Raw genomic sequence first — 113,875 nt, forward strand, 5'->3', positions numbered from 1 at the left:
TGATAACCGAACAATCCGCCGACGCCGACGACCCAGGCGACCGCTGGCTGCTTCAAGGCGCCAAAGGCGGCGGGCCGGAACAGGAAACTTGCGAAAGCGACCAAAGCGCCGATCGCAAACGTCATGGCAGCGAGCTGGAACGCCGGAATTTTTCCGGTCGCAACCGTCAACACCGACAGCAGCGACCACATCAGGATCGCGGTCAGTCCGATCAGCGTGGCGGTGCGGGCGGTCATTTATGCAGGTACTTTCCGTCATGGCCGGGCTTGTCCCGGCCATCCACGTCTTCGTCGTCCGACGGTTTTAAAGACGTGGATGCCCGGGACAAGCCCGGGCATGACGACTTTTTACTGGTCGCTCCTGCACGCAACGGCTACGCGCGATGACGCGACGATCATCACACCAAGTACTGGCCGCCGTTGATCGTCATGGTCGAGCCGGTGATGCCGCTGGCCTCGTCGGCAGCCAGGAATACCACCGCGCGGGCAATCTCTTCGGGCTCGCCGAGACGATTGATCGGGATCAGCGGCAGAATGCTTTTCTCAAGCACGTCCTTCGGCACCGCCTGCACCATCTCGGTGTTGATGTAGCCGGGGCAGATCGCGTTCACGGTCACGCCGGCCTTGGCATTCTCCAGAGCGAGCGCCTTGGTAAAGCCGATGTCGCCGGCCTTGGCGGCGGAATAGTTGACTTGGCCGAACTGTCCCTTCTGGCCGTTGATCGAGGAGATGTTGATGATGCGGCCGAATTTGCGGGCGCGCATGCCCTCGATCACCGGGCGCGTCATGTTGAACAGCGAACCGAGATTGGTGTTGATCACCGCGTTCCACTGATCGAGCGTCATCTTGTGGAAGGCGCCGTCCTTGGTGATGCCGGCATTGTTGACCAGCACGTCGATCGGCCCGAGGTCGGCCTCGACCTTCTTGATGCCGTCGGCACAGGCGTCGAACGAAGAGACGTCCCATTTGTAGACCGGGATGCCGGTTTCGGATTTGAATTTTTCGGCGGCGGCATCATTGCCGGCGTAACTCGCCGCGACCTTGTAGCCCGCAGCTTTCAGCGCCTTGCTGATCGCCGCGCCGATACCTCGCGTCCCCCCCGTAACCAATGCAACACGTGCCATGTCGTAGTCCTCCTTGGTGGTCTTCTTTCTATGCCGGAATTGTCCCGGTCTTTTGACGAAGCTCAGCCTTTGGTTTGAAGCGTTGTTGAAAAAAACCTCGCATAAGACGAAAATGCCCGGCGCGAGACCGGGCATTTCATCTTTACCAATTCGAGCCGCGGTTGCGAGATGATCTTTTCATCATTCAACCGATCACTCTGCCTTTAGTTCAGTCGCGTGCGACGCACATCGCAATGCCCATGCCGCCGCCGATGCACAGCGTGGCGAGGCCCTTCTTGGCATCGCGCTTCTGCATCTCGTGCAAGAGCGTCACCAGCACGCGCGCGCCCGACGCTCCGATCGGGTGGCCGATCGCGATCGCGCCGCCATTGACGTTTACCTTGCTGGTGTCCCAGCCGAGATCCTTGTTCACCGCACAGGCCTGCGCCGCGAACGCCTCGTTGGCCTCGATCAGGTCGAGGTCGCCGACGTTCCAGCCGGCCTTCTTCAGCGCAGTGCGCGAGGCGGGGATCGGGCCGGTGCCCATGATCTTGGGATCGACGCCGGCCTGGCCCCAGGAGACGATGCGGGCGATCGGCTTCTTGCCCTGCCTGGCTGCTTCCTTGGCGGTCATCAGCACGACGGCGGCCGCGCCGTCGTTGATGCCAGAGGCGCTGCCGGCGGTAACGGTGCCGTCCTTCTCGAAGGCCGGCTTCAGCTTGGCCATCGACTCCAGCGTCGCGCCGTGACGGGGATATTCGTCGGTGTCGACCACCACATCGCCCTTGCGGGTCTTGATGGTGACGGCGGTGATCTCGTCCTTGAACTTGCCGGCCTTCTGCGCAGCCTCGGCCTTCTGCTGTGAGTTGACGGCGAACTCGTCCTGCTGGGCGCGGGTGATCTGCCACTGCTTGGCGACGTTCTCAGCGGTGTTGCCCATGTGATAGCCGTTGAAGGCGTCCCACAGGCCGTCCTTGATCATGGTGTCGACCAGCTCCAGGCCGCCCATCTTCACGCCACCACGCAGATATTGCGCATGCGGGGCCATGCTCATCGATTCCTGGCCGCCCGCGACCACGATCGAGGAATCGCCGTTCAGCAGCGCCTGGTAGCCGAGCGCGACCGAGCGCAGGCCCGAGCCGCAGAGCTGGTTGACGCCCCAGGCCGGGCTCTCCACCGGAATGCCCGCGTTGATCGAGGCCTGACGGGCCGGGTTCTGGCCCTGCGCCGCAGTCAGAATCTGGCCCATGATGACTTCGGAGACCTGGCCCGGCTCGACACCTGCCCGCTCCAGCGCGGCCTTGATGGCGATGGCGCCGAGGTCATGGGCCGGGGTGGTGGCGAACGCGCCGTTGAAGCTGCCGACCGGAGTGCGGGCGGCGCTGACGATGACGACATCGTCTGACATGGACATCTCCTTATGGGGTTTCTTGGGCTTGAGGTTGTTGGACGGCGGGCGGCCGGGGTGGCGTGCCTGTCTCTCACCTTATGTTGTTAACCTCGTTGACCCATGTCAATCGGCCGGCGCCCAAAATCCTGCCGCGGCGCATTCAAATTGATCCCCAGGGGTTTCCATAGCAGCGTCCATGCCTTGGAATTAACCGTGCCGCACAAAACGGTAGCCGAACCGCATTGAAAATGCTTACTTTGCTGCGTTGCGTTGCTCGTCTGCCCGTCGGCGAAGCCGCCGGGTTCCCTGCTCTCGGTGTCGATGTGTGAGCTTATGGCAAAGTCAGACCAACCTACGACCATCAAGAAATACGCCAACCGGCGGCTCTATAATACCGGCACCAGCACCTATGTGACGCTCGAGGATCTCGCAGCGATGGTGAAGGAAGGCGAGGATTTTCTCGTCTACGACGCCAAGACCGGCGACGACATTACCCGCCAGGTGCTGGCGCAGATCATCTTCGAACAGGAAAACAAAGCGGGACAGAATCTGTTGCCCACCACTTTCCTGCGGCAGTTGATCCGCTTCTACGGCGACAGCATGCAGTTGGTGGTGCCGAAGTATCTGGAGCAGTCGATCGATACGCTGACGCGCGAGCAGGAAAAATTCCGCAAGCAGCTCACCAACACCTTCAGCGGCACGCCGTTCGCGCCGCTCGAGGAACATGTCCGCCGCAACATGGAATTGTTTCAGCAGACGTTCTCGATGTTCAAGCCGTTTGTGCCGCCGCGCGCCGGATCGCCTTCGCCGGAACCGGAGAAGGTGCCGGAGCCGGCGACCGACGGAGACAATATCGACGATCTTCGCCGCCAGATGAAGGAAATGCAGGAACGCCTCGAGCGCATGTCGAAAGAGCCGAAGAAGGAAGAGTAGCTCTTCGTCGAACCTCTCTCTCCACCGTCGTCCCTGCGAACGCAGGGACCTATAACCACCAGCGTTAGTTGTTCGCAGAAGGCGTCGACCCGACTGCCCGATTGATTGGCCGCGGCGTATGGGTCCCTGCGTTCGCAGGGACGACAGCGGAGAGAGCTAACCCGCCGCCGGCAGCACCGTCTCAGCCGACACCGCCCACGGCCGCTGCGGCGATGCCAGTCCGATCAGGCGGCCTTGGATGTAGTCGCAGCCCCATTCGCGCAGCATCACGGCGGCTTCCTCGTCGTGCACCCATTCGGCTACCGTCTTGATCTGCAGGCGGTTGGCCAGATCGATCAGCGTATGCACGAAGGCGCGATCGTCGGCGGAGCGGGCGATGTTCTGCACGAAGGCGCCATCGATCTTCACGATATCGACGCCGAGCTTGCGCAAGTTGCGGAACGAGGTGTAGCCGGCGCCGAAATCGTCGATTGCGATCTGGCTGCCGAAGCTTTTCAGTCGTGTGATGAAGCCCCTGATATCATCGATATCCTGGATCGCAACCGTCTCGGTGATCTCGACGATCAGCCGCTCACCGGCGCCGGGATGCGCCTGCATCAGCGATTCGATTCCGGTCCACCAGTCCGGGTCCATGGTGGTGTCGGGCGAGATGTTGAGGCTGAGCCGCACGTTCGGCGACGCCGCGAGTTCGGCGACCGCGAGTTCGAGCACGCGATGATCGACCAGCCGGATCAGGCCCAATCGCTCGGCGACCGGAACGATATCGGGCGCCAGCAGCGCCTGCCCGTCCTCCTGCTCCATCCGTACCAGGCATTCATAGAACGCCGGCTGCCGCGAGCGCGCTTCGACCACGGGCTCAAAGGCGGTGACGATCCGCCGCTCGTTCAATGCAGTGACGATCTCGTCGGTTACGCGGATGTTGACGCGACGCTGGGCGTCGCGCTCGAGGTTCGGCTTCCATAGCGAGAACGATCCGGCGCGGCGGCGCTTGGCGTCATCGAGCGTTTCCTGGGCGCGATTGACGGCCTCATCGGCATTGCGGGCGTAACGAGGGATGCTGATCGCGCCGATCGAGGCCGTCACCGAAACGGGACCGGATTTGGTCGGGATTACCTCGTCGCGGATCCCTGCCAGGAAGCGCTCGGCCGCGATATTGGCGTCTTCGACGGTGCAATTCCTCAAGATCAGCCCGAACTTGTTGCCGGAGAAGCGCCCGAGCACGTCGCCGCCGCGCAGCTTGGCACGGATGCGCCTTCCGACTTCCGCAATCACGGCGTCCGCGACATCGAAGCCGAAAGCGTCGTTGACGCGCGCCAAATGATCGATGCCGATCAGCATGAAGGCGCACGTCGTTCGGAGACGCCTGGCTTCCTCGATCGCTTCCGCCAGCGAGGCGATGAGATGCGTGCGATTGAGTTCACCGGTCAGCGGATCGTGCATCGAGAGCTTCAGCAATTGCTCGTCGCGGGCACGGCGCTCATTGTTGATGCGGACAATGCCTTGCGCGCGCACTGGCTTGCCGTCGGGCCCCGCGAACCAGCAACCGGTTTCCTCGATCCAGAGTACCGGCGCGGAGCTTGAGGCTCGCACGCCATATTCGATCCGGTAGGCGACGCCTTCGCCGCCCCGCGGCGGAGGCGATCGCGTGAGGGCGTCCGTCCGGATCGAGCGGGAGGGCTCGATCAACCGGGCGAACCCGGCGCCACTCGCCAGCGCTTCCGCCGGAATGTCGGTGAAAACCGCGCCGGCATTGTCGCTCCAGGCGATGGTGTCCGCTATCAGGTCCCAAACGAAAGCCGCCTGGCCTAGCGAGGCAAGAATGCTGGAGGCTTCCGGGACAGGGGGCATCAGATCGCCTCGATTCGGGACACCGCCGGGTGATTCCTCGGGCCTTAAGGATAGACGAGAGGCTAGGCAAAGTTGATAAATAATCCGGAAACCATGTTTCACGGACTTTCCGGATTGGCCGGGAACGAAGCGGAAGGGAGCGGCATAGGCCTTGCGAGGTCAGATCGCAGTGGGGCGTTTCGTCCCGAAACGTGACAGTTTTAGCCGGTTGCGGTGCGCGATGCTGGATATCGATCGATCAGACGAAATTTTGGACGGCGAGTTCGTCAACCTCGACGAGCCGGCCTGCGTCGCGTTGGTGCCGGTCGCCCAGTCCGTACACTGGTCACAGCGAGCGGCGATGCCGCGGCCCGATCCGACCTTCCTCGCGCAGTTGATCGCGGCCGCCGATCAGACACCGCAAACACGCGGCCTGAGGCGGGCCTCGCTGGCGGATGCGCAGACGGCCTACGGCGCCAGCCAGATCCGGTACTGCAACACCGGCTCCCGGACACGGCAGACCATCTAAATCAGCGCTGAGGTGTCTCCGGCTTGTCCGGTGATGGCGGAGAGCCCGGCTGTATGCCGGGCGACGGGACTTCGGGCGACGGGACTTCCGATGAAGGCGTTTTCGGCGGGGGCGCCTCGGGTACGACCGAGGCCGCCTCGGGCGCGACCGCAGGCTGCGCCGGTTTCGGTTCGACGGCAGGCTGGGCCGGTTTCGGTTCGGGGGGATCCTGCAGCACGGATTCGGCAACAGAGGCTGCCGCCGGTGCAGATGGCGCGGCAGGCGCAGGTGGCGTTGCCGGCGCGGGGGCAGGTTGGGGCTTGGCGGCCGGTGCCTCGACTTTTTCGGGTTCGGCGTCTTTTGCTGGAGGCGCAGGCGCAGGCGCCGCCGCTGCGACGACGGCACGGCGTCGTGTCCGCAATGCCAGGCCGGAGATGAAATCCACCAGCGACAGCGCCGTCATCAGGAAATAGGTCGAGGTGCCGAACTTCGGCCACAGCAGGAATTCGGCCGCCGCCGCCGCGAACACGATCAGCGACAGCAGATGGTCGGTGAGATATTTCGCGCCGGGCCGCGCGCCTTTGATGACCTCGGCGAGCAGCAGCAAGATGCCGAGCGTGAGCAGCACGTCGCTCAGCGTCACGGTCCATTCCGCGCCCGACATCAAGGTCAGCTTCACCAGCGGATCGGTGAACGATACCTCCGGCATCAGGAAGACGATGATGTTGTAGATCGCGAGCGGAATCAGAAGCAGCGGAAAACCGACCATGGGTATCGCGCCTTGCTAGGAAAACCGGAAATGTCCCCGGGGCAAAGCATCGCTTCGCCCTGTGGAACCGTTGGCCCACTCGTTGGCCAAATTCGGGCAGGCGCCACTGGAAGCGGCGCCTTGTCCCCTATCCGGTCAGGATTCCTTCTTCTTGAGCACCTGCCGGCCTTTGTACATGCCGGTCTTCAGGTCGAGGTGGTGCGGACGGCGCAGCTCGCCCGAATCCTTGTCCTCGGCATAGGTCGGCTTCTTCAGCGCATCCGCCGAGCGGCGCATGCCACGCCGCGAGGGCGATGTTTTTCTTCTGGGAACGGCCATAACGGTCCTCTAGGGGTGTTGTCGGAGGCATCCGTCCGAAACCAGACCGCCCAGCGCTTCGCGCACGGGCTACGATGCCGATAAGGCCGCGCTTATAGAGGATGGGCCGGCGTAAAGCTAGGGCAGGTTGCGGTAAAAGCGGCCGAAAATTGGCTCAAAAAGCGCGATTCTCGCTCCAGCAGCGCTGTAGCGCCGCGGCATTGGCCCGCGCCATGTAGGTGGCGGCCAGACGGCGCACCCCGGGGCCGGGATTGCGGGCACTGCGCCTGACAGGGTTGGGCAGGATCGCCGCCAGCAAGGCGGCCTCGCGCGGCGACAGGGTCGAGGCCGAACGGCCAAAGGCGTAGAGGGAACCGGCTTCCGCCCCGAACTGCCCGGACGGGCCGAGTTCAGCGATGTTGAGATAGATTTCCAGGATCCGTTGCTTGGGCAGCACCAGATCGATCCACATCGCGAGCGGTAGTTCCAGCACCTTGCGGACCACGCTGCGGCCCGGCCACAGGAACAGGTTTTTCGCCACCTGCTGGGTAATTGTCGACCCGCCGCGGGTGGGTTCGCCGTCCTCGGCGTCGTCGATTGCGTCCTGCAGCGCACCCCAATCGACCCCGCGATGGCTGCAGAATCTGGCGTCTTCGGAGCCGACCACCGAGCGCGGCAGGTAGGGCGAAATCGCTTTGAAATCGATCCATTGCCGCGACACCGGCGCGCCCTTGAGCCAGCGCCAGGCCATCAGGGCCGAGACCGGATGCCCGGTGCGGTAGAACGGCGTCACCAGATAGGGCAGCAACAGCACCGCCAGCAGGATCAGCACTAAGATTCGGACAATGCGCAAATTGGACGCTTCCGGTTCAGCCCGGGCCCTCCGGGACCGCTGAACAGGCCCCACCCGCGTGACATCTCGATGATATTTCGGGCGTTTTCCAGCGCTTTTGTGACCTGCGTCATGGAATTGACGAAGCGCCCGCCATCAAACATTGTCCGGGCCAAATTGATCTGGAGCTATTCTTAATGACAACCGCCACTGCCGATTTCGCCAAACGACTGGACCAGACCGCGGAGGACACCGAAGCGCTGCTGGCGAAGCTGTTGTCCGATACGCCGCTGCCCGACGAGATCGCGCGGCCGAAGCGGCTGATGGACGCGATGCGCTATTCCAGCCTCGGCGGCGGAAAGAGGCTGCGGCCCTTTCTGGTGGTTGAAAGCTCGGCGGTGTTCGGCGTCCCGCGCGAGGCCGCGCTGCTGGTCGGCGCGGCGCTGGAATGCATCCATTGCTATTCCCTGATTCATGACGATTTGCCGGCGATGGATAACAGCGACCTGCGCCGTGGCCGGCCCACGCTGCACAAGGAGACCGACGACGCCACCGCGATCCTGGCCGGCGACGGGCTGTTGACGCTGGCGTTCGACATCGTCACCCGCGACGAGATCCACAAAGACGCCAATGTGCGCCTGCTGTTGACGCGGGCACTGGCGCGCGCTTCCGGCATCGGCGGCATGGTCGGCGGCCAGATCCTCGACCTCGCCGGCGAAGGCCGCTTCGGCGACCGCGAACCGGTCGACGTGGCGCGGCTGCAGCAGATGAAGACCGGCGCGCTGTTGCGCTATGGCTGCATCGCCGGCGCGATCCTCGGCCAGTCCACGCCGAAAGAACACCAGGCGCTCGACGATTACGGCCGCGCGCTCGGCGAGGCGTTCCAGATCGCCGACGACCTGCTCGACGTCGAGGGCGACGCCGCAGCGCTCGGCAAGCAGACCGGCCAGGATGCGGCGCTGGGCAAGACGACCTTCGTCACCCAGCTCGGCATCGACGGCGCCAAGCAGCGCGTGCGTGATCTCCTGGCGCGCGCCGATTCCGCGCTGTCGATCTTCGGCGCGAAGGGCAACATATTGCGGGCAGCCGCGCCTTTGTCGCGGAGCGCAGGAACTAGAGCTTCGGCTCTGATTGAAATCAGAACCGAAGCTCTAGATTCATGTTTTGACGCGTTTTCTTCACGCGAACCGGTATCCACTTCGCTCGAAAACGCTATAGCGCGTATCGAAGGCCAGCGGATGGACAAGGAATTCGAGAAACACCTTGTTCGCTTCCAGAACCTGCCGATGCCGGTCCGCGTCGTCTACGGAAGGCCGCGGACCTTCATCGCGCTCGCGGTTGGCGTGGCCGCATTCTTCCTGGTGCCTGACACGCTTCGGCTGGCGACACGTCTCATCGTCGGCTGGGATGTCTTCGCCGCGCTGTATCTCGTACTCGCTTACATTATGATGCTGCGCTGCGACGTCGACCACATAAGGCGCAGCGCGGTGTTGCAGGATGACGGACGTTTCCTGATCCTGTTAGTGACCGCGTTCGGCGCCCTCGCAAGCCTTGGCGCGATCGTGTTCGAGCTCGGCGCCTCGAAAGGCAATCCGGCCGGGCTCATCCTGGCGACGGCGACGATCGCATTGTCATGGGCGCTTGTGCATACAGCCTTTGCGCTGCACTACGCCCATGATTTCTATCGCGGCAAAAAGCCCGGCGGCCTGCAGTTTCCAAGCGGCGACGCACACAAGGATGCGGATTACTGGGATTTCGTCTACTTCTCGTTCGTGGTCGGCATGACCGCGCAGGTTTCCGACGTCGGCATTACCGACAGGATTATCCGCCGCACCGCGACCGTGCACGGCATCATTTCGTTCGTGTTCAACACCGCGCTGCTGGCCTTGATGGTGAATATCGCGGCGAGCGTGATCTGAAACGCCATTGGCCCCGCTGTCGCGGCGCCAATGTGGACTTGATCTGATGCCGGCCGCCGTTACGGGCATACACCCGACATGATGGCCTGGTAGCTATTGCAGCCCTGCTGGCGCTCGAGGCCGGTGAGCGGGCGGCCACTGGCCCCGATGCTCGGATCCCGTCCCTGATAACGCCCGGCGGTGGCCTGCCTGCCCCGCGGCGCCTGATACGGCCTGGCTTCCAGCGCCTGCCGCGGTTCGGGCCTCTCGCGCTTGGCGACCGGCTTCCTGGCGCTACGCTTCTCGCATTCGTTGTCGTCGTTGAGGTACGAGCCCTCCGCGCAGGTGATCTTGGTGCAGCGCTCTCCCTCGGCCTTGAAGCCGTGCTCGCAGACCAGCGGGCACACGCGCGCCGATTTCAGCTTGATCGTATCGAGCGTATCGACGCTGGCGACCTTGGTGTCGAGCTTGGTTCCGGCGTAGCGGTTGAACAGGGTCAGCGACCGCTGCGAGGCGCGATTCCAGTTGCCATCGGCGTTGCCGGTCAGGCAGCCGACGCGTTGCAGTTCGGCCTGTACCGACTTGGTGACGTCGGCCTGCGGCGGCCCTGACGTGAGGGCAGCAACGTTCACGGTCTTGTCCTTGTCAGCGGACGCCGGGGCGGGCGCCTTGTCGGCGGCAGCGCTTTCGGCGGCGACGCGCTTCTGCTCGGCCGCGGCCGCCTGCTCCTGCGCCACCTGCTTGGCCTTTTCAGCCGCGACGCGCGCCTGCTCGGCGGCCTTGGCTTCCGCTTCGGCCTTTGCCTGCTGCGACTTCTGGGCGCCCTCGGCGGCGAGCCGCGCCCGTTCCTGCTCGGCGAGCCGCGCTTTCTCGGTCGCCGCGACGCGCGCCTCCTCGGCCGCGATCTTGTCGAGCTGGAGTTTTGCAAGGCTCGAATAGAAGCCGTCGGGATATTGCCCAAGGAAGGCGTTGAGCGCGCTCTTGTTGCCGATCTGCAGTGCAAGTTCGTAATCGCGGCGGGCTTCGGCCTGCGCACTGAGGGCTGGCGCAGGAGCTGCCGCCGCAGGCGCCGGACGCGCCGGCACCAGCGGCACGTCTTCACCGCCCAGCGAACCATACACAAAGGGTTCCTGCCGATTATTGGTGGTTTTGAGCACCTCGTCGCGGACAAAGCCGAACGCGCGGCGGACGTCGAGCCCGGGCTTGGTCAAATGATTCGACAGCGCCGACGTGAACGGGCTGTTCTTGCCGTCACCGTCGGCCGCCGTCGAACCGGCCTTGGCCGAATAGGCAATCAGGACGTTGGGGCTGGTCGGCTCGACCTTGGCCAGGCCTTGCCCGATCGCGCGCGACGCGACGGTACGCTTCATGGTGCGGGCAAACGGATTGTCGCGGCAGGCGTCGAGAATCACGAGCCGCAGCTTCTTGGCGGGCTCGATTGCGATCAGGATGCGATCGAGCGAGAGGCCCTCGTCATAAATGTCGGTATCGCGTTCCAGCCGCGCATCGACGGGAATCAGGTAATTCGCGCCGTCAACTTCGATCCCGTGGCCGGCGTAGTAGACCACGGCAATATCGGCGTCGCGCGCGCGATCGGCGAAGTCGCGCAGCGCGCGACGGGTCTCGGCTGCCGGCAAGTCGCGGCGGAATCGACGACGTCAAAACCGGCGTCCTTCAGCGTCGCCGCGATCTTGGAACTGTCGTTAACCGGGTTGGTGAGCGGTGCGACATTCTGGTAGGCGGAATTGCCGAGGATCAGCGCGACGCGCTTCTCGGCAAAGGCCGGCTCGCTCACCAGCAGGAAGGCGGCGGCTGCAAGTGCCCATCGGCACAATTTTAGCGATCCAGACATCATGACTCCTCCGGAGCCTCGTACTTTTTTACCACACCGGTCTGCCTATCAGAAGGATCAGGCCGGCTTTGTGAGTTAGGTCACGAACCACGCAGACGTGAATCGCACCCCTCCATCCTTAGTCTGGCCAGTGTCCCGCGGGTTCGGCCGTCACCAATCACCTTTCCGCCGGGTTCCGCCCGGATATGGCGGCGAACGTGTACGCCCGCGCGATCACCGCGGCACGACATGCTCCTGAAATTGCGGCAGGTCATCCGTGATCGAAACCAGGGCGCCTTGGAGCCGACGAAGATGTGGGCCGTTGGACGGATCGAGGGATCGTCAACCAGCGTGCCCATGGCGACATGGACGAAGGCGCCGTCGCGCACCACGGAATAGAGCAACGAGCCGCATTTGGGGCAATGCGCGTTGTGGTTCGCCGCATCGCCATAGATCATGATGTTGTCTTTGCCTTTGGTGACATCAAACTTGTCACGTGCGATGCCGGCAAACGGCTTGAATGCCGAACCGGTGGTGCGCCGGCAATCTGGGCAGTGGCAATTCAAGGCGTATGCGAATTCGTCCGCCACCGCATAGCGCGTCGCGCGACAGAAACATTCTCCGGCAAGAATGCGAGCATTCGATTTTGCTGAACCCGCCACCCGCAATCCCTCGCACCTGTGATGAACTCACCATAGCGCAATGCGCCGGTTCGTGGCTTAATTCAACCCGAACAAATTTCAAATGTCGGGGAGGAATAGCTGTGAGTCATGACCGATCGACCGTCGAAGCCGTGGTGCAGAACTATTTCGATGGCCTTTATGAGGGCGATGCCGACAAGCTCGGCGCGATCTTCGACGCAAGCGCCGATTTGCGCTGGCTGGAGAAGGGCGAGTTGCAGGTGCTGAGCGTTCCGGACTGGCTCGATCGCGTGCGAAAGCGGCCGTCGGCGAAGGCTGAAGGAAAGCCGCGCGAGGATTTCATCGTCACGATAGACCGCTCGGACGAATCCACCGCCTTCGTCAAGGTGCGCTGCCAATTGCCGCCGCGCTATTTCACCGATTATCTGGTGGCAATGAAGCTGCGCGACGGCTGGAAGATCGTCTCGAAAGCCTACCGCTACAATCTGCGCGAGTAATATTTGCTCAAGCCGCGACGCCCTGAACATCGACAGCAATGACGATGGATCGAGCCTGTCCCTACTCCGCCGCCGCGTTCCTGCCGGGACCGCCGACATAGCCGGCCGCATCGCCGAACCGCTCGATCATGACAGCGGCGAGGTCCTTGGCTTTGCTGGTGACGCAGGCGCCCGAGCGCACGGCGTAGCGGTCCTGATGCTTCAGATGCGGCGGCGCCTCGCCCTTCTGCAGCGCGCGGGCGGCGTCCATCACGAGCTTGCGGAAATGCATGATGCCGAGGTCGGTCGGGCCGAGATGTTCGCGCGTGCGGTCGGCGATCGGGCCCTGGCTGTCCTGCACGGCGGCGTCCTGCTCGGACACGCCCTTGATGCCGGTGTAGCTTTGGGTCTTCTGCAGCTTGCGATCGATCAGGTAGTCGTTCGACTTGTTGCGCAGCGGCACGTAATTATCGTCGACTTCCGCAATGACGCCGTTGCCGCGATCGTAGGCCTCACGTTCGGCATCCGTAATCGGGCGTTCCGGATTCCAGGCATAGGTGTAGATCCAGCAATTGGTATCGGTCACCGGCACGAAGCTCTGACCAAAGATGTTCTCGCCCGGCATCGCGCTCGGCGCATAGGCATGCACCGGCATCAGGAACTGGGCGATGCGCCAGTAGATGTTATCGCTGCCGGTGAGACGCCCGCCGGCGATCGTCAGCCCGGCGTCATGCGGGTTGATCTTGATGACGGGGCGCGGATCTTCCGCTATCCAGCGCATGTGATCGGTGGCCACGCGCACAAGCGGATTCACAAAGTGCTTCTTGATATCGAGGATCTCGTTCTCTTCCTTTTCGAAAGAGAGATGCGCGAAGGTGAAATGCGCGGTGTCGATCGAACCTTCCAGTGCCTGCACCCAGTTGCAGTCCTGCCATTTCTTCGAAACGTAGCGATGCGAGGGCGGCACCAGCGCCATTTCCAGATCGGGCAGCTCGGGCACCTGATCGGCGGGACCCATATAGGCCCAGATCATGTCGCCCCACTCGCGCACCGGATAGGACTTGATGCGGATCAGGCCCTTGGCATTGAGGTCGGGATAGGAGGTCGGCATGTCGACGCAGCGGCCCTCGGTGTCGAACTTCCAGCCGTGATAGACGCAGCGGATGCCGCACTCCTCGTTGCGGCCAAGCCAGAGATTGGCGCCGCGATGCGGGCAATATTGATCGATGACGCCGACCAAGCCACGTGTGTCGCGGAAGGCGAGCAGTTCCTCGCCCATGACGACGATCTTCTTCGGCGGACCATCGGCCTCAGGTAACTCTTCCGACAGCAGCACCGGAATCCAGAAGCGGCGCAGCAGCTCGCCCATGCCGGTGCCTGCACCGCTCTCGGTGAGGAATTTGTTGTCTTCGGCGCGGAGCATGAGCGGGCCTCCCGATGTTGTTCTTCTTTTGCGGAAGATTGGCGCGAGTAGCCGATAACGTCAACGTCGGTCCTGCTCGCGTGTCCCGGACGCGGCGCGGCACCATCAGCGCGTTTACGCGCGTCTTCGACGCGCTATGGTGACGCGCTGCAGAGCCGGGACCCATCGTGGCTGCAAAGCATGGGCCCCGGCTCTGCAGTGCACCGCTTCGCGATGCACTGCGTCCGGGGGCACGATGCGCCGACCTACACCGGCCGCTCGCCCTTTACCGTCACCCGCGTGCCTGACCGCGTATGCGGCCAGTAGTCCCACATCGCGCGGTGCTGGGCGCAGCGGTTGTCCCAGAACGCGATGGCGTTTTCCGTCCAGCGGAAGCGGCATTGGAACAGCGGGTTCTCCGCGTGCTGATAGAGATAGGCGAGCATGGCATCGCTCTCGTCGCGCGGGATGCCCATGATGTGGCGGGTGAAGCCGCGATTGACGTAAAGCGCCTTCTTGCCGGTGACGGGATGCGTGCGCACCACGGGGTGTTCGGCACGCGGATATTCCACCCGGTCGGCGACGCCATAGTTGGCGTAGAGCCCGCGATAGGCCTGCTCGCCATCGTGCAATGCGGTGAGCCCGTCGAGATAGGTCTTCATCCGGTCCGACAGCGCCTCATAGGCGGCGTACATGTTGGCAAACAGCGTATCGCCGCCGCGTGGCGGGCATTGCTTGATGTAGAGGATCGATCCCATCGGCGGCTCGACGTCGCAGGACACGTCGGTGTGCCAGCCCTCGCCATTGGCGCGCGGCAGATCCTTATCGGCATAGATCTTCATCAACGCCGGGTCGCCCTCGTTGGGCGCCGCCGGATGCACGTGCAGTTCACCGAACTTGCGCCCGAAAGCGAGATGCTGCTGCGGGGTGATATGCTGGTCGCGAAAGAAGATGACGAGGTTTTCGGCAAGCGCGCGATGGATTTCGTCCATCTGCCGGTTGGAGCGCGCGTCGTCCGAGACGAGCTTGCCGATATCGACGCCGGAAATTTCCGCGCCGATGATTGGCGTGAGTTTCTCGACCGCAATGGTCTCGTAAGGTTCGGCTTCGTCGGCGACGTGCCGGTAGCGCGGTCCCTGCTTGCCGGACAGCGATGACATGCGCGTTCTCCCAATCGTTCTTGATTGGGACGCATCGTAGCTCGGGCGATACGAAGTGCAATCCACGTGGCACGTCGTCCCGGCCTTGAGCCGGGACCCAACCACAGGAGCACGTTGTTGTGAAAGCTCGAGCCACAGTTTGGCATAACCACAAAGCTCTGTGGTTGATGGTGTGGACGGCCCCTACGGCATCAGTGTGCCAGAATGAGGTTGTTGCAAATCTCAGACAAGGGAGCCGTCCGTGAAGCAGATTAGTCGCATTGGAATGGATACGTCGAAGTATATTTTTGTGCTGCATGGAGTTGATGCGGCGGAGCAGGTGGTGTTGCGCAAGAAACTTTCGCGCAAGCAGGTGCTGGAGTTCTTTGCCAAATTGCCGCCGACCGTGATCGGGATGGAGGCCTGCGGGGCTTCGCAATATTGGGCGCGGGAGCTTCGCAAGCTTGGCCATGAGGTGAAGCTGATGGCTCCGCAATTGGTGAAGCCCTATGTGACGCGGAACAAGAATGACTGGCGGGATGCGGAAGGCCTGTGTGAGGCGATGAGCCGGCCGAGCATGCGGTTTGTGCCGGTAAAGAGCGCCGAGCAGCAGGCTGCATTGATGCTGACAGGAATCCGCGATGGATTGATCGCCCGGCGCACCCAGTTGACCAACACGATCCGCGGCCATGCGGCGGAGTATGGCCTGATTGCGCCCAAGGGGTTGGACAAGATCGAGCCGTTGTTGGCGCAGATTGCCCAGGACGAGACGCTTCCCGCGATGGCGCGCGAGCTGTTTACGGTGCTGGGCCGCGAATGCATCAGGCTCGAGGGCGAGCTGGAGGCGATCGAGGCCAAGCTGATGGCCTGGCACCGTGGCGATGCCATGGGCCGCCGGCTGGCAAAGATCCCTTCGGTCGGCCCGATCGTGGCGACGGCGCTGGTGATGAAGACACCAGATCCGCGCGCGTTCCGCTCCGGTCGTCACTTTGCGGCCTGGCTCGGCCTCACGCCCAAGGACCATTCCACCGCCGGCAAGACCAGGCTCGGCAAGATCACCCGGGCCGGCGATGAGGACCTTCGTCGCCTGCTGGTGATCGGGGCGACCGCGGTGATCCAGCAGGCCAGGCGTGGCCGCGGCCATCACTCGCGCTGGCTGCTGGCATTGATCCAGCGCAAGCCGCCGAAGCTTGCGGCCGTAGCGCTCGCCAACAAGGTGGCCCGTATCGCCTGGAAGCTGATGGTCACGGGGGAGGCGTACGACGCGACGCGGATCAATGCCACGGCGGCAGTCGCCGCTTAAACAGGTCAAACAGGTTGGCCGGCCGGCGGCTCGTCCGCCGACCGCCCCGGAAGCTGCAAGAGCAGATGGAGCGATCGATCGAGCAACGATGCGAGACAATCCGTGGGACCCATTGGCCGCCAACAGGCCGCTAGGTTGTTTGGAACTCGCATCGCGCAACCCATCTTGGCCAGCGGTCAACACAACCGCATTCACAGGCCGGACATATGGATGCAAGCGATCCGATCTCACTCAAAAAGCTCTTGTGCCACGGGGGCCGTCCACATATGGGTCCCTGCGTTCGCGGGGAACGACGGGCAGAGATAGCCTTACTCCGCCGCGGTCACCGGCGTCTTGCTGCCCTTGCCATAACGCTGGTCGATATAATCGATCACCAGCGCCTTGAAATCGGCGGCAATGGTCGGACCGCGCAGGGTGCGGAACTTCTTGCCGTCGACGAACACGGGCGCGGCCGGCGCTTCGCCGGTGCCGGGCAGGGAGATGCCGATATTGGCGTGCTTGGATTCGCCCGGGCCGTTGACGATGCAGCCCATCACCGCGACGTTAAGCTGCTCGACGCCGGGATATTGCGTTTTCCAGGCCGGCATTTCCTCGCGGATGAAATCCTGGATCGAGCGCGCCAATTCCTGGAATGTGGTCGAGGTGGTGCGGCCGCAGCCGGACATGCCGCGACCAGCGGCACAAAGGTGCGGAAACCCATGGTCTGCAGCAATTCCTGCGCGACCTGAACTTCCAGCGTGCGGTCGCCGCCGGGCTCGGGCGTGAGCGAAATGCGGATGGTGTCGCCGATGCCGTCCTGCAGCAGGATGCCGAGCGCGGCGGATGAAGCCACGATGCCCTTCGATCCCATGCCGGCTTCGGTGAGGCCGAGATGGATGGCGTAATCCGAGCGGCGCGCCAGCTCCTGATAGACTGCGATCAGATCCTGCACGGCGGAAACTTTTGCCGACAAAATCATGCGGTTCTTGGCCATGCCGAGCTCTTGGGCGCGGGCGGCCGACAGCAAAGCCGACTGCACCATGGCCTCGCGCGTTACCGCGCGGGCATCGCGCGGGTTGGCCGAGGCCGTATTCTCGTCCATCAGCTTGGTCAGCAGTTCCTGATCCAGCGAGCCCCAATTGGCGCCGATACGCACCGGCTTGTTGTTCTTGTTGGCGATCTCGATGATGTCGGCGAACTGCGTGTCGCGCTTGTTCTTGAAGCCGACATTGCCGGGATTGATGCGATACTTGTCGAGCGCTTCGGCACAGGCCGGATATTCGGCGAGCAGCTTGTGGCCGATATAATGGAAGTCACCGATCAGGGGCGTGGTGATGCCGCGCTTGCGCAGCCCATCGCGGATGTGCGGAACGGCGGCAGCAGCTTCCTCGCGGTCGACCGTGATGCGCACCATCTCCGATCCGGCGCGCGACAGCGCCGCGACCTGCGCGATGGTGCCTTCGACATCGGCGGTGTCGGTATTGGTCATCGACTGCACGACGATCGGCGCCCCGCCGCCGACGGCAACATTGCCGACCATGACCTGTGTGGTTTTGTGCCGGGCCTTCGGGCCGGCGATGTCGTCTTGCGGGATTATTTCGGGCTTGTTCATGGGGCCTCGAATATCAGGTTTTGGTGACATGTACCAAGGGGGCGGCGAAGGCAGTGTGCGCCTTGTCACATAGCGGATTTTTATCTTGTGTGTTCAACAGCTTAGGTCAGCCGCAGCGACCAAAAGCAGGGCAAAAGACCTCAGTCTTTCGTTAACCGCTATATTGGACGGAATCACCGAATTGAAAGGGCGAGCATGCGTCTGGCGCCTTTTCATGGCCCGATGCGGGCCCTAGCATCGCCGAAACATAAATAATGGGAGGTGGGTATGCCGGCGCGAAACGAGCTGATCACGACGGCGGAACTCACTGACATTCTCAGCCAACCCGATCTGCGCCTGTTCGATTGCACCACCTACCTCGAACCCGCCCCTGAAGGCTCCAGTCTGCCCTATCTCACCGTGCCCGGCCGGCACAGCTTCGAAGCCGGCCATATTCCGGGCGCAGATTTTCTCGACCTGCAGCGCGAGTTCTCCGATCCCGATACCGAACTTCGCTTCATGATGCCTGATGTGGCGCGGCTCGAACGGGCGTTCGGTGATCACGGCGTGTCCATTAGCAGCCGCGTGGTGCTGTACAGCATTGGCACGCCGATGTGGGCGACTCGGTTCTGGTGGATGCTCAAATCGCTCGGATTCGAGAAAGCTTCAGTGCTCGACGGCGGTCTCGATAAATGGAAGTTCGAAGGACGCCCGCTCGAAACGGGGCCCGCAAGGGGATATCCGCCAGCGACCTTCACGGCGAAGCCGAGGCGCGGATTTTTCGTCGACAAGCACGAGACGCTCGCGGCCTCCTCGGAGCGCAATACGGTCGTCGTCAATGCACTCGGTCCGCAGTTTCACAAGGGCCTCGAGCCAAGCCGCTACGGCCGACCCGGCCGCATACCTGGCAGTTGCAATGTATCGGCCGCGACGCTGCTCGATCCCAAGACGAAGGACTTCGTGCCGCTTGCGGAGGCCGAAGCCAAGTTCAACGCGCAGGGCATCACCAAGGACAAGCGCGTGGTCGCCTATTGCGGCGGCGGCATTTCGGCGACGATCGACCTGTTCCTGCTCTACCAGCTCGGTTACGACAACCTCACCCTTTACGATGGCTCGATGGGCGAATGGGCCAAGGATGCGTCGCTGCCGATCGAGACGGGGTAACTGCGTCCTTACGGGGTAACTGCGTCCCTCAGGGTTCGTTCATGGAACGCTTAGTAGGCCGTTGACAACGGTTCTTGTCAGGTCAATCTAAGGCTTAGAGGTGAAAAATGAGCCCTGCCTTGGTATTAACGACGGTTAATGCGCCCCATAGCAAGCAGCTAGATGCGCAGGAGCTTGCCTTTTGTCTTCTCCATCCCGAAGCGGCACAGGCAGTACCTGGGCACATGTCTTCGTTTTTTGGTGAAGTCAGTCCAAAGCTGCAAATCGAGTTTGCCAGCTCTTACAATATTTCCAAGCAACAGCTCGCAGCGGCGGCCAAGGCATTCGCCATCTATTCCGGCGAAACATATCCACACATCTCGTGAGCGCTCCGAAACCTTTGCCTGATTGGGCGCGGTTATTCCGCATAGCTTGGCGCAGAACGGGTGTGTTATGGCAGATCACGCCGGCACGTTCGGATCCGGCACCACCTTCGGATCCGGCTTGTTGACGAGATAGAGCCCGGCGATGACAAGTACCGCGGCAATGCCGAAGGCGATCGTCAGCGTGTCGTGCAGGATGAAATAGGCGGCGACGACGCCGAACAATGGCGTGACGAAGGTGAACGACGACAGTTTGCTGGCTGAATAGGTCTTCACCAGCGCGAACCACAGCACGAAGGTGCAGCCCACCACCCAGATCGCCTGATAAGCCAACAACGAGATCGACAGCACGCCCGGCATGTGGGTGATCTTCTCGCCGAACAGCAGGGATGCGCAGCCCAGGATCGGGATCGATACGGCCACCTGATAGCCGAGCGCTTTCTCTGGCGCCGCGTTACGAAGTTTCGTGCCCTTGGCGATCAGCGTGGTCGCGCCCCACAGCGCGCCGCCGCCGACCACCAGCAGGTCGCCCAGCAACACTTTTGCGTCGACATTTGCCTGCGGCACGCCGATTGCCAGCGCGACACCGGCAAAGCTGAGACCCAGCCCACCCCATTGCATCATGCTCAGGCGCTCGCCGAGAAACTGGTAGGAGCCGAGCGCGACGAAGAACGGTGCGGTGTACAGGAACACGGCGGCGCGCGACGCCGATGTGAACACCAGCCCGCTGAAGATCAGGACGAATTCGATACCGAACAACGTGCCCGCGAGCAGGCCGGGACCGAGCGAGCCGTCACGCTCGAAGAATTTTACGCCGCGCAGCCAACCGGCCAGCAGCATCACCGGCAACGCGCCGGCCGAGCGGATCAAGGCCTGCAGCATCGGCGGCACATCGGGCAGCGTTAGCTTCACCGCAATCTGGTTGAAACCCCAGCTCAGGCACAACATCAGCATCAAGGCGATGGCGCCCGGGGTGAGCGCACGCCCGGCGGAAGGTTCTACTGGCTTGGACGACATCTCTCCTCGTGGCCGGCTTGGCGCCGTTTCTTATTTTTGGCAATGCGCGCAGATGCCGGCGATCTCGACGACGGAGAGCTTTGGCGCGAATCCGGAGGCCCGCGCCGCCGCATTGAGGCTTTGCGCCACGGGGGCCGCAGGAATTTCGCCGACCGAGCCGCAGAGCTCGCAGATCAAAAACGCCACCATCGAGGTCTCGTCATGATCATGCGCGCAGGCAAGGAACGCATTGCGGCTCTCGATGCGGTGGACGAGGCCGTTCTCCATCAGGAAATCGAGCGCGCGGTAGACCGTGATCGGCGCCGGCCGCGGCATCGATTTGGCGAGCTCGTCGATCACCTCATAGGCCCCGAGCGGGCGATGGCTCGACAGTAGCGCTTGCAGCACCTGACGCCGGATCGGGGTAAATTTCTGCGCCCGCCGCGCGCAAACCTGTTCGGCATGCGCGATCGCGTCCGCAGTGCAGCGGCCGTGATCATGGCCGGGCGCAGGAAATGTCGGCTTTGTCAGGCTCATATCACGCCTTGTACCAGTTTGAGGGCCAATCCTAAAGCCCGCGCATGCATTGGCTCCCAGCCATGTGCTGGAAGCGGATCAGGCCATTATTAACTCACCGTGCAGAATTCATAAGCAAGCTTATTGTATTGCAGGCTTATGGAGGCTTGGGCGCATGCGCGGTTCCGTGGACATGAACTTCCTGTTTACGCTTGGCGAGGTGCAACGGATGGTGCGCGCCTATGCTGACCGGCAGGCGGCGCGCTATGGCATCACCCGTGCGCAATGGGCCGTGCTGGCCAAGGTCGAGCGCACCGAGGGCCTCAAGCAGTCGGAACTTGCCGAACTGATGGAGATGCAGCCGATCACGCTGACGCGGCTGATCGACAAGCTCTGCGACAATGGCTGGATCGAACGCCGCGGCGACGAGAATGACCGCCGCGTCAACCGCCTTTATCTGCGCAAAGCCGCGCGGCCGCTGCTCGGCAAGCTCGCCGGGCTTCGCTCGAACTGACGGCGACCGCGCTCGACGGCATCAATCCCGCCGACGCCCACCGCCTGCTCGACCAACTCGATCTGATCAAGGAAAACGTTCGCAACGCGATCCAGAATCCGGCCGGCGAACCTCCCAGAAAGGAGCAGCGCTATGGCTGATCCGGTCCTCAAATTCCCGCCGGAGCAGAAGGGCGCCCCCGCGGCGCCGTCGCGGCCGAAACTCGCGGCCGAGCCGCGCCGCCGGCTGATGGCCGGCATGCGGCGCTACCGGCGCTTTCTGCTGTTGGTGGTGTTGCCGTTGGTTGCGCTGGTCGCCGGCGTGACGTTCTATCTCAACGGCGGCCGCTACGTGACCACCGACGATGCCTATGTCGGCGCGCAGAAGGTTCTGATCACGCCCGACATCTCCGGCAAGATCGAGAAAGTCGTGGTGAAGGAAGGCCAGCAGGTCAATCCAGGCGACGTGCTGTTCGAAATCGACCCGGTGCCGTTCCGCCTCGCGGTGGCGCAGGCCAAGGCCAACCTCGCGCAAACCAAGGTCACCTACGACAATCTGATCGCCGACTTGAAAATCTATGGCCAGATGAGCGAACTCTCGCAGCAGGGCATGGACCTGAAGCGGCGAGACGTGGAGCGCAAGTCGGCGCTGGTGAAGAACAATTTCGGCTCGCAGCTCGACCTCGATAACGCGTCGACCGCCCTCGTCACCACGAGCGCGCAGTATCAGTTGCTGCAGCAGAAGATCGCGACCGCAAAAGCCCAACTGCTCGGCAATCCCGATCTGCCGCTCGAGGAATTCCCGCCCTACGCCCAGGCCAAGGCAGCGCTCGACCAGGCCCAGCGCAATCTCGACCACACCGTGATGCGCGCGCCGATGGCCGGCATTGCCACCCAGGTCGAGCAGATCCAGCTCGGCCGCTTCGTCACGGCCGGCACGCCGGTGTTCAGTATCATCGACACCTCGAACCCGTGGGTCGACGCCAACCCGAAGGAATCCGATTTCACCTATGTCGCGGTCGGCCAGTCCGTCACGCTCGAGGTCGATGCGTTCCCCAATCACCCGTTCAAGGGCACGGTCGGCTCGCTCTCGCCCGGCACCGGTGCGCAGTTTGCGATCCTGCCGCCGCAGAACGCGTCGGGCAATTTCGTCAAGGTGGTGCAGCGCGTGCCGGTGCGGATCTATTTCGACAAGAACGACAAATTCGTCCGCAAGCTGAAGGCCGGCATGAGCGTCTACGCCACCATCGACACCAACCATCGGCGCTCGCTGTCGGCCCTGCTCGGCCTGTCGCCGGCGACGGCGAACCAGGACCACGATTAGCGCCATGGCGACGCCGGGCCAGCCATCGACATCCGTTCCCGGCCTGCGCCGGAACATGGTGACGATCTGCGCCATGACGGCGACCATCATGCAGGCGCTGGACACCACCATCGCCAACGTCGCGCTGCCCTACATGCAGGGCACGCTGTCCGCGTCGCAGGACCAGATCAACTGGGTGCTGACGTCCTATATCGTCGCCGCCGCGATCATGACCGCGCCGGTCGGGTGGATCGCCAACCGCTTCGGCAGCAAACGCATCTTCATCATCTGTTCGGCCGGCTTCACGATCGCCTCGGTGTTATGCGGATTGGCGCAGGACATCGGCCAGATGGTGGTGTTTCGTCTGCTGCAAGGCGTGTTCGGCGCGGCGCTGGTGCCGCTGTCGCAGGCCGTGATGCTCGATTCCTACGCGCTGCACGAGCGTGCAAAGGCGATGGCGATCTGGGGCATGGGCGTGATGATGGGGCCGATCATGGGCCCATCGCTCGGCGCCTGGCTGACGGAAACCTATTCCTGGCACTGGGTGTTCTTCGTCAACCTGCCGTTCGGCATTATCACCGTGCTTGGCCTCGTCATCTTCATGGACGAGACCAAGAAGGACCTTGAGCTGCGGTTCGACTGGTTTGGCTTCACCGCACTGGCGATCGCCATCGGTGCGCTGCAGCTCGCGCTCGACCGCGGCGAGCAGCTCGGCTGGCTGGAATCCAACGAGATCATTGCAGAGTTCATCATATCAGCGGTCGCCTTCTATTATTTCCTGGCGCATTCGCTAACCACGTCGCATCCGTTCATCCAGTTCGCGCTGTTCAAGGACAAGAATTTCGTCGGCGGCTGCGTATTCATGGCCGTGATGGGGCTGGTGCTGTTCTCGACCATGGCGCTGTCATCGCCGTTCCTGCAGAACGTGATCGGCTATCCGATCATTACCGCGGGCCTTCTGCTGGCAAGCCGCGGCTGCGGCACGTTTGTGGCGATGATGCTGGTCGGCCGCATGATGCGCCATATCGAAGCGCGGACGCTGATCGTCTCGGGGCTCGGCATCACCTGCCTGTCGCTGTTCTACATGACCGGCTGGACCGACCAGACCGGCGCAACCGAGATCGTGATCATCAGCGTGGTCCAGGGCTTTGGCTTCGGCCTGGTGTTCGTGCCGCTCTCCACGGTGGCATTCCTGACGCTACCCAATCATCTGCGCACCGACGGCACCTCGATGCTGACCTTGATGCGCAATGTCGCCAGCTCGATCGGGATCTCGCTCGTGATCTCGCAACTGACGCAAGGCACGCGCTACACCTACGCCGTCCTCTCGGAACACATCAACCCCTTCAATCACGCCCTGCAGATGCCCGCCGTGCGCGGCATGATCGATCTCGCCACCGACAAGGGCCGCGCCATGGCGGACATGATGGTGAAAGTACAGGCGCAGATCATCGCGTTCTCGTATGACTACCAGCTCGTGATGATCTTCACCGCCTGCGCCATCCCGCTCGCCATCATGATCGGCTCGACCAAGGCGACGCTGCGCGAGCAGTCGACCGCGCCGGGTCATGCGGTGATGGAGTAGGGCTGCCATTCGGAGCGCCGGCGTTACGGCCGCTCCGACACTGAAAGCGCGTCGAGCCGGGCGTAGCTCGCTTCCATTCCCTGCTCCATGCCGGTCGCCAGCATCGTGGTCCGCGTCGCAGCATCTGGCAGCGTCATTCGCATGGTCATCAAGGTGCCGGCTCCGTCCGGCGCGAAGTTGGTTTCGACATGATTATCCGGTGTCGGGTCCGGCAGATGCATCCGTTCGATATGTACGAGGCGGCTGAACGGCACCACCTCGATAAATTCGCCGGTCAGGTGGAAGCCACCGCCCTTGCCGTCGCTCCATTCGTAGCGGATCTTGCCGCCCGAGCGTGCCTCGTTGACGCAGACCGGCATCGTCCAGCCTTCCGGACCAAGCAGCCACTTCTGGATCAGCGCCGGCTCGGTGTGCGCGCGAAACACCGCCTCCGGCGTGGCGGCAAACCGCCTGGTAACCACGACGTGGGTGTCGCCTTCGGTCTTCAGCGTCAACTTGCTCATGGGATTGCCTTTCACTCCTGGGTTTTCATTTCGGCCAGCACGTCGTCCAACCGGTTGTAGTTCGCACTCAGGGCATGGCGCAGCATCCCGAGCCATTGGTCGATCTCGGCAACGGCTGCTGGAGCCAGCCGGCACGGCCGCTTCGTGCCTTCGACCCGGCGGAGGATGAGACCTGCGCCTTCGAGCACCTTGATGTGTCGGGAGATGGCAGGTTGCGTCATCTCGAACGGCTCGGCCAGCTCCATGACGGTGGCCTCACCCAGCGCGAGGCGCGCCAGAATCGCCCGGCGTGTCGGGTCAGCCAGCGCGGAAAAGGCGGCGTCGAGGTTTGACATCGAATATCTCACAGCAGTTATATAACTAATATATTATATAACTGCGAGCGATTGTCAACCCGAATTCCGGGAGTACCTTGCCGCCGCGACAATGCTCCTTGCCCCTTCGAGCGCGCGCCGGGCCCGCGCCTCAGCACCCACCGTCCGCGCGAGCGTCGCGGTCGGGACCTCGATGCTAACTGCGATATCCGGCGGCATGGCTCGTGCCAGCAAAACAAGATCGAGGCCACCCTCTCCGGGAAACATCCGCTCATTTCGAGCGGCGTGCATCATTTCCTCTGATGTCGCCGGCCGCTTGGATGGCCCGTCGCATAATTGCCAGTAGTGAAGTTTGCCGGTGGGGATGGTTGCGATGTCGCCGACCGAACTTTGCGACCGGTCGAAATGCAGGGCATCCACGAGAACCCCGGCATTTGCTTGCGCAACCTGTTCGACAATTCGTCTGGCAGTCTCAAGATCAGGCACGCTGGTCCACGGCATGAACTCGAGATCCGCAGTCAATCCATAGGGCGCAGCAGCCTCGCAAAAGCCGGCAAAGCGATCCGCAAACCGGTCCAGGTCGGGATCGTATGCGGCGACCAGAACATGCTTGGCGCGGAGGCGCGCACCGGCCTCGAAGAACGCCGAGAACGCCGCTATTTCCGTCTCCGGCCGGATGGCAACCACTTCCAGGTCGGCAACGGTCACACCAGTCGCAGCCAGCCGCGCGATGGTTTCCTCAAAGCCGCGTCATCTTCCATCAGCGGATAGGCAACGCCCCCGGGCATCGCAGGCAGAAGACGGAGTCCGACGTGGTCGTAGCCGCAGGCGGCGGCGACGTCGATCAATTCGGGTGGTGCAAGTTCGAGCGCGGTAAGCGCGGCAAGCGAAAACGACGGCATCATTCGACACTCACGCGCCGAGCGGCGTCCGACGCCGCGATGTAGGCAAACGCGATCGCCGGTCCGAGCGTGATCCCCGGTCCGGGGTAGGTTCCGCCCATGATCGACTGCATGTCATTGCCGCAAGCGTAGAGGCCGGCAATCGGCTGATTGCCGGCCTCTAGAACGCGGGCAGCCTCGTCCGTGACAAGTCCGGACGAGGTGCCGACGATATCGGAAGGATAAAGCCGGACCGCGTAGAAGGGAGCGATCGCGATGCGGCCGAGGTTGGGATTGGCCCCGCCCGCAGACGCATCACCGTTGTGATTTTGATACACCGTGCTTCCCCTGCCGAATTCAGGATCACGACCAGTTTGCGCATACAGGTTCATCTTGTCGACCGTCTCGCGCAATTGAATGGGATCGATGCTCAATCGCAGCGCAAGGTGCTCGATAGTGTCGGCGGCGGTCAGATAGCCGTCGGCGACAGCAGTTCTAGCGCCCCAGGCACCAGGCCGCACCATGCCAAGACCATATTTCCGGACTGAAACCGCATCCGCGATCAGGAACGCCGGGATGGCCGATTTTCCCTTCGCCAGCATCTCCAGCGCAAACTGGTGATAGGAGATCGCTTCGTTGACGAACCGGCGCCCGTTGCTGTCGACAACCAGCGTCCCCGGTTTGGCACGGTCGAGCACGAAGTGCGGAAAGACCGCTTGTGATCCGTCGCGCCGCCGACGGATCGATGCCGGCGCCCAGAATGCGGGGCTGACGTCGCGCTCGCTGAGACGCGCACCGATCTCAAGGGCCTGGTCCTGCGCATCGCCGATCGAGCCCGGCGCAACGGACGACCAGCCGGCTTCAATTCCAAGTGACGCGAGCCGCCGTCCGGCATGGCGGTTGAACCCGCCTCCCGCCAGAATCAGCGCGCCGTTGATGCCAATCTCGCGCGATACTCCCTCCGAGGTCAAATTCGCGGCCGTAACGGGAGCGTCGGGTTCCCGGATGATCTTCGCGAGCGATGCACCGGTGAGGATATCCACGTCCTGACGGATCAATGAATACAGAAGCCGGCCGACCAGCGCATTGCCCATCACGAGCCGTGTGCCCCTGCCATGGCTCGCTTTGTCGCGCGCGTAACGCGCAAAGAGCTTGGTGGAGTGCCACAACGATCTGACGGACCTCGTCGATGACAAGAGATGACCGATATCGGTCCTGTCGACCATCATGCCGCCAAGCAGCGTGAACTCCGGCAGCGGCGGACGGATCAGCTTGAACGCCTCACCGAGCAACCGCCCGTCGAACGGTAACGGCTCCAGCGCGCGCCCAGCGACTACCGCGCCCTCAAGCTCCGAGCGATAGTCGGGATGGCGAACATAGGCCCGCAACTTCACTTCGGAATGATTTTCCAGGACCTCGACTGCCGCGGGACCCGCCTTCAGGAAGGCTGCGCGCAGCGCGACTTCGGCATGGTTTCCGACGATCTGCTGCAGATATTTTTCGACGTTCGCCGCGCTATCGGTCGCCCCGGCGGCCGATGCATGGCGCGTATTGGGTATCCAGATCGATCCCGCCGACAGCGCGGAGGTACCGCCGACAAACCCGGTCTTCTCGACCAGCAGCGTTTTCGCGCCTCGAATGGCGGAAAAAAGCGCAGCCGACATCCCGGCGGCTCCGGCGCCGATCACGACGACGTCGTAAGCGGGCGAGACCTCGGATAATTCCCGGCGGCGCAAGGACAGCTACCGGCAGCTATAGCTTGCCGCCTGCTTAGCATCCCCATTGCCGCTCCACATTGTCCGCAGCGGATAGACGCAGACGGGATGGCTGAGGCTCTTGTCGCGCGATGTCAGCATGATTTCACCTGGCGCGCTGCCCTTCTCGACCCAATCTACCAGCGCTGTGAAGAACTGGTCCTGCTCACGCGTCGGCGTCTGGTTGGCGTTACCAGGCAGTTTCGGCAGCGGTACGGTGTCGTTCTTGCCGCCGACGGTATAGGCCCGACCTTGCGAGCTGTGCGCCGAACCCGGCAGCAAATACATCCGCATGAACTTCTGCACCTCGGCATGCCCGCCCATCGCCGCCACCACGCGCTCATGATAATTGATGTTGCCGGCGGGCGGGATCGCATCGTCGACCAGGCCGCTGTACACGACGACCTTGCGGCCGAGATCGCGAAGCTTGCCAAGGTCCGCCTTGTCCGTGATGAGGTCGCTGAACAGCGTCGGCTGCAACGCCACGCCCTTGTTCACGGCATCGGCGAGGCCGGCGTAATCCAGCTCCATCCATTTGTTGCGTACATTGGTCGAGCCGTTCGTGATCGGTTCGCCTGACGACGCCGTGCTCGCATCGGGCGCGTAGCTGACATCCTGCAGCGCCAACGCGACACCGTAGGCGGAAGCACTGGTGATCAGGGTCCCGATGCCGGTGCTCTTGGTGAATGCCCACCAGAGCTGGTTCTTGCCGAGCGATTTGCCGGATCGTGCGTCGGTGCTCTGCGCGGTATCGAAGCTTCCATCGCTGGTGGCGCCGTACCAGATACGGTTCAGCGCATTTGCTTCCTTGAGGCTCATGCAGGTCGCGGCGTCGGCGTTATTTCCGGTGACACCCTCGCCGGCCTCGCGCGCGCACAGCAGCTCGGCGTCGCGCGCGGGATTGTAATCGCAGGCAAAGGGATCGAGCAGGAAGCCGAGGCCAGCCTTGTCGCAGACCGCAACCGCGCGCTTGTTGGCGGCGGCGACCTTGGCGGCAAAGGCTGCGGCCTCGATCTTGTTCGCCGACGTGAAGCCGAGCTCGGTCTTCATCACGATCTGGGGATACAGTCCCGCCGTTCCGAATTTTGCAATGTTCAGCGCCGGCTGCGCGATCATGTAGCCGTCGTAAAGCTCGGGGTATTCCTGCACGAGCTTCATGCCCTGCCGGCCACCCTGCGAATGGCCGTCGTAATAGGCATACTTCGGCGTCTTGCCGTAATAGAGGTTGACCAGCGCCTTGGTCTTGACGGCCTGCTCCACCATCGCTCGCACAGAGAAGTCGCGAAGCGCTTCCACGTTGATCTTGCCGTTGGACAGAAACGCGAATGAGCCATCCTGATACCAGGGCTGACCCGCGTCCGTCGTGCCAGACGCGTAGCCGATATTGGCGTTGACGATCGCCGGCACCTTGCTGCCGATCTTGTCGGCATAGCGATGACCGCCGCCGACCCATCCGCCGCCGCCATAGTTGCGGATGCGCTCGTTCCAGTTGGCGTGCGTCGGCAGCCAGACCTCGATGCCGATGCCTTCGGAATAGGAGCGCGCGTTGCTGTCCTTTTCCGCCGTAGCGCCGGGGCCGACCAGCAACTTTACAAGGCAAAGGTCGGCCGCCGCCGTCACCGGCTGCGGCGCGTCGGGCGCCTTCAGCTCCTCGCCCTTCTTCACCAGCCGAACCGCGACGACCTTTGTGTCGGCGTCGGGACGAAAGGCGGACTTGATGCCGTCATCACAGGAAAGCGAATCGGCCAGCGCCGGCGTCAGATAACCGAAGGCGGCGAGCAGTAATGCCGCACGAGTTCCCTTACCTTTGATCGACATCGTCTCGCTCCCCTTTTCAGTCTTCTTGTTTTCCAGCCCGAAGTGTCACGCCTTGGGCATGGTCAGCGGCCGCGATTCCCGGGTTTGGGCCGCGAGCCTGATCGCAGCGTTAGCGGCGCCGAAGCCGTGATAGTTGCGGCGCTCGACGATCTCGAAGAAAAACCGCTCGTCGAACGCGTGGGTGTAGACCTGGAAGAATTCGCCCTCACCTTCACGGTCGTACAGAATCTGGTTGTCGCGAAGGGCGGCCATGGTCGCGGCGTCGAGGCCATATTTGGCTTCGATATCGTCGTAGTAGTTGTCGGGAATCTTCAGGAAGTCCGCACCGCGCGAGCGCATGTCGGCGACCGCGGCGAAGATATCGCGGCAGGAGAACGCGACGTGCTGGACGCCGGAGCCGAAGAATTCGTGGATGAAGCGGGCCGACAGCGTGCGGGTGGCCGATGAACCATTGAGCACGACGCGCAGGCTCCGATTGCCATTGATCAACGCCTGGCTCTGCACCAGCCCGACCGGGTCTGCGATCTCCATCTGCGGCAGGCGTTCCAGATCGAGAATGCCTGTGTAGAACAGCAGCCACGACAGCATCTCGTCATAGGGCATCGACTGCGAGATATGGTCGACCGCATCGAGTTGGTCGCCGGCCGCATCGCTACGCAGCGGCTCGAAATCGAGATCCCAGTTCTTGCCGGCCTCCTCCAGGAAATACAGCAGACTGCCGCCGACGCCGCGGATCGCCGGGATTTCAAGCTCGCCCGGCCCTACCGGCTGATAGAAGGTGCGCGCCTGCAGCGCTTCGGCGCGCGCCATGGTGCTGCCGGCATCATCGACATCAACAGCGATAGCGCAGACCCCGGGACCGTGCGCGACAAAATGCGAATGGGCAAAGCTATCAGGCTCGCAATTGATCACGAGATCGATACGTCCCTGCGACCAACGCTCGACGTCCTTGCTGCGATGCGCACCCGTCTTGCGAAAGCCGAGTTGGCCGAACAGCGCCGCGAGGTCGCTGGCCTTCTCTTCGCTGACGGCGAATTCGATGAAGCCGACGCCGCGGCTGCGCGCCTTCGGTGGCAGTGGCTTTGCCGGAGCGCTCGAGGCGACGCTACGGACGTCGTCCTCGAGCAGGATCAGCGAGCGCAGCCCGTCGGTCGCGGTGCGCACCGCGGAGCCGGCGCGAAACTGGTCGTTGAATATTTCCAGCGACAGCGGGCCGGCATAGCCGGTGGCGAGCACGTCTTCCACGAAGCGGGCAACCGGCAGGTCACCCTGCCCCGGGAAGCAGCGGAAATGCCGGCTCCAGGACAAAACGTCGAGGCCGAGCTTCGGCGCGTCGGCGAGCTGCACCAGAAAGATCTTGTCTGCCGGAATCGATTGAATCGGCAGCGTCGGAAACGACGGCGCCAGCGCGTGAAAGCTGTCGAGGATGATGCCGATCGATTTATGCTCGGCGCGCCGCACGATCTCCCAGGCGTCACGATAATCGTTGACGTGAAGTCCCCAGGCGAGCGCCTCATAGCCGATGCGCAAGCCTCGCGCGGCGGCCCGTTCACCCAGTTCGCGGAAATCGGCCGCCGCGCGGTCGATGCCACCGATCGAGGCCGGCGAGATGTTGCTGCAGATCAGCATCAAGTCGGTCTGCAACTCCTGCATCAGGTCGAACTTGCGCTCGGCGCGGGCGAAGTTGCGCCCTCGCTGCGGCTCCGGCATGCCCTCGAAGTCGCGAAATGGCTGGAAGGCGCAGATCGACAGCCCGAGATCCCGGCACATCTGGCCGACGTCGCGCGGACTGCCTGCGAACGACAGCAGGTCGTTCTCGAAGATCTCGACGGCGTCGAATCCGGCCGCGGCGATCGCACGCAGCTTTTCGTCAAGTGCGCCGCTGAGCGAAACGGTAGCGATCGAGCGCTGGTTCATGCTGCAGTTTCCGTCATGGCGCCGCCCAGGAACAATTGCCCGATGCGGGGATCGTTCAGCACCCGCTCCGCTTTGTCGACGAGTCGGGTCTGGCCGAGTTCGAGCACGATGCCGTAATCAGAAATCTCCAGCGCCGAGCGCGCATTCTGCTCGATCATCAGGATCGACACGCCGCGGTCGCGCAATTCCTTCAGCATGTTGAAGGTCTGCTGCACCATCAGCGGCGACAGCCCGATCGAGGGCTCGTCGATCAGCACCAGTTGCGGATTGAGCAGCAGGCCGCGGACGATCTCGAGCTGCTTCTGCTCGCCGCCCGACAGCGTGGACGCCTGCTGCGCGGCTCTTTTGCGCAGCGCAGGAAACTTGTCGAGCGCCGCCTCGATCCGCGCGGGCAGATCGGTGATGTCCCGCCCAGCGACGACGGCGCCGAGCTGGATGTTGTCGCGCACCGACAATTCGGGGAAGATGTTGCGTCCCTGTGGCACGTAGCAGATGCCTGACGTCAGCAATTCGCGCTGGCTCAGCCCGGTAATGTCCCGCTCTTTGAATACGATCCTGCCTTCACGCAGCTTCAAGAGGCCGAAGATCGCCTTGAACACGGTGGATTTTCCAGCGCCGTTCGGGCCGATCACGGTGGTGATGGAGCCCGCCGGCACGGAAAAACTGGTGCCGTTGAGAATCGTCATCTTGCCATAGCCGCCGATGAGGCCTTGAACATCCAGGATGGCATCGCTCATGGATCGATCCCTTTAGTGGCCGAGATAGGCTTCGATGACGGCAGGATTGGCGCGGACTTCGCTAGGCGTGCCCATCGCCAGCAGCCTGCCTTCCGCCATCACCATGACGCGGGTGCAAAGCGACATCACGAATTCCATGTTGTGCTCGATCACGACGAAGGTAGCGCGCTTCTCGCGGTTGATCGCGGCCAGCCGTTCCTTGAGATCCCCGAGCATGGTGAGGTTGACGCCGCCGGCCGGTTCATCGAGCAGCACAAGCCGTGGGCCACCCATGAACGCCATCGCGGCGTCGAGCAGCTTTTGCTGGCCGTACGACAGCCCGCCTGCGGCTTCGGTGGCGAGATGGTCGAGCTTGAAGAAGCCGATCATCTGGTCGGCCGCAGCGCTCAGCCCGCCATCGGAGGGGCCGAACAGCCGCGACACCATGTTGCCCTGATGCTCCTGGCCAGCGAGGATCAGGTTTTCCCGCACCGAGAGTTTCGGGAATACCTGCAGAAGCTGGAAGGTGCGGCTGACGCCCAGACGATTCAGTTCGGACGGCCGCAATCCCGTGACGGTTTTGCCGTCGACCTTCACCTCGCCATCGGTCGGCGTGAGTTGCCCAAGGATGCAGTTGAACAGCGTGGACTTGCCGCACCCGTTCGGGCCGATCAGCCCGAGGATCTCGCCCTCCTGCACGTCGAAGCTGACGCCGTCGACCGCCTTGATGCCCCCAAAGCTCTTCTTGATGTTGCTGACTTCGAGAACTGCGGTCATGGCGCCGTCTCCAGCCGGGATTTAGCCACTGCCCGCAAGGCGGACGCCGCCTTGGTGCGACGTTCGGTCAGATAGCGATCGAGGATGCCGAGAATGCCGGTCGGCGAATAAATCAGGAGCAACATCACGGCGACCGCATAGAGCATCAAATAGTAGCCTTGCGTGAAGCGCAGCCATTCCGGCAGCAGCACCGCAATCATTGCGCCGAGGAACGGCCCGAAGAAGAATCCGGAGCCGCCGACGATCACCATCATCAACAAGTCAAGCGAGAGCGAGAGGTTGAAGGGAACCGGATCGATATATTGCGTCAACGGCGCATAGAGCGTACCGGCGACGCCGCCCAGCGCCGACCCGATTGCGAACGCCATCAGCGTATAGCGGCGCGTGTCGATGCCGAGCGATAGCGCCCGCACCGGATTTTCGCGCAGCGCCACGAAAGCGCGGCCCCAGGGCGAGCGGATCAGCCACCACATCGCCAGCGAGACGATGCCGAGCGAGCCGAGGCAGAAATAATAGAACGGCAGCGGCCGGTTGGTCGCGAAGCCAATGACATTCGGCCGCGGAATATTGGAGATGCCGTAGATGCCCTTGGTGAGCCAGTCCTCGTTGCGGAACACCAGGAAGGCCAGTGTCGAGAACGCCAGCGTCACGAAGGCAAGGTAATGGTGCTGCACGCGCAGCGCCGGATAGCCGAGGATCCAGCCGATCGCAAAACACAGTACGATCGCAACGCCGAGCGCCGCAATCAGCGGCATGCCCTGCGTGGTCATGATCGCCGCCGCATAGGCGCCGATACCGACGAAGGCGCCCTGCGCCAGCGAAACCTGGCCGGCATATCCCAGCGTCAGATTGAGCCCCATTGCGGCAATCGTCATGACAGCCCATTGGCTCAGGATGTAAAGGCCATAGCGGTTGAAATTCATCGGCACGATAATCAGTGCCGCGATGACGGCAACGCCGAGGGCAATGCGCCAATATTTCCCTGCTGCGGTCATACGGTGCGCTCCTCGGGCCGGCCGAGTAGCCCCTGCGGACGGAAGAGGATGATGACGATCAGCAGGATCAACGGCACCGCGGCACGGTACTGCGTCGATACATAGGCCGCCGCCAGATTGTCGACGACTCCGATCAACAGCCCGCCGGCAATGGCTCCGCGCACCTGGTTGAAGCCGCCGACGATCGCCGCGATGAAAGCCGCCTGTCCAAGCACTTCGCCGGAGGAGAACTTCGCCAGATAAATCGGCGTAATCAGCAGCGACGCCAAGGCCACCAGAAACGCGTTGATCAGGAACGTCAGCAGAATCATGCGTTCGACCGGCACGCCGATAATGCGGGCAACCGTCGGATTCTGTGCGGTCGCTTGCATCTGGTGACCGATCGACGTGCGGTTCAAAAGCGCGGTCAGGCCAATCACCACGGCGATCGCGAGTGCGAGCACGCCAAGGCTCTGCAACGAGACCACGCGGCCGAGGATCCAGACATCACCGGCCGGCACGATAGAGGGGAATGGCGAGGCCTCCGCGCTGAAGAACTGCTTCACCGCCTCTTTCATGCCGATCGCGAGCGCCATGGTTGCGATCGCGAGTGGCAGCACGCCGTGCCGCAGCATCGGATCCACCAGTAGCAGCTTGAAGCCGAGCCCCAGAAGCAGCAGCGACAGCAGGATGCCAAGGATGATGGCGAGCCAGAACGGCGCGCCCGCATGCATTACCGCCAGCATCAGGAACGCCGGCAGCATCACGAATTCGCCTTGCGCGAAATTGATGGTTTGCGACGTCTGCCACAGCAGCGTGAAACCGACGGCGACAAGGGCATAGATCGCCCCGGTCGCAAGGCCTGCCACGAGCAGATCGAGCAGATTGGACATGCTTCTCCCTCACCGTCACACACGGACGATATCAACGCTGTTTCGCAATGCCTGATCGCGACGGGTGGCACGTTCTTCCGCGCGGCACCCGTGCCCTCGCTCAGTTCAGCTTCGGCAGCACCTGCTTGACGACCTGCTTGCCCTCGACGATCTCGACCAGGAATCCCTGGCGATCGATGTCGCCCTTCTCATCGAAGGTCACATCCATCAGGATGCCGGGCTCGCTGGCGGCCTTGATGGTGAGGCCGTGAAGCGTATCGGCGAACTTTTTGGGATCGACCTTGCCCATCTTCTCGGTAGTCGCCTTGACCATGTAGATCGCGAGATAGCCCTTGAGGCCGTTGTGATCGGGCACGTAGTTGTACTTCTTGACGAACTTTTCCCTGAAGGCCTTGACCAGATCGACGGGTGCGTCGGTGGTAAGCCCAACGTGGCCGCGCGCACCGTTGGCGGCGTCTCCAGCCAGTTCGACGACCTTTTGACCGACCAGGGTAGTCTCGCCCACCAGCGGCACAGCGACTGCCTGCCGTTTCAGCTCTTTCAAGATGCGCGCGCTTTCTTCCTCGTTGAGGTAGATGAAGACGGCATCGGGCGCCGCGGCCTTGATCTTGCTGACGTCGGCGGCGAAATCGGCCTGTCCCGCTTCGGTGGAAAGGTCCGCCGCGACCTTGATGTTGTATTTGGCGAATTCCTTGCTGATGACGTCGCGGCCGCCTTTGCCGAAGTCGTTGTTGACCCAGACGATCGCAACCGATTTCGCCTTCAGCTCGTCGTTGATGTACTTCGCGACTTTTGGCATCGAGGATTGCTGGCCGAACGAGGTGCGGAACAGAAACTTGTTGCCGCCCTGTGTCAGTTCAGCCGCCTCGCCACCCATGATCTGGGTGATGCCGGCTTCCGCGGCGAGCGGCGAGGTAACCTTGACCGAGCCCGAATAGCCGGGCCCGAGCAGGACGTAGGGTTCATTGTCGAGCGCCTTCTGCACCTGCGCGCGGGCAACGCCGGGGTTGGATTGCGAATCCGCATGCGTGACTTCGAGCTTGCGGCCGAGCACGCCTCCCTTGGCGTTGATCTCCTCGATCGCGAGATCGATGCCGTTTTTCCAGTTGTTGCCGACGGTGGCGCCGCCGCCCGACAGTTCGGCGACATCGGCGAGCTTGATCGGCGCGCCTTGCGCAAATGCAGTTGCGGCCGATACGGTAACGAGCAATAGCCCGGCAAAGATTCCAGATCTCATTTCCATCCCCTCTTGTCGTTTCAAAAAAACGGCCTTGTAGCCGGCCGTGCTGTTACGCTGCACTCACTTTAGCGTAGCGTTTGGCCATCACGGCGTCGAATGCATTTCCCATCTCGACGGCCGATGGCTTCAATCCCGTGAACAGCTCGAAGGCGTCCGCCGCCTGGTAGATCGCGAGCTCGCGCCCGGTCATGACCTCGGCCCCCTTCGCTTTGGCGGCATTCAACAGCGGCGTCCAGAGTGGCGTGTAGACCGCGTCCGCTACCCAAATATCCTTGTGCAGCAGCGCATCCGGCACAGGCGTGCGACGGTTCGGCAGCATGCCGACCGGCGATCCGTTGACCACGCCGGTGACGCCGTGCATGGCTTCCTCGACGCTATCGGCAACCTTTGTGCTGCCACGGCTCTCGATCAGGCCGGCAAGTTGCGTTGCCTTGGCTGCATCAGTGTCGAAGATTCTGATCTCCGCCACGCCAATTCCGGCAAGCGCAAAGGCGATCGCCTTGCCGACACCGCCCGCGCCGATCACGGCGACAACGCTCTGCGCGGGATCGCGGACGAGTTCGGTGATCGCCCGGGCAAATCCTGTTGTGTCGGTGTTGTGCCCGATCAGCCGGTCATCCCGGACCACGACGGTGTTAACGGCGCCGATCGCGCGCGCACCGGGCGACAATTCGTCGAGCAGCGAAACCACCGCTTCCTTGTACGGGAAGGTGACGTTGACGCCCGCAAAGCCCAGACGCCGCACGCCGTCGAGCAGCAACCGCAATTCCTCGCGGCCCGCACCGGCAACTTCGATAAGCTGGTAATGGCAATGAGCGCCGAGCGCCTCGGCGGCCCGCTCATGCATCGCAGGCGATGCCGAATGCGCAATCGGCGCGCCGATCAGGCCGGTGAGGAAACGGCGATCGGCCGGAGCAATCGGGCGGGCGGCAGGGTTCATGATCTCGTCGTCGGGCGCAAATGCGCGTAAGGGCCAGCGGACGGCTCGGGAACGTCCCGATCCGGCCGAACGATAGCGTTTTGCCTACCTAACACAATTACCCATTTATGCCGGATAGATAACACCATGTTATTTCTTGCGCGGCTTGGGATCGGGCTTTCGCAGCGCCGCCTTGCCCGGCCCAACGGCACGCATTTCCGAGCGCAGGCAGTCGATAAAATGCTCGATGTGCAGCGACAGCGGAGCGCCACGCTTTACCGCGATGTAGGTGTCGAACCTTGTCGGCTCGACGATCTTCAATAGTTCGACGCCGGGATAGCCGCCATGCGCGACGGTGAACTGGTCGATCACGGCAATGCCAAGGCCGGCCTTGACCAGCGCGCACACGGTGGTGCCGAAGCGCGCGCGGATGGTGATGTCGTAGTCGAGTTTGTTGCGCGCAAATATCTCCGCCATGATCCGTCCATAGGGATCGTTGGGATCGATGCCGATCAGGGGATAGCGGATGATCTCCTTGGCTGAGACCTGTTTGCACCCGGCAAGCTCATGCCCCGCCGGCACGATGCAGAACAATTCGCCCGACGCCAGCGGCAGAAAATCGAGCCCGGGATGCTCGAGCCGGTAGCTCATGGCGACGCAATCGCCGCGGCCGAGCAACAGGTAGTCGACGGCCTCTTCGATCTTGAGGATGTTGATGTCGATCCGCAATTCGGGATAGCGGCGCCGCACCCGCTCGATCGCGCGCGGCACCATCACCTGCGAGATGCTCGGCACCGAGCCGATGCGCAGTTCGGACAGATCGCCACGTCCGATCTTGGAGATGATCTCGGAGAGATCATCCATCTTCTCGTAGACGCCGTTGATCTGCTCGAAGATGTTGCGGGCTTCCGCTGTCGGGAAATAGCGCCCGTTCTGGCGCTGGAAGAAGCGGACGCCCAGCGACTTCTCGGTGTATTTCACCAGCCGGCTGATGCCGGGCGCGGATACGTTCAGAAGTCTCGCAGCTCCGCCGATCGTGCCGGTCACCATCACGGCGCGGATCACCTCGACCTGGCGAAGCGTCATCATGTGCGAAGTCTTGCCTGTCGCGCCGCCCCTGCGATGCAGTCGCGGCTACACGTCGAAGAACACCGTCTCGTTGTCGCCCTGCAGATGGATGTCGAAACGATAGATCGCATTGCCGCTGCCCGGCTGGCGCGTCGCGATCAGCGTGGAGCGACGATCGGCCGGCACCAGCGCCAGCACCGGATCGGCGGCATTGGCGGCCTCGCCGTCGAAATAGATCCGCGAATAATTATGCAGGAGCATGCCGCGCGCGAACACGGCAAGCACGATGTGCGGCGCCTGCGGCTTGCCGTCGGGATCGGCGACCTGCCCCGGCTTGATGGTGTCGAACGCGTAACCGCCCTTCGCATCGGTGCCGATGCGGCCGAATCCCTTGAATGACGTATTCGTCAGCGCCCGCTTGTCCTGCGGGTCGGAGAAGCGTCCCTGCGCATCCGCCTGCCAGATCTCCAGCATGCAGTCCGGCACGACCGCGCCGTCGCCGTCGAACACCTGTCCTTCGATGCGAATGCGTTCGCCCGACGTGTCAGGCGTCACCAGGTTGTTATTGAACGCGTCGTTCCAGTCGTATTTGCCGTTCGGCGTCAGGCCATAAGCGAAATACGGACCGACGGTTTGCGACGGGGTGATCCCGTCCGGTTTGGCCTGTTGCACTTAACTGTTCTCCATCGGCGTGGGGCTCTGCCCGCGCAGCACAATGTTGAAGCGGTAGCACAGCGCCCAATCCGGCTTGGTGTTCTCCAGATCGAACGCGGAGATCATCCGGTTGCGCGCCTTCTCGTCAGTGACCGAATTGAAGATCGGATCGAACGGGAATAGCGGATCGCCGGGGAAATACATTTGCGTCACCAGGCGCGAGACGAAGGAGTGGCCGAACACCGAGAAGTGGATATGGGCCGGCCGCCAGGCGTTGTGGTGATTGCCCCAGGGATAGGCGCCGGGCTTGATGGTGATGAAGCGATAATAGCCTTGCGCGTCAGATTGCGTGCGGCCGGCGCCGGTGAAATTCGGGTCGAGCGGCGCGGGATGCTGGTCGACGACGTGGACATAGCGGCCGCAGGAATTGGCCTGCCACAGTTCGACCAGCGCGTTCGGGACACCGCGGCCGTCCTCATCGAGCACATGGCCGTGCACGATGATGCGCTCGCCGATCGGCTCGCCCTTGCCCTGGACCGTGAGGTCGTGATCGTTCTCGCGCACAGTCTCGTGGCCGTAGACCGGTCCCGTCAATTCCGACAGCGTATGGCGCATCGGAATCAACGGCTTGGAGGGCGAACGCTTGACCGTGCTCTTGTAGGCGGGAGACAGCCGCGGCGGATGCGCCGCGAGACTTTGCACTGGATAGACCAATGTCATGACGAACTCCTCCCTCGCATCGCAGTCGCGGCACAAAATCGCTTTGCGATTTTGTCGCGGAGCCGCGCCGCCGGATCATTATATGACATAACTAATTTGGGAAAGGGCGATTTTTCGCTCTCCCAAACCACTGTCTTAATTGACCTTTTCGATCGCGACCGCAACGCCCTGGCCGACGCCCACGCACATGGTTGCCAAGGCAAGCTTCCCGCCTCGCTTCTCCATGCCGTGCACCGCCGTCAGCGCCAGCCGCGCGCCGCTCATGCCGAGCGGATGGCCGAGCGCGATCGCGCCGCCATGCGGGTTGACGAAGTCGGCATCGTCCTTGACGCCCAGTTGACGCAGGCAGGCTATGCCCTGGGAAGCGAAGGCTTCATTGAGTTCGATCAAATCGAAGTCAGAGATCTTGATGCCAAGCCGCTCCATCAGCTTCTTCGTCGCCGGCACCGGGCCGATGCCCATGATGCGCGGCGGCACCGCAGCCGAGGCTAACCCTAGGATGCGCGCCCGCGGCGTCAGCCCGTGCTTTTTCACAGCTAGCTCTGAGGCAAGGATCATCGCCGCCGCGCCGTCATTGACGCCGGAGGCATTGCCCGCCGTCACTGTGCCGGGATTGCGCACGATCGGCTTCAACTTTGCCAATCCTTCGAGCGTCGTTTCGGGACGCGGATGCTCATCCTTGTCGACGGTGATGGGACCTGCCTTGCCACCGGGCACCTGGATCGGCGTGATTTCCTCGGCGAAATAGCCCGAGGCGATCGCCGCGCCGGCGCGCTGCTGTGAGCGGATCGCCATCGCGTCCTGGTCGGCGCGCGATACCTGGAATTCTTCGGCGACGTTCTCGCCGGTCTCCGGCATCGCATCGACGCCATACTGCGCCTTCAGCAGGGGATTGATGAAGCGCCAGCCGATCGTGGTATCGTAAATCTCGGCCGAGCGCGCAAACGCTTCCGGCGCCTTGCCCATCACGAAGGGTGCCCGCGTCATCGATTCAACGCCGCCGGCAATCGCGAAATCGATTTCCCCGGCGCGGATCGCGCGGCCGGCGGCGCCGACCGCATCGAGACCCGACGCGCAGAGGCGGTTCAGCGTCTGACCGGGAACCGATTCCGGCATGCCCGCGAGCAACAGCGCCATCCGCGCCACGTTGCGGTTGTCCTCGCCGGCCTGGTTGGCGCAGCCGAAAAATACTTCGTCGACCTGGGTCCAGTCGAGATTGGGGTGCTTCGCCATCAGCGCCTTGATCGGAGTTGCGGCCAGATCGTCGGCGCGCACCTTGGCGAGCGAGCCGCCGAAACGGCCGATCGGGGTCCGGACGGCATCGCAAATGAATACATCACGCATAGAATCTCTCCCTGAATGCCGTGCTTTAGGCGTTGACCCAGATTTGATGGCGAGTTTTAGGAGCGCGCCCGCGGCAGGTCAATTGAGGCATGGCTGCCCCGCGCCGCTTTCGCGGAGGGGCCGTCATGCTCCGGGCGTATAATCAGCGGGGCGGCGCCGGGCGTGGAAAACTCTGACAACGCAGGTATGGGAATAGGATCGGGCGGCGAAATTCTGTAGCTTGCCGCCCGCAATGACGATCCAGCAATCCATCCCTGCCCCCGCGCCGCCCGAGGCCACGCCGGCGACCGACGCACCATCGCGCGTCACGCCGATGATGGAACAGTACCTTGAGATCAAGGCCGCCCATCCCGGGCTGCTGCTGTTCTACCGGATGGGCGATTTTTACGAGCTGTTCTTCGAGGACGCCGAGATCGCCTCAAAAGCGCTGGGCATCGTGCTGACCAAGCGCGGCAAGCATCAGGGGATGGATATCCCGATGTGCGGCGTGCCGGTGGAACGCTCCGAGGATTATCTGCATCGCCTGATCAACGCCGGCCATCGCGTTGCCGTATGCGAGCAGACCGAGAATCCGGCCGCCGCGCGCGCCCGCGGCAACAAGAGCGTGGTGGCGCGCGGCGTGGTGCGGCTGGTGACGCCGGGCACGCTGACCGAAGACACGCTGCTGGATGCCCGTACCAACAATTATCTGCTGGCAATCGCGCGCGCCCGCGCCCTCCTCCGGCGGCGACCGCATCGGGCTTGCGTGGATCGATATCTCGACCTCGGAGTTCATGGTCACGGAATGCTCGACGGCGGAACTGGCGGCGACGCTGGCGCGGATCAATCCGAACGAGGCCATCGTCACCGACGCGCTCTATGGCGATCCTGATCTGGGGCCGCTGCTGCGCGATTTGCCGTCCGTGACGCCTTTGACCCGCGACGTCTTCGACGGCGCCACCGCCGAGCGGCGCCTTTGTGACTATTTCGCAGTCGCGACCATGGATGGTCTCTCCGCGATGACGCGGTTGGAGGCGACCGCCGCGGCCGCGGCCGTCACCTATATCGACCGCACCCAGGTCGGCAAGCGTCCACCGCTGTCGCCGCCGTCACGCGAGGCTGCGGGCACGACGATGGCGATTGACCCCGCCACCCGCGCCAATCTCGAACTGACCCGGACGCTCGCCGGCGAGCGGCGCGGATCGCTGCTCGATGCGATTGACTGCACCGTGACTGCGGCAGGCTCCCGGCTACTGGCGCAACGTCTGGCCGCGCCGCTCACCGACAGCGCTGCGATTGCACGGCGGCTGGATGCGATTGCTACATTTGTTACCGATAGCGCCGCACGTGACGATATCAGGACCACGCTGCGCGCTGCACCCGACATGTCGCGCGCGCTGGCGCGGCTGTCGGTCGGTCGCGGCGGCCCGCGCGACCTTGCCGCTTTGCGCGACGGCATTCTCGCGGCAGACCAGGCGCTGGCGCGCCTCGCGCAGCTCGAAGCCGCCCCGGCTGAAATCATCGCCGTGATGGAGGCGCTACGCCGTCCCTCGCGCGATCTCGCGCGCGAATTCGAACGCGCACTCGCCGAGCAACTGCCGCTGATCAAGCGCGACGGCGGCTTCATCCGCGAAGGCTATGAGCCCGCGCTCGACGAGAGCCGGAACCTGCGCGACGCCTCCCGCCTCGTGGTCGCTGCGATGCAGGCGCGCTACGCGGACGATACCTCCATCAAGGCGCTCAAGATCCGGCACAACAACGTCCTCGGCTATTTCGTCGAGGTCACCGCGCAGCACGGTGACAGACTGATGGCGCCGCCGCTGAATGCGACCTTCATCCACCGCCAGACGCTGGCGGGGCAGGTTCGTTTCACCACGTCCGAACTCGGCGAGATCGAAGCCAAGATCGCCAACGCCGGCGACCGCGCCCTCAATCTGGAGCTGGAAATCTTCGAGCGGCTCTCTGCGATGGCGCTGGCCGCCAGCGACGATCTGCGCGCCGCGGCGCATGCGTTCGCGCTGCTCGATGTCGCGACCGCGCTGGCGAAGCTTGCGATAGACGACAATTACGTGCGGCCAGAGGTCGACGGCCTGCTCGGCTTCGCCGTTGAGGGCGGTCGGCATCCGGTGGTCGAACAGGCACTGAAGCGCGACGGCCAGCCGTTCATTGCCAATGCCTGCGACCTCTCGCCGGTACCCCCACCCTACCCTCCCCGCAGGCGGGGGAGGGTAGGGTGGGGGCGGGTCAGATCTGGTTGATCACCGGCCCGAACATGGCCGGTAAGTCGACGTTCCTGCGGCAGAACGCCTTGATTGCGCTGATGGCGCAGATCGGCTCCTACGTGCCGGCGTCACGCGCGCGGATCGGCGTCGTCGATCGCTTGTTTTCACGCGTCGGCGCCGCTGATGATCTCGCGCGGGGACGATCGACCTTCATGGTTGAAATGGTCGAGACCGCCGTGATTTTGAACCAGGCCAGCGAACGCTCGCTGGTGATCCTGGATGAAATCGGTCGTGGCACTGCGACGTTCGACGGCCTCTCGATCGCGTGGGCCGCGATCGAGCATCTGCATGAGGCCAATCGCTGCCGCGCGCTGTTCGCCACGCATTATCACGAGCTGACCGCGCTTTCCGCCAAGCTGCCGCGGATGTTCAACGCCACCGTGCGCGTCAAGGAGTGGCAAGGCGATGTCGTATTCCTGCATGAGGTGCTGCCGGGCTCGGCCGATCGGTCCTACGGCATCCAGGTGGCGAAGCTCGCGGGCCTGCCTCCGGCCGTGATCACGCGCGCCAAGTCGGTGCTGGCGAAGCTCGAAGCCCAGGACCGCGGCCAGACCGCGCGCGCACTCGCCGATGATCTGCCGCTGTTCGCCGTCCCCTCCCGCGCCGCCACCGAAGCCGCAGCCCCGAGCGAGGCGGAGCAGTTGATGGAAGCGGTGAAGGCCCTGCATCCCGATGAGATGTCGCCGCGCGAGGCGCTGGAGGCGTTGTATGCGCTGAAGGCGAAACTGCCGAAGGGGTGACGCTCCCTCCCCGTCATTGCGAGCCAACGGGCCGCGCGGATGCGCGCCCGATGACAGGCTCCGCGAAGCAATCCATGCATCGTCGCGCGCGGAGCGATGGATTGCTTCGTCACTTCGCTCCTCGCAATGACGGCCTAACGTAACACCTTCCTCCGTCCGAGCCACCACAGACCGAGATTCCACCCCACACACGTCGCCAGCGCTAGGCTCAGCCCGATTGCCGAGCCGAATTGCAATGCAGCCACATGCAGCACGGCGATCGCGATTCCCAATCCGATCAAGGCCCAGGCGCTGTTGGCAAGCACGGCCGCGGTCGGCGGGCCGCCGATCCGGGGATGCAGGATCAGCATCATCGAGGTGAACACGATCGGGAATAGCGCGATCATGCCGCTGATCTTGGGACCGACCCAGCTAGATGTCGTAACCACCGTCGCCACCAAGGTTGCGACCAGCGAGGCCCGCAGCGGAATGTCGTACCAGCGCCGCCGGATCGGCGGCATTTTGGCGTGGCGGTAGCGGGCAAGCAGCGGCACGCAGATGGCAAACGCAATGGCGTTCGCGATCAGGCCGCCTGCGAGCGACCATTGCACCGAGCGGATGATCGCGGCGAACGCGAGCCATACGGCGACCGCCGCGAGGCAACTGAGCAGCGCGCCGTGGCGTTGCGCCAGCACGACGTAGGTCAGACCGAGGAAGATCGTCGCGGCGTTGATCGGCAGGCTCGCCAGCGCGCCCTCCGCGATGAAGGTTGCGTCATGATCGAGCGCGAGGAATACGTAGGACGGCCCCGCCGAGATCGGCAGAGTCGCGATCAGCGCACCGATCACCGGCCCCGATCGCTCGGTGATGATCGAGGCGGTCACCACGAACGCCGCGGTGATCGCCATGCGCAGGGCGAGCGTGAGGATGAAGGCGAGTTCGGGGGACATTTGGTTCTCTTACCCTCCCCTGGAGGGGAGGGTCGACGCGCGTGGTAACGCGCGGCGGGGTGGGGTGACGGTCTATCCTCTCGATCAGTGCCCGAGTGGAGAGATCACCCCACCCCGTCCCGCATTTCGCTACGCTCATGCGAGCCGACCCTCCCCCTCCAGGGGAGGGTGAACAGTCGATCACACCCGCTTCATCGACACCGAAACTTTCGGGCCGTTCTTGATGGTCTGATAGACCACGCAATAACGCTCCGTCAGCTTGAGCAGCAGATCGAGCTTGTCCTGCGGCGCGTCGGTTGCGACCTCGAAGCGCAGGCGGATCTCCTCGAAGCCGACCGGGGCTTCCTTGTCGACGCCGAGCGTGCCGCGGAAATCCAGGTCGCCTTCGGCGATGACGTTGCCGGTCTTCAGGGGAATATCGGTAGCGGTGGCGACCGACTTCAGCGTCACGCCGGCACAAGCGACCAGTGCTTCGAGCAGCATGTCGCCGGAGCAGAGCTCCAGGCCGGAGCCGCCGGTGGCGGGGTGCAGCCCCGCAACCGCCAACGCGCGGCCGGTCTCGACCTTGCAGGCGATGCCTTCACGGTCGATCGAGCCTTTGGCTTTCAGCGTAATGACCGCGGCCGAGGGATCGGACTTGTAGCGTTCCTTGATCGGGGCCTGCATCGCGCGGAGTTCGGCGGCGTCCATTTTCTACTCCCGGATTTTTTGTGCATCGGATATACTGGGCTATCGATGCGCTGTCATCACACACCCTCGTGGCTGCCCGCATGCCCATCGGAAATCCCCACTTTTCCAACGGGTTATGGCTGGCATTCGCCGAGGCGGCGGCATAGTTTTGCGTTGACCGTACAATCGCCCGTGACAGCCCCTGCGCCGTCCGATATCGGGGAGATCATGGACAGCATCGTGACAGAGGACCGCTCCGGGGCGGATGACCGTTTCGATACCGCGCGGATCACCGCAGCGGTCGATGCGCTGGCCGAAAAACATGCCGGCCGCGAGGACGTGTTCCGCTCGGCGCTGGCGCAATTGCTCAAGGCCGAGATGATCGCGGCGCGCGCCACCGCGCAGACCGTGCTCTTGAAGGATCGCCATGGCCGCCGCTGCGCGGAGCGGCTCTGCTTCATGCAGGACGAAATCATCCGCATCCTCTATGCGGCTGCGACGCGGCATCTCTATCGCTCGCATGTGCCCTCGGGCGCCGAGCGCATGGCGGTCATCGCCACCGGCGGCTACGGCCGCGGCCTGATGGCACCGGAATCCGACATCGATCTGTTGTTCATCCTGCCCTACAAGCAGACCGCCTGGGGCGAGCAGGTCGCCGAAGCCATTCTCTATTGCCTGTGGGACATGGGATTGAAGGTCGGCCACGCCACGCGCTCGGTCGATGAGTGTATCCGCCAGGCGCGCGGCGACATGACGATCCGCACCGCGATCCTGGAGACGCGGTTCTTGACCGGCGACCGGCCGCTCTATGACGAGCTGGTCGCCCGGTTCGACAAGGACGTCGTGCAGGGCACGGCTGCCGAATTCGTCACCGCCAAACTCGCCGAGCGCGAAGAGCGGCACCGCCGCGCCGGGCAATCGCGCTATCTGGTCGAGCCCAACGTCAAGGACGGCAAGGGCGGCTTGCGCGACCTGCACACCTTGTTCTGGATCGCCAAATACGTCTACCGCGTGCGCGAGACCGGGGAGCTGGTCGAGCGCGGCGTGTTCGACGCGCAGGAATACCGCACCTTCCGCCGCTGCGCCGATTTCCTGTGGTCGGTGCGCTGCAATTTGCATTTCGTCTCGGGGCGCGCCGAGGAGCGGCTGTCGTTCGACATGCAGCGCGAGATCGCAGTCCGCCTCGGCTACACCTCGCACCCCGGCATGCAGGATGTCGAACGCTTCATGAAGCACTACTTCCTGGTCGCCAAGGACGTCGGTGACCTCACCGCGATCCTGTGCGCCAAGCTGGAAGAGGAGCAGGCCAAGCCCGCGCCGGTGCTGAGCCGGATGGTGGCGCGGCTGCGGCCGGCCGCCAAGCGGCGGCGGGTGCCCGACAGCGACGACTTCATCATCGACAACAACCGCATCAACCTCGCCGCGCCCGACGTCTTCAAGCACGACCCGGTCAACCTGATCCGCATCTTCCATCTGGCGCAGAAGAACAACCTCGCCTTCCACCCCGACGCGATGCGAACGGTGACGCGCTCGCTGAAACTGGTGAACAGCCAGCTTCGTGAAAATCCGGAAGCCAACCGGCTGTTCATGGAGATCCTGACGTCGAACGACGCCGAGACCGTGCTGCGGCGGATGAACGAGACCGGCGTGCTCGGTCACTTCATCCGCGCCTTCGGCAAGATCGTGTCGATGATGCAGTTCAACATGTACCACCATTATACCGTGGACGAGCATCTGATCCGCTGCATCGGTTTCCTGCAGGAGATCGAGCGCGGCGGCAATGACGAGTTCACGGTCGCCAGCGACCTGTTCCGCAAGATTCAGCCCGAACATCGCGCGGTGGTCTACATCGCCACCCTGCTGCACGACGTTGCCAAGGGCCGGCCGGAGGACCATTCGATCGCGGGCGCCAGGGTGGCGCGCCGGCTGTGTCCGCGGCTCGGCTTTTCCACCGCCGACACCGAGCTGGTGGCGTGGCTGATCGAAGAGCATCTGACGATGTCGACGGTGGCGCAGTCGCGCGACCTCTCCGACCGCAAGACGATCGAGAATTTTGCCGCCGTCGTGCAATCCGTCGAACAGATGAAGCTTCTGACCATCCTGACCACCGCCGACATCCGGGGCGTCGGCCCCGGCGTGTGGAACGGCTGGAAGGCGCAGTTGCTGCGTACACTGTATTACGAAACCGAGCCCGTGCTGACCGGCGGCTTCTCGGAAGTGAACCGCGCGCAGCGCATCGCGGTGGCGCAATCGGAATTCCGCGCCGCCTTCACCGAGTGGCCGGAGGAGGAGCTCAATGCCTACATTGCGCGGCATTATCCCGCCTACTGGCTCAAGGTCGATCTGCCACGAAAAATCCGCCAGGCGCGCTTTATCCGGGCCAGCGAACAGGCCGGGCACCAACTCGCGATCAATGTCGGCTTCGATGAGGCGCGCGGCGTCACCGAATTGACGATACTGGCCACCGACCATCCGTGGCTGCTGTCGATCATCGCCGGCGCCTGCGCTTCTGCCGGCGCCAACATCGTCGACGCGCAGATCTACACCACCACCGACGGCCGCGCGCTCGACACCATCGCGATATCAAGGGAATACGACCGCGACGAGGACGAGGGACGGCGCGCGACCCGGATCGGTGAGATGATCGAGCACGTGCTCGAGGGTAAATTGCGGCTGCCCGAAGTGGTGGCGCGCAAGGCCGCCAACCGCGGCAAGGTGCGCGCCTTCGTGGTCGAGCCCGAGGTCACCATCAACAACCAGTGGTCGGACCGCTACACCGTGATCGAGGTCTCCGGCCTCGACCGCCCCGGCCTCTTGTATCAGCTCACCACCGCGATCTCGAAGCTCAACCTCAACATCGCCTCCGCCCATGTCGCGACCTTCGGCGAACGCGCCCGCGACGTGTTCTACGTCACCGATTTGCTCGGCGCCCAAATCAACGCGCCGACCCGGCAGGCCGCGATCAAGAGCGCGCTGCTTCATCTGCTCTCTGCCGAGGACAACGTCGCCAAGCCGGCGGCGTGATGTGTCGTTGCTCTCGCGGCGGTCCAGCTGTCATTGCGAGCCCATGGGGTCGCAATGACGGCTAAGTAGCAACGCAATACTCGACTGTCGTCCCTGCGAACGCAGGGACCCATACTCCTGCGGTCCACGGAAATGGCACACGGCGAGACGGCTTTACTTCAACAACGAAGTGCGGTGGTTATGGGTCCCTGCGTTCGCAGGGAAGACGCGCATCAGAGAAGTGCGATCGCCGAGAGATGGTGGGCACGGCGCATGCGCGCCTCTGTCCACCCTACGCTGCTAAGTAGTCCGTTCTGCCGCAGCCCGAGCGTGAGACTCGAGCGCGACCAAGCTCGCCGCTACGAAGGTAAGATAGCTTGCCTGCGCAATCAGGATGCCGAGATCGAACAGGTCGAGTAGATCTTCCCAAGGGTTCTCTACCGGGACGGCGTTTGTTCGCCTGCCGCCATCGATAAGGGTGGGCCGGAACCTGCGGTCTCGGCGAGTTGTTTCGGATGCGATGTCGTCAGAGCAATGGATTAGATGCAAGTGTGCTTTCGGCATATCAATCCCCAGAGTTCGGCCGGCGATCCCTGAACGAAGCGGGTTTGACAACGGCGACGGTTGCGACCGGCAAGGCGTCGGCTCGCTGGGCTTCCGTAACACTCTTCCCGCATGGCGAACCGGCGCTCCGCCGCCATCCGGTTAGCCAATCAGCGTAGTCTTCGAGAAGGACCGGACCATTGAACGGAGGTTGATCCAAACGTTCCATTCGGTTGGACGTACCATACCGAGGTTTAGGATCGCAGCTTGGCCCTTGCGCGACGGAAGATCGCGCCCGGACGTTAAGGGGCCGCGAAGGACCAGCCAATTTTGCCCTCCGGGGCTGCGAAAAGCTGCTAGTATCCAGCCTGTTAGGAGGCGAGTTGTTGCCGCTGATGATCGCGAACACCTGGCGACGCAGCGCCGCTCGCGATGGCCGAGTGTCAGTGCTGATGATGCGTAAGCCGACGATAACGTCCGGAGCTCGGCCGAGCAATGGCTGCTCGGCAGCATGGCGCTGGCGTTGGGAGCGGTGGCCGGAATCTGGCTGCTGCTCGGCCCCGCACCGATGGCCACCCCTCATTTCATTGCGTTCGTGCTGCTCATCGCTTCGCTTGCCGCCTCATTGATCATGATGGGCCTGGTGGGGCGTACCCGACGGCAGGTGGAAGCCGAGCTTGAGGGCCGCCTGAGCGCCGAAGCGCGCGCGATCGAGACGCTGCGCCACAGCGAGGCGCAATGGAAGGAGGTGTTCGAGCATAACCCGGTGATGTATTTCATGGTCGATGCGACGGGAACCGTGCTGTCCGTCAATACATTCGGCGCCGCGCAGCTTGGCTACTCCGTCAGCGAACTGCTCGGGAAATCCGTGCTGAAAGTCTTTCCCGCCGAAGAGCAACGCGCCGCCCAGAGCAACGTCGCCATATGCCTGGAGAATATCGGCCAGACCCACAACTGGGAAATATGCAAGGTTCGCAAGGACGGCTCAACCCTCTGGGTTCGCGAGAACGCCAAAGCGGTGCGACGGCTGGACGGCCGGTTGATCGTCCTGATCGCGTGCGAGGACATCACGGAGCGCAAGCAGGCTGAAAATGCGCTGCGGCAGAGCGAAATGTATTTGGCCGAAGCCCAGCGATTGAGCCACACCGGCAGCTTTGGCTTGCGCGTCGCCAGCGGCGAACTCATCTGGTCGGAAGAGACTTTCAGAATATTTGGATTCAAAAAGGCCCCCTCCATCAAGTTCGCCACCGTCATTCAACGCATTCATCCGGACGATCGCGGACGCGTGCAGCGGACCATCGACCGCGCGTCCAGCGAGGGCAAGGACTTCGCGCATAGCTATCGATTGCTGATGCCCGACGGCTCGATCAAGCATGTCCACGCCACTGCACATGCGGTGAAGGGTGCATCTGATACCATCGAATTCGTTGGGGCGGTAACTGATATCACGGCCCGCAAGCAGGCCGAGATGGAATTGCATGAAGCGCAGGCGACGCTTGCGCATGTCACGCGCGTGACTGCGCTTGGCGAACTTGCCGCCTCGATCGCCCATGAGGTGAACCAGCCGCTCGCCGCCGTGGTGACCAATGCCGCCGCATGCCGGCGTTGGCTCGACCGTGAGCCACCCGATCTGAAGGAAGCGCGCGGGACCGTGGAGGCGATCATCAAGGACGGCAATCGGGCCGGCGAAGTGATCCAGCGGGTCCGTGCGCTCGTGAGCAAGGCGACCGGTCAAAAGGCTTCGCTTCACATCAACGATGTCATCAACGAGGTCATCAGCCTGGTGCAGCATGCGCTGGTCAACCATCAGGTATCGTTGCGGCTGGAGCTCGCCCCCAACCTGCCGCTGGTCATCGCCGATCGGGTCCAGTTGCAACAGGTCATTCTCAACCTGGTCATCAATGCCATTGAGGCCATGCAGCCGGTCACGGACCGGCCGCGGGAACTGGTGATCCGGACAGACCAGGACGAAGACGGGCAGATCGTGGTGACGGTGAAGGATTGCGGCGTTGGCCTCGCAGCCGAGAACGCTGACCGGCTGTTCGACGCCTTCTTCACCACCAAATCCAGCGGCATGGGCATGGGCCTGTCGATCTGCCGCTCCATCATCGGCGCTCATGGCGGGCGGCTGTCCGCGTCCGGAAATGCCGGCCCTGGCGCGACATTCCAGTTCACCTTGCCGTTAACTCAGGAGGATGCAGCGTGAACGCGCGGCCGGCATCGCCTTCCACGCCCATAAGCGCCGAGGAGCCGGTCGTCTTCATCATCGACGACGACGCATCGGTACGTGAGGCACTGAGCAATCTCTTCCGATCAGTGGGATTGCGCGTCGAGGTGTTCGGTTCGGCTCACGAGTTTCTGAAGTACAAGCTTCCGAATGCCCCCAGTTGTCTGATTCTTGACATCAGGCTGCCCCGGCTAAGCGGCCTCGACTTTCAGGCCGAACTGGCTAAGGCCGACATTCACATTCCGATCATCTTCATGACCGGTCATGGCGATATTCCGATGACGGTCCGCGCAATGAAGGCCGGCGCCGTCGATTTTCTGACCAAGCCATTCCGCGATCAGGACATGCTGGATGCCGTAACCGCGGCAATCGAGCGCGACCGCAACAGCCGCGGCGAAGCGATGGTTCTCTCAGAGCTGCACGCGCTTTTCGCGACGCTAACTCCCCGGGAGCGGCAGGTGATGGCGCTGGTGACGTCGGGGCTCATGAACAAGCAGATCGCAGCCGAAATCGGCCTGGCGGAGATCACCGTGAAGATACATCGCGGGCATATCATGCGGAAGATGGGAGCGAAGTCGCTGCCCGATCTGGTACGGATGGCCGAGCTACTCGGGATCGGGCCTGCATCCGGCCGGTCGCAAACCTAAGTATGATTTTCCCTCGCTGATTTGCAGCGCACTCTCCTGAGACGCGGCGGCACAGCAAAAGACATCCTCTGGTCGTCTCCAGAAAGCATCGCTTTGACCAATCGGGCCATATCAATCATCGACGACGACGGGTCGGTTCGCGCCGCGACCCATAATCTCGTCAGGTCGCTTGGTTACGTCGTCCATTCATTTGCGTCGGCCGAGGAGTTCCTGCAATCGCCGCATCTGAATGACACCTCGTGCGTGATAACGGATGTCAGAATGCCCGCCATGAGCGGGCTCGACCTGCAAGCCCATCTACTCGCCACCGGGCATCGCTTTCCTTTCATTTTCGTCACGGCCTTTTCAGTCGAGAGCGACCGCGCCCGAGCCATGAAGGCGGGAGCGACCTGCTTTTTGAGCAAGCCGTGCGACGGCGAAGCGCTGATCAAATGCCTCGAAACGGCGCTGACGCCAAATGGCGCGGCAGCAAGCAAAAATGAGCCGATCCGGCCCTAGGGCGAGCCAGCATACGTAAGGATGATCTCGCCAAACATCTGGACGAATTGCAGATAAGCCCCGACCACGCCAGACTTCGCATCACCCTTCGAGAAACGAAGGGCGCAAAGCATCACACATTTTGATCGGAAAATGGCAATTCCCCGGAAGGAGGTCGCCATGCGTACAGAACCGCGTTGCTCCGAGTGTGACAGCGAAGGCCCCAAAATAATCTCTCTGCGAAATCCAGCGCGCGAACGCTATTGCGGGCGCTTCTGTCTCGACAAGGGCCACGAGAGTTTCATTCGCTGGATACGGCGCGCCAATGTGGAGGTCGCGTCATGAAAAATTGTTGCGGAAATCCGGAATGCAAGCGTCCCTTCGGGCTGGTCCGGCGTAGCTGGTACTTCCAGCAGTTTTGTTCGGCGAAGTGCCGCGAGATCTACAAGCGTCAACTGGAGCGCAACCGGACATATTGGAAGTGGCTCTACCAGGTGCCGGAAACTGCGGCGCGCAGAGACTATCTATCGTGCCGGTGATCGCGGAGGAGCCAGCATGGCAACAGTAAATGCGATGCTGGTGGGCGCGTTACTGGCGTGGGGACCTCTCCTGATTGTATTCATCTATATCCTTCGCGACATGCGAAACACGCCCCGTGGCCCCGATTGACCTGAAACGGGTAACGACGCCAAGCGCAACGCGCCCGGCCGATCCGCCTCTCCTGTTCCCGGGCCCGTAATCTCGACGCCTTCGTGCTTGAGCAGCCAGCGCTTGCGCTCCAGCCCGCCGCCGTACTTCACCAGCGAACCATTGGCGGCGATCAGGCGGTGGCAGGGCAGGACCACGCTGATCGGATTCGAACCGTTGGCATGGCCGACGGCGCGGACGGCGCGCGGCATCCGAAGTTTTGCGGCGAGCGCGCCATAGCTCATCGTCGTCCCTGCCGCGATCGTCGGCAGCGCGTTCCAGACCTTCTGCTGGAACGGCGTGCCGGCGACGCGCCATTCGATCGCTGCGAGGCGGTCGAGGTCGCCCTTGAAATAGCCGGTCAAGGCGGCGCGCAAATCACGCGGCGCCCGCCCATTGTTCAAATTCACCGCGCCATAGTGCAGACGAAGCAATTGCTTCATGCGCGGCTCATAGTCTTCCCAGTCCAGCGCGCGGAGCAGGCCGTCCGCATCGGTGACCAGTAGCGCCGTGCCGATCGGCGTTGGCAGGCGGTCGAGGTTGAAGTTCTCCAGCATCGTCATCCCTACAAAGATATCGGCAAGCGACCCGCACTTTTTACCAGCAGCGTGCCAGCGTCCACCCGAATTCCGCTGCCGGTTGACCGGATCCTCTGCGTGCAGGCGGCGCCCGTGGCGCTCGCCTTGGTGCTGCTCTGTCTGGCGTAACGGCCTCCCCGTACTAGAGTCTTTGTTTCTGACGCGTTTTCTTTACGCGAACCGGTCTCCACTTCGCTCGAAAACGCTATCGCTTGCATTGGCAAAACCGTTCCGCCAAACTCGCTCGCAACGATGACGTCCGGCCTTCCCTACGGATGACCGGAACAGGATCATCGGTCGAGATCAAGGGAAGGGAGCGGCGATATGAGAAGTGGCGTTCTTCATCTGATCGCAGGCACGGCGGTCGCGCTCGCGCTGGCGTCACCCGCCAACGCGCAGAAGAAATACGATACCGGCGCGAGCGATACCGAGATCAAGATCGGCCAGACCGTTCCGTTCTCGGGACCGGCCTCCGCCTATGCCGGCATCGGCAAGACGCAGGCGGCCTATTTCAGGATGATCAACGAAAAAGGCGGCATCAACGGCCGCAAGATCAATTTGATCCAGTATGACGACGCCTACTCGCCGCCGAAAGCCGTCGAGCAGGTGCGCAAGCTGGTCGAGAGCGACGAGGTGCTGTTCACCTTCCAGATCATCGGCACGCCCTCGAACGCCGCCGTGCAGAAGTATCTCAACGCCAAGAAAGTGCCGCAGCTCCTCGCCGCGACCGGCGCCTCGAAATTCACCGATCCCAAGAACTTCCCCTGGACCATGGGATACAATCCCAATTACCAGTCGGAAGGACGCATCTACGCCAAATACATTCTGCAAAATCATCCCAACGCCAAGATCGGCATTCTCTACCAGAACGACGATCTCGGCCGCGACTACGTCACGGGCCTAAAGGAAGGGCTCGGCTCCAAGGCCGCGTCAATGATCGTCGCCGAAGCCTCCTACGAGCTGACCGATCCGACCATCGACTCGCAGATCGTCAAACTGAAAACAGCCGGCGCCGACCTGCTCTACGACGCCTCGACGCCGAAGTTTGCGGCGCAAGCGATCAAGAAGGTCGCCGACCTCGGCTGGAAGCCGATCCATATCCTCGACATCAATGCGAGCCCGGTCTCGGCGACGCTGAAGCCGGCGGGTCTCGACATCTCCAAGGACATCATCTCGACCAACTACGGCAAGGATCCGGGCGATCCGCAGTGGAAGGACGATCCCGGCATGAAGGCCTATTTCGCCTTCATGGACAAATATTACCCGGAGGGCGACAAGCTCAACACCGTCAACACTTACGGTTATGCGACGGCGGAATTGCTGGTGAAGATCCTGCAGCAATGCGGCGACAATCTCACGCGCGAAAACATCATGAAGCAGGCGGCCAATCTGAAGAACGTCACCGGCAGCCTGTCGCTACCCGGCATGGTCACCAACACCTCGCCGACCGACTACCGCATCAACAAGCAGATGCAGATGATGAAGTTCAACGGCGAGCGCTGGGAACTGTTCGGCCCGATCATCGAGGATACCGGACCGAGCGGTTAGCGCCCTGCGCCGATCCAAGATACGATCCAAGACGCGAGCCCGCCGGCATCACCGCGATGCCGGCGGCTTTTGTTTTGAGGCCGCGCGGGTGCGTGCATCATTTTTCGGCTGATACACGTAGTGGATTCTTTTGAGCAGACGGAACTCGATCCCGAAATTATTCGGATTTTCGACGCCTTGCATTGCAACATGGCTTCCGCCACTATTGTGGCAGCGACGACATCCGCGGCCGGACCGGCCGGCGGCACGGTCAGCGCCAATCAATAAAACACATGAGGAATGCAGCATTATGAGGAAGGGTATTTTCCATCTGGCCACCGGCACGGCGCTCGCGCTTGCGCTGTCGGTCTCGACGGCGTCGGCGCAGAAAAAATACGACACTGGCGCAACCGATACCGAGATCAAGATCGGCCAGACCAATCCATTCTCGGGACCGGCCTCCTCCTATGCCACGATCGGCAAGACCCAGGCGGCCTACATCAAGATGATCAACGACCAGGGCGGCGTGAACGGCCGCAAGATCAATCTGATTCAGTATGACGACGCCTATTCGCCGCCGAAAGCGGTCGAGCAGGTGCGCAAGCTGGTCGAGAGCGACGAGGTGCTGCTGACCTTCCAGGTTCTCGGAACGCCTTCGAACGCAGCAGTGCAGAAATATCTCAACTCGAAGAAGGTGCCGCAGCTATTCGCCGCCACCGGCGCGTCGAAGTTCACCGATCCGAAGAATTTCCCGTGGACGATGGGCTTCAACCCGAACTATTTCGTCGAGGGGCGCATTTACGGCCAGTACATCCTGAAGGAACATCCGAACGCCAAGATCGGCATCCTCTATCAGAACGACGACCTCGGTAAGGACTATCTGAACGGCATCAAGGCCGGCCTCGGCGACAAGGCCGCGAAGATGGTGGTGGCGGAAGCTTCCTACGAAGTCTCCGATCCGACCATCGATTCGCAGATCCTCAAGATCAAGGATGCCGGCGCGGACCTGTTCTTCTCGGCGACGACGCCCAAGCAGGCCGCGCAGGCGATCAAGAAGATCGCCGAGCTGAACTGGAAGCCGGTGCACATCCTCGACATCAACGCCACCTCGGTCGGCGCCGTCATGAAGCCGGCGGGGCTCGAAGCTTCCAAGGGCGTGATCAGCGTCAACTACGGCAAGGATCCGCTCGATCCGACCTGGAAGGACGACCCCGGCATGAAGAAGTATTTCGAGTTCATGGCGAAGTACTATCCGGAGGGTGACAAGGATTCGAGCTTCAACTCCTATGGCTACATGACCTCGCAATTGCTGATCCATGTGTTGAAGGCGTGCGGCGACAATCTGACCCGCGAGAACGTGTTGAAGCAGGCCACCAACCTGAAGAACGTTCAGCTCGACCTGCTGCTGCCGGGCATCTCGGTGAACACCACGCCGACCGACTACCGCGTCAACAAGCAGTTGCAGATGATGAAGTTCAACGGCGAGCGTTGGGAGATGTTCGGCCCGATCCTCGAGGATGCCGGCCCGGCGGGCTAGTCGCGGCGAACCAATCGAAACGATCGGCGGAAAGAGCGATCGGCGGTCCTTCGGGACCGCCGATTTTTTGAACGCTACTTCGGTATCTCCCCAAACGTCTTGCCGACGGGCAACACGGCATGGCGGATCAGGCGGGAATCCTCGACCGCGGCCTGGCGGTGCTTCACCGCCTCGCGATAGACGGGATCGCGGATCATTTCCACAAACGCCGCGACGCTCGGGTATTCGGCGATGAAGCAATGATCCCAGCGTTCCGCCTCGGGCCCGATCAGCATCAGCTCGAACCTGCCCTGCCATACGATCCGTCCGCCGAGCCGTTCGAACACCGGTCCGCGTTCGCGCCCATAGGCCGCATAGGCTTCCGCGCCGGTCGCCTTGCGGCCGTCGGGATAGGCCGCCTCGGCGCGCAGCCGGACGAGGTTGAGCATGTGGACCGGCCCCGGCCGGTCATTGGCTTTGAATTGCGCGAACGTTTCCTTGGTGGGATCGATGTGGCCCATGCCGCTTTCTCCTTAAGAACGCTGTCGTTTTGCATCAATCCTAATACGGCCCCGCCGCACCTCCTAATCCCGCATTAACCTTTCCGTAACCGCCCCTTAAACAGCGGCCGTTAGCCTGCAGCGGGACGGGTGTGAACGGCGTTTGGCATGGCGTGGGGATGGAAAAAGAGCGGCGGACGCAAGGAGCCGCTGTTCGGGCTTCCGGCAGCGCTCGCGGAGCTGCGTCTCTCGCCCGAGGATCGCATTCCGGCTGCCACCGACGACGACAAACCGAAAAAGCCAGTGCCGAAGCGCAAGCACGAAGACGACGAGGACGAGCCGCCGCGCGAGCGCAAGCCGCGTGGCGCCAAAAGCGGCGCGAAGCGGCGCTCGAAACGCCGCTTCAGATTTGGCCGTCTGGTTTATTGGGGCGCGGTGCTCGGCCTGTGGGCCGCAATTGCGATCATCGGCGTCGTGGTCTGGGTCGGCGCGCATCTGCCGGCAATCCAGTCGCTGGAAATTCCCAAGCGCCCGCCAACTATCCAGATTGTCGGCATCGACGGCAGCGTGCTGGCCTCGCGCGGCGAAGCGCCGGGCGCCAATGTCGCGCTGAAGGATCTGCCACCCTATCTGCCGAAGGCGTTCATCGCCATCGAGGACCGCCGCTTCTATTCGCATTACGGCATCGATCCGATCGGCATTGCACGCGCGGCGGTCGCCAACATCCTGCATCGCGGCGTTTCGCAGGGCGGCTCGACGCTGACGCAGCAGCTCGCGAAGAACCTGTTCCTGACCCAGGAACGGACGATCGCGCGCAAGCTGCAGGAAGTGGAGCTCGCGCTCTGGCTGGAGCGCAAGCATTCCAAGAACCAGATTCTCGAGCTGTACCTGAACCGCGTCTATTTCGGCTCCGGCGCCTATGGCGTCGAGGCGGCGGCGCAGCGCTATTTCGGCAAGTCGGCGAAGAACGTCACGGTCGCGGAGGCCGCGATGCTGGCCGGCCTCGTCAAGTCGCCGTCGCGGCTGGCGCCGAACCGCAACCCCGAGGGCGCGGAAGCGCGCGCCCAAATCGTGCTCGCGGCGATGGCGGAAGCCAAGTTCATCAGCGACGCCCAGGCGAAGGCCTCGATCGGGCATCCCTCCTACAACGTGAAGCCGGCCGGCGCCGGCACCATCAACTACGTCGCCGACTGGATCGGCGAAGTGCTCGACGATCTCGTCGGCCAGATCGACCAGAGCATCGTGGTCGAGACCACGATCGATCCGAAGCTGCAGAGCGTGGCGGAAGCCGCGATCATCGACGAGCTGGCGGCCAAGAGCGTGAAGTTCCATGTCACGCAAGGCGCGCTGGTGGCGATGACGCCCGACGGCGCGGTGCGCGCCATGGTCGGCGGACGGAACTACGCCGAGAGCCAGTATAACCGCGCAGTCACCGCCAAACGCCAGCCCGGCTCGGCGTTCAAGCCGTTCATCTACCTGACTGCGATCGAGGGCGGGCTTTCGCCGGAAACGATCCGGCAGGACGCGCCGCTCGACCTGAAAGGCTGGCGGCCGGAGAACTATACGCATGAATATTTCGGCTCGGTGACGCTGACGCAGGCGCTGGCGATGTCGCTCAACACGGTCGCGGTGCGGCTCGGCCTCGAAGTGGGGCCGAAGAACGTGGTGCGGACCGCACACCGGCTCGGGATTTCATCTAAACTCGAGGCCAATCCCTCGATTGCGCTCGGCACCTCTGAAGTCTCGGTCGTTGAGCTGGTCGGCGCCTACGCGCTGTTTGCCAATGGCGGGCTCGGCGTCTCCCCGTATGTGGTGACGAAGATTCGCACCAACGAAGGCAAGGTGCTGTACAGGCGCACGGCCGATCCGCTCGGCCAGGTGATCGAGCCGCGCCATGTCGCGATGATGAACACGATGATGCAGGAGACCTTGCTCTCGGGTACCGCGCGGAAAGCAGAGATTCCGGGCTGGATGGCCGCCGGCAAGACCGGCACCAGCCAGGATTTCCGCGACGCCTGGTTCATCGGCTACACGGCCAACCTCGTCACCGGCGTCTGGCTCGGCAATGACGACAACTCGCCGACCAAGAAGGCGACCGGCGGCGGCCTGCCGGTGGAAGTATGGACCCGCTTCATGCGCACGGCGCATCAGGGCGTGCCGGTGGCAACCCTGCCGAACGCGCAGCGCGGCGGATTTCTGTCGAACATGTTCCAGACCGCATCGCAGGTCAGTGCACAACCGCCGCCCTCGGCACCGGTCCCATCAGGCGGCGGATATCGGCCTGCGCCGGCGCGAACTTCCGCGCCGCCACCCAATCCATCGGCACGCCCGGAAGCGGCGGCGGGACTGGATGGTTGGCTGGTGGACCGGTTGTTTGGACGGTAGGCGCTGCAGATGAAGCCACCGCCGTCGTCCATGCGAAAGCAGGGACCCGTACGCCGCGGCCCGCGCAAAGGGCACTCGGGGCGACGGCTGCGTTTCAACAATATAGGCTGGTGGTTGATGGTGTGGACGGCCCCCTACGGCATCAGTGTGCCAGAATGAGGTTGTTGCAAATCTCAGACAAGGGAGCCGTCCGTGAAGCAGATTAGCCGCATTGGAATGGATACGTCGAAGTATATTTTTGTGCTGCATGGAGTTGATGCGGCGGAGCAGGTGGTGTTGCGCAAGAAACTTTCGCGCAAGCAGGTGCTGGAGTTCTTTGCCAAATTGCCGCCGACCGTGATCGGGATGGAGGCCTGCGGGGCTTCGCAATATTGGGCGCGGGAGCTTCGCAAGCTTGGCCATGAGGTGAAGCTGATGGCTCCGCAATTGGTGAAGCCCTATGTGACGCGGAACAAGAATGACTGGCGGGATGCGGAGGGCCTGTGTGAGGCGATGAGCCGGCCGAGCATGCGGTTTGTGCCGGTAAAGAGCGCCGAGCAGCAGGCTGCATTAATGCTGACAGGAATCCGCGATGGATTGATCGCCCGGCGCACCCAGTTGACCAATACGATCCGCGGCCATGCGGCGGAGTATGGCCTGATTGCGCCCAAGGGGTTGGACAAGATCGAGCCGTTGTTGGCGCAGATTGCCCAGGACGAGACGCTTCCCGCGATGGCGCGCGAGCTGTTTACGGTGCTGGGCCGCGAATGCACCAGGCTCGAGGGCGAGCTGGAGGCGATCGAGGCCAAGCTGATGGCCTGGCACCGTGGCGATGCCATGGGCCGCCGGCTGGCAAAGATCCCTTCGGTCGGCCCGATCGTGGCGACGGCGCTGGTGATGAAGACACCAGATCCGCGCGCGTTCCGCTCCGGTCGTCACTTTGCGGCCTGGCTCGGCCTCACGCCCAAGGACCATTCCACCGCCGGCAAGACCAGGCTCGGCAAGATCACCCGGGCCGGCGATGAGGACCTTCGTCGCCTGCTGGTGATCGGGGCGACCGCGGTGATCCAGCAGGCCAGGCGTGGCCGCGGCCATCACTCGCGCTGGCTGCTGGCATTGATCCAGCGCAAGCCGCCGAAGCTTGCGGCCGTAGCGCTCGCCAACAAGGTGGCCCGCATCGCCTGGAAGCTGATGGTCACGGGGGAGGCGTACGACGCGGCGCGGATCAATGCCACGGCGGCAGTCGCCGCTTAAACAGGTCAAACAGGTTGGCCGGCCGGCGGCTCGTCCGCCGACCGACCCGGAAGCTGCAAGAGCAGATGGAGCGATCGATCGAGCAACGATGCGAGACAATCCGTGGGACCCATTGGCCGCCAACAGGCCGCTAGGTTGTTTGGAACTCGCATCGCGCAACCCATCTTGGCCAGCGGTCAACACAACCGCACTCACAGGCCGGACATATGGATGCAAGCGATCCGATCTCACTCAAAAAGCTCTTGTGCCACGGGGGCCGTCCACATATGGGTCCCTGCGTCCGCAGGGACGACGGGATAGAGGCGAGCACCTCTCAACTTGTCGTCCCCTGCGAACGCAATGCGTTCGCAGGGGCGACGGGAAAACCTAATCCTCTACCCCGTAACGATGCAAATCGTTGCCGTGGGTGTCGAGCCAGCGCTTGGCGCGTTCGACATGGATGCAGATGCGGTCGACAACCCTCCAGAACCTCGCTGAATGGTTCATCTCGACGAGATGCGCGACCTCGTGGGCGGCGAGATAGTCCAGCACGTAGGGTGGCGCGAGGATCAATCGCCAGGAATACGACAACGACCCAGCCGAGGTGCACGAACCCCAGCGGCTCGACTGATCGCGGATCGACACGCGCCTGACCCGCACGCCGAGTTCCGCGGCATAGGCGAGCGATGCCTTGTGCAGATCCTTGCGCGCTTCGCGCTTGAGAAAGTCGTGGACGCGCCGGTCCATGTGATCGTAGCCGCCGGCCACGCACAAAATCTTCTCGCCGCTGTCGCGGGTTTCGGTCCACACCGTGCCGCGTTCGCCGGCGCGATGCACCAGGCGATGCGGCACGCCGCGCAACGGTACGATCGTGCCGGGGTGAAAGGGCGCAGCCTTTGGCAAACGGCCGAGACGGGCGGCGATCCAGCCGCCGTGAAGCTGCGCAAAGTCCTTGGCTTCCGCGAGCGTGCCCCGCGGCGGCATCGTCAGGATGGCTTCGCGATCGGTTGGATGAATGCGTAAGGTGTAGCGCCGCGCCCGCCGATGTCGGCGCAGCCTGATCGCAAAGACTTGCGAGCAGTGTTTGACCAAAAGAGTCGCGGGTTCGGCGGGCCGCCGATAAAGGAGGGCGCGAGTAGCCATTTCTTGGAGTCCGGGGAGCAGGAGTTCGCCCGGATTCTGCCATATCCGCCGCCAAGGAAATCGCATCTAAATCGCTCGGCGCAAAAACAAATCATTTGCCCAATATACAGGGGTTGGGCGACGAATCGCCCCTAGGGGCAGGGGCTGGAACCCAAAACTTCTGGACGGAACCGGACGTCAAAAGCCGTCTCAAGGAGTGAGTCTGAACTCACCCCTTGATCTCGACCGGAATCCGGATTGTTTGAATCTTGTCAGCAACTTATCGGCGACCCGGAATCGGTGCCGCCGGCGCACTATTCGGCCGCCCGGACCAATGTTGCCTTGATCTTAGCCGCTGACTCATTCGTCGTCGTCGCCGACATCATGAAATCGGAGATGCGCGGCACGATTTCGGAACGGAATCGCGATCCGTTGAACACGCCGTAATGTCCGACGCCCTTTTGCACGTAATGCACGCGGCGATGATCGGGAATATGGGGGCACAAAGCGTGTGTCGCTTCGGTCTGGCCGAGCCCGGAGATGTCGTCGTTCTCGCCTTCCACCGTCATCAGCGCCACGCGCCGGATCTTTGACGGGTCGACCGGCTTGCCTCGATGAGTCATCTCGCCCTTGGGCAGCGCGTGCTTGACGAACACGAGATCGACGGTCTGCAGGTAATACTCCGCCGTCAGATCCATGACCGCGAGGTACTCGTCATAGAACTCGCGGTGCTTGTCGACCATGTCGCCATCGCCCTTCACCAGATTGTTGAACAGCGCCTTGTGCGCGTCGGTGTGGCGGTCGAGGTTCATGCTGATGAAGCCCGAGAGCTGCAAAAAGCCCGGATAGACGTCGCGCATCACGCCGGGATGCGGGAACGGCACTTTGGTGATGACATGGTTGCGGAACCAGTCGATGCCGCGCTCGGCCGCGAGGTTGTTCACTGAGGTCGGATTGCGGCGGGTATCGATCGGGCCGCCCATCAAGGTCATCGACAGCGGCACGAAGGGATCGCGCGTGGCTTCCATCACGGAGACTGCCGCCACGACGGGCACCGAAGGCTGACACACCGCGATCACGTGCATGTTGCCGCCGAGTACATGCAGCATCTCGATGACGTAGTCGACGTAGTCATCGAGATCGAAGCGGCCCTCGGTGAGGGGAACCATGCGCGCGTCGGACCAGTCGGTGATGTAGACTTCATGCGTCGGCAGGAACGCCTCGACCGTGCCGCGCAGCAGCGTCGCGTAATGGCCGGACATCGGCGCCACGATCAAGACGCGCGGATGGGGCGCGCGCAGCGGCCGGGTCAGCTTGCGATCGAAGTGCAGCAAACGACAGAACGGCTTTTCCCAGATCGAGCGGACCTCGACGGGCGTCTGGATGCCGTTAACCTCGGTGAAGTCGAGCCCCCATTCGGGTTTGCCGTAGCGGCGCGTGGTGCGCTCGAACAATTCGCAGGCCGCCGCGATCGATTTGCCGAATTGCGTGTGCGACCACGGATTAAGCGGGTTTTGAAACAGGATCTTGGCGGCGTCGGTCACGGCCCGTGCCGGATTGAGCGACGCGTGGCCCATTTCGTACATCCAGTACATCGGCGTCGTGAGCGCCGGACTGCCTTCGGCCACCAGCGGCGGTGCGCCGCCAAACTCACCAATCGGCATTTTATTTCTGACCTTCTGTTTGCGCCGCAGCATAGTGCAGAATGCGAAATAATGCGTCAATGCGCCGCTCGGGCCTGTCCACGCGCCAAAAGGCGTAGAAACCCCGGGAAACCACGGGAATCTGTGACTTATTCGCCACCCCCGAGCAAAGATCCGTGATGTTTGGCACTGCGCAAAAGGGCAAGGAAGATCGCAAAGGAGGCGGCAAAGAGCACCGCGTTGATGGCAAGTGACCAGACCATCAGGTCGGTCCTGAGCACGTGATCGATCAATAGCGCGCGCATGCCTTCGAACACATAGGTCGGCGGCAGCATCCATGCAATCCATTGCAGCCAGGCGGGCAGCACCGCGACCGGATAGTAGACGCAGGCGAGCGGCATCAGGCCGAACATCACCGTCCAGACGATGCTCTCGGCGCCGAGCCCGTTGCGCAGCACCAGGCCAGAAACAAAGATCCCGATCGACCAGCTCGTGAAGATCAGATTGCAGAAGAACGCGATCAGCGGCAGGCCGATCGCGAAGAAATTGAAATCGAAGAAGAACAACGCCAGCAGCGTCATCGGAATCACGCCGATCGCGAGTCGGATCAGGCTCATGATCATCAGCGAGATCAGGAACTCGATCGGCTTCAGCGGGCTCATCATGAGGTTGCCGAGGTTGCGCGCCCACATCTCCTCGAGAAACGAGATCGAAAAGCCAAGCTGCCCGCGGAACAGGATGTCCCACAGGATCACCGCGCCGATCAGCGTGCCGCCGGCGCGCGCGAAGAAATTGTCGTTCTGCGCGATGTAGTTCTGCAGAAAACCCCAAGTGATGATCTGCAGCGCCGGCCAGTAGATCAGCTCCAACAGCCGCGGCCACGACGACATCAGAAGATACCAGTAGCGCAGCACCATCGCCTGGATGCGGTGCGCGGAAATCCCGTGATGGGTGGCGGCAGCGCTCATGGCGCGGTCTCCGCCACCCGGCCGCGCGCGACGTCGAGGAACACGTCTTCCAGCGTGGTGCGGTTGTAGCGCGCCATGATCTGGTCAGGACTGTCGTCATCCTCGATGCGGCCGCGCTTCATGATGATGACGCGGTCGCACAGCCGCTCCACTTCCAGCATGTTGTGCGAGGCCAGCAGGATGGTGGCGTCATGGGTCCTGCGATAGTTCTGCAAATGCTGCCGCACCCAGTCGGCGGTATCCGGATCGAGCGAGGCCGTCGGCTCATCGAGCAACAGCAGCTCCGGCTGGTTGATCAGCGCCTTCGCCAGCGCGACGCGGGTCTTCTGTCCGGCCGATAGCTTGCCATTGGCGCGATCGAGAAACTCTTTCAGGTCGAGGTCGGAGGCGAGCTGCTCGATGCGCTCGGCGAGATTCTCCACCGCATAAAGCCGGCCGAATATGGTGAGGTTCTGCCGCACCGTGAGCCGCATCGGCATGTCGACATACGGGCTCTCGAAATTCATCCGCCCGAGCACCTCGGCACTCTGCTCCGGCATCGCGTGTCCCAGCACCTGGACGCGGCCCGAGGTCGGCAGCACCAGCCCCATGATCATGGCAATGGTCGTGGTCTTGCCGGCGCCATTGCCGCCGAGCAGCCCGGTGACGCTGCCACGCGCGATCCGGAACGAGATATCGTCGACGGCGCGGGTGGTCTTGTAGAGTTTTATCAGATGCGCAACCTCGATCGCGGCGGGACCTTGCGGCCCGGCCGCGGGCGATTGCGCTGGTACTGTCTCGCTATCGGCCATTACGGGGACGTTCATTGAGCCATTGCGGGGGTGAGCGCAAGAGAAGCCGTCATGCCCGGGCTTGTCCCGGGCATCCACGTCTTAAACCTGTCGCGGCGACAAAGACGTGGATGGCCGGGCCTAGGCGAGCGGTAGCGACGCCGTCCTACCAGACCGCTATGCCCGGCCATGACGGAGAAAGCGGAAGTCGATCGTCGCAAATTTGTGATCGCGCGCTGCGACAGCTAAACTCCAGCAATGTCCGACGTCGCAGCCTCCGATTTCCGCCATCCGCACCGCTATGTCCGTCTCGATACGATCCTCCGGCTGCGCTGGCTGGCGGCGCTCGGCCAGCTCACGGCGATCTTCATCGTGGCGCATGGACTGGAGTTCGACTTTCCCGTTGTTGCCTGCGTGGCCGTCGTCGGGATCTCGGCGCTGCTCAATCTTGCGCTGCAGGTTGCCTTCAACCCGATGCAACGGCTGGAACCGGTCTATGCGGCGACGCTGCTCGCGCTCAACATCGTCGAATTGGCCGCGCTGTTGTTCCTGACCGGCGGCTTGCAGAACCCGTTTTCATTTCTGTTCCTCGGCCCCGTCCTGATCTCGGCGACGGTGCTGCCGATCCGGATGACGGTTGGCCTTGGGCTGTTGGCGGTCGCCTGCTCCTCAGCGCTGGTGTTCTTCCATCTGCCGCTCCCCTGGGACAGCGAAGACCCGCTGGTGCTGCCGCCGATCTATCTGTTCGGCGTCTGGCTCTCGATCGTGCTCGCGATCGGCGTCACCAGTCTCTATGCGTTCCAGGCGACCGAGGAGGCGCGCAAACTTTCCGACGCACTGGCCGCAACCGAGCTGGTGCTGACGCGCGAACAGCATCTGACCCAGCTTGACGGGCTGGCCGCCGCCGCCGCGCATGAACTCGGCACACCGCTGTCGACGATCTTCCTGATTTCGCGGGAGCTGGAAAAGACCATCGAGGGTAACGACCAGTTGGCCTCCGATCTGAAGACCCTGCGCGAGCAGGCGCAGCGCTGCCGCGACATCCTCGCCAAGATCACCCAGCTTTCCTCGTCCGGGGCGCCGTTCGATCTTATGCCGCTGTCTACGCTGATCGAGGAAGTGGTGGCGCCGCACCGCGATTTTGGCGTCACGATCAGGGTGCGGCTTGCTGTCGCAGCCACCCGGGAGCCTGTCGGTGCCCGGAACCCGGCGATTCTGTATGGCGTCGGCAACATCCTGGAGAACGCCGTCGATTTCGCGCGGACGACGGTGGAGGTTAACGCCTGGTGGAACGCGGATACGGTCGAAATCGTCATCTCCGATGACGGCCCCGGCATCGCCCCCGACATGCTGAAACGGATTGGCGAGCCCTATTTATCAAGGCGTCGCAGCGCCGATGAAACCCACCGCGAACGCGCCGGCCTCGGCCTTGGTGTGTTCATCGCCCGAACGCTCCTGGAACGCACGGGCGCAAAGGTTTCGTTCTCCAACCGGACCTTTCCCGATCACGGTGCCGTGGTGCGGATCGCGTGGCCGCGCGTCCGCTTCGAAGCGGAGGAAAGTGCTGCGGGGCCAGTGGATTAAAAGGCGTTAAGGATTGAGGAAACCGGGGCCGCTCGACGCTGGGGCCCTTGGCAGTGCAAAATTACCGCGCCATATGGTCTATAAGTGCTCCGCATCCGCAACCGGGATACCTTGCCTTGAACGACATCGCCGAACTGAACGATCTCGCCGACCGCTCGCTGCTGATCGTCGAGGACGACAAGCCGTTTCTGGAGCGCCTGTCGCGAGCGATGGAAACCCGCGGTTTCGCGGTGACATCCTGTGACAGCGTGTCCGACGGGCTGGCGCAGATCAACAAGTCAGCACCGGCCTTTGCGGTTGTGGACCTGCGGCTCGGCGACGGCAACGGGCTCGATGTGGTGTCGGCGCTCAAGCGCAAGCGCCCCGACGCGCGCACCATCGTGCTGACCGGCTACGGCAACATCGCAACCGCCGTCACGGCTGTGAAAATGGGCGCGGTGGACTATCTCTCGAAGCCTGCCGACGCCGACGACGTGGTCGCGGCGCTGCTTGCCAGCGGCACCGAGAAATCCGAACTGCCGTCCAATCCGATGTCGGCGGATCGCGTGCGCTGGGAACACATCCAGCGCATCTATGAAATGTGCAACCGCAACGTCTCCGAAACCGCGCGGCGGCTCAACATGCACCGCCGTACCCTGCAGCGCATTCTGGCGAAACGCGCGCCGCGGTAGTCCCCCCGCCATCCCGCCATCAATCTCCGGTCATTTTGGGGCCTCCAGGTTTGCCGGAAGCGGCAGTGCCGATGCGCGCCGAAGGCATCGGCTTTGATCAATCCGGTGTTTTAAGGGAAAATCTCGCACGGCAGGGCATGCATGAAGACCGGTCGCAACGGCGCGCGAGCCCAAGCGCGCCCGGTCGGGCTGGGAGTGACCGGCAATGAAGCATTGGATTCGCTGGCTGCCAGGTCTCCACACCCTCCGTCGATATGAAGCGGCGTGGCTCAGGCACGATATCCTCGCCGGGCTCGTGCTGTCGGCCATGCTGATCCCGGTTGGCATTGCCTACGCGGAGGCCTCGGGCCTGCCGGGCATCTACGGTCTGTACGCAACGATCATACCGCTCTTTGTCTACGCGGTGTTCGGGCCAAGCCGCATCCTCGTCCTGGGACCGGACTCGGCTCTTGCCGCCATCATCCTTGGCGTTGTCGTTCCGTTGTCGGGCGGCGATCCCGTCCGCGCTGCAACCTTGGCCGCCATGATGGCAATCGTTTCGGGGACGGTTTGCATTCTGGCAGGCATCGCGCGCCTGGGCTTTGTGACCGAGCTTCTCTCCAAGCCGATACGCTACGGCTACATGAACGGAATTGCGTTGACCGTATTGATCAGCCAGTTACCCAAGCTGTTCGGTTTCTCGATCGAAAGCGAAGGCTCGTTGCGGAGCTTGTGGACGATCACCGGTGCAATCCTTGAAGGGAAGACCAACTGGATCGCCTTCGGGATTGGGCTCGGCACGCTGACGGTTATCCTGCTGCTCCAGCAATATAAACGGTTGCCTGGCATTCTGATTGCAGTGGTCGGGGCAACGGCCGCCGTCGCTGCGCTGGATCTTGCGGCCCGTTACGGCGTGACAGTTCTGGGTCCCCTTGCGCAGGGTCTGCCGGGTTTCGCCGTTCCCTGGATCGGCGCCGCCGATATAGTCCCGGTGCTGATCGGCGGCTGCGCGATCGCGATGGTATCTTTTGCTGATACCAGCGTGCTTTCGCGAGCCTATGCCGCACGATTGGGCGATCACGTTGATCCCAACCAGGAGATGGTGGCGCTCGGCGCCGCCAATCTGGCAACCGGCTTTTTTCAGGGCTTCCCGATCAGCAGCAGCGGTTCGCGTACGCCTATTGCAGAGACCGCCGGCGCCCGCACTCAACTGACCTGCATCGTTGGCGCGCTTGCCATCGCTTTCCTTCTGCTGGTGGCACCCAACCTCCTTCAGTATTTGCCCAACGCCGCGTTGGCCGCTGTCGTCATCGCCGCTGCGATCAGCTTGATTGAGGTCACCGACCTCAATCGGATCTTCCGCATTCAGCCGTGGGAGTTCTGGCTATCGATCGTCTGCTTTGCCGGCGTCGTCGCGCTCGGAGTGATTCCGGGAATAGGTCTGGCAATCGCTATCGCCATTGCCGAGTTTCTATGGGACGCCTGGCGCCCGCACTCCGCCGTACTGGGCCGCGCCGACGGCGTGAAAGGTTATCACGACATCACGAGATATCCGGATGCACGCCAGATCCCCGGGCTGGTTCTGTTCCGGTGGGATGCGCCTCTGTTCTTCGCCAACGCTGAATTCTTCAAGGAGCGCGCTTTGGCCGCGGTTGCGAAATCGCCGACGCCCGCACGCTGGCTGGTCGTTGCGGCGGAGCCGGTCACAAATGTGGACGTCACCGCCGGCGATACGCTCGCCGAATTGGACGAGGCGTTGCACGCACAGGGTATCGAGCTTTGTTTTGCCGAACTCAAGGATCCCGTAAAGGACAGGCTGAAGAAATTCGGATTATTGGCGCAGCTTGGCGAGAATTGCTTTTTCCCAACCGTCGGCGCAGCCGTTTCCGGCTACCTGGAAGTCCATGATGTAGAGTGGGAGGACTGGGAGGACCGAGCCAAACGTTAGGATGGACTCGCTCTCATCCCGAACTAGAACTCCCCATGCCCCTGCGGATCGACCAGACGGTTGATGCGCTGCGCGGCGGCCATCGCAAAGCGCACCGTCATCGATTTGCGCGTGGCTGCCGGCAGGCGATGCTCGGGCGCCTCGCAATGCAGATGGGCGCCATAGGCGTCGGCGATGATCAGGCCGGTGTCTTGCGGGAAGATCTCGCACCGCAAATCCTGCGTGAAGGCGAAGAACAGCCGGTCGCAATGCATCCGGTAATCCTGCCATTTCTGGTCGGCGCGCAGATCTTCCACCGACGACTTGATTTCGACGATCCAGATCTCGCCCTTCTCGTTCAGCGCCACCAGGTCGGCGCGCCGGCCCGACGGCAGCGGCAATTCGCTGACGCACGAAAAGCCCAGCGACCGTAGCAGCCGCGCGGTGCCGCGCGCGATCGCCAGCGCCGTCTCCGACTGACGACGGTCGGGCGGAGGCACGAGGCTGATGTGGCGGGCGGGTGATTCCATGATGCTCGAACCATAGCCGATTCCGGGCCGTCCGACAGGCGGTCCCTCGCCGCGTCGGCCGCAAATTTGTTCCTCCGGCCCCCGGCTCGGCGCTCGCGGAGCCTGTCATCACTCCGCGAGCGCCCTTGCGCTCGTCGCTGGGCGCGCGTTCGCGCGACCCGTTGGCTCGCTTGGCCGGTACGACAGAGCTTAGGGGTGCCGGCCCATGGCGAGTTGGTAGATCGTCACCAGAACCTCGAACAGGATCAGGAGCACGATGATCACTTCGAGCCGAAGCGAGCGACGCGTGTCGATGATATCGGTCAACACCTGCGCGCTCTCGGCAATCACGGCGAGCTTGTGGTTCAGCGACTCCGCACGCTCGTTGAGCTCGTACTCGTCCTCCAGCCGGGCATACAGCCGCTCCAGATGCGGCTTGTCCCAGAGCACGTCGGGTTTCTCTGCCACCTCGACCGGCCCCGACACCCGATGCCGCACCAGAAGCGCGCCGCCGATATTTTTCAGGATCGAGCGACGGCTGCCGCGCATACGCCCGCTCAGCGCCAGTTCCCGCGCGAAGGGTTCGGTCGTGTCAAAGACGCTGGCAACCTCGCGTTCATGCCGGGCCAGGACGACGCTCTTCGCCAGCGCCTCGCAAATCAGGATCAGTCGGTCCGGCGACAGGCTTTGCAGGCAGATCGGGCCGCCGGGTGGAATCTGGTCCTCCTTTTCCGGGGCTAGCTCTATAATTGCGATTTCCTCGTCGCGCCGCGCAAACTTCCCGGTCATGCGGTGATCCAGGCCGCGGAGAAATTCCTCCTCTTCCAGCGCATTCAGCCCGATCAGGACCACCACGCCATAGCGAAACAGGACCGCGACACCGTTTTCATTGACGCGGAATGCCAGTGGCGTCGTTGCCAGCACGTCGCCGCGCTCGAGCCCCGACGTATTGAGGCGATCGCTGACAAAAAATGCCCGCGCCGTCGTTCGGGCCCCGCCGAGTGGCGATTTGGAGGCTTGGTTTATGATCTGCGCATCCCGGCCGAAATCACGATCGGCGCCGATGCGATTTCCGTCTTTCGTCACTAAATATTCCTTCCGTGCGAACCCTACCACGGACTGAAACGGACCCCATACCGGTTCCCGTCCGTGTTGACCCCTTTTCAAGGTAGAATATGGTGCCTGCCATGGATGATAAAACCGACACCCAGGCGAAGGCCGGCGCGATGATCGTGCCGGTGACGCTGTTCGAGCAGAACTGCACCATCATCTGGCACGAGCCTTCCAAGAAGGCCGTGGTGATCGATCCCGGCGGGGACGTTCCCAAAATTCTGGAGGCGATCAAACAGACCGGCGTCACGGTCGAGAAGATCTGGCTGACGCACGGCCATATCGATCATGTCGGCGGCGCCGCCGATTTGCGTGACGCGCTGCAGGTCAAGATCGAGGGGCCGCATATCGCCGATAAATTCCTGCTCGACAACGTCGTGTCGAGCGGCGAGCGCTTCGGCATCACCGGGGTGCGCAATTTCGCGCCCGACGGCTGGCTCGACGAAGGCGATCAGGTCTCGATCGGCGAACTCACCTTCGACATCCTGCACTGCCCCGGTCACTCACCGGGCAGCGTCGTGTTCTTCAACAAGGAATTGCGCTTCGCCCATGTCGGCGACGTGCTGTTCAACGGATCGGTCGGGCGCACCGACCTGCCCGGCGGCAGCCACGCCACGCTGATCAGTTCGATCAAGGAAAAGCTGTTGCCGCTTGGCGACGATGTCGGCTTCATCTGCGGCCATGGCGCCGGCTCCAGCCTCGGTCAGGAGCGGCTGACCAATCCGTTCCTTACCGACGAGATGTGAGCTGAAATTGTCCGGCTGACGCTGTGATGTCCGGCTACTTCATCAAGCCTGCGGCCGTCAGCGCGCGGGTGATGACACTGCCGACATCGATGCCGCGGCGCTTCGGTTCGCGCGGCGCCGGCTTGTGTTCGCGAACCGGCTTGTGGGTCCTCGACCAGAGTCTTGCGGCGATATCGGACGACTGCAGGGACCCGTGGCAGCCGACGGAACGATCTTTGGCGCCTGCGCCGGCCTGGCCGCTTCGCTGGCCGGACTGACGCGCTCGGTCAGGCCGAAAAAATTGGCGATGTGATACGACGAGGAGATTCCCGCCTCGATCAGGAACGCGCCTTCCGCGCCGTAGCGCTCGTCATTGCCGGCAAGCCCCAGCGGCGTACCGTGGGCCATATCGGTGATGATGTAGGACTCCACGACGGTCTCGCCGTCTTCATTCCACCAGACTTCGCGCGGATGGCCGTCGACGTCTCCCATCGACATCGGCGCCGCCGGCAGGCCGTGGACGTCGAGCCACTGCTTGACGATCTCATTGGCGTTGCCCGGGTTGACGGTGCGGTCGGCGCTGCCGTGCCATACCGATACTTTCGGCCATGGCCCCCTGTGCTTGGAGGCCTTGCGCACGAAATCGCCCAGCTTGCCGGCGGGGCGTGATGTCGAGTGCATCATGCCGCCGAGCGCTTCGCGGACATTGCTGGCGATACCGTAGGGCAGACCGGCGATAATGGCACCGCCCGCAAACACGTCCGGATAGGTCGCCAGCATCACCGAGGTCATCGCGCCGCCGGCGGAAAGCCCGGTGATGAAGATGCGGCGCGAATCGAGTTTGTGGTCGGCGACCATCCGCGCGACCATCTGACGGATCGAAGCGGCCTCGCCGCGGCCGCGCGCGATGTCGCCCGGATTGAACCAGTTGAAGCAGGTGTTGGCGTTGTTCGACGCCTGCTGCTCGGGCATCAGCAACGCAAACCCGTAGCGTTTGGCGAGCGTCGACCAGCCTGTGCCGAAATCGTAACCGGCCGCGGTCTGGCCGCAGCCGTGCAGCACGACGACAAGGGCGCGCGCGGGCAACAATTGCTCCGGCACGAACGCGAACATTTTGAGCGCCCCTGGATTGGTGCCGAATCCACTGATTTCGACGAGCGGACTGCCGGCCCCGGGCAACGTGCTTCGGCCATAGATTCCCAGGCCATTGAAGCCGTTCAGCTTCGGGAAATGGCGCAAGAATTCGACGTTCTTGGCGAGAGACAACGACAGGCTCCTGGGGCGATTCTTCTAAATCACGTTACCCACAGATAGTTGCTGCACCGCAAAATAGAAAGGCCGTGCACTGTCATTCCCCACAATCAAATTTGGGTAGTTGACGTTAATTTGTCATCCTGTGATCCGACGCATCCATGTCAGGAATGCGGCGCAGACGATGATCGACAACGCAAACAGCGCACACGCGACGAGCAGGCCCGGCCGCGCCGACTGGGCTGGTTCGATCGCGAAGAACAATAGAGGCGACCAGGAAAGGGTGAAGGCGTGCCCGACGTGCTGGGGTGCCACCACATCACCGACGCCTGGAATTATCTCCTGAAAGTGCGCGTCGGCATCACGCGCGATCTCGAAGAATTTCTCACCGAGACGATCAAGACCCGCGTAATTCCGGGCGACGGCAAGTCAGCCAACTACGCGCGACAACCATGCGCTGCCGGCGGGCTGACGAGGTTGCCTTGCTACGGCCCACCCCGTAGGTTTCCTGCCAAGCAATTCCAAAGAACAATAGATCCGGAGAGAACCACCCATGGCACGCCTGAAATTCGGAGCCTTTCTCGCCCCGCATCATCCGATCGGCGAGCATCCGTTGCTGCAATTCCGCCGCGACCTCGACTTTGTCGAACAGATCGACACGCTCGGCTTCGACGAATTCTGGTGCGGCGAGCACCATTCCTCGGGCTGGGAAATGATCGCCTCGCCGGAAATGTTTCTGGCCGCCGCCGGCGAGCGCACCAAGCGCATCAAGCTCGGCACCGGCGTGATCTCGCTGCCCTATCACCACCCTTACAATGTCGCGCAGCGCATGGTGCAGCTCGACTGGATGACCGGCGGCCGTGCCATTTTCGGCTCAGGTCCGGGCGCGCTGGCCTCTGATGCGCACACGCTCGGCATCGATCCGATGACGCAGCGCGACCGCCAGGACGAGGCGATCGCGATCATCCGCCGGCTGTTTAGGGGCGAGCGCGTCACCGCCAGGAGCGACTGGTTCACCATGCAGGACGCGGCGCTGCAGTTGCTGCCGCTGCAGGAAGACATGCCGTTCGTGGTGGCGTCGCAGATTTCACCGTCGGGCATGACGCTTGCCGGCAAGTACGGCATCGGCATCATTTCGCTCGGCTCGATGTCGACGCAGGGCCTGATGGCGCTGCCGACGCAATGGGGCTTTGCCGAGGATGCCGCCAAGAAGGCCGGCACCACCGTGAGCCGTTCGGACTGGCGCGTGCTGCTAAGCTGGCACATCGCCGAGACGCGCGAACAGGCGCAGCGCGAGGCCGGCCCCGGCCTGATGCGCTGGCACAACGAATATAACGTCCGCACGCTGCAGCGGCCGGGGCTGGAGCCGTTCACCTCGCCGGAGGACGCGATCGAGAAAACCGCCGGCGGCGAGAATGCCGCCTCCACCATCGGCACGCCGGATGATCTGGTCAGAACCATCAAGAACCTGATGCAGGTCTCGGGCGGCGTCGGCGCCATCATCGGCTTCGTGCACGACTGGGCCAATCCGGAGAACACAAGGCGTAGCTGGGACATGGTCGCGCGCTACGTGATCCCCGAAATCAACGGCTATGTCGCAAAACTGCGCGAGTCGCAAAAATTCCTGGTAGAAAACCGCGCGGTGTTCGAGCGCGCGGGCCAGGCCGTGATGGCCAAGATCATGGAAAACGAAAAGGCCGCCGCCGCGTTGCAGCACACCGGCCCAGGCCGCGTCGCGATTCCCACCGTGAATGCGCCCGACCTGCAGAAGGAAGCGGCGAAGCGCAAAGCGTAATGGCTCTCGTCAGGATCGACGAGAGCCATCCCCGTCGTCGCGAGCCTGTCATCGGGGCGCGCGTTTGCGCGACCCGTTGGCTGCTCGCAATGACGGGGCTGGCGGCATTTTGCTTGGTGGGGGCGCCTGCTTCCCGTAATTCAGGCCGCGACAAAGCCGCTGACACGGGCGATAATACTCGCAATCCGAGGCTCAACCGGAGCAATTGCCATGTCGATGCAGAGTGTGGCTTCCCCCGTCAATATCCCGGTGCCGCCGAACCCCAAGGCGTTACGACACATTCCCGGTAACGAAGGGTGGCCGTTCATCGGCAACACGCTGGCGGTGCTGGCCGACCCCAAGGGACAGATTGAGAAGTCGGCCGCCAAATACGGTCTGATCTACCGCACCCATCTGTTCGGCGAGACCAGCGTGACGATGCTCGGCCCCGAGGCCAACGAGCTCGTGCTGTTCGACCAGGCGCGCCTGTTCTCCTCCACCCATGGCTGGGGGCCGATCCTCGGCCTGTTGTTTCCGCGCGGGCTGATGCTGCTGGATTTTGAAGAGCACCGCCTGCACCGCCGCGCGCTGTCGGTCGCGTTCAAGTCGGGACCGATGAAGTCCTACCTCGTCGATCTCGACCGCGGCATTGCCGCGCGGGTCAAGCAGTGGAAGGCGCAGCCAGGCGAGATGCTGGTGTATCCGGCGATGAAGCAGCTCACGCTCGATCTGGCGGCGACGTCGTTCCTCGGCGCCGATATCGGGCCTGGAGGTCGACGAGATCACCCGCGCCTTCATCGACATGGTGGCCGCAGCCGTGGCGCCGATCCGGCGGCCGCTGCCGTTCACGCAGATGGGGCGCGGCGTTGCGGGCCGCAAGCGGATCGTTGCCTACTTCTCCGAGCAGATTCCGATCCGCCGCGCGCGTGGCGGCGGCGATGACCTGTTCTCGCAGCTATGCCAGGCCACGCACGAGAACGGCGCGCTGCTGTCGACCCAGGACATCATCGACCATATGAGTTTTCTGATGATGGCGGCGCATGACACGCTGACATCGTCGCTGACCTCGTTTGTCGGCGAGCTTGCGGCCCACCCCGAATGGCAGCAGCAGTTGCGCGAGGAAGTCAAAGGCCTCGGTATCGAGGCCAACGATCCCTCCAGCATCGACAATCTCGAAAAGATGCCGCTGTCGGAAATGGCGTTCAAGGAGGCGCTGCGGCTAAAGCCGCCGGTGCCGTCGATGCCGCGCCGCGCGGTGCGCGGCTTTTCGTTTAAGGGGTACGACATTCCCGCCGGCACGCTGGTCGGCGTCAACCCGCTGTTCACGCACCATATGCCGGATATCTGGCCCGAGCCGGACAAATTCGATCCGATGCGTTTCTCCGACGAAGCGCAGCGCACCCGCCACCGCTTCGCCTGGGTGCCGTTCGGCGGCGGCGCGCATATGTGCCTCGGCCTGCACTTCGCCTACATGCAGGCGAAGACCTTTGCGCGGCATTTCCTGCAGAATCTCGAAGTGTCGTTGGAGCCCGGCTACAAGGCGGACTGGCAGATGTGGCCGATCCCGAAACCGCGGGACGGGCTGCGCGTGGTGGTGAAGGCGGTGTGATACGTGTGTAGCAACCATTAAAGCGGTACCCGACCGCCGGTAAGGTTGACGCCGTGCTCGCCGCCGTCAAGGATGGCCGTCGCTCGCCTTCCTCCACCCCAACGCCGTCGCCAGGCCACTCCTTGACGACGGCGAGCACGGCGTCAACCTGCAACCACGGTCGGACAATCAATCGTACACAATCAATCCGTTTAATGGTTGCTACAATTTGGCTACTTCACCAGCGTCGTGAGTTGCGCGCCTTCATCGGCCACGAACACCGCGATCAATTCCGCCGGCTCCGTAGTGCTGGCATTGGCCGAGACCAGGTGGGTTGAGCCGGGCGGCTCGAAGAACGACTGACCTACCCCAAACGTCTCGACCGGGCCGCCGGCAAGCTGCGAACGGATCTCGCCCTTGGTGACGTAGGCGGTGACGGAGCCGGCATGCTGGTGCGCAGGCGTAAAGCCGCCCGGGCCGTAGAATACGCGCACGATGGTGACGCGCTTGCCCGGCACGTTCGGCAGTGCATGCGAGCTGATCGGCTCGACGACATCCTGCGTCGAACCGGTCACGCTGTTGGCGCAGAGCGGCTCGATGATCGCTGAAACCGCGTCCATGGTCGACGGCAGCGTCTTGCTGATGACGAAGGCACAGGCGAGCCCGGCGATGATGGCGAGATAGAACGGGCGAGAGTTGGCTGGTTGTGCCAGCCGGAATGTTGCGGACATTTGTTTCTAACCCTCCCAAGCGCGAAGCTTCTGCATCCGTCATTCCGGGATGGTGCGCTAGCACCAGACCTCAGATGCGCAATTGCGCATTATAGTCCGGCCCTTCGGACCGTCCCGGAATGACAGCCCCGTTACCCCTAACCCTGATCGAACGCCTTCCTCAGCGTGACGTAACCCTGCTGCTGCTGGCTCCATTGCGGCCGCCGGTCATGGCGCCGTCGACCACCAGATCGTGGCCGTTGATGAACGAGGATTCGTCGCTGGCCAGAAACACCGCGGCGTGCGCGATATCCTCGGGTAGGCCGGCGCGCGGGATCGGCTGCGCGGCCTTGTAGACCTCGCGCATCACGGCCGAGGTCTTTTCGGCGGCTTCCACCGACAGGCCGAGCGCTTTACCGAAAATGCCGGTCGCGATCGCGCCGGGCGAAATCGAATTGACGCGGATGTTGGCTTCGCCGAGCTCCATCGCCACGCATTTGGTGAGGTGGATGACGGCGGCCTTCGCCGCGCTATAGACCATCGACGACGAAAAGCCGGCGAGGCGGCCGGCGATGCTGCCGTTGTTGATGATGCTCCCGGAACCCTGCTTGCGCATATGCGGCGCCGCATGTTTCATGCCGAGCATCACGCTGCGCACCAGCGTCGCCATCGCGGCGTCAAACCGCTCGACCTCGAGGCCTTCGATGCCGCCGGTCTGCGCCGGGCCGCCTGCATTGTTGAACAGGCAATCGATGCGGCCGAACTTTTCCACCGCAAGCCCGATCAGCGCGCTCATCTGCTCCTCCACCGTGACGTCGGTCTGGCGGAAGATGCAGTTAGCGCCGAGCTTCGTGGCCAGCGCCTCGCCCTCCGGCACGCGGCGCCCGGCGATGACGATTTTTGCGCCCTCGGCGACGAATAGCTCCGCGGTGTGCAATCCGATGCCGCTCGTCGCGCCGGTGATCACCGCGACCTTGCCGTCCAGCCGTCCCATGTTGCCACCCCCGTCGAAATTCGTTGACGCCAATATCCCCGCCTCTCGCGGACAAGGCAAGCGAGCTTGTTCCATCGCGATCGCCCGGCGCTCGGCTGGCCTTGCTGCCCTCCGCGTCACGAAATCCCCGAATTTCGGTATGATCGGCCATATTTTGGATGCGCTGATCACGTGAAGTGACAACCCCGATGAAGAAATTGATCGACGAGCTCAGGCACGGCTGGCACGGAATCTCCCAGCCCTCCCTGCTTTCCAGCACGGTGTTCGCGGCCGGCTGTCTCGCCTTGTCGACGATCGCCCGGTGGGGCATTGCCCAGCTTCGTCCGGACGTATTCTTCACGCCTTATTTTCCAGCCGTGTTCCTGGCCGCCGCCGTCGGCGGCGCCCGGATCGGGATCGCGACGGCAATCGCGGGAGGCGCGCTCGGCGTCCTCGTCAATTTCAGCAGTGCCACGGTCGATTCCGCTCGGTTTGCGCTGCTGGTGATGTTCTGGGCAGTTTGCGGCTTCGCCATTTGGGGCGTCGACCATTACCGGAGGATCGTCGCGCAACAACGGGAAGATTCCAAACGCCTGATCCAGGAAGAGGAATATCGCAAGCTCCTGGTCGAGGAGTTGCAGCATCGGCTCAAGAACAAGACGTCGACGATCCACGCAGTGCTGCACCAGGTCCTGCAGGACCAGCCGCAGATCTGGGGCAGCATCGATCGCCGCCTCCGCGCGTTGTCGGCGACTGACGATTTGATCGCGCGGCTGGACGGCAGCGGTTGCGACATCAAGGACATGCTGCGTTCCGAGCTCGGGCCCTACGGCCATGTCCGGTTCAACTTGAACGGCGATGCGCTGTTTCTGCCGGCCAAACTGGCGGTCAGCCTGGCGCTGATCTTCCACGAGCTGGCCACCAATGCGGGTAAGTACGGCGCGTTTTCTTCGGCCCGCGGGCTGCTGCAGGTGTCGTGGTCAGTGTCGGACGATCGCCTCAATCTCACTTGGGATGAAACCGAAGGCCCCGTGATCGAAGGCGTCGGCCCGCCGGGCTTCGGCACCAAGCTGTTGCAATCGGCGCTGCGCGCGTTCGACGGCAAGACCGAGGTCAGCTTCCTGAAGACCGGCGTGCATTGCACGATGCAATGCAAGATCCCGGCGAGCTAGGTTGATTGCCCCCGCATGCGCAGGGATGACGATTTCGTGTTGCATTGCTTCCTCCGCGTCACTGAGAGTGAAGCAAAGCCAATCCCATCGTCGGCGGACTCTCTAGCATTGCGTTGACACTCTGTTAATGACGATCGAGCCCGGGGACGTTCGAAATCGCCAACTCCTACGGTTGTTGCGGTCTTTCGGAAGTCCGCTTAACCAATACTACAAGGGACTTTGCCAAGCTCCGCGGCATGCATAGTCCCTACAAGAACGACTTTCAGGCGGCGGCGACGCAGGCCGTCAACGAAAGCGCATTCGAATCCGAACTGAAAATCCTGAGGGATATCTTCAGGCTGCTTCCGACCGGCGTAACGGTTCAGGACGAGAACGGCGAGTTCGTGTTGGTAAACGACGCCGCGGCAGCCGCGCTGCAGATGGCCACCGCCGCGCCGGAGGCCTCGCACCTGAACGATCGCCGCGAAACCTGCCTCGAATTGCTACGTTCCGGCCGCCCGGCGGTGCTGGAAGAATCCATTTCCGGTGGCCAAGCCAAGCAGGTATTCCTGACCTCCCACCGGCCGGTTCGGATCGCCGAGCGCAATCTGCTGATCTCGAGCTCGACCGACATTTCCGAACAGAAGGCGTTCGAGGAACATCTGTTCCGCTCCGCCTATTACGACGAGTTGACCGGGCTGCCGACGCGGCGCGTGATCGAACATCGCGTCAACAGTCTCTTGAAGTACGACAACGGACAGGGCCTTTTCGCGTTGGCCTTTCTCGACGTCGACAATTTCAAGCACATCAACGATTACTACGGACATTCGGTCGGCGACGCGCTGCTGGCGGAGATCGCCAAGCGGGTGGGACTTGATTTGCGCGACTCCGACATTCTGTCGCGGATCAGCGGCGACGAATTCGTGCTGCTGCTCAACCCGGTCCAGAGCGAGAGCGAGGTCGCCGAATTCATCCGCTTCATTCTGCAGCGGCTGAAGGCGCCGTTCTTCATCGACCAGTCTGAAATCTTCGCCTCGACCTCGATCGGCGTCAGCCTCTACCCCGAGCACGGGCGCAGCTATGAGGAGTTGCGCCAAAACGCCGATATCGCGATGTACCGCGTCAAGAACGGCAGCAAGGGCGCCGCCGCATTCTTCGACGCCAGCATGGAACGCGAAGCGCTGGCGCGGATGAAGGTCGAGCAGGCGCTGCGGGTGGCGATCCTGGAAAAACGCTTCTGTTGCGCATTCCAGCCCAAGGTCGATATCCGGACCCAGGAGCTCATGGGCGTCGAGGCGCTGGTGCGACTGCGCGACGACGAGGGGGTGATTCAGGCCCCCAGCACCTTCATCAATCTTGCCACCGAACTCGGCCTGATCGATGAATTGACTCACCTGGTGCTGGCCGAGATCGTCAAGTCGATCGACCTGATCAACGAAAACTTCGGCCCGGACACCACGATCAGCATGAACGTCGCCGCCAAACAGGCCGGCAATCTCGAATTCATGCGCCCGTTCGCCCAGGCGATCGAAGCCACCGGATTTCCAAAGCGCTTCATGATCGAGGTGACGGAAGACGCCTTCGTGACCAAGACGCATTTCCAGGACGAGATCCTGCCGATCTTCCGCAAGCTCGGCGTCAAGATCTCGATCGACGATTTCGGCATCGGCTATTCGTCGCTGTCGGCGCTGGCCGACATTACCGCCGACGAGATCAAGATCGACCGCTCCTTCATCACCGACATCCATAAGCGTCCACGCAGCCAGGGCATCTTGCGGGCAATCGAATCCCTGAGCGAAGCGCTCGGCATGACCGTGATCGCCGAAGGCATCGAAACTTTCGAGGAACTGGCCTACCTGCAAGCAGCGACCAAGATCCGCTACGCCCAGGGTTACTACTTCTCAAAGCCGATCTTCCTGGAAGACCTCAAGCTGACGACCCCGCGCGCCAGCGAGGCGCGCGCCAGCCAAGCCAGCCGGCCGGCACAGGAAAACCGCCCCGCCTATTCGCGCGCCGGCGGCTATCGCCGTTAAAGCGCGCGATTACGCCCGAAGGACACTCGATTAAGGCTTGGGTAACCGGATTTCCTAACGGCTTATGACATGCGCGCATCGTATGCATGTTCCCGGGGAGAAGGGAGAATGCGCGACCTGTTTCACCACCTGCGAGGCATGAAGGCCCGGACCGCGGCCGCCGGACGGCACCTTGCCGCAACGATCCGCGGCCCGGTGTTGTGGCTGACCCTTTGCGGCGGCATGCTGGTCGCAGCGATTTTCGTCGGTACCATCATGATGGCCGGCGAATTTCGTGAGCGCTCTCTCGTCAACAGCGAGCGCGAGCTGGAGAACACCGTTCTTCTGCTCACCCGCCATTTCGACCAGCAGTTCGAGGACTCCGACACGCTCGCCGACGACGTGATCTCCCGGCTGCAGATTTCCGGCATCGGCTCGGAGAAGGAATTCCGGCAGCGCGTCGCGAGCGCGGAGGCGCACGAGATCCTGAGATCGAAGGCGGGCGTCCTGTCCTATCTTGGCGACATCTCGATCTTCGATTCCAATGGAGACATGATCAACTGGTCGCGGCCGCTGCCGGCGCCCAAGCTCAACATTTCCGAGCGGGCCTATTTCAAGAGCTTCAAGTTCGATTCGCGATCGCCCTCCATACTGGCCGAGTCGGTTCGCAGCTATCTGACGGGCAACCTGAATTCCGTCATTGCCCATCGATTGAGGGGCGACGACGGCATCTTCCTCGGCGTGATGACGCGGCGCATCAACCCCGCCAACTACGAAAAATTCTTCGCTTCCGTCGCGCTCGGATCCGGTGCCGCCATTTCGATGTTTCATGCCGACGGCACCTTGCTGGCCCGCTATCCGCGTGTCGACGCACTGATCGGTCAGAACTTTTCGAACGCGCCGCTGCTGCAGCGCGTGCGGGAAAGCGGCGGTGCGCAGACGCTGCGCGTGCAAAGTCCGATCGACCAGACTGCCAGGCTGGGATCTGCGGCTCCGCTCGCGCATTACTCGGGCGTGGTGGTCGCGACCAACACGGTTGCCGCCGCACTCGCCGACTGGCGGGAGCAAACCCGATTCCTGCTCATCGCGGCAACGCTGTCCGCGGTGGTGATCGCCCTGATCCTGTTCCTGATCATCCGGCAGATCACCCGGCAGAGCCGCGAAGCGCAGCAGCGGCTGGAAACGGAACGGGGCCGACTCGATACCGCCCTGAACAACATGATTCAGGGCTTGGCGACGTTCGACGCCTCGGCTCGCCTCGTCACCTTCAACCAGCGCTACATCGACATGCACAATCTGTCGGCCGACGTGGTCAAGCCCGGCTGTCATCTTCGCGACCTGATGCAGCATCGCAAGGATCGCGGCTCGTTCGATGGCGACATCGATGAGTTCTGCGATTCGGTCGTGCAGAACATCGCGCGCGGCCAGGCGGGTCACAGCATTATCCAATGCGCCGACGGGCGCACATTCTTGACGGTGAGAAAGCCGCTGGCGGATGGCGGCTGGATCGCCACCATGGAAGACATCACCGAGCGGCGCAACCTCGAGCAGGAGCGCGACCGCAACTACGCCTTCCTGAGCCAGATCATCGATCACATCCCCTCCCAGATCACCGTGAAGGACGTGCAAGACCGGCGCTATCTGCTGGTCAACCGCGTGGCGGAAGCCCAGTTCGGCATCTCGCGCGACCTGATCATCGGCAGGACGGCCTCCGACATCTTTCCGCAGGCCGCCGCCGAGGTCATCGCGGCTGACGAAGAGAAAACGCTGCAGTCTCCCGACGGCCTATTCAAGGACGAACATGTCTGGGAAACCCAGGGGATGGGCCCGCGCTACGTCACCTCCAAACGGCTCGGAATCCGCAACGCGGCGGGCCAGGCGCATTATATCATCAACGTCGTCGACGACATTACCGAGCGCCGGCTTGCCAACGAGAAGATCGCGCATCTGGCGCATTACGACGCGCTGACCGACCTTCCGAACCGGGTGCTGTTCCGCGAGCAGATCGAGCGCGAGCTTCGCAAGGCCGCAGGCGGCGACCGATTTGCATTGCTCTATATCGACATCGACGAATTCAAGGGCATCAACGACTCGCTCGGACACCATGTCGGCGACGAACTCCTGAAGGCGGTCGCAGCCTGCCTCAAGGACTGCATCAAGCCCGGCGATCTGATCGCCCGTCTCGGCGGCGACGAATTCGCAGTGATCCAGACCGCGATCGGCGGTCGCGCGGAGGTCGAGGATTTCGTGGCCCGCGTTTACGAGGCGATACGGCAGCCCTATCGGTGCCTCGGCCATCATCTCTCGACTGATGCGAGCATCGGCATCGCGCTCGCACCGGAGGACGGCATCGAACTCGACCAGTTGATCAAGCACGCCGACCTTGCCATGTACGCCGCCAAGGCCGAGGGACGCCGCACCCATCGCTTCTTCGAGCCAGCGATGGATGCGCGCGCCCAGGCGCGGCTCACCATGGAGCAGGATCTGCGACAGGCATTGGCCGACGGCGGCTTCGAAATTCACTACCAGCCGCTGCTCGATCTCGCGAGCGGCGAGGTGACGGGCTGCGAGGCGCTGTTGCGCTGGCGGCATCCCGAACGCGGCATGGTCTCTCCGGCCGAATTCATTCCGATTGCCGAAGACACCGGCCTGATTAACGAACTCGGCGATTGGGTCATGCAGACCGCCTGCACCGAGGCGGCCGGCTGGCCGTCCCGGGTCCGGCTCGCCGTCAACGTTTCTCCGATCCAGTTGAAGTCGCCGACGCTGGCGCTGCGGATCACCGGCGCGCTGGCCGCCTCCGGCCTGCCGCCCGACCGGCTCGAGATCGAAATTACCGAGGCGGTGCTGATCCATGACGACGAGACGGCTCTCGCCATCCTGCATCAGCTTCGCGCCATCGGCGTGCGCATCGCGCTCGACGATTTCGGCACCGGCTTCTCCTCGCTGAGCTATCTGAAACGATTCCCGTTCGACAAGATCAAGATCGACCGCTGCTTCGTCAGCGACATTGAGGTCGACGGCTCGGCGGCGATCGTGCAGGCGGTGGTGAACATCGCAGCCGCCCGCAACATGACCACGACGGCAGAAGGCGTTGAGACCGAGCAGCAACGCAAGATGCTGCTCCAGCTCGGCTGCACCCAGATGCAGGGCTACCTGTTCAGCGCGCCGAAGCCGGCGGCCGAGGCGAGACGATTGCTGGGTGGGGGATTGGAGGCCGCAACGGCCGTCGCCTGACGCCGTTCCAGAGCGCCGGTATCGAGAATGGCTGCGATCGCGGAACTGCTTCCCGCCTCCAGCGCCGCGATGGCTTCCTTGGCCCAGAGGTAGGAAGCCTCGAAGATTTCCGTGTGGCGGTCGAAATCCGTTACATCGATCTCGAGCGGAAGCGGCGGACGCATCACCGTATCGAACGGCCCGACCGGCAACGTATCGTAGCGCTGATGCGCCACCAGGCTTCGCCACAGAACGTTCACCGCGCTCGGCGCCGCCGGAAGCAGTTTTTTACGGAACGGCGTCAGCATCGCGGCGATCAATTCCAACCGTCCCGGTAGCGAGGCATAATCGACGTCGAACATCTCCGCCGCCGGCTCGCCGAAATGCACGACCAAATTGGGGCCGCTCTTGAGCTGGTGCATCGACGCCAGCGGCACATTGTCGATCAGACATCCATCGACCAGCATCGCGCCCTCAGCCGTGTAGAACGGTGGCAGCAGCCCGGGTATCGCGCTCGATGCGCGCACCGCCTGCCAAAGCGGCCCCGTGCGGATCAGTTCGAGATTGTGCGTCGAAAGATTGGTGGCGACGGCCGCAAACGGCCGCCAGCAATCCTCGATCCGGCAGTCAGCGCCGTATTGACTGGCAAGCGCCCGATCGAACGCCTTGTGATCCAACAGCGCATAGCGCGGCCAGGTCGGCCGCCGAAAGCTTCGGCTCCTGACGAAGATTTCATGCGTGCCGCGCTCGAGATGCTCGGCTTCGAGATTTTTGGCAAAGCCGGCCACCATGGCCGAGCCGACGCTGGTGCCGACAAAGATATCGAACATCGCACCGCGCTCGCGAAAAGCCTTGTAGATTCCGACATGCGCGGTTCCAAAACTGCCGCCGCCGGCGGCGACGAAGCGACGGCGCGGCCGCATAGAAAACGAATCAGGCTGTCGATATCGATTTGGTCTTCGAGCGCGACATGGTGATGCATGAAGGCCGGCAGCCGGGCGAGCCAGGCCGCGGTGCCGGAGACCTCGCCGCTTCGCCGGTCATGGATGCGGACCAGACGGCGGGCCGAAATCGAATGAACCTCGCAGGCGAAAGTCTCGATTTCCGTCAATGGGGCCGCGGGCGCATCCCCGCGACAGGCGAACACGACCATGTCGGCCTGACGGATGGCCTTGCGCGCCCAAGGCTGAGCCTCGCGGCCGCCGAGATAGACCACCAGCGGGGCGGTGTGTTCGAGTCTGTTGAGCCATTCGGTGACTTCATGCGCATCGAGCGCGCGCCCGGGAAACATCGCATGCAAACGCGCAGCGTCGACGATCTCGGCATGGGTCGCGGTCAAGCCGTCGCGCATCCGGCGATCGAAAGCGCCCGGCAGCGGCTCCAATCCGCCGTCGATCAGCGCCACCGTCCGCGCCTTCGGCGAGGTGCGGAACGGCGTGATGCGCGCGGTCTCCTTGGCGAACCGCCGCGCCAGCGCCGCGAGCAGCGCCTCGACGATGGCGGGGGCCTCTTCGACGAGCTTCTGATAGGCCGGGCGCGTCAATGCCAGCACGCTGGTGTCGCGGATGGCGATCACATCGGCGGTGCGCGGGACATCGGCGAAGAAGCCGATTTCGCCGACCAGTTCGCCGGCGCGTAGCTCGGCGATCGGTTCGAGATAGCCGGTCTTGCGCACCGCCAGCGCGCCGTGCAGCACCAGGAAGAGCGAGTCCGACGGCCCGCCTTGCGCGACCAGCATTTGCCCGCGCACCAGATCCTGGCGGACCATGGCGTTGAGGGCTTTTAGCCGCTGTTCGGAACTGAGCGTTCGAAACAGCGCGAATTCCTCCAACGCGGAGCTCCACGCAAGTACCGAGCTCGATCCACTCATTTGGCGGTACCCAGTTGAATTCGCGGCCGACTTTAGCGCCGCCCACACACCACCGCGAGCGATATAAAGAGTGTGCCTCGGCGCGGCGCAGCAATGCGCCCGGCCCCATCTGGCATTCGGCTGCACTGCAGCATGGCGGGCGGCATCCGCCGTCCGCGCTACGCCGCCCACCGGCCGCGATTGTTCTCGGCGAGAATGGGCCGGATCAGCCGGCCAAAACGCTCGGCCTCCTCGTCATGCAGATAGCCCGACAGGCAGAAGGAATGGCAGCCGGCGTCGATGAATTGCTGCAGCGTGTCGGCGCACTGGACGGGATTGCCGACGACGGCAATGCCGGCGCCGGGGCGGACTTTTGTGATGCCGGTCCACAGATGCGGCAGCAGGAGATCGCCATGCTCGCGGGCGAGCTGCTGCACCCGCTGGTTCGCTACCGATTTGTTGTAGAACGTTTTCATTTCCTGCTTCTGCCGCTCGGTCGCATGCCGCACCAGTTGATCGGCGGCATCCCAGGCGTCCGCCTCGTTCTCGCGGCAGATCACTTGAAGGCGCATGCCGAAGCCGATGTCGTTCTCGCGGCCATGCGCGCGCGCCATCCCCCTGATCTCGGCGATGTTCGAGGCGATCGTTTCCGGCAAATCGCCCCAGAACAGATGCACGTCGGAATGTTTGGCCGACAGTTCCCAGGCCTGGCGCGAGCCGCCGCCGAGATAGAACTTTGGAAACGGTTGCTGGTGCGGGCGCGGGCGGATGTGCGCAGCCGATAGCTTGTGAAACTTGCCTTCGAAATTCACCGGCCCTCGCGTCGTCCACAGCGCCTTCAGGATCGAGACTTCCTCCTCCATCAATTCGTAGCGTGCTTCCTTCGGATAACGGACGCCCTCGCCCTCGACCTCGCTTTCGTTCTGGCCGGCGATCAGATTGATGCAGATCCGCCCGCCCGACATTTGGTCGAAGGTCGAGATCATCTTCGCCAGCAGCACCGGATTGATGTACCCAGGCCGCGCCGCGATCAGCGGCTTGATCGACGACGAACGCGCTGCCATGAACGCACCCGTGATCCAGGCTTCCCAGCACACGGAACCGACCGGGATCAGGAGATATTCGAAGCCGGCCTTCTCTGCCGCCTGCACCACGCGGTCGCACAGTTCAGGAGACCCCGGAATCTGCGCGTCCATCAGGCCATAGGCCGTGGTGTCGCCATGCGTGGGAAGATACCAGCCGAATTCGAGCGGACGCATGAACGCTTCTCCCTTGCCGTGCTCTTTGGCGCGCTTGTTGCTTGATCGTCGTGGGAATCAGTCTAGCGTCTGCCGGGCCTGGGGCAATCGGGCCCGCAGCACGGTTTCGTCAGCATTGCGTCAACATAGGAATAGCATCCATGTCACCGGTCTCACTGCTCCTCAATGTGATCTGGGTCGTGCTCGGCGGCGCGTGGATGGCGTTCGGCTGGCTGGTCGCGTCCGTCGTCATGGCGATCACGATCATCGGCATTCCCTGGGCGCGGGCCGCGTTCAATATCGCGGCCTACACCTTGTTCCCGTTCGGCTTCACGGCAGTCTCGCGCGACGCCTATACGGGCCAGGAAGATATCGGCACCGGTCCGCTCGGGGTGATCGGCAACATCATCTGGCTGGTGCTGGCGGGATGGTGGCTGGCGCTCGGGCATGTCGTCACGGCCGTGCTGCTGGCCGTAACCATCATCGGCATTCCCTTTGCCTGGGCGCACTTAAAACTTGCCGGCATCGCGCTGTGGCCGATCGGCAAGATCATCGTTCCCGCGAACTAAGTTCGGCGCAGCCTTACGGCTATCCCGAGGCCACCGTTTCCGCCGGTTTCAACCGCTCGAATTCGGCGTCGCTGATCTCGGTCTGGGCGACCAGCACGCTGCAGCGCAGGCGCTTGACGAGATAGCTGCCGATCGAGCCGAACCAGCGCGCGAGCGCCCCTTGCGGGCGGTGCCCGACGACGACGAGATGCGCGCCGATTTCTTCGGCGACCTCGGCGATTTTCTGCCCGGCATCGCCGACTTCAAGCCGCACGGTCGGCGTAAATCCCAGCGCCTTCAGCCGCTCGGCGCCTTCGTTCAGGATGGCCTTGTAATCCTCGGTCTGCAGCTCGATCGGGATGGTAAGCCCGGCCTCCGGCGTCATGATCGAGGAAACCTCGACGACGGCGAGCAAAAAGACCTCGGAACGGCAGAGTTGTGCGAGCTTTGCGCCCTCCCGCAACGCGCGCCGCCCCTCGACCGAACCGTCATAGGCGAGAAGAACCTTCTTATACATCGGACGTCCCCATCCATGGCGAAAAGTTCAACGCGGCAAGATTACCACCAATTAACGGGAGCGGGCCGGAATTTTGTTAGGGAATGTGGCCAGCGTCGTGCCACCTTCGTCTCACCAGCCCCGGAAGGGCCGGTTGCCCCTGCCCGGCCAATCGGCTAAATGAACCGGCGAAGCACCCGTAGCTCAGCTGGATAGAGCGTTGCCCTCCGAAGGCAAAGGTCACACGTTCGAGATCGTGTCGGGTGCGCCAGTAGAGTATTGGCGCCCAATCTCGCCGATTCTGCGAATTCACGGCGACCGAAGAGGTCGCGAGCGGAAGCGGACATCCTCGACAACCGCATAGCGACCGGCGCACAACTTTCGCTGATTCGCAGCCCCGATGCGCTTAATCTCGCGAGAAATGCGGGGTAACGCGGGATGCTGAAAGCCAGCCGCACCTTCTTGAAAGAGGACGCAGGATGGGCATGAGCTTCGAGCTAATGGTGCTGGCAACCGCAACTCTTTGGGGCTTCCTTCAGCTCGTCGCTGCGGCGCAGGCCGCAAACGCGCAGTACGGCCTCAAATGGGCTGCGAGCCCGCGCGACGTCGAGATGCCGCCGCTCACGCCCATCCCCGGGCGCATCAACCGTAACTTCCGCAACTACATGGAGACGTTTCCGTTCTTTGCCGCAGCGGTTCTCATTGTTCAGGCGGCGGGCGTTCACAATGAGCTGACCCATTGGGGATCGATTGCCTATATCGGCGGGCGCATCGCTTACACCGCGCTTTATATATCCGGAATACCGCTCATCCGCTCGCTGTTCTGGAACATCGCCGCCTTTGGCATGCTCGCGGTCCTGGCGGCGCCTTTCGTGCCGCGCTGAGCCGGGAGCACGCTTGCGACGAGTTAGTCGCGGCTCTGCCGGCCAAGTTCACGTTCCGCTTCCGCTAAGGCGTGCGGCTCGACCAGCAGGCCTTGTCGTTCATAGCGGCCCCGGGTCTTGCTGAAGCGTACCACCACGGCATGCCTCGGGCTCTTTGCCTTCACTCGGCGCGTGAGCAGCGCGTCCCCGGCGGGCAAAAATTCAAGGTCGGCGAGACCCGTGCATCGCAGGCAGGCCGGGCCGGGGCTTTCCATGATGAGAAGATCACCCGTTCCGCCGCATCGGTGGCATTTCCAGGTATCGTTCAGTGGCTGGATCACCACAAGCTCGGGCGCACGGCCCGCCGTCTCCGCCAAACGTTCCCGTTTTCTTTGCGAAAGCTCGCCGGAAATCCAATGGGTACGGTACAGCCTTTCGATCGTCGGATTCCCGCTCTGGCTGAAGCGCAGCGTCTGGCGCGACGGTGTCCGCGCAACATAATGCGTCTCGCTTGGGGTCAGTCCTTTCGCGGTCGCCCACGACCGAAACAGCTTCATGGCCTTCGAAATGCGCGGCAGATTGGTCTGCATGACCCGCTCGAGATAGTCGACCTGCCCCTGCCGCCAACGTTTGAGTGCTCCGGGATCGAGCCATCCGATCCCGACCAGCACGTCGACGGGGCTCACATACTTCTGGGCTGCGAGCGTCGCCTCAGCCGCTCTGATCACGCGGTCGTTGAGTTTGCTGCGGTTCTCCGGATGCATGTCCACCCCCTCGGCGTGCCGTGGTCATCAGGATGGGAATTCGGCGCCCGATGCCGCGTCAACCGGCGAGCCCAAGGTCAGCTCTCCGACGATGGAGTCGATCTGGCATTGGCCTGCATGAGCGCGCGCGCATAGGCCTCCGGGATAATAATCGAGGGATCGGCCGGGTCCAGCGCACCGTGCGTGACCACCGTGCCCACGAGTGCTGTCGCGGCAAGATCGAAGTCGGTCTTCTGTGGCGAAGCGAGCGAGACCTGCACCTGCGTCCGATACAAAACGTAGGCCGCAAGCAACGCCTGGACCATCGCGGTGAACAGGAACAAGGCGCGTGGCCCTTCCGCCGACATGAAGGCAGCGGCAATGAGCGGCCCGACCACTGAACCGAGGCCGTTGGTGAGCAGGATCGTGGCGGCGATCGGTACGACATCACTCGCTGGGGTCTTGTCATAGGCATGAGCTGCGGCAAGCGAATAGCCGGGCAGCGCGAGCGCCCCGAAGAGAATACCGAATAGCAGCAGCATCATTCCGGATGCGGAGATCAGCCACGAGGCAACGCCCGCGGCAGCGGCTCCGATCAAGAGAACGAGCAGCACCAGGCGGCGATCGACGCGGTCGGACAGACGGCCTACCGGCCACTGGACGATCGCTCCCGCCAGCACCGCCGTACTCATGAACAGCGCCACCTGATCGATGCTGAGGCCGCTGCCGGCGGCCGACAGCGGCGCAAGACCCCAGAATGCACCGTTAGCTGCGCCAATCATGAAACTTGCGACCAGCGCAACGGGTGCCGCGCGGTATAGCTGTCCGACGCGAAAGCTGACGGTGGTAATCGGAGCTGGTTGCGCCGCACGGGTCAGGGCCACCGGAACGATGGCCAGCGAGGAAAGCATGGCGGCGACCATGAAGTTCCCAGCCTCAGCGATCGGATAAAGCGTTACCAGAGCCTGACCTAATGTGATGGCGCCATAATTGACCACCACGTAAGCCGACAGCACGAGCCCGCGAGTCTCGTTGGAGGCGCGATCGTTGAGCCAGCTCTCAACCACCAGGTAGAGACCGGCGAGGCAGAGGCCGGTTACGCCGCGGAAAACTATCCAGGCCACGACCACCGGCGCGAGCGCGTGAGCAAGCGCCACGGCAGCCGCCACCGCCACCATCGCTGTAAAAGCGCGAATGTGTCCCGCGCGCTGGATCAGATACGGCGCGATCAGACAGCCGCTGACGAAGCCGACGTAGTAGGCCGAGCTGATGACACCGAGCGCAAGATCGTCAAAACCTTCCGCGCTGCCGCGCAACGGCAGCAACGTGAATTGCAGACCACTGCCTGCCAGCAGGAACGCCAGCCCCAGGAGCAACGACACGATCGGGCGCAAGGTCTTCGGCATCCGGATCGACCCAACAGTCATCAGAGTCCAGATTCATTGAATCCACAGTGTTGATAAGGCAGCAGACCATAAGAAGTTTCGCGCCCAGTGCGCCGGACGCGCCCCGCGCGGACCGTTGCTGGCCATCGAGCGCGACCCGAAGGCATGCGGCGGAAACTTTGGCTTGAAGTCAGGCTACGGAAAGCACATTTGACAACCGCCCGCTAAACATCGTCAGAGGTGACATGGCCGTATCAGACCCGCGCGACTTTCACGCTCCGCAATCGTCCTACACAAGGGAAGATCTGCTCAAGTCGAGCGAAGGCGGCTATTTCGGCCCGGGCAATGCTCAGCTCCCGGCACCGCCCATGCTGATGATGGACCGCGTCATCGAGATCAGCGTAGACGGCGGCGAATTCGGCAAGGGCCACGTCATCGGCGAACTCGATATCACGCCGGACCTCTGGTTTTTTGACGGCTACTTTGCCGGTGATCCGGTAATGCCGGGCTGCCTCGGTCTCGACGCCATGTGGCAGGTCATTGGCTATTGGCTTGGCTGGTCGGGCTCCCCAGGCAAAGGACGCGCGGTCGGCGTTGGCGAGGTCAAGTTACAAGGCGGTGTCAAGCCGGACACAAGGCGCGTGCGATACGAGGTCAGCATGCGCCACGTCAGGCGCGGCAAACTGGCGGTTGCAATTGCGAACGGCCGTGTGTTTGCCGACGACACCTGTGTCTATATCGCCAGGGATATGCGGGTCGGACTGATAGCGCCGGCGAGCTGATATGCAACCCAGGAAAGCAGCCCTAAGCGGGCTACCGTAAATTTCGATCGTATCACTGTCGAGGATGACAGTTTGGATCGATCGAGTTACCCATCTGGGACGGCGAAGGTAAATGGATCTTACCCGCGCCGCCTGAATTCGTTAACTCCGGAGCGCACCGCCGTCAGTTCACCGCGCAGCTTGCGGAGTGGGTTGGCGTATTGCCGGAAGCCGCCTGACAGAAAGCCTCAAAATAAGCTTCCAGCTCCGCTACGGCGCGATGCTCCCATTCCCTGGCTTGCGCCAGCAGGGAACCGCTATGAAGCGGCCGGAAGGCCGCGGTCTGGCGGTACAACGATGCGATTGTGCGGTATCGGCGAACGTTTTCCATGATGGCCAACCCGTTCATTGTTTGGATCTCCCCATTCCCTTTCCCGGACACGAATTTGCGGCAGAACGATTTTCGATTAGTTAGCGGGACTGGAAGAGAGCGCGTGTGGTTTCCGAACTGTTGACGGCGGATGCGCAGGGGATGGACGCGGCTTGCCACGGCAATGCCGCCAGCATCGGCGCCTGCGGACATGCGCACGGCCGCGCGCGATAACGCGCAAACTATTTCGATGCCCAGACAAGTTGGGCCAAGCTCGACCGTTTCACTCAATGGTGCGAGTTGTCTGCAGCAAATTGCCGCTTGAGCAGATCACACCTTGCGAACGATCGTCGGCCGAAGAAAAGGCCGCGCTGCTCCCATGCCCTGCCGCTGGCATCAGCAATAGGCAGGCACAGTAGGCCAGTCCGATACCGAGAAGCGATGCGGACAAGACCGCGGCGGCGGACCGCCAGGCAGCCTGCATTCTCTGCGGTGACGGCGGTGGCCTACCGATGGTGACGAGCGACATTTGGCTTGAGCTGGACACGGCTCAGGATCCTGGCAGAGCGCGACTGCGCTAATGGTGCTTGTGCGCGACACCATTGACACCACTGACGGCGGCTCCGACGTTCTCCTCGATGTTATAGATGATATCGACAGGCCCCGCCTTCTCGAACACCAGCGTGCCCTTCACCTTCTGGCCGATCACGAACGGCTCCTTGAGGCCCATCAGCAGGATGCGATAGGCACCGGGCTTGAGCTCCACGGTCTTGCCGGGCTTGATCTCGAGACCGTTCGCGAGCAGCCGCGTCTTCGCCATGCCGTCCACATCGACCACCTCGTGCACCTCGATCTGGCTTGCCGCGGGCGAGGTGCCGCCGATCAGACGATCCGCAGTCTTTCCCTTGTTGGTGATGGTGAGATAGCCGCCCGCGATATCGGCATCCTTCGGAGTCGGGCGCGACCAGGGGTGGCCGATGTCGAGCGCGCCGACCTTGAACTCGTGCGCGCCGGCGCCGCTCGCAATGAGCAAACTCGCTGCGACAAAAATAGCCGCAGTGACAAACACAAAGATATCTCTGACGATACTTGTCATAATTGTCCTACTCCGATACGCGCGCTGGACCGTGAAGCGTGTAGAGAATCAATCAGACGCGATTACGGCTGGCGCTCGCCGTGATTACGACCGCTGCCGGACGTGATTGCGGCCACTGCGCTGCGACGCGAGCGGCCTCGGACATACAACCAAGCAACTGATTGCACCTCTTTAGCCATTCGCCCAACACGCGACAGCCACACTGAAGCCGCGCCCGCGATGGCGCGTTCGCTTTTCCGCTTCGCTTCGGTCGCCAGCCAGCCGCGCTTCTCGCAAGATCCAGTCAATCTCGCGCCCGATTGCGATGGCTAATCGCCGGACAGTGAGTACAGGGGGCGTATGTGTGTGCATATCTTAGACGGCCCGCGGCCGGCATCTTTTCATCCATGATACTTTTTCTTACCGCTCCCGCAGAAGCGCATCATCCCGGCGGCGGGGGCAATACCGGCAGCGGCGGGCCCATCAACACCATCTCGGCCGACACGCTTTCCGAAGGACTGATCGCCGCATCGATCCGCTACGAGTTCATCCGATTGGGCCAGCTCAGCGACGCAGACCTGCTCGCCGCAGCAGCTAAGGGCACCCATGCGCATTCGATCCGCTCGATCGAAGCCGTCTCACTTTCGGTGGCCTACGGCATCACCAACGACCTGACCGTTGCCGTTCGCGCAGCGCGCGTGCGGCGCTCGGGTATCAGCGAACCCGGCGAGGACATGCTGAGCGGCGGCCATATGGGCATGATGAATGCGAGCGACATGAGCGGCCTGATGAGCCCCGATGGCATCAACCGGCGCGGCAACTCCGCAGGCTTCGGCGACGTCACCATGCTCGGGCAATATCGTTTCCACAGCAACGCGCAGAGCGGGACGTCGGCCGCCGTGCTGTTCGGTTTCAAGGCGCCGACCGGCAGCACCAACCAGCGTGACGCGGCCGGTCAGCTTTTTCAGGCCGAGTTTCAGCCGGGCTCGGGGTCCTGGGACGGCCTGTTCGGCGCCGCCTTCACCAAGCGCACCGGCCGCTGGTCGTTCGATGTGAGCGGCCTCTATTACCTGATCAGCACGGGCACGCAGGACACCAATCTCGGCGACCGCGTCCTGTTCGGGACCGCCGTGTCGTATCGCCTGGTCGGGCCGACCGGCTCGGCGAAAGAGGTGGAGCTGCACGAATACTGCATGCAGCCGCGCAACCAGCTACAGGAGCATTGTCTCTATCACGCCAATCACGACCACAGCGACATGAAGAAGACGCCCTACACGCTGGACCTCGTCCTCGAACTCAATGGCGAGTGGCATGACAAGCAGCGCATCGCCGGCATGCCGGATCCCAATTCGGGCGGCACCACGGTCTACCTCTCGCCCGGCGTGCGGGTGGGCTTCGATCGCTTCTCCGGCTTCATCTCCGTCGGCGTGCCGGTCATCAACCAGCACAACGGCATTCAGTCCAAGCCGGACTATCGCGTGCTCACGGGGATCGGCGCGCGGCTTAATTAGCCGCTGAGGTCGCGAGCCGCCGCTTGTCCGTCATGGCCGGGCTTGTCCCGGCCATCCACGTCTTTGTTGCTGCAACATAGGAAGACGTGGATGCCCGGGACAAGCCCGGGCATGACGATGAAGCTAGCGCCCACTTTCACGCCGCCCGGACGTTGCCGAGGAATTTGCCGGTTTCAGTTTTGAGCTGCTCGGATTGCGACGTCAGTTGACCGGCGGCATTGAGCACGAGGCTCGCGGCAGCGTCGACTTTGCTCGAAGCTTCGCGCACGCCCGTGATGTTTTGCATCACCTCCTGGGCGCCTTGCGCCGCCTGCTGCACGCTGCGGGCAATCTCGTTGGTCGCAGCGCCCTGCTCTTCGACGGCGGCCGCAATGGAGCCTGCGATCTCGTTCATTTGCCCGATCGTGGTGCCGATCTCGCGGATTGCATTGACCGTCGAACCGGTCGCGTCGCGAATTTCCTGGATCTGGCTGGTGATTTCGTCGGTAGCTTTGGCGGTCTGCGACGACAGCGCCTTCACCTCGTTGGCGACGACGGCGAAGCCTCTGCCGGCCTCTCCGGCCCGCGCAGCTTCGATGGTCGCGTTCAACGCCAGCAAATTCGTCTGTCCTGCGATGGTCTGGATCAGCGCCATGACCTCGCCGATCTTTTGCGAGGCCTCGACCAGGCGGCCGACCATGGCCTCCGTCCGGTTGGCCTGCCCAACCGCATTCTGGGCAATTGACGAAGATTGGCTGACCTGCCGCGCGATCTCCTGGATCGAGGACGACAACTCCTCCGCCGACGCCGCAACGGTCTGCACGTTCGACGCCGTCTGCTCGGCGGCAGCCGCGACCTTCGCGCTCTGATCTGTCGTTCCCACCGCAATCGTGGACATCGACGAAGCGGAATTCTGCAATTCGTCGGCGGCCGTTGCGGTGCCCCGGATCACCCCGCCGATGCTGCGCTCGAATTCGTCGGCGATGCGGGACAGAACCGCTTGCCGCTCCTCGGCGGAACGCGTCTTCATCGCTTCCTGTTCGGTGCGCAGCCGCGTGGTTTCCACCAGATGATCCTTGAAGATCTGGAGGCTTCGCGCAATCCGGCCGATCTCGTTGGTCCGGTCGACGAACGGAATCTCGACAGCAAGGTTGCCCTTGACCAGTTCGTCCATCGCCGAGCAGGTTCTGTTGAGCGGAACGACCATGCCGCGGCCGAGCCAGAATGCAGAGAAAGCCGCGATTGCCAGTCCAGCCAGCCCGGCGATCCCGGCCCAGATCATCCGACTGAACACCACCGCATCGATGTCGTCGACATAAACGCCGGCCTGGATGGCGAGAAGCTTGTCGCCTGCGCCAAACGCCCCGACATAGGCGAGCTTACGAAGTTCGGCTCCGCCGGCCGAGCGGGGCGCCAGATACTCGACAAAGCCGCCGTCGGCGCGCGCGGTTCGCACGATGTCCTGGATCAACAGCTTGCCACTCTTGTCCTTGAACTCCCAGCGGTTGACGTTGATGTATTTCGGATTGACGTGCACATAGGTGACGCCGGCATCGGCGCTTCCCGTGCCGTACACGCCGATGTAGTCGGCGTGTTCGCCCCAGCGCATGGCGCCGATCGAAGCAAAGGCCATCTGGCGCGCCCGGTCAGGCTCGATCTTGCCGGCCTTGGCCTCACCCTCGTACTGGGCGAGGATCTTCGTCGCTGCCTCGACAAGATTGCGGACCGTGGTGCGGCGCTCGGCCAGGACCGCATCGCGCAGCACCAGGATCTGCAAGGCGGAGACAGCCAGCAGCACGATCGTCAGCGCCGCAATGACCATCGCAAAGCGCTGATAGACGGTGAGGTTACGCATCCGCTTGTCCTTCCTCTCGGTTGCGAATGCGTAGCAATACAACGTTAACCGACGGTTATCGGCGGATCCTTCCGGCATGACGCCCGGCGTCAGCTTCAAGGTTGAGCAAGCCGTCACGCCGCACGGCTGCCAAATCGTGCTTGAAATCATCACGCCAGGGCGACACAATGCTGTCTGTTCCTTCATCAACCGTAATGCGCCAGTATATCAGCGCACCCTGACCGGGGGCATGGTGCGGCAAGAGTGACTCATAATGGCTGAAGCCGATCTCGACGTCGTCATCCGGCAAATCGCAAAAGCGCAGAACAAGAGCCTGATGGCAGCCGTGAAGAAGCGGCGCGACCAGATCATGGCCCGCGCGACCAAGGCAAAGGACAAGGAGACGCGGGATCAGTTCCGGCTGATCGCCAAGAGCACGATGGAGCTCGGTACGGCCGCGGCCAAGCGGCTGCAAAACTCTGCGCAAAATGCCGCCGATAGTTACGCGCGGGCAATCAGGAACGCAGCCGAGGAAGCGACTGCGAAGAAGCCGGCAAAAAAGGTTCCCAAGAAAGACGCCTAGCCGCGATCGGCGCCAAGCATCGCTTTCCGATGCGGCTGTCGCAGCAGTCACAATAGCGACTTTGGCAGCAGGAGCGCTCAAGGGCCCGCTCTCTATTCGCGCTACCCGCCGTGAAAATATCTAACCGACCGCGCGGTAGGTGCTCGGCGTTGTGCCGATCAATCGGCGAAATCGCCGGTTAAAGGTGGCGAGATCCTCGAAGCCAGCCTTGAAAGCGATCCTGGAAATCGGATCCGAGCTCTCGCGGAGCCGCCTCGCAGCACGGTGGAGCCGCAGATGCAGAACGTATTGATACGGCGTCATTCCGGTCACTTGCCGGAACGTGCGCAGAAAATGATAGGGGCTCATTGCAGCGTCGCGGGCAAGCGCGTTGAGCCGTAACCCTCCATCTGGTTGTGCATCGATGCGGCGAACGACCCGGGTGATCCGCCGCTCATCGTGCGCGCTTGGCATCCGGATAGGTGCGACTTTGTCGGCCGTCATCATCAGAACGGCGCCGGCAAGTCGGGTTGCGATTTCCTCGAGAGCTGCTCCGTCGCGCTGGTCTCGAGCTACTTCAGCATCGGCGAGTAGACCAATGAGCTCGTTTGTCGGAGGCAAGGCGGCATGGACGAATGTAGTCCTGCGTGCGCCGGACACGCCTGCGGCAATGCTCTCGAAGAATGCCGGCGCGAAATGAAACGCGAGACACCGGTCGCCCTGCGCATGCTCATGTCCGCACTCGAAGTAGCTGCCGGCGTTGCCGAGCAGAGGCGATCCTGGCACGAGCGTCGCGGCTCCAACCTGCGTCCGGTACTGAAAGCTTCCCTGCGCCACTGGCGAGATTGCCGTTTCGGCATGCTGCTCGACGAAGGAGTGGTCGTGCGGCCCGTAGTCGCAGAGCACGTCACGCACGCTCCAACCCGGGCCAGACGCCAATACCTGAATCTTGAGTGCCATAACGCCAGAACGAATAACTCGCTCTCAGGTTCTCCAACAGAGCGGGCAACGGGCTGTTCCGGCCAGCCAGATCAGATTTAGCAATTTTTCCCAAGCGAAAACCGGCGCCGCGCCACATCTTCAGGGGCGATCCGGATCCCGACCCAGGCATGCACTTTGGTTTCGCGGCACCGGACCGTGACAGTGAGCAAGTTCCATGCGGCGAGCTTTGTGCTTGGACCCGACGGAGTATCGGATCGAGGCCCACTGCGAAGCCGATCGTTAGAGTCAGAGGAGCCTATGATGACATCTGCGCATAGCACAAATGCTCAAGCGCCAAGCTCGCTTACCACGTCATTTCCTCGCGTGCTCCACGCCGATGGCCCGGATTCAGAGCGCAAGGCCAAGCTAGAATTGTATTCGTGGCTCGTCGGTCAGTGGGAGATGGACGTCACCACAATACTTGAGGACGGGTCCACCCACGCCGGTCGCGGCGAGATTCACGCTGGCTGGATACTGCAAGGCCGCGCCATCCAGGACGTTTGGATGATCCCGCGCCTCGACCAACGGCGCCCGGGCATTGAACAGCTCCCCGGGGCAGGAAATTGGTACGGAACGACGCTTCGCATCTACGATCCGAATCTCGATGCTTGGCGCATTCTATGGAATGACCCTGCGACCGATGTTTTCACGCAACAGGCCGGCCGCGCACGAGGACGAGATATTGTGCAGGAAGGCCCGGATCCACGAGGCGGCTCGATGCGCTGGACCTTTGCCGAAATTGAACCGGCGTCTTTTCATTGGACGGCGGAGCGGAGTTTCGACAACGAAAACTGGCGGAAGGAAGTCGATATTCGTGCGCGCCGCATGTGAGCGGCTGCCGGCGTGTCCAGCGACGACACCGAAGCTTACGTGAGGTCGTGTGCGCAGAACCCAATCCACGGCAGCTCTTGCATTCGGCTACTTCGTTGTGGGGGTCGGCGCTTTCGCGGTGACTGGTCTGCTCAACGAGATCGCGCGGGAGCTTGGGACGTCCGTCGCAGGTGCAGGACAGTTGATGTCCGCCTATTCGCTTTCGCTCGCGGTCGGGGCGCCGCTGCTTGTATCTCTCACGAGGCGATTTGGACGGCGAGACTTGATTGCGGCGGGACTTGTCTTGTTTGGAGTCCTGCAGTTTGCCGCGGCGGTGGCGCCGACCTACAGCACGCTTGCAGCGGCGCGCATTCTTGCAGGCCTCGCTGCCGCGATCGTCACCCCACACTCGATCGCTGCCGCCGGTCTTGCAGCTCCGCCCGGACAGAGCGGCAGAGCCATCGCCACGATGTTTCTTGGGTTCACGCTCTCGATCGTGATTGGGATACCTGCAGGAAACGCGCTCGGAGCGGTTCTTGGCTGGCGCGTAACACTCGGCCTTGTCGGCGCAATGTCGTTCGCGAGCGCGGTGTGGGTCGCGCTCACGGTTTCAGCCAGACTGCCGAATACGCCGGTAGACTGGAACGCATGGCGGCCCTTGGCGGGCAATGTAGTCATTCTCTGGTTGTTGCTGACCACGGTTCTCCAGTGTGCAGGTCAATTTACACTCTATACCTACCTTGCTCCCGGCCTCAGGGACAGCCTGGGCATTGATGCGGGGGGAATCGGCCTTCTGTTTGGCTGGTTCGGAGTAGCGGGGCTTGCTGGCAATTACTTCGCGAGCCGCGTGATAGATCGCATTGGCGCTGGACGTGTGGTTGGCGCTTGCCTTGCCCTCATGATTGCAGCGTTTGCGATGTGGCCCATGACATACGGCTCGCTGGTGACTACGATGCTGGTGATCTCGATCTGGGGGCTTGGCGGCTTCGCTATTCATCCGTCTCAGCAGGCACGGCTGGTGCTCCTGTCGCCGGAAATGGCTTCAGCCTCCGCGGCATTGAATCTGTCCGCCACGTATCTCGGGCAAATGTTCGGCAGCGCCTTCGGTGGCGGCCTGATCATTTGGCTCGGCCCGAATGCGCTCTCTTGGGGAGGAGCTGCCTTGCTTGTTGCTGCGGTTGGAGCAGCATTTGCCGCTGGCCCGGCAAGAGATAAACGTTGAGCAAGCCTAGCCAAAAAGGCGCCAAACGAGGAAAGAAGCCTAGGCGCCTTCGACGCAGAGCATTTTCATCAGCTTCTGCACTGCGCTGTCGGGCGTGGTCAGCACCGGCCGTCCCGTCGCCTCGGCGACCGCGTCTGCCGCTGGCGCCAGGCTGTACTGGGCGAGCGCGATCAGGTCGCAGTCGCCCAAGCTCCTCGCTGCTTCCACCACCAGGCGGTCATGGGTCGCGCGATCGCCGCGATCGAGCGCGGCCAACGCGCCTTCCGCCAGTTTCGGCACCAGTTCGACCTGCGACGGAAACTCCGGCGGCATCGAGGCGAGCGTCGGCGGAAACGTCGACAACAGCCCGATCTTCCGGCCACGCGCGACCGCCTGCTCGATCATCGCTTCATTGGGCTTGAGCACCGGCATCGGGGCGTTGGCCCGTGCGACGGCTTCGATGCAGGGACCGAACGCCGAGCAGGTGAACAGGATCGCGTCCGATCCGGTGCCGACGGCGTAGCGTCCAAGCCCGAGGAAACGCTCGGTCATCGCGTCGGTGAGCCCGCCGTCACCCGCCAGATCGGCCGACAGGCTGTCGTCGAGCAGATTCATCAGGCGGGCCTCCGGCCAAAGCCTGGCGAAGGAAGCCTCGATCGGCGCAATCGAGTGTTTCAGGGCGTGGATCAGGGTAATGCGCATATGGGTCAGTCTGGCTGCAGCGCGACTTGTGTCAACCCGCCGCGCCGCAACGTCTCACTACTTGAACGGCAGAGCGTACATCAGGCCGCCCTTGGCCCAGGTCGCGTTGAGGCTGCGATCGAGCTTTAATGGGCTCGCCTTGCCGACATTGCGTTCAAAGATCTCACCGTAATTGCCGCCCGCCTTGATCGCCTGCAGCATCCATTTGTTGTCGAGGCCTAAGCGCGAGCCTAGCTCACCCGCAGTACCGAGCAGCCGCTGGATGGCCGGCACATTGGATTTTGCCATTTGTTCGGCGTTGGCTGCAGTGACACCAAGCTCTTCCGCCTCGATCAGGCCAAAGTGAAGCCAGGCGATGATGTCGGTCCACACGTCGTCACCGTTGCGGGTGAACGGCCCGAGCGGCTCCTTGCTGATGGTCTGCGGCAGCACGGTGTAGTCGGCCGGATTGGAAGCCGCGGTGGTGATCGCGCCGGCGAGCGCGGAAGCGTCCTGGGTCATGGCATCGCAGCGCCCGCCAAAGAATGTCTGGTACATGGTATCGGTGCGATCGAACACCAGCGGTTTCCATTCGATGCCGTTGGCACGGCCGTAGTCGCCGAGCGTCACTTCATGGGTCGTGCCCTGCGCGACGCAGACGGTGGCGCCATTGAGGCCCTTGAGGTCCTTTACGCCGGCGTCGGCCCTTACGACAAAACCCTGGCCATCGTAGAAATTGACCGGCCCCTGCCGCAGGCCCAAACGTCGCGCCGCGCAGATAGGTTTGGGTCGAGTTGCGATAGAGCACGTCGATCTCGCCCGACTGCAAAGCCGTGAAGCGGTTCTGCGCCGTGAGCGCGACATAGCGCACCTTGCTGGCGTCGCCGAGCACGCCGGCTGCCAAGGCGCGGCAATAGTCGACGTCGAGCCCTTTGTAGTTACCCTGCGAGTCCGGCGTGGAGAACCCGGCGAAGCCGATGCTGACGCCGCACACGAGCGTGCCGCGCTGCTTGACCGTATCGAGCGTTGCGGCTTGCGCCATCAAGCCCGACGCGGCGAGCAAGCCTGTAGCGACGATGATTCTCTTCATTCTGCTCCTCCTAATGACCAACACTCTTCAAGGCCAAGTCGACGGCGTGACCCAGCCGGTCGACGATCATGTCGATATCCTCTGATGTCGCGATATAGGGCGGCGCCAGCAGGACGTGATCGCCGCTGCGGCCATCCATCGTTCCACCCGAGGGATAACAGGCAAGGCCGCCTTCGAACGCGGCGGCCTTGATCCGCTGGTGAAGCTTGAGCGCGGGATCGAACGGCGCGCGGGTGGCGCGATCGGCGACGAGCTGAATGGCCTGGAACAGGCCCCGCCCCCTGATATCGCCGACGTGGCGGTGATTGCCGAAACGCTCGGTCAGGCGCCGTTCGAGCTGGCGGCCAAGATACTTGACCCTGTCGAGCAGTTGCTCGTCATCGATCACCCGCTGCACCTCGAGCGCCGCGGCACAGGCGAGCGGATGCGCCAGATAGGTGTGGCCGTGCTTGAATGCGCCCGAGCCATCCCGGATCGCATCGACGATGCGCCCGCTGGCGAGCATGGCGCCGATCGGTTGATAGCCGCCGCCAAGCCCCTTGGCGATCGCCTGGATATCGGGCGCGATGCCCTCCTGCTCCCATGCGTGGCGCGTGCCGGTGCGGCCCATGCCGCACATCACCTCGTCCAGGATCAAGAGCGCGCCGTGGCGGTCGCAGATCTCGCGGACGGCGCGGAAATATCCCTCCGGCGCCGGCACGCATCCGGCGGTGGCGCCCACCACCGGCTCGGCGATGAACGCCGCCACCGTATCCGGACCAAGGCGCTGGAATTCGGCTTCGAGCTCGGCTGCCAGTCGCGTCACGAAATCCGCCTCGGATTCGCTGTCGCGTTTTTCGTGATAGGCGAACGCCGGCGTCACGTGGCTGAAGGCCGACGACAATAGCGGCGCGTAGGGCTCGCGCCGCCAGGCGTTGCCGCCGGCGGCGAGCGCGCCCAGCGTATTGCCGTGATAGCTCTGGCGGCGCGCGATGAAGCGCTGGCGTTGCGGCTGGCCGCTTTCGACAAAGTATTGCCGCGCCAGCTTGATGCTGGCCTCGATCGCTTCCGACCCGCCGCTGACGAGATAGGCGTAGGCCAGACCGCCGGGCTCGTCGCCAACGAGCGCCTCAGCCAGCGCTTCGGCGGGCTCCGACGAGAAGAAGCCGGTATGGGCAAAGGCCAGCTTCGATGCCTGTCGCGTCATGGCCTCGAGCACGCGAGCGTGCTGGTGGCCGAGGCAGGAGACGGCCGCGCCGCCGGAAGCATCCAGAATCCGTCTGCCGTCTTCGGCGATCAGCCAGACGCCATCGCCGCCGATGGCCTTCGGCGGCGTCTCACGCAGGCTTCGGTGCAGCAACCGGCTTTTGCTGGCTCCCATGACGATCAACCTTTCTCCGCGACATATTGCGACAGCGCGGCCAACCGACCTTCGGTCTCTTCGAGGCGCCGCTTGGCGCCGGCGCCGCCCAGCACGAAGGTCACGGCGGCCAGCGACTGCGCGATGGCGATGGCGCCGGTGAGGCTCGGGAAGAATCCCGGCGATGCGGCAGCCTCATAGAGCAACAGATGATCGGCCCCCTCCGCCATCGGCGCCGTAATCGTATCGGCAATCGCAACCAGCGTGGCGCCGGAATCATGGGCCGCCCGCGCCGACAAAACGCTTGCCCTCGAATAAGGCGCAAACCCGATAACGACGACGGCATCGCCGCTATGGAACGCACCCAGATCGAGATCTTCGGGACCCGAGCCGCCGACCAGATGCACCGCGTCCGGCCGGAACAGGCGAAGCTGATAATTGAGCAGTTCCGCAACGCTGCGGCAGCTCCGGAAGCCGGCGATCCAGATGCGCCGCGCGGCGTGCAGAGCCTTGGCGGCGTTGGCCACCGAGCCGGCCGAAATGCGCGCGAGACCTGCCGCCTCGGCTTCCAGCTTGTCGGAGACCAGCGATATCTCGGCGTTGGGCCCTTTCCGGCCGCCCCTGGCGCGACCCGAAAACGGCGAAGATTGCGCGGGCCGGCGGGCCTCGGTCAGCGCGGCACGCAATTCGTCCCATCCGGAATAGCCGAGCGCTTTTGCGAGCCGGGTGAAGGCGGCGGGATCGGCGCCTGCCTCGGCGGCAAGATCACGCATCGAGCGCGTGGTGGCGTCATAGTCATTGGCGGCAACGAACCGGCCGACTTGCTGCAGCCGCATCGGCAACGATGGCAGCGCACTGCACAAATCGTTCAGCGGCGAGGATTTTGGCCGGAGCTGCGCCATGAAACATATGTTGCACGAAATCAGTTTTGGTGCAACATTTGAAATGCGCCTAGATCGCTACTGGAAGGTCGCTGCTGCAAGACATCGTTGCTCAAAGACATCGTTGCTCAAAGTCATCGCCGCTTAAGTCGAGGATCCTTGTGCTGTGACGACATCCACGTCCGAATTCCCTCGCCGTCGGCGGATGCGCCTCCGCCTGAATCGCCAGCAGATCAACGGCCTCGTCTGGCAGATCGTGGTGGTCGCCATCGCGGTCGCGATCGTTGGCTGGCTCTGGTCCAACGCCCTGCACAACTTATCGGTACGCCGGATTTCGACCGGCTTCGCCTTTCTCGGCCGCGAGGCCGGGATGCCGATCGCGGATAGCTGGCTTGCCTATAGCCCCAGGGATCCTTACGTCCGCGCCTTCATCGTCGGCATCGTCAATACGCTCCGCGTCGCGGTCATCGGCATCGTGCTCGCGACCGTGCTTGGCACGCTGATCGGCATCGCGCGGCTGTCGTCGAACTGGCTGTTGTCGCGGCTGGCTGCGGTCTACGTCGAAGTGCTCCGCGACGTTCCGCTGCTGCTGCAGTTGTTGTTCTGGTACGTGCTGATGCAGGGACTTCCGGCGGCACGCGCGGCCTGGAAGCCGATCGAGGGCGTCTTTCTGTCGAACAGAGGCCTGGTGTTGCCAGCGATTCCGATCGAGGAAGCAAATCTGTGGGTCATCGCTGCGGCCGCCGCCGGCCTGGGCGCGCTGTATCTATTGCGGCGGCAGTTAGTGGCGCGGCAGATGGCGGACGGCAAGGCGCGTCCGCTCTGGCCCTCTGCGCTGGCCCTGCTCGTCGGCCTGCCGGCGCTGGTGTCGTTTGGTCTCGGCGCGTCATGGACCATCACGTTGCCCGAACTGCGCGGCTTCAATTTTGTCGGCGGACTGACGCTCGCACCGGAATATTTTGCGCTGCTGATCGCGCTCGTCACCTACACCTCGGCGTTTATCGCCGAAATCGTGCGCAGCGGTATTCAGGCCGTTCCAAGGGGCCAATGGGACGCCGCGAACGCGCTCGGCCTGCGCCGTAGTTTTGTGCTTCGGCGCATCGTGCTGCCGCCGCAGGCGCTCCGCGTCATCATTCCGCCGATGACCAGCCAATATCTGAACCTGACCAAGAATTCCTCGCTTGCGGTCGCAGTCGGGTATCAGGACGTGGTGTCGATCGCGAATACCACGCTGAACCAGACCGGACAGGCCATCGAAGCCATCGCGCTCATCATGGCCGTGTTCCTCACCATCAGCCTCGGCATCAGCCTGTTCATGAACTGGTACAATGCGCGCATCGCGCTGGTGGAGCGCTGATGCCATGACGTCGATCACGGACGCTCCGCAAAATCCGCTTCCCTTCGACGCGCGACCCCGCAGGACTCCGGCCAGCCGCGCCATCCGGTGGCTGCGCACGAATCTGTTCGCCTCGGTCACATCAAGCATCATCTCCGTGCTCCTGATCGCGCTGCTCGCCAAGGCGTTCATCAGCCTGGTGCAGTGGGGCTACTGGAACGCGATCTGGATCGTTTCCGGCAACCAGACCGGCCCCTGCCGATCGATCCGCGGGCTCGGCGCCTGCTGGGCCGTGATCCCTGAAAAATATCGCTTCATCCTGTTCGGCACTTACCCCTTCAATGAGCAGTGGCGGCCGGCGCTGGTGTGCCTCACCTTCATTGCGCTGTTCTGGGTGTCGAGCCGGCGCAATTGGTGGCGCAAGGAACTGGCATTGGTGTGGGCGGCGGCGCTGGTCCTGATCGGCGTCTTGATGTGGGGTGGCATCTTCGGGCTGTCCTACGTTTCACAGGATCGCTGGGGCGGGCTGCCGGTGACGCTGATCCTGGCGACGTTCGGACTGGCGTTCGGCTTCCCGCTCGGGATCGTGGTGGCGCTGGGCCGCCGTTCAAAGTTGCCCGCGATCCGGTCGCTCTGCGTGCTCTATGTCGAGTTGATCCGCGGCGTTCCCCTGATCAGCCTGTTGTTCATGGCGAGCGTGATGTTTCCGCTGTTCCTGCCCGACGGCGTCAACATCGACAAACTGCTCCGGGCGCAGACCGCGTTCATACTGTACGCCGGCGCCTATCTTGCCGAGGTCATCCGCGGCGGCCTCCAGGCCATTCCGAGAGGACAGCACGATGCCGCCGACGCGCTCGGGCTCACCTACTGGAAGAAGAACGGCCTGATCATCCTGCCGCAGGCGATTCGTCATGTGATCCCGCCGCTGGTGAACACGTTCATCGCCTTCTTCAAGGACACCAGCCTGGTGCTGATCATCGGTATCTTCGACCTGCTGACGACGGCGAAGACCTCCATCATCGATCCCGCCTGGCAGCAGTTCAGCGTTGAAGTCTACGTGTTCGTCGGGCTGATCTATTTCGTGTTCTGCTTTGCGATGTCGCGCTACAGCCGGCAATTGGAAGCGCAGTCCCGGTCGGGCTGACGGCGGAGCTTAGCGCCGGCGATGCCGGCTCTTGAACCGATGACCGATGATGATCCGTTCTGTGCGCGGGCGCTCGGCGCTTTTGCCATCGTCCGGAATGGGCTGACGGCTATCCTGCATGCAGATCCGAGCACACGCAGGAAATCCCGCCCGGTGGTGACTACAGGCTACACCTTCACCAGGCTCTCGAACCCGCCAAAGATCATCCGCTTGCCGTCGAACGGCGGCTTCGATTTCGGATCCATCATTTCGCTAAGCCGCGGGTCCGCCATCACTTTGGCGTTGATCTTGTCGCGCTGGGCGCGCGACTTGTAGGTGATCCAGGCGAACACGACGGTCTCGCCCGGCTTGAGCTTCACGGCGCGCGGAAACGACGTGACCTTGCCGACCTTGACGTCCTCAGCGACCCATTCGCGATAGTCGAGCGCGCCATATTCGCGCCAGATCTTGCCGGCCTTCTTAGACAGGCGGGAGTAGGCCTCGAGATTTTTCTTCGGCACGGCGACGATGAAGCCATCGACGTAAGGCATTACAAGTTTCCTCTTCACGTTGTCGACGTCATTGCGAGGAGCTCGCGACAAAATTGCAAAGCAATTTTGCGCTGAAGCGACGAAGCAATCCATCTTCCTTTGCGGCCCGGTGGATTGCTTCGCTCGCAACGACGGTCCGGCGTTTCAACTATGACAACAAGATGCCTGAACTGGCGCCGGCTGGTATTGGTCACGTAGCCGCACCCACTCCATCGGATAGGACAGACCTTGCTCGTGACGCCCGAGCGGGGTGAGGTCGAGATAGTGGTAGGCGGCGTTCATCATGTCGAGGCCGCGCGAGAAACAGGAATAGGTGTGGAAGACGGTCCCGGCCTCGTCGCGATGGAACACGCTGATGCCCGGCGCCTCTTCGCCGCCGAAGGGAGTGGTGCCGAAATTGTAGAGCGTAGCGCCTGACTTGAGCTGCTCCGGCGTAAACGAGACGCCGAAATCGTAATTGAACTCGTTGCCGCCTGATGACAGCCAATCGAAGGTCCAACCCATCCGCTGCTTGAATGCGGCAAGCTTTTGCAGCGGCGCGCGCGAGATCGCGACCATCGTGGTGTCGCGGGCGGCCAGATGCGGAATCATGCGCTCGAACCCGTCGGCCCAGAACGAGCAGCTCTTGCAGGCCTCGTTCCAGCCGGGCGCGAACATCAGATGCTGCACCACGAGCTGGCTGCGCCCCTTGAACAAATCGCCGAGCGAGACCTTGCCGCTGGGCCCATCGAATACGTAGTTCTTTTCGACCCTGACCCAGGGCAGCGCGCGCCGTTCTTCGCTCAGACGCTCGCGCGCTTTCGTGTATTCCTTCTCATGCGCAAGGTGCGCCTTGCGGGCGACGATCCATTCCTCGCGGGAAACAACGGCGTTCGATGGCATGGCAGGCTCCCTCGTTCAGGCCAGATAGTTTTCGAGTTTGACAAGGAACTCCGTCCAGCCGCGCTCGTGATTGTCACGCGCGGCGGCATCGACGAACTGCGCGTGGTTGAAGACGAGCAGCGAACCGCTTCCTTCCGGCCTGATCGAAATGCTCACCAGCGATTCCCGCTCCGGCGTCGAATGCCATGCCCAGCTAAACACCAACCGCTCGTTCGGAACGACCTCGCGATAGACGCCACCGACCTCGTTGTAATCGCCATTGGCGCGGAAGCTGATGCGGTAGCGCCCACCGACGCGCAGATCGATGTCGGCCTTGACCGAGCCCTCCTCGACGGAGGTCGGCCCGAACCATTGCACTAGCTTTTGCGGGTCGGCCCACGCGGCGTAGACTTTTTCGGGCGCCGCGCTGAACCGGCGCGTGAGCGTGAGGCTGGGGCGCGCGGCGAGTTCGCTGTCGCTGATAGTATCGTGCTTGGCAAGGCTTGACTGGGTGGCCATGGGTCTCCCTCCACAAAAGCGGCAAGGCGGTCGAGATTGTCGGACCAGAAGCGCTGGTAGCGATTGAGCCAGTCCATCGCCTGCTCCATCGGGCTGGCGGTCAGCCGGCACGCAACCGTGCGGCCGGTCTTTTCGCGGGCGATCAGGCCGGCCTCCGACAGCACATCGAGATGCTTCATGATCGCGGGCAGCGACATCGAAAACGGTTGCGCCAGTTCGCTGACCGACAGGCTTTCGCGGTCGCCTAGCCGCGCCAGCAGCGCGCGCCGGGTTGGGTCGGACAGCGCGGCAAAGGTGCGGTCCAGAACATCCTCTTGATACTTAACCATGTGGTTTAGTATAGACGCAAACAAAACGCCGTCAAGCCGGCGTTTGCATCACGAAGTCGGGAGTGGCGTAAGAGCGAGACACCGATGGCCGGATCGTTCAGCGCGAACAGCGCTCTCGCCCGGCCATCATGCAGGAGGATTGCAAGGAGCGATCAATAATCCCGATAAACCCGCATCCGCCGCTGCTGTCCATAGGCGAAGCGCGGATTGACGTTGCAGTAGAGCCCGCGACCCGACGCCGATGCCATGCACTGACCATAGCTGCTGTAGGAGCAGTCGCCAGGAATGCCGATGGTCCGACCCTGAAGGCAATAGGGATAGTCATACGCCGCCGCGGGTGAACTGCCGGCGACGGTGGCGACTGTCGTCACCGTCAGCGCCAATGTCGCTAATACTGCATTGCGCATCATCAATCTCCTTCACGTGACGCGAGGCCGCGCCTTCTTTGTCATAAAACACCACGGCCTCGCCGTTGTTCCGTGAGGTAGATCACTGCACCTTTTCGACCTTGGCTTCCTCGATCACCTTCTTCCACTTTTCGGTTTCGGCCACGATCATCTTGCCGAACGCCTCCGGCGGCCCGATCAGCGGCTCGCCGCCAAGCTCGGTCAGGCGGCCCTTGATCGCCGGCTCGGCGAGGATCTCGTTGATCTCCTTGTTCAGCTTGGCGATGACTTCCTTCGGCGTGTTCTTCGGTGCACCGACGCCGAACAGCGCGCTCGCCTCATAGCCCGGGATGGTGTCGGCAAGCACCGGCACATCAGGCAACAGCGGCGACTTTGTCGTGCTGGTGACGGCCAGGGCCCGCACCGAGCCGGCACGAACATGCTGGAGGATGGAGGGCATGTTGTCGAAGATCAGTTGGACTTGGCCACCGAGCAGGTCGGTGATCGCGGGCGCGGCACCGCGATAGGGCACGTGCTGCATCTTGGCGCCGGACATCGCCATGAACATTTCGCCCGATAGATGCACGGACGTGCCGTTGCCGGACGAGGCCAGGTTCACCTTGCCGGGATTGGCCTTCACATAGGCGATGAACTCGGCGGCCGTCTTGGCCGGCACGTCCTTGTTGACCGTCATCACGTTTGGCACGCGATTGAACGCCGCGATCGGCGCAATGTCGCGGACCACGTTGAACTTCAAATTGGCGTAGAGCGTGGCATTTATGTAGTTCGCGGGATTGACCAGCAGCAATGTATAGCCGTCCGGCTCGGCGTTGATGACCGATTCGGTCGCGATATTGTTGCCGGCGCCGGGCTTGTTCTCGATCACGAATTGCTGGCCGAGCCGTTCGGAAAGCCGCTGCCCGATCAGCCGCGCAATGATGTCGGTCGCGCCGCCCGGCGGATATCCGACGACCCATTTCACCGGCCGGGTCGGATAATCCGCCGCCGAAACGCTGCCGATCGAAACGGCAGTGGAAAGGCCGATGACGGCCAGGCAAATCGCGGTACGGCGTGAAATCATAAAAACTTCTCCTTGGAGGCCGGGGTTCAGGCCCGGTCCGTTTCTATTGAGGCGCGGTTCCATTGAACCGAACGCGGCGCGCGTTGTAACAAACAAACCCGGGTGCGGCCAGTGGGGCGCAGCGTCTCCGACCGCGACGAAAGGATAAGGCATGTCTGTCAGGGTTAACGCTCTCGACCATCTCGTCATCAATGTGTCGGACGTGGCGCGTTCCGCCGAGTGGTACCGGAAGATCCTCGGCATGGAGGTCAAGGTGTTCGATCCCGGTCCGGGCAAAACGCCGCGGACCTCGCTGGTGTTTGGTAACCAGAAGATCAACGTGCGGCCGCGCGACGCCGATAAGGTCGAGTGGTTCACGGCCGATCACGAAACCGCCGGCAGCGACGATCTGTGTTTCCTGACGTCGAGCACGCCTGACGAGGTCGTGGCGCATCTGAAGGCCCACGGCGTCGCCATCGAAGAAGGCCCGGTCGCAAAGCAAGGCGCCCGCGGCACGCTGCGCTCGGTCTATTGCCGTGATCCGGACGGGAGCTTGATCGAGATTTCGTCGTATGAGGATAGGACGGGTTAAGACGTAGGCCTCTCCCCGTCATTGCGAGCGAAGCGAAGCAATCCAACGCACGGCATAACGGATGGGTGGATTGCTTCGTCGCTGCGCTCCTCGCAATGACGGCAGACCTGCAGAATCCCGATTTGCGCCCTGCGCCGTCCGATGGCAGAACTACTCCCAAGCAAAAACCAAGGCGGCCGTAGAGCCGCGCGGGAGGAATCATGCCACTTTCGCAGGCCGCACCGGGCATTGTCGGACCGTTCGCAGGGCTCGACGTGCCGTGGCTGCTGCGGATGCGCGCCGAAAGCCGCCGCAACCATCCATTCCTGATCTGGGCGCCGTTCGAGGCGCCGGCGCGGAGTTGGTCATACGGGGAATTCCACGAGCGCGTCGGCGCGCTTTCCGCTGGCCTCGCCAAGCGCGGCGTCAAGCCCGGCGAATACGTCCTGATCCATCTCGACAATTGCATCGAGGCCATGCTGGCCTGGTTCGCCTGCGTCGAACTCGGCGCGATCGCCGTCACCACCAACACCCGCTCGGCGGCAGCCGAGATGGAGTATTTCGCCGGCCATTGCGGCGCGGTCGCCGCCATCACCCAGCCGGCCTATGCCGAACTGATCTCGGCCAATTGCCGCGACCTGCACTGGATCGCCGTGATCTCGCATGACGCTGGCAGTACGCCGGCGCAAGTCGCGCCGCGCGGCGACAGCTTTGAGCAGCTCTTCGCCGACAGCGCCGACCGGCCACGCCGCGCCACCGATCCGTTCGCGCCGTGCAGCGTTCAATATACCTCCGGCACCACGTCGCGGCCAAAGGCAGTGCTGTGGACGCATGCCAACGCATTGTGGGGCGCCAAGATCAACGCCGCGCATGAGGACCTGCATGCGGGCGACGTGCACCAGACCTATCTGCCGCTGTTTCACACCAACGCGCTGGCCTATTCGATGCTGGCGTCATTGTGGGTCGGCGCGACCTGCGTGATCCAGCCGCGTTTTTCGGCCAGTCGCTTCTGGAGCGCGGCGCTTGAGCACAACTGCACCTGGACGTCGACGATTCCCTTCTGCATGAAGGCGCTGCTGGAACACGAGATTCCGAAGAGCCACAAATTCCGGCTCTGGGGCACCGCGGTATCCGAGCCGCCGCCGTTTGCCGCCTTCGGCGTCAAGACGATCGGCTGGTGGGGCATGACGGAAACCATAACCCACGGCATCGTCGGCGAGGTCGACCAGCCCAACACGCCGATGTCGATTGGCCGCGCGGCACCGGAATATCAGATCCGCATCGTCGAGGACGACGGCACGCCGACACAAGTCGGCGGCACCGGCAATCTCCTGATCAAGGGCATTCCCGGCCTGTCGCTGTTTTCAGAGTATCTCCACAACGAAAAAGCCACGCGCGAGAGTTTCGACGAACACGGCTATTTCATCACCGGCGACCGCGTCACGCGGCTCGAGAACGGTTTCATGCGGTTCGGCGACCGCACCAAGGACATGCTGAAGGTCGGCGGCGAGAACGTCGCGGCCTCCGAGATCGAACAGGTGATCGCTGTCGTGCCCGGCGTGCGCGAGGCCGCGGTGGTAGCAAAGAAGCACCCGATGCTGGATGAAGTGCCGGTGGTCTTCATCATTCCGCAAGCCGGCGTCGCGGGCGCGCCTCGCGATCTGCATGAGACCGTGATGGCCGCCTGCAGGACCGCCCTCGCCGACTTCAAGGTGCCGCGCGAAATTCACTTCGTCGACGACATGCCGCGCTCGACGCTGGAGAAGGTGGCAAAGGCGGAATTGCGGAAGATGCTGGAGTGAAGGCGATCATGTCATTCCGGATGGCGCGCGTTAGCACCATCCGGAATCACGATGGAGGGGAGTCAATAATACCCGAACGCCACCGGGCGGAAGGCGTGCAGCAGATGCTGATCGAGCTTGTCGCCCATTTCTTCCATCATGCCGAAGGCCCGGGCGTGGGTGAACTGTAACCGGTAGGCGCGCTTCTCGACGAGGGCTGCGTAGATGTCCACGATCGTGGTCAGCCTCACGATGTCGCTGATCTCCTTGCCGCTCAGGCCGTTGGGATAGCCTGTGCCGTCGAGAAATTCGTGGTGGTGCAGCACCACGTCGAGCATTTCCGGCGGGAAGCCGCCCTGCGCAGACAGCGCGTCATAGCCGCGGCGCGGATGCTGGCGCATCTCTTCCATCTCTTCCAGCGTCAACGGGCCCGGCTTGTCCAGGATCGCCACCGGAACGAACGCCTTGCCGACGTCGTGCAGCAGCGCTGCGCGCGCGAGACGGCGCTGGTCGTCGTCGCGCATGCCGAGATGCTGCGCATACGCCACCGCAAAGCCGGTGACGAAGAGACAATGGCGATAGCTGCCGGCGTGGTGGCAGCCGACCGTCGTCAGCCATTCCCGCAAGGATGAATGCTTGATCGCCTTGAGAATCTTGCTTTCGGCCTCGATGATGTCGCTGAACTTCAAGGGAACGCCGGCCGGAAGCTTTTCGAAGATCTTGACCATCACGGCATGCGCCGCCTCGAC

At 63.0% G+C, this 113,875-nt stretch carries 97 protein-coding genes, 1 tRNA gene and 12 pseudogenes (2 of these 110 running past the window's edge); 44 read left to right on the forward strand and 66 right to left on the reverse strand.

The genetic code is table 11. From position 1 onward, the window contains the following. From ACFXS9_RS32745 to ACFXS9_RS32755, 3 genes are all read right to left on the reverse strand, one after another. Positions 1–236 carry the start of a DMT family transporter gene (locus ACFXS9_RS32745; protein WP_392696307.1) on the reverse strand. It extends 634 nt beyond the left edge of the window, so only the first 236 of its 870 coding nucleotides appear in the window; it begins with the start codon at positions 234–236; the stop codon falls past the left edge of the window. A 161-nt stretch (positions 237–397) separates the two neighbouring features. Beyond that, positions 398–1,123: an acetoacetyl-CoA reductase gene (phbB, locus tag ACFXS9_RS32750; RefSeq protein ID WP_392696310.1), complete on the reverse strand. Its 726-nt coding sequence runs from the start codon at positions 1,121–1,123 to the stop codon at positions 398–400. A 208-nt stretch (positions 1,124–1,331) separates the two neighbouring features. After that, on the reverse strand, positions 1,332–2,510 hold the full coding sequence (locus ACFXS9_RS32755; RefSeq protein ID WP_392696313.1) for an acetyl-CoA C-acetyltransferase: 1,179 nt from the start codon (positions 2,508–2,510) through the stop codon (positions 1,332–1,334). 315 nt (positions 2,511–2,825) lie between these two features. Between ACFXS9_RS32755 and phaR the strand changes: the two genes are divergently transcribed. Further along, on the forward strand, positions 2,826–3,425 hold the full coding sequence (gene phaR, locus ACFXS9_RS32760) for a polyhydroxyalkanoate synthesis repressor PhaR (protein WP_392696316.1): 600 nt from the start codon (positions 2,826–2,828) through the stop codon (positions 3,423–3,425). Positions 3,426–3,581: 156 nt separating this feature from the next. Here the strand turns inward: phaR and ACFXS9_RS32765 are convergent, their stop codons facing one another. After that, a complete protein-coding gene (locus ACFXS9_RS32765) occupies positions 3,582–5,273 on the reverse strand; it encodes a putative bifunctional diguanylate cyclase/phosphodiesterase (RefSeq protein ID WP_392696319.1) in 1,692 nt (563 codons plus the stop codon). A 220-nt stretch (positions 5,274–5,493) separates the two neighbouring features. Between ACFXS9_RS32765 and ACFXS9_RS32770 the strand changes: the two genes are divergently transcribed. Then, positions 5,494–5,781, forward strand: a complete 288-nt coding sequence (locus tag ACFXS9_RS32770) for a hypothetical protein (RefSeq protein WP_392696322.1) — start codon at positions 5,494–5,496, stop codon at positions 5,779–5,781. 1 nt (position 5,782) lies between these two features. Here the strand turns inward: ACFXS9_RS32770 and ACFXS9_RS32775 are convergent, their stop codons facing one another. The 3 genes from ACFXS9_RS32775 to mtgA form a co-directional block, all read right to left on the reverse strand. Next, the gene (locus ACFXS9_RS32775; RefSeq protein ID WP_392696325.1) at positions 5,783–6,529 is read right to left on the reverse strand and encodes a hypothetical protein; all 747 of its coding nucleotides are present in this window, start codon (positions 6,527–6,529) and stop codon (positions 5,783–5,785) included. 135 nt (positions 6,530–6,664) lie between these two features. Continuing rightward, entirely contained in the window at positions 6,665–6,847 is a 183-nt protein-coding gene (rpmF, locus tag ACFXS9_RS32780; RefSeq protein WP_028347701.1) for a 50S ribosomal protein L32, read from the reverse strand. Positions 6,848–7,001: 154 nt separating this feature from the next. Further along, positions 7,002–7,679 (reverse strand): monofunctional biosynthetic peptidoglycan transglycosylase, encoded by a 678-nt coding sequence (gene mtgA / locus ACFXS9_RS32785; RefSeq protein ID WP_392696328.1) that lies wholly within the window; start codon positions 7,677–7,679, stop codon positions 7,002–7,004. A gap of 176 nt (positions 7,680–7,855) precedes the next feature. On the opposite strand from mtgA, the pseudogene ACFXS9_RS32790 reads away from it, so the two are divergent. Both ACFXS9_RS32790 and ACFXS9_RS32795 read left to right on the forward strand, forming a co-directional pair. Further along, a pseudogene (locus ACFXS9_RS32790) lies at positions 7,856–8,775 on the forward strand (polyprenyl synthetase family protein). Positions 8,776–8,896: 121 nt separating this feature from the next. Further along, a complete protein-coding gene (locus tag ACFXS9_RS32795; protein WP_392696330.1) occupies positions 8,897–9,577 on the forward strand; it encodes a DUF1345 domain-containing protein in 681 nt (226 codons plus the stop codon). A 59-nt stretch (positions 9,578–9,636) separates the two neighbouring features. Here ACFXS9_RS32795 and ACFXS9_RS32800 read toward each other — a convergent pair. Both ACFXS9_RS32800 and ACFXS9_RS32805 read right to left on the reverse strand, forming a co-directional pair. Then, positions 9,637–11,408, reverse strand: a pseudogene (locus tag ACFXS9_RS32800) (caspase domain-containing protein). Between the two features lie 213 nt (positions 11,409–11,621). Continuing rightward, positions 11,622–12,049: pseudogene (locus ACFXS9_RS32805) on the reverse strand (GFA family protein). A 101-nt stretch (positions 12,050–12,150) separates the two neighbouring features. Here ACFXS9_RS32805 and ACFXS9_RS32810 point away from each other — a divergent pair. After that, on the forward strand, positions 12,151–12,525 hold the full coding sequence (locus ACFXS9_RS32810) for a nuclear transport factor 2 family protein (protein WP_392696333.1): 375 nt from the start codon (positions 12,151–12,153) through the stop codon (positions 12,523–12,525). Between the two features lie 61 nt (positions 12,526–12,586). Here ACFXS9_RS32810 and ACFXS9_RS32815 read toward each other — a convergent pair whose 3' ends face one another. Further along, entirely contained in the window at positions 12,587–13,927 is a 1,341-nt protein-coding gene (locus ACFXS9_RS32815; protein WP_392696335.1) for a Rieske 2Fe-2S domain-containing protein, read from the reverse strand. Positions 13,928–14,172: 245 nt separating this feature from the next. Continuing rightward, positions 14,173–15,066, reverse strand: a complete 894-nt coding sequence (locus ACFXS9_RS32820; RefSeq protein ID WP_392696338.1) for a TauD/TfdA dioxygenase family protein — start codon at positions 15,064–15,066, stop codon at positions 14,173–14,175. A gap of 241 nt (positions 15,067–15,307) precedes the next feature. Between ACFXS9_RS32820 and ACFXS9_RS32825 the strand changes: the two genes are divergently transcribed. Next, positions 15,308–16,348: an IS110 family transposase gene (locus ACFXS9_RS32825; RefSeq protein ID WP_392696341.1), complete on the forward strand. Its 1,041-nt coding sequence runs from the start codon at positions 15,308–15,310 to the stop codon at positions 16,346–16,348. A 308-nt stretch (positions 16,349–16,656) separates the two neighbouring features. Here the strand turns inward: ACFXS9_RS32825 and ispG are convergent. Beyond that, positions 16,657–17,939 (reverse strand): annotated as a pseudogene (gene ispG / locus ACFXS9_RS32830) (flavodoxin-dependent (E)-4-hydroxy-3-methylbut-2-enyl-diphosphate synthase). A 267-nt stretch (positions 17,940–18,206) separates the two neighbouring features. On the opposite strand from ispG, the gene ACFXS9_RS32835 reads away from it, so the two are divergent. Both ACFXS9_RS32835 and ACFXS9_RS32840 read left to right on the forward strand, forming a co-directional pair. Beyond that, on the forward strand, positions 18,207–19,082 hold the full coding sequence (locus ACFXS9_RS32835; RefSeq protein ID WP_392696344.1) for a sulfurtransferase: 876 nt from the start codon (positions 18,207–18,209) through the stop codon (positions 19,080–19,082). Between the two features lie 107 nt (positions 19,083–19,189). Then, complete coding sequence (locus tag ACFXS9_RS32840) at positions 19,190–19,447, forward strand: hypothetical protein (protein ID WP_392696347.1); 258 nt, start codon at positions 19,190–19,192, stop codon at positions 19,445–19,447. A 75-nt stretch (positions 19,448–19,522) separates the two neighbouring features. Here ACFXS9_RS32840 and ACFXS9_RS32845 read toward each other — a convergent pair whose 3' ends face one another. Next, positions 19,523–20,461 (reverse strand): DMT family transporter, encoded by a 939-nt coding sequence (locus ACFXS9_RS32845; protein WP_392696350.1) that lies wholly within the window; start codon positions 20,459–20,461, stop codon positions 19,523–19,525. A gap of 30 nt (positions 20,462–20,491) precedes the next feature. Next, the gene (locus ACFXS9_RS32850; protein WP_392696352.1) at positions 20,492–20,977 is read right to left on the reverse strand and encodes a Fur family transcriptional regulator; all 486 of its coding nucleotides are present in this window, start codon (positions 20,975–20,977) and stop codon (positions 20,492–20,494) included. A 154-nt stretch (positions 20,978–21,131) separates the two neighbouring features. Here ACFXS9_RS32850 and ACFXS9_RS32855 point away from each other — a divergent pair. The 3 genes and pseudogenes from ACFXS9_RS32855 to ACFXS9_RS32865 all read left to right on the forward strand — a co-directional run bounded on the left by ACFXS9_RS32855 (position 21,132) and on the right by ACFXS9_RS32865 (position 24,336). Next, positions 21,132–21,610, forward strand: a pseudogene (locus tag ACFXS9_RS32855) (MarR family winged helix-turn-helix transcriptional regulator). Next, on the forward strand, positions 21,603–22,772 hold the full coding sequence (locus tag ACFXS9_RS32860) for an HlyD family secretion protein (RefSeq protein ID WP_392696355.1): 1,170 nt from the start codon (positions 21,603–21,605) through the stop codon (positions 22,770–22,772). Before ACFXS9_RS32855 ends, ACFXS9_RS32860 begins: the two are co-directional and overlap by 8 nt. Positions 22,773–22,776: 4 nt before the next feature. After that, positions 22,777–24,336 carry a DHA2 family efflux MFS transporter permease subunit gene (locus ACFXS9_RS32865; RefSeq protein ID WP_392696357.1) on the forward strand — a complete coding sequence of 520 codons (1,560 nt, stop codon included), beginning with the start codon at positions 22,777–22,779 and terminating at the stop codon, positions 24,334–24,336. Between the two features lie 23 nt (positions 24,337–24,359). Here the strand turns inward: ACFXS9_RS32865 and ACFXS9_RS32870 are convergent, their stop codons facing one another. The 17 genes from ACFXS9_RS32870 to pcaF all read right to left on the reverse strand — a co-directional run bounded on the left by ACFXS9_RS32870 (position 24,360) and on the right by pcaF (position 40,828). Next, the gene (locus ACFXS9_RS32870) at positions 24,360–24,839 is read right to left on the reverse strand and encodes an SRPBCC domain-containing protein (RefSeq protein WP_392696359.1); all 480 of its coding nucleotides are present in this window, start codon (positions 24,837–24,839) and stop codon (positions 24,360–24,362) included. 11 nt (positions 24,840–24,850) lie between these two features. Then, on the reverse strand, positions 24,851–25,174 hold the full coding sequence (locus ACFXS9_RS32875) for an ArsR/SmtB family transcription factor (protein ID WP_392696361.1): 324 nt from the start codon (positions 25,172–25,174) through the stop codon (positions 24,851–24,853). A gap of 54 nt (positions 25,175–25,228) precedes the next feature. After that, a complete protein-coding gene (locus ACFXS9_RS32880) occupies positions 25,229–25,861 on the reverse strand; it encodes a sugar phosphate isomerase/epimerase family protein (RefSeq protein ID WP_392696362.1) in 633 nt (210 codons plus the stop codon). Further along, positions 25,858–26,058, reverse strand: a complete 201-nt coding sequence (locus ACFXS9_RS32885) for a hypothetical protein (RefSeq protein WP_392696365.1) — start codon at positions 26,056–26,058, stop codon at positions 25,858–25,860. The genes ACFXS9_RS32880 and ACFXS9_RS32885 overlap by 4 nt, the downstream gene beginning before the upstream one ends. Then, positions 26,055–27,770, reverse strand: a complete 1,716-nt coding sequence (locus ACFXS9_RS32890) for an FAD-dependent oxidoreductase (protein WP_392696368.1) — start codon at positions 27,768–27,770, stop codon at positions 26,055–26,057. The genes ACFXS9_RS32885 and ACFXS9_RS32890 overlap by 4 nt, the downstream gene beginning before the upstream one ends. 6 nt (positions 27,771–27,776) lie before the next feature. Beyond that, positions 27,777–29,606 (reverse strand): tannase/feruloyl esterase family alpha/beta hydrolase, encoded by a 1,830-nt coding sequence (locus ACFXS9_RS32895; RefSeq protein ID WP_392696371.1) that lies wholly within the window; start codon positions 29,604–29,606, stop codon positions 27,777–27,779. Between the two features lie 45 nt (positions 29,607–29,651). Then, positions 29,652–31,523 carry a bifunctional sugar phosphate isomerase/epimerase/4-hydroxyphenylpyruvate dioxygenase family protein gene (locus ACFXS9_RS32900; protein WP_392696374.1) on the reverse strand — a complete coding sequence of 624 codons (1,872 nt, stop codon included), beginning with the start codon at positions 31,521–31,523 and terminating at the stop codon, positions 29,652–29,654. Then, positions 31,520–32,260: an ABC transporter ATP-binding protein gene (locus ACFXS9_RS32905; RefSeq protein WP_392696377.1), complete on the reverse strand. Its 741-nt coding sequence runs from the start codon at positions 32,258–32,260 to the stop codon at positions 31,520–31,522. Before ACFXS9_RS32905 ends, ACFXS9_RS32900 begins: the two co-directional genes overlap by 4 nt. Positions 32,261–32,272: 12 nt before the next feature. Continuing rightward, the gene (locus ACFXS9_RS32910; protein ID WP_392696380.1) at positions 32,273–33,016 is read right to left on the reverse strand and encodes an ABC transporter ATP-binding protein; all 744 of its coding nucleotides are present in this window, start codon (positions 33,014–33,016) and stop codon (positions 32,273–32,275) included. Further along, the gene (locus tag ACFXS9_RS32915) at positions 33,013–34,011 is read right to left on the reverse strand and encodes a branched-chain amino acid ABC transporter permease (protein WP_392696383.1); all 999 of its coding nucleotides are present in this window, start codon (positions 34,009–34,011) and stop codon (positions 33,013–33,015) included. The genes ACFXS9_RS32910 and ACFXS9_RS32915 overlap by 4 nt, the downstream gene beginning before the upstream one ends. Then, complete coding sequence (locus tag ACFXS9_RS32920) at positions 34,008–34,883, reverse strand: branched-chain amino acid ABC transporter permease (RefSeq protein ID WP_065746554.1); 876 nt, start codon at positions 34,881–34,883, stop codon at positions 34,008–34,010. Before ACFXS9_RS32920 ends, ACFXS9_RS32915 begins: the two co-directional genes overlap by 4 nt. A gap of 100 nt (positions 34,884–34,983) precedes the next feature. Next, complete coding sequence (locus ACFXS9_RS32925) at positions 34,984–36,120, reverse strand: ABC transporter substrate-binding protein (RefSeq protein WP_392696387.1); 1,137 nt, start codon at positions 36,118–36,120, stop codon at positions 34,984–34,986. Between the two features lie 52 nt (positions 36,121–36,172). Continuing rightward, positions 36,173–37,063 (reverse strand): shikimate dehydrogenase, encoded by an 891-nt coding sequence (locus tag ACFXS9_RS32930; RefSeq protein WP_392696389.1) that lies wholly within the window; start codon positions 37,061–37,063, stop codon positions 36,173–36,175. A 129-nt stretch (positions 37,064–37,192) separates the two neighbouring features. Beyond that, positions 37,193–38,131, reverse strand: a complete 939-nt coding sequence (locus ACFXS9_RS32935) for a LysR family transcriptional regulator (RefSeq protein ID WP_334408573.1) — start codon at positions 38,129–38,131, stop codon at positions 37,193–37,195. Between the two features lie 45 nt (positions 38,132–38,176). Then, positions 38,177–38,782 carry a protocatechuate 3,4-dioxygenase subunit alpha gene (gene pcaG / locus ACFXS9_RS32940; RefSeq protein ID WP_392696393.1) on the reverse strand — a complete coding sequence of 202 codons (606 nt, stop codon included), beginning with the start codon at positions 38,780–38,782 and terminating at the stop codon, positions 38,177–38,179. Continuing rightward, positions 38,783–39,484: a protocatechuate 3,4-dioxygenase subunit beta gene (pcaH, locus tag ACFXS9_RS32945; protein WP_392696396.1), complete on the reverse strand. Its 702-nt coding sequence runs from the start codon at positions 39,482–39,484 to the stop codon at positions 38,783–38,785. Positions 39,485–39,619: 135 nt separating this feature from the next. Then, positions 39,620–40,828, reverse strand: coding sequence for a 3-oxoadipyl-CoA thiolase (gene pcaF, locus ACFXS9_RS32950; RefSeq protein WP_392696399.1), 1,209 nt, complete (start codon positions 40,826–40,828; stop codon positions 39,620–39,622). A 232-nt stretch (positions 40,829–41,060) separates the two neighbouring features. Between pcaF and mutS the strand changes: the two are divergent. After that, positions 41,061–43,829: pseudogene (mutS, locus tag ACFXS9_RS32955) on the forward strand (DNA mismatch repair protein MutS). A gap of 134 nt (positions 43,830–43,963) precedes the next feature. Here mutS and ACFXS9_RS32960 read toward each other — a convergent pair. Both ACFXS9_RS32960 and ACFXS9_RS32965 read right to left on the reverse strand, forming a co-directional pair. Next, positions 43,964–44,758 carry a hypothetical protein gene (locus tag ACFXS9_RS32960; protein WP_392696402.1) on the reverse strand — a complete coding sequence of 265 codons (795 nt, stop codon included), beginning with the start codon at positions 44,756–44,758 and terminating at the stop codon, positions 43,964–43,966. 180 nt (positions 44,759–44,938) lie between these two features. Further along, positions 44,939–45,448 (reverse strand): OsmC family protein, encoded by a 510-nt coding sequence (locus ACFXS9_RS32965; RefSeq protein WP_392696405.1) that lies wholly within the window; start codon positions 45,446–45,448, stop codon positions 44,939–44,941. 207 nt (positions 45,449–45,655) lie between these two features. On the opposite strand from ACFXS9_RS32965, the gene ACFXS9_RS32970 reads away from it, so the two are divergent. From ACFXS9_RS32970 to ACFXS9_RS32990, 5 genes are all read left to right on the forward strand, one after another. Further along, positions 45,656–48,451, forward strand: a complete 2,796-nt coding sequence (locus tag ACFXS9_RS32970) for a [protein-PII] uridylyltransferase (RefSeq protein ID WP_392700146.1) — start codon at positions 45,656–45,658, stop codon at positions 48,449–48,451. A gap of 1,033 nt (positions 48,452–49,484) precedes the next feature. Beyond that, positions 49,485–51,179 carry a PAS domain S-box protein gene (locus ACFXS9_RS32975; protein WP_392696408.1) on the forward strand — a complete coding sequence of 565 codons (1,695 nt, stop codon included), beginning with the start codon at positions 49,485–49,487 and terminating at the stop codon, positions 51,177–51,179. Continuing rightward, entirely contained in the window at positions 51,176–51,847 is a 672-nt protein-coding gene (locus ACFXS9_RS32980; protein WP_392696411.1) for a response regulator transcription factor, read from the forward strand. The genes ACFXS9_RS32975 and ACFXS9_RS32980 overlap by 4 nt, the downstream gene beginning before the upstream one ends. Before the next feature lie 93 nt (positions 51,848–51,940). Next, positions 51,941–52,345, forward strand: coding sequence for a response regulator transcription factor (locus ACFXS9_RS32985; protein WP_392700148.1), 405 nt, complete (start codon positions 51,941–51,943; stop codon positions 52,343–52,345). Between the two features lie 320 nt (positions 52,346–52,665). Continuing rightward, positions 52,666–52,863: a hypothetical protein gene (locus ACFXS9_RS32990; protein ID WP_392696414.1), complete on the forward strand. Its 198-nt coding sequence runs from the start codon at positions 52,666–52,668 to the stop codon at positions 52,861–52,863. Between the two features lie 198 nt (positions 52,864–53,061). Here ACFXS9_RS32990 and ACFXS9_RS32995 read toward each other — a convergent pair. Continuing rightward, positions 53,062–53,574: pseudogene (locus ACFXS9_RS32995) on the reverse strand (methylated-DNA--[protein]-cysteine S-methyltransferase); the annotation flags it as partial. 339 nt (positions 53,575–53,913) lie between these two features. On the opposite strand from ACFXS9_RS32995, the gene ACFXS9_RS33000 reads away from it, so the two are divergent. After that, entirely contained in the window at positions 53,914–55,137 is a 1,224-nt protein-coding gene (locus ACFXS9_RS33000) for an ABC transporter substrate-binding protein (protein ID WP_392696417.1), read from the forward strand. A 289-nt stretch (positions 55,138–55,426) separates the two neighbouring features. Next, on the forward strand, positions 55,427–56,653 hold the full coding sequence (locus ACFXS9_RS33005) for an ABC transporter substrate-binding protein (protein WP_392696420.1): 1,227 nt from the start codon (positions 55,427–55,429) through the stop codon (positions 56,651–56,653). A gap of 74 nt (positions 56,654–56,727) precedes the next feature. On the opposite strand, the gene ACFXS9_RS33010 is transcribed toward ACFXS9_RS33005, so the two are convergent. Beyond that, positions 56,728–57,153 (reverse strand): DUF1330 domain-containing protein, encoded by a 426-nt coding sequence (locus ACFXS9_RS33010; protein ID WP_392696422.1) that lies wholly within the window; start codon positions 57,151–57,153, stop codon positions 56,728–56,730. A 147-nt stretch (positions 57,154–57,300) separates the two neighbouring features. Between ACFXS9_RS33010 and ACFXS9_RS33015 the strand changes: the two genes are divergently transcribed. Both ACFXS9_RS33015 and ACFXS9_RS33020 read left to right on the forward strand, forming a co-directional pair. After that, positions 57,301–59,517 (forward strand): PBP1A family penicillin-binding protein, encoded by a 2,217-nt coding sequence (locus ACFXS9_RS33015; RefSeq protein WP_392696424.1) that lies wholly within the window; start codon positions 57,301–57,303, stop codon positions 59,515–59,517. A gap of 192 nt (positions 59,518–59,709) precedes the next feature. Continuing rightward, the gene (locus ACFXS9_RS33020; protein WP_392689985.1) at positions 59,710–60,750 is read left to right on the forward strand and encodes an IS110 family transposase; all 1,041 of its coding nucleotides are present in this window, start codon (positions 59,710–59,712) and stop codon (positions 60,748–60,750) included. 366 nt (positions 60,751–61,116) lie between these two features. Here the strand turns inward: ACFXS9_RS33020 and ACFXS9_RS33025 are convergent. The 4 genes and pseudogenes from ACFXS9_RS33025 to ACFXS9_RS33040 all read right to left on the reverse strand — a co-directional run bounded on the left by ACFXS9_RS33025 (position 61,117) and on the right by ACFXS9_RS33040 (position 65,253). Further along, positions 61,117–61,967: pseudogene (locus ACFXS9_RS33025) on the reverse strand (M48 family metallopeptidase). Positions 61,968–62,165: 198 nt separating this feature from the next. Then, positions 62,166–63,515, reverse strand: coding sequence for a polyhydroxyalkanoate depolymerase (locus ACFXS9_RS33030; protein WP_392696427.1), 1,350 nt, complete (start codon positions 63,513–63,515; stop codon positions 62,166–62,168). A 128-nt stretch (positions 63,516–63,643) separates the two neighbouring features. Continuing rightward, positions 63,644–64,462 carry an ABC transporter permease gene (locus ACFXS9_RS33035; RefSeq protein WP_392696430.1) on the reverse strand — a complete coding sequence of 273 codons (819 nt, stop codon included), beginning with the start codon at positions 64,460–64,462 and terminating at the stop codon, positions 63,644–63,646. Beyond that, on the reverse strand, positions 64,459–65,253 hold the full coding sequence (locus tag ACFXS9_RS33040; protein WP_392700150.1) for an ABC transporter ATP-binding protein: 795 nt from the start codon (positions 65,251–65,253) through the stop codon (positions 64,459–64,461). The genes ACFXS9_RS33035 and ACFXS9_RS33040 overlap by 4 nt, the downstream gene beginning before the upstream one ends. Positions 65,254–65,490: 237 nt before the next feature. Here ACFXS9_RS33040 and ACFXS9_RS33045 point away from each other — a divergent pair, with 237 nt between their 5' ends. From ACFXS9_RS33045 to ACFXS9_RS33055, 3 genes are all read left to right on the forward strand, one after another. Continuing rightward, the gene (locus tag ACFXS9_RS33045; RefSeq protein ID WP_392696433.1) at positions 65,491–66,816 is read left to right on the forward strand and encodes an ActS/PrrB/RegB family redox-sensitive histidine kinase; all 1,326 of its coding nucleotides are present in this window, start codon (positions 65,491–65,493) and stop codon (positions 66,814–66,816) included. Positions 66,817–66,932: 116 nt separating this feature from the next. Beyond that, a complete protein-coding gene (locus tag ACFXS9_RS33050) occupies positions 66,933–67,487 on the forward strand; it encodes an ActR/PrrA/RegA family redox response regulator transcription factor (protein WP_057844648.1) in 555 nt (184 codons plus the stop codon). 205 nt (positions 67,488–67,692) lie between these two features. Further along, positions 67,693–69,414 carry a SulP family inorganic anion transporter gene (locus ACFXS9_RS33055; protein ID WP_392696436.1) on the forward strand — a complete coding sequence of 574 codons (1,722 nt, stop codon included), beginning with the start codon at positions 67,693–67,695 and terminating at the stop codon, positions 69,412–69,414. 23 nt (positions 69,415–69,437) lie between these two features. Here the strand turns inward: ACFXS9_RS33055 and ACFXS9_RS33060 are convergent, their stop codons facing one another. After that, a complete protein-coding gene (locus ACFXS9_RS33060) occupies positions 69,438–69,923 on the reverse strand; it encodes an MmcB family DNA repair protein (RefSeq protein ID WP_392696439.1) in 486 nt (161 codons plus the stop codon). A gap of 189 nt (positions 69,924–70,112) precedes the next feature. Continuing rightward, positions 70,113–70,928: an RMD1 family protein gene (locus tag ACFXS9_RS33065; RefSeq protein ID WP_392700152.1), complete on the reverse strand. Its 816-nt coding sequence runs from the start codon at positions 70,926–70,928 to the stop codon at positions 70,113–70,115. A gap of 161 nt (positions 70,929–71,089) precedes the next feature. Between ACFXS9_RS33065 and ACFXS9_RS33070 the strand changes: the two genes are divergently transcribed. After that, positions 71,090–71,758 (forward strand): MBL fold metallo-hydrolase, encoded by a 669-nt coding sequence (locus ACFXS9_RS33070; protein WP_392696442.1) that lies wholly within the window; start codon positions 71,090–71,092, stop codon positions 71,756–71,758. Positions 71,759–71,815: 57 nt separating this feature from the next. Here ACFXS9_RS33070 and ACFXS9_RS33075 read toward each other — a convergent pair whose 3' ends face one another. Next, positions 71,816–73,003 (reverse strand): PHB depolymerase family esterase, encoded by a 1,188-nt coding sequence (locus tag ACFXS9_RS33075; RefSeq protein ID WP_392696444.1) that lies wholly within the window; start codon positions 73,001–73,003, stop codon positions 71,816–71,818. Between the two features lie 123 nt (positions 73,004–73,126). After that, a complete protein-coding gene (locus ACFXS9_RS33080) occupies positions 73,127–73,303 on the reverse strand; it encodes a hypothetical protein (RefSeq protein ID WP_392696447.1) in 177 nt (58 codons plus the stop codon). A 238-nt stretch (positions 73,304–73,541) separates the two neighbouring features. On the opposite strand from ACFXS9_RS33080, the gene ACFXS9_RS33085 reads away from it, so the two are divergent. Together ACFXS9_RS33085 and ACFXS9_RS33090 are read left to right on the forward strand one after the other, a co-directional pair. Continuing rightward, a complete protein-coding gene (locus tag ACFXS9_RS33085; RefSeq protein ID WP_392696450.1) occupies positions 73,542–74,783 on the forward strand; it encodes an LLM class flavin-dependent oxidoreductase in 1,242 nt (413 codons plus the stop codon). A 210-nt stretch (positions 74,784–74,993) separates the two neighbouring features. Next, positions 74,994–76,371: pseudogene (locus ACFXS9_RS33090) on the forward strand (cytochrome P450). Between the two features lie 212 nt (positions 76,372–76,583). Here the strand turns inward: ACFXS9_RS33090 and ACFXS9_RS33095 are convergent. Further along, positions 76,584–77,081, reverse strand: a complete 498-nt coding sequence (locus ACFXS9_RS33095; protein ID WP_392696453.1) for a cupin domain-containing protein — start codon at positions 77,079–77,081, stop codon at positions 76,584–76,586. A gap of 137 nt (positions 77,082–77,218) precedes the next feature. Next, a pseudogene (locus tag ACFXS9_RS33100) lies at positions 77,219–78,054 on the reverse strand (SDR family NAD(P)-dependent oxidoreductase). A 188-nt stretch (positions 78,055–78,242) separates the two neighbouring features. Between ACFXS9_RS33100 and ACFXS9_RS33105 the strand changes: the two are divergent. The 3 genes from ACFXS9_RS33105 (at position 78,243) to ACFXS9_RS33115 (ending at position 84,433) form a co-directional block, all read left to right on the forward strand. Further along, on the forward strand, positions 78,243–79,205 hold the full coding sequence (locus ACFXS9_RS33105; protein WP_392696456.1) for a sensor histidine kinase: 963 nt from the start codon (positions 78,243–78,245) through the stop codon (positions 79,203–79,205). A gap of 236 nt (positions 79,206–79,441) precedes the next feature. After that, on the forward strand, positions 79,442–81,217 hold the full coding sequence (locus ACFXS9_RS33110) for a putative bifunctional diguanylate cyclase/phosphodiesterase (protein ID WP_392696459.1): 1,776 nt from the start codon (positions 79,442–79,444) through the stop codon (positions 81,215–81,217). Between the two features lie 108 nt (positions 81,218–81,325). Beyond that, a complete protein-coding gene (locus ACFXS9_RS33115; RefSeq protein ID WP_392696462.1) occupies positions 81,326–84,433 on the forward strand; it encodes an EAL domain-containing protein in 3,108 nt (1,035 codons plus the stop codon). Here ACFXS9_RS33115 and ACFXS9_RS33120 read toward each other — a convergent pair. The 3 genes and pseudogenes from ACFXS9_RS33120 to ACFXS9_RS33130 form a co-directional block, all read right to left on the reverse strand. Further along, a complete protein-coding gene (locus tag ACFXS9_RS33120) occupies positions 84,349–85,335 on the reverse strand; it encodes a patatin-like phospholipase family protein (RefSeq protein ID WP_392696464.1) in 987 nt (328 codons plus the stop codon). The genes ACFXS9_RS33115 and ACFXS9_RS33120 overlap by 85 nt on opposite strands. A 644-nt stretch (positions 85,336–85,979) precedes the next feature. Beyond that, a pseudogene (locus ACFXS9_RS33125) lies at positions 85,980–86,282 on the reverse strand (cyclic nucleotide-binding domain-containing protein); the annotation flags it as partial. 158 nt (positions 86,283–86,440) lie between these two features. Next, positions 86,441–87,520: an LLM class flavin-dependent oxidoreductase gene (locus ACFXS9_RS33130; RefSeq protein WP_392696467.1), complete on the reverse strand. Its 1,080-nt coding sequence runs from the start codon at positions 87,518–87,520 to the stop codon at positions 86,441–86,443. Between the two features lie 140 nt (positions 87,521–87,660). Here ACFXS9_RS33130 and ACFXS9_RS33135 point away from each other — a divergent pair, with 140 nt between their 5' ends. Continuing rightward, positions 87,661–88,068, forward strand: coding sequence for a YccF domain-containing protein (locus ACFXS9_RS33135; protein ID WP_057844659.1), 408 nt, complete (start codon positions 87,661–87,663; stop codon positions 88,066–88,068). A 19-nt stretch (positions 88,069–88,087) separates the two neighbouring features. On the opposite strand, the gene ACFXS9_RS33140 is transcribed toward ACFXS9_RS33135, so the two are convergent. After that, a complete protein-coding gene (locus tag ACFXS9_RS33140) occupies positions 88,088–88,564 on the reverse strand; it encodes a universal stress protein (RefSeq protein ID WP_057844660.1) in 477 nt (158 codons plus the stop codon). Positions 88,565–88,736: 172 nt separating this feature from the next. Between ACFXS9_RS33140 and ACFXS9_RS33145 the strand changes: the two genes are divergently transcribed. Next, positions 88,737–88,814 (forward strand) — tRNA-Arg (locus tag ACFXS9_RS33145). Between the two features lie 214 nt (positions 88,815–89,028). Then, complete coding sequence (locus ACFXS9_RS33150) at positions 89,029–89,427, forward strand: MAPEG family protein (RefSeq protein ID WP_334365992.1); 399 nt, start codon at positions 89,029–89,031, stop codon at positions 89,425–89,427. 23 nt (positions 89,428–89,450) lie between these two features. Here the strand turns inward: ACFXS9_RS33150 and ACFXS9_RS33155 are convergent, their stop codons facing one another. Together ACFXS9_RS33155 and ACFXS9_RS33160 are read right to left on the reverse strand one after the other, a co-directional pair. Beyond that, complete coding sequence (locus ACFXS9_RS33155) at positions 89,451–90,170, reverse strand: hypothetical protein (RefSeq protein WP_392696472.1); 720 nt, start codon at positions 90,168–90,170, stop codon at positions 89,451–89,453. Positions 90,171–90,247: 77 nt separating this feature from the next. Further along, a complete protein-coding gene (locus ACFXS9_RS33160) occupies positions 90,248–91,576 on the reverse strand; it encodes an MFS transporter (protein WP_392696475.1) in 1,329 nt (442 codons plus the stop codon). 203 nt (positions 91,577–91,779) lie between these two features. Between ACFXS9_RS33160 and fabA the strand changes: the two genes are divergently transcribed. Then, on the forward strand, positions 91,780–92,316 hold the full coding sequence (gene fabA / locus ACFXS9_RS33165; protein WP_392696478.1) for a bifunctional 3-hydroxydecanoyl-ACP dehydratase/trans-2-decenoyl-ACP isomerase: 537 nt from the start codon (positions 91,780–91,782) through the stop codon (positions 92,314–92,316). Between the two features lie 163 nt (positions 92,317–92,479). On the opposite strand, the gene ACFXS9_RS33170 is transcribed toward fabA, so the two are convergent. Together ACFXS9_RS33170 and ACFXS9_RS33175 are read right to left on the reverse strand one after the other, a co-directional pair. After that, the gene (locus ACFXS9_RS33170; protein WP_197427379.1) at positions 92,480–92,704 is read right to left on the reverse strand and encodes a hypothetical protein; all 225 of its coding nucleotides are present in this window, start codon (positions 92,702–92,704) and stop codon (positions 92,480–92,482) included. A 538-nt stretch (positions 92,705–93,242) separates the two neighbouring features. Beyond that, positions 93,243–93,761, reverse strand: a complete 519-nt coding sequence (locus tag ACFXS9_RS33175; RefSeq protein WP_392696481.1) for a copper chaperone PCu(A)C — start codon at positions 93,759–93,761, stop codon at positions 93,243–93,245. Positions 93,762–94,147: 386 nt separating this feature from the next. Between ACFXS9_RS33175 and ACFXS9_RS33180 the strand changes: the two genes are divergently transcribed. Beyond that, entirely contained in the window at positions 94,148–95,251 is a 1,104-nt protein-coding gene (locus ACFXS9_RS33180; RefSeq protein WP_392696484.1) for a transporter, read from the forward strand. Positions 95,252–95,387: 136 nt separating this feature from the next. Here the strand turns inward: ACFXS9_RS33180 and ACFXS9_RS33185 are convergent, their stop codons facing one another. Next, positions 95,388–97,085 carry a methyl-accepting chemotaxis protein gene (locus ACFXS9_RS33185; RefSeq protein ID WP_392696487.1) on the reverse strand — a complete coding sequence of 566 codons (1,698 nt, stop codon included), beginning with the start codon at positions 97,083–97,085 and terminating at the stop codon, positions 95,388–95,390. Between the two features lie 76 nt (positions 97,086–97,161). Between ACFXS9_RS33185 and ACFXS9_RS33190 the strand changes: the two genes are divergently transcribed. Both ACFXS9_RS33190 and ACFXS9_RS33195 read left to right on the forward strand, forming a co-directional pair. Beyond that, positions 97,162–97,332, forward strand: coding sequence for a hypothetical protein (locus ACFXS9_RS33190; RefSeq protein WP_392696490.1), 171 nt, complete (start codon positions 97,162–97,164; stop codon positions 97,330–97,332). Positions 97,333–97,338: 6 nt separating this feature from the next. Next, on the forward strand, positions 97,339–97,647 hold the full coding sequence (locus ACFXS9_RS33195) for a hypothetical protein (protein WP_392696493.1): 309 nt from the start codon (positions 97,339–97,341) through the stop codon (positions 97,645–97,647). Between the two features lie 120 nt (positions 97,648–97,767). Here the strand turns inward: ACFXS9_RS33195 and ACFXS9_RS33200 are convergent, their stop codons facing one another. Continuing rightward, positions 97,768–98,586 carry a helix-turn-helix transcriptional regulator gene (locus ACFXS9_RS33200; RefSeq protein WP_392696496.1) on the reverse strand — a complete coding sequence of 273 codons (819 nt, stop codon included), beginning with the start codon at positions 98,584–98,586 and terminating at the stop codon, positions 97,768–97,770. 345 nt (positions 98,587–98,931) lie between these two features. Between ACFXS9_RS33200 and ACFXS9_RS33205 the strand changes: the two genes are divergently transcribed. Further along, the gene (locus tag ACFXS9_RS33205) at positions 98,932–99,438 is read left to right on the forward strand and encodes a hypothetical protein (RefSeq protein ID WP_392696499.1); all 507 of its coding nucleotides are present in this window, start codon (positions 98,932–98,934) and stop codon (positions 99,436–99,438) included. A 49-nt stretch (positions 99,439–99,487) separates the two neighbouring features. Further along, positions 99,488–100,639: an MFS transporter gene (locus tag ACFXS9_RS33210; protein ID WP_392696501.1), complete on the forward strand. Its 1,152-nt coding sequence runs from the start codon at positions 99,488–99,490 to the stop codon at positions 100,637–100,639. Between the two features lie 39 nt (positions 100,640–100,678). Here the strand turns inward: ACFXS9_RS33210 and ACFXS9_RS33215 are convergent, their stop codons facing one another. The 4 genes and pseudogenes from ACFXS9_RS33215 to ACFXS9_RS33230 all read right to left on the reverse strand — a co-directional run bounded on the left by ACFXS9_RS33215 (position 100,679) and on the right by ACFXS9_RS33230 (position 104,630). Next, positions 100,679–101,320 (reverse strand): arylsulfatase, encoded by a 642-nt coding sequence (locus ACFXS9_RS33215; protein ID WP_392696504.1) that lies wholly within the window; start codon positions 101,318–101,320, stop codon positions 100,679–100,681. 57 nt (positions 101,321–101,377) lie between these two features. Then, positions 101,378–102,389: pseudogene (locus ACFXS9_RS33220) on the reverse strand (amino acid ABC transporter substrate-binding protein). A gap of 10 nt (positions 102,390–102,399) precedes the next feature. Then, complete coding sequence (locus ACFXS9_RS33225; RefSeq protein ID WP_392696507.1) at positions 102,400–103,749, reverse strand: aspartate aminotransferase family protein; 1,350 nt, start codon at positions 103,747–103,749, stop codon at positions 102,400–102,402. A gap of 5 nt (positions 103,750–103,754) precedes the next feature. Continuing rightward, positions 103,755–104,630 carry a MurR/RpiR family transcriptional regulator gene (locus ACFXS9_RS33230; protein ID WP_392696510.1) on the reverse strand — a complete coding sequence of 292 codons (876 nt, stop codon included), beginning with the start codon at positions 104,628–104,630 and terminating at the stop codon, positions 103,755–103,757. On the opposite strand from ACFXS9_RS33230, the gene ACFXS9_RS33235 reads away from it, so the two are divergent. From ACFXS9_RS33235 to ACFXS9_RS33245, 3 genes are read left to right on the forward strand one after another with little or no spacing between them, the layout of a single operon-like run. Further along, complete coding sequence (locus tag ACFXS9_RS33235) at positions 104,629–104,757, forward strand: hypothetical protein (RefSeq protein WP_392696512.1); 129 nt, start codon at positions 104,629–104,631, stop codon at positions 104,755–104,757. The genes ACFXS9_RS33230 and ACFXS9_RS33235 overlap by 2 nt on opposite strands. Before the next feature lie 18 nt (positions 104,758–104,775). Beyond that, positions 104,776–105,966: an amino acid ABC transporter permease gene (locus ACFXS9_RS33240; RefSeq protein WP_392696514.1), complete on the forward strand. Its 1,191-nt coding sequence runs from the start codon at positions 104,776–104,778 to the stop codon at positions 105,964–105,966. Positions 105,967–105,970: 4 nt separating this feature from the next. Further along, entirely contained in the window at positions 105,971–107,089 is a 1,119-nt protein-coding gene (locus ACFXS9_RS33245) for an amino acid ABC transporter permease (protein ID WP_392696516.1), read from the forward strand. 167 nt (positions 107,090–107,256) lie between these two features. On the opposite strand, the gene ACFXS9_RS33250 is transcribed toward ACFXS9_RS33245, so the two are convergent. The 6 genes from ACFXS9_RS33250 to ACFXS9_RS33275 all read right to left on the reverse strand — a co-directional run bounded on the left by ACFXS9_RS33250 (position 107,257) and on the right by ACFXS9_RS33275 (position 110,795). Next, positions 107,257–107,619 (reverse strand): DUF1428 domain-containing protein, encoded by a 363-nt coding sequence (locus ACFXS9_RS33250; protein ID WP_392696519.1) that lies wholly within the window; start codon positions 107,617–107,619, stop codon positions 107,257–107,259. A 144-nt stretch (positions 107,620–107,763) separates the two neighbouring features. Then, complete coding sequence (locus tag ACFXS9_RS33255; protein ID WP_392696521.1) at positions 107,764–108,501, reverse strand: DUF899 domain-containing protein; 738 nt, start codon at positions 108,499–108,501, stop codon at positions 107,764–107,766. A gap of 15 nt (positions 108,502–108,516) precedes the next feature. Continuing rightward, positions 108,517–108,858, reverse strand: a complete 342-nt coding sequence (locus ACFXS9_RS33260) for an SRPBCC domain-containing protein (RefSeq protein ID WP_392696524.1) — start codon at positions 108,856–108,858, stop codon at positions 108,517–108,519. Next, complete coding sequence (locus ACFXS9_RS33265; RefSeq protein ID WP_392696527.1) at positions 108,858–109,328, reverse strand: ArsR/SmtB family transcription factor; 471 nt, start codon at positions 109,326–109,328, stop codon at positions 108,858–108,860. The genes ACFXS9_RS33260 and ACFXS9_RS33265 overlap by 1 nt, the downstream gene beginning before the upstream one ends. Before the next feature lie 152 nt (positions 109,329–109,480). Beyond that, entirely contained in the window at positions 109,481–109,738 is a 258-nt protein-coding gene (locus tag ACFXS9_RS33270) for a DUF3551 domain-containing protein (RefSeq protein ID WP_392696530.1), read from the reverse strand. Between the two features lie 79 nt (positions 109,739–109,817). Then, positions 109,818–110,795 (reverse strand): Bug family tripartite tricarboxylate transporter substrate binding protein, encoded by a 978-nt coding sequence (locus ACFXS9_RS33275; protein WP_392696533.1) that lies wholly within the window; start codon positions 110,793–110,795, stop codon positions 109,818–109,820. Positions 110,796–110,946: 151 nt separating this feature from the next. Between ACFXS9_RS33275 and ACFXS9_RS33280 the strand changes: the two genes are divergently transcribed. Both ACFXS9_RS33280 and ACFXS9_RS33285 read left to right on the forward strand, forming a co-directional pair. Beyond that, complete coding sequence (locus ACFXS9_RS33280; protein WP_392696535.1) at positions 110,947–111,366, forward strand: VOC family protein; 420 nt, start codon at positions 110,947–110,949, stop codon at positions 111,364–111,366. Positions 111,367–111,566: 200 nt separating this feature from the next. Beyond that, positions 111,567–113,147, forward strand: a complete 1,581-nt coding sequence (locus tag ACFXS9_RS33285; RefSeq protein ID WP_392696538.1) for an AMP-binding protein — start codon at positions 111,567–111,569, stop codon at positions 113,145–113,147. Positions 113,148–113,209: 62 nt separating this feature from the next. On the opposite strand, the gene ACFXS9_RS33290 is transcribed toward ACFXS9_RS33285, so the two are convergent. Then, positions 113,210–113,875, reverse strand: the 3' portion of a protein-coding gene (locus ACFXS9_RS33290) for an HD-GYP domain-containing protein (RefSeq protein WP_392696541.1). The gene runs 432 nt beyond the window's last position; the window shows 666 of its 1,098 coding nt (coding positions 433–1,098); the start codon falls outside the window, past its right edge; it ends in the stop codon at positions 113,210–113,212.

The sequence above is a fragment of the Bradyrhizobium sp. RDI18 genome, assembly GCF_043203335.1.
Classification (GTDB): Bacteria; Pseudomonadota; Alphaproteobacteria; order Rhizobiales; family Xanthobacteraceae; genus Bradyrhizobium; species Bradyrhizobium retamae.

What these genes read in the sequence shown, in the direction of transcription:
- ACFXS9_RS32910 (WP_392696380.1), bottom strand. Translation starts at nt 33,016, where the DNA reads ATGACCGCAGTTCTCGAAGTCAGCAACATCAAGAAGAGCTTTGGGGGC.
- ACFXS9_RS33200 (WP_392696496.1), bottom strand. Translation starts at nt 98,586, where the DNA reads ATGGCACTCAAGATTCAGGTATTGGCGTCTGGCCCGGGTTGGAGCGTG.
- ACFXS9_RS32900 (WP_392696374.1), bottom strand. Translation starts at nt 31,523, where the DNA reads ATGAACCAGCGCTCGATCGCTACCGTTTCGCTCAGCGGCGCACTTGAC.
- ACFXS9_RS32815 (WP_392696335.1), bottom strand. Translation starts at nt 13,927, where the DNA reads ATGCTCCGCGCCGAAGACAACAAATTCCTCACCGAGAGCGGTGCAGGC.
- ACFXS9_RS33250 (WP_392696519.1), bottom strand. Translation starts at nt 107,619, where the DNA reads ATGCCTTACGTCGATGGCTTCATCGTCGCCGTGCCGAAGAAAAATCTC.
- ACFXS9_RS32925 (WP_392696387.1), bottom strand. Translation starts at nt 36,120, where the DNA reads ATGAGATCTGGAATCTTTGCCGGGCTATTGCTCGTTACCGTATCGGCC.
- ACFXS9_RS32860 (WP_392696355.1), top strand. Translation starts at nt 21,603, where the DNA reads ATGGCTGATCCGGTCCTCAAATTCCCGCCGGAGCAGAAGGGCGCCCCC.
- ACFXS9_RS32835 (WP_392696344.1), top strand. Translation starts at nt 18,207, where the DNA reads ATGCCGGCGCGAAACGAGCTGATCACGACGGCGGAACTCACTGACATT.
- ACFXS9_RS33010 (WP_392696422.1), bottom strand. Translation starts at nt 57,153, where the DNA reads ATGGGCCACATCGATCCCACCAAGGAAACGTTCGCGCAATTCAAAGCC.
- ACFXS9_RS33280 (WP_392696535.1), top strand. Translation starts at nt 110,947, where the DNA reads ATGTCTGTCAGGGTTAACGCTCTCGACCATCTCGTCATCAATGTGTCG.
- pcaH (WP_392696396.1), bottom strand. Translation starts at nt 39,484, where the DNA reads ATGACATTGGTCTATCCAGTGCAAAGTCTCGCGGCGCATCCGCCGCGG.
- ACFXS9_RS33030 (WP_392696427.1), bottom strand. Translation starts at nt 63,515, where the DNA reads ATGCCGATTGGTGAGTTTGGCGGCGCACCGCCGCTGGTGGCCGAAGGC.
- ACFXS9_RS33035 (WP_392696430.1), bottom strand. Translation starts at nt 64,462, where the DNA reads ATGAGCGCTGCCGCCACCCATCACGGGATTTCCGCGCACCGCATCCAG.
- ACFXS9_RS33110 (WP_392696459.1), top strand. Translation starts at nt 79,442, where the DNA reads ATGCATAGTCCCTACAAGAACGACTTTCAGGCGGCGGCGACGCAGGCC.
- ACFXS9_RS32770 (WP_392696322.1), top strand. Translation starts at nt 5,494, where the DNA reads ATGCTGGATATCGATCGATCAGACGAAATTTTGGACGGCGAGTTCGTC.
- ACFXS9_RS33180 (WP_392696484.1), top strand. Translation starts at nt 94,148, where the DNA reads ATGATACTTTTTCTTACCGCTCCCGCAGAAGCGCATCATCCCGGCGGC.
- ACFXS9_RS32850 (WP_392696352.1), bottom strand. Translation starts at nt 20,977, where the DNA reads ATGAGCCTGACAAAGCCGACATTTCCTGCGCCCGGCCATGATCACGGC.
- ACFXS9_RS33270 (WP_392696530.1), bottom strand. Translation starts at nt 109,738, where the DNA reads ATGATGCGCAATGCAGTATTAGCGACATTGGCGCTGACGGTGACGACA.
- ACFXS9_RS32990 (WP_392696414.1), top strand. Translation starts at nt 52,666, where the DNA reads ATGAAAAATTGTTGCGGAAATCCGGAATGCAAGCGTCCCTTCGGGCTG.
- ACFXS9_RS33285 (WP_392696538.1), top strand. Translation starts at nt 111,567, where the DNA reads ATGCCACTTTCGCAGGCCGCACCGGGCATTGTCGGACCGTTCGCAGGG.
- ACFXS9_RS33215 (WP_392696504.1), bottom strand. Translation starts at nt 101,320, where the DNA reads ATGCGCATTACCCTGATCCACGCCCTGAAACACTCGATTGCGCCGATC.
- ACFXS9_RS33225 (WP_392696507.1), bottom strand. Translation starts at nt 103,749, where the DNA reads ATGGGAGCCAGCAAAAGCCGGTTGCTGCACCGAAGCCTGCGTGAGACG.
- ACFXS9_RS33095 (WP_392696453.1), bottom strand. Translation starts at nt 77,081, where the DNA reads ATGTCCGCAACATTCCGGCTGGCACAACCAGCCAACTCTCGCCCGTTC.
- ACFXS9_RS33150 (WP_334365992.1), top strand. Translation starts at nt 89,029, where the DNA reads ATGAGCTTCGAGCTAATGGTGCTGGCAACCGCAACTCTTTGGGGCTTC.
- ACFXS9_RS32975 (WP_392696408.1), top strand. Translation starts at nt 49,485, where the DNA reads ATGGCGCTGGCGTTGGGAGCGGTGGCCGGAATCTGGCTGCTGCTCGGC.
- ACFXS9_RS33255 (WP_392696521.1), bottom strand. Translation starts at nt 108,501, where the DNA reads ATGCCATCGAACGCCGTTGTTTCCCGCGAGGAATGGATCGTCGCCCGC.
- ACFXS9_RS33175 (WP_392696481.1), bottom strand. Translation starts at nt 93,761, where the DNA reads ATGACAAGTATCGTCAGAGATATCTTTGTGTTTGTCACTGCGGCTATT.
- ACFXS9_RS33135 (WP_057844659.1), top strand. Translation starts at nt 87,661, where the DNA reads ATGTCACCGGTCTCACTGCTCCTCAATGTGATCTGGGTCGTGCTCGGC.
- ACFXS9_RS33190 (WP_392696490.1), top strand. Translation starts at nt 97,162, where the DNA reads ATGACGCCCGGCGTCAGCTTCAAGGTTGAGCAAGCCGTCACGCCGCAC.
- ACFXS9_RS33230 (WP_392696510.1), bottom strand. Translation starts at nt 104,630, where the DNA reads ATGGCGCAGCTCCGGCCAAAATCCTCGCCGCTGAACGATTTGTGCAGT.
- ACFXS9_RS32930 (WP_392696389.1), bottom strand. Translation starts at nt 37,063, where the DNA reads ATGAACCCTGCCGCCCGCCCGATTGCTCCGGCCGATCGCCGTTTCCTC.
- ACFXS9_RS33245 (WP_392696516.1), top strand. Translation starts at nt 105,971, where the DNA reads ATGACGTCGATCACGGACGCTCCGCAAAATCCGCTTCCCTTCGACGCG.
- ACFXS9_RS32875 (WP_392696361.1), bottom strand. Translation starts at nt 25,174, where the DNA reads ATGTCAAACCTCGACGCCGCCTTTTCCGCGCTGGCTGACCCGACACGC.
- ACFXS9_RS33155 (WP_392696472.1), bottom strand. Translation starts at nt 90,170, where the DNA reads ATGCATCCGGAGAACCGCAGCAAACTCAACGACCGCGTGATCAGAGCG.
- ACFXS9_RS32920 (WP_065746554.1), bottom strand. Translation starts at nt 34,883, where the DNA reads ATGTCCAATCTGCTCGATCTGCTCGTGGCAGGCCTTGCGACCGGGGCG.
- ACFXS9_RS33130 (WP_392696467.1), bottom strand. Translation starts at nt 87,520, where the DNA reads ATGCGTCCGCTCGAATTCGGCTGGTATCTTCCCACGCATGGCGACACC.
- ACFXS9_RS32795 (WP_392696330.1), top strand. Translation starts at nt 8,897, where the DNA reads ATGGACAAGGAATTCGAGAAACACCTTGTTCGCTTCCAGAACCTGCCG.
- ACFXS9_RS33045 (WP_392696433.1), top strand. Translation starts at nt 65,491, where the DNA reads ATGTCCGACGTCGCAGCCTCCGATTTCCGCCATCCGCACCGCTATGTC.
- ACFXS9_RS33185 (WP_392696487.1), bottom strand. Translation starts at nt 97,085, where the DNA reads ATGCGTAACCTCACCGTCTATCAGCGCTTTGCGATGGTCATTGCGGCG.
- phaR (WP_392696316.1), top strand. Translation starts at nt 2,826, where the DNA reads ATGGCAAAGTCAGACCAACCTACGACCATCAAGAAATACGCCAACCGG.
- ACFXS9_RS33085 (WP_392696450.1), top strand. Translation starts at nt 73,542, where the DNA reads ATGGCACGCCTGAAATTCGGAGCCTTTCTCGCCCCGCATCATCCGATC.
- ACFXS9_RS33120 (WP_392696464.1), bottom strand. Translation starts at nt 85,335, where the DNA reads ATGCGGCCGCGCCGTCGCTTCGTCGCCGCCGGCGGCGGCAGTTTTGGA.
- ACFXS9_RS33160 (WP_392696475.1), bottom strand. Translation starts at nt 91,576, where the DNA reads ATGACTGTTGGGTCGATCCGGATGCCGAAGACCTTGCGCCCGATCGTG.
- fabA (WP_392696478.1), top strand. Translation starts at nt 91,780, where the DNA reads ATGGCCGTATCAGACCCGCGCGACTTTCACGCTCCGCAATCGTCCTAC.
- ACFXS9_RS33005 (WP_392696420.1), top strand. Translation starts at nt 55,427, where the DNA reads ATGAGGAAGGGTATTTTCCATCTGGCCACCGGCACGGCGCTCGCGCTT.
- ACFXS9_RS33055 (WP_392696436.1), top strand. Translation starts at nt 67,693, where the DNA reads ATGAAGCATTGGATTCGCTGGCTGCCAGGTCTCCACACCCTCCGTCGA.
- ACFXS9_RS33000 (WP_392696417.1), top strand. Translation starts at nt 53,914, where the DNA reads ATGAGAAGTGGCGTTCTTCATCTGATCGCAGGCACGGCGGTCGCGCTC.
- ACFXS9_RS33115 (WP_392696462.1), top strand. Translation starts at nt 81,326, where the DNA reads ATGCGCGACCTGTTTCACCACCTGCGAGGCATGAAGGCCCGGACCGCG.
- ACFXS9_RS32965 (WP_392696405.1), bottom strand. Translation starts at nt 45,448, where the DNA reads ATGGACGCCGCCGAACTCCGCGCGATGCAGGCCCCGATCAAGGAACGC.
- ACFXS9_RS33195 (WP_392696493.1), top strand. Translation starts at nt 97,339, where the DNA reads ATGGCTGAAGCCGATCTCGACGTCGTCATCCGGCAAATCGCAAAAGCG.
- ACFXS9_RS33140 (WP_057844660.1), bottom strand. Translation starts at nt 88,564, where the DNA reads ATGTATAAGAAGGTTCTTCTCGCCTATGACGGTTCGGTCGAGGGGCGG.
- ACFXS9_RS32905 (WP_392696377.1), bottom strand. Translation starts at nt 32,260, where the DNA reads ATGAGCGATGCCATCCTGGATGTTCAAGGCCTCATCGGCGGCTATGGC.
- ACFXS9_RS33105 (WP_392696456.1), top strand. Translation starts at nt 78,243, where the DNA reads ATGAAGAAATTGATCGACGAGCTCAGGCACGGCTGGCACGGAATCTCC.
- ACFXS9_RS32960 (WP_392696402.1), bottom strand. Translation starts at nt 44,758, where the DNA reads ATGTCCCCCGAACTCGCCTTCATCCTCACGCTCGCCCTGCGCATGGCG.
- ACFXS9_RS32765 (WP_392696319.1), bottom strand. Translation starts at nt 5,273, where the DNA reads ATGCCCCCTGTCCCGGAAGCCTCCAGCATTCTTGCCTCGCTAGGCCAG.
- ACFXS9_RS33060 (WP_392696439.1), bottom strand. Translation starts at nt 69,923, where the DNA reads ATGGAATCACCCGCCCGCCACATCAGCCTCGTGCCTCCGCCCGACCGT.
- ACFXS9_RS32970 (WP_392700146.1), top strand. Translation starts at nt 45,656, where the DNA reads ATGGACAGCATCGTGACAGAGGACCGCTCCGGGGCGGATGACCGTTTC.
- ACFXS9_RS32870 (WP_392696359.1), bottom strand. Translation starts at nt 24,839, where the DNA reads ATGAGCAAGTTGACGCTGAAGACCGAAGGCGACACCCACGTCGTGGTT.
- ACFXS9_RS33040 (WP_392700150.1), bottom strand. Translation starts at nt 65,253, where the DNA reads ATGGCCGATAGCGAGACAGTACCAGCGCAATCGCCCGCGGCCGGGCCG.
- ACFXS9_RS32885 (WP_392696365.1), bottom strand. Translation starts at nt 26,058, where the DNA reads ATGATGCCGTCGTTTTCGCTTGCCGCGCTTACCGCGCTCGAACTTGCA.
- ACFXS9_RS32915 (WP_392696383.1), bottom strand. Translation starts at nt 34,011, where the DNA reads ATGACCGCAGCAGGGAAATATTGGCGCATTGCCCTCGGCGTTGCCGTC.
- rpmF (WP_028347701.1), bottom strand. Translation starts at nt 6,847, where the DNA reads ATGGCCGTTCCCAGAAGAAAAACATCGCCCTCGCGGCGTGGCATGCGC.
- ACFXS9_RS33170 (WP_197427379.1), bottom strand. Translation starts at nt 92,704, where the DNA reads ATGAACGGGTTGGCCATCATGGAAAACGTTCGCCGATACCGCACAATC.
- ACFXS9_RS32845 (WP_392696350.1), bottom strand. Translation starts at nt 20,461, where the DNA reads ATGTCGTCCAAGCCAGTAGAACCTTCCGCCGGGCGTGCGCTCACCCCG.
- ACFXS9_RS33070 (WP_392696442.1), top strand. Translation starts at nt 71,090, where the DNA reads ATGGATGATAAAACCGACACCCAGGCGAAGGCCGGCGCGATGATCGTG.
- ACFXS9_RS32840 (WP_392696347.1), top strand. Translation starts at nt 19,190, where the DNA reads ATGAGCCCTGCCTTGGTATTAACGACGGTTAATGCGCCCCATAGCAAG.
- pcaF (WP_392696399.1), bottom strand. Translation starts at nt 40,828, where the DNA reads ATGCGTGATGTATTCATTTGCGATGCCGTCCGGACCCCGATCGGCCGT.
- ACFXS9_RS32755 (WP_392696313.1), bottom strand. Translation starts at nt 2,510, where the DNA reads ATGTCAGACGATGTCGTCATCGTCAGCGCCGCCCGCACTCCGGTCGGC.
- ACFXS9_RS33275 (WP_392696533.1), bottom strand. Translation starts at nt 110,795, where the DNA reads ATGATTTCACGCCGTACCGCGATTTGCCTGGCCGTCATCGGCCTTTCC.
- ACFXS9_RS33265 (WP_392696527.1), bottom strand. Translation starts at nt 109,328, where the DNA reads ATGGTTAAGTATCAAGAGGATGTTCTGGACCGCACCTTTGCCGCGCTG.
- ACFXS9_RS32820 (WP_392696338.1), bottom strand. Translation starts at nt 15,066, where the DNA reads ATGTCATCGCTGTCCGGCAAGCAGGGACCGCGCTACCGGCACGTCGCC.
- phbB (WP_392696310.1), bottom strand. Translation starts at nt 1,123, where the DNA reads ATGGCACGTGTTGCATTGGTTACGGGGGGGACGCGAGGTATCGGCGCG.
- ACFXS9_RS32865 (WP_392696357.1), top strand. Translation starts at nt 22,777, where the DNA reads ATGGCGACGCCGGGCCAGCCATCGACATCCGTTCCCGGCCTGCGCCGG.
- ACFXS9_RS32895 (WP_392696371.1), bottom strand. Translation starts at nt 29,606, where the DNA reads ATGTCGATCAAAGGTAAGGGAACTCGTGCGGCATTACTGCTCGCCGCC.
- ACFXS9_RS33235 (WP_392696512.1), top strand. Translation starts at nt 104,629, where the DNA reads ATGAAACATATGTTGCACGAAATCAGTTTTGGTGCAACATTTGAAATG.
- ACFXS9_RS32935 (WP_334408573.1), bottom strand. Translation starts at nt 38,131, where the DNA reads ATGATGACGCTTCGCCAGGTCGAGGTGATCCGCGCCGTGATGGTGACC.
- ACFXS9_RS33015 (WP_392696424.1), top strand. Translation starts at nt 57,301, where the DNA reads ATGGCGTGGGGATGGAAAAAGAGCGGCGGACGCAAGGAGCCGCTGTTC.
- ACFXS9_RS32775 (WP_392696325.1), bottom strand. Translation starts at nt 6,529, where the DNA reads ATGGTCGGTTTTCCGCTGCTTCTGATTCCGCTCGCGATCTACAACATC.